101 protein-coding genes and 1 pseudogene (1 of these 102 running past the window's edge) are annotated in these 115,343 nt (G+C 52.4%); 85 read left to right on the top strand and 17 right to left on the bottom strand.

Annotated elements, in window-relative coordinates; all coding sequences use genetic code 11:
- The 18 genes and pseudogenes from ACGG90_RS05610 to ACGG90_RS05525 form a co-directional block, all read left to right on the top strand.
- Window positions 1-644, top strand: the final stretch of a protein-coding gene (locus tag ACGG90_RS05610) for a DNA translocase FtsK (RefSeq protein WP_390406887.1). Its footprint begins 2,011 nt before the window's first position; the window shows 644 of its 2,655 coding nt (coding positions 2,012-2,655); the start codon falls outside the window, past its left edge; the stop codon is at window positions 642-644.
- A 20-nt stretch (window positions 645-664) separates the two neighbouring features.
- Complete coding sequence (murC, locus tag ACGG90_RS05605; RefSeq protein ID WP_390406885.1) at window positions 665-1,990, top strand: UDP-N-acetylmuramate--L-alanine ligase; 1,326 nt, start codon at window positions 665-667, stop codon at window positions 1,988-1,990.
- Window positions 1,991-2,089: 99 nt separating this feature from the next.
- Entirely contained in the window at window positions 2,090-2,797 is a 708-nt protein-coding gene (locus ACGG90_RS05600; protein ID WP_390406882.1) for a Bax inhibitor-1/YccA family protein, read from the top strand.
- A gap of 1,012 nt (window positions 2,798-3,809) precedes the next feature.
- Window positions 3,810-6,443: a DNA polymerase I gene (gene polA, locus ACGG90_RS05595; RefSeq protein WP_390406879.1), complete on the top strand. Its 2,634-nt coding sequence runs from the start codon at window positions 3,810-3,812 to the stop codon at window positions 6,441-6,443.
- A gap of 9 nt (window positions 6,444-6,452) precedes the next feature.
- Complete coding sequence (gene mutM / locus ACGG90_RS05590; RefSeq protein ID WP_390406876.1) at window positions 6,453-7,301, top strand: DNA-formamidopyrimidine glycosylase; 849 nt, start codon at window positions 6,453-6,455, stop codon at window positions 7,299-7,301.
- A complete protein-coding gene (gene coaE / locus ACGG90_RS05585) occupies window positions 7,298-7,906 on the top strand; it encodes a dephospho-CoA kinase (protein WP_390406873.1) in 609 nt (202 codons plus the stop codon). Before mutM ends, coaE begins: the two co-directional genes overlap by 4 nt.
- 41 nt (window positions 7,907-7,947) lie before the next feature.
- Window positions 7,948-8,421, top strand: coding sequence for a transcriptional regulator NrdR (nrdR, locus tag ACGG90_RS05580; RefSeq protein WP_390406870.1), 474 nt, complete (start codon window positions 7,948-7,950; stop codon window positions 8,419-8,421).
- Window positions 8,422-8,522: 101 nt separating this feature from the next.
- Window positions 8,523-9,887 carry a replication initiation and membrane attachment family protein gene (locus tag ACGG90_RS05575; protein WP_390406868.1) on the top strand — a complete coding sequence of 455 codons (1,365 nt, stop codon included), beginning with the start codon at window positions 8,523-8,525 and terminating at the stop codon, window positions 9,885-9,887.
- On the top strand, window positions 9,884-10,804 hold the full coding sequence (gene dnaI, locus ACGG90_RS05570) for a primosomal protein DnaI (RefSeq protein WP_390406866.1): 921 nt from the start codon (window positions 9,884-9,886) through the stop codon (window positions 10,802-10,804). Before ACGG90_RS05575 ends, dnaI begins: the two co-directional genes overlap by 4 nt.
- Before the next feature lie 854 nt (window positions 10,805-11,658).
- Window positions 11,659-13,629, top strand: a complete 1,971-nt coding sequence (thrS, locus tag ACGG90_RS05565) for a threonine--tRNA ligase (RefSeq protein ID WP_390406863.1) — start codon at window positions 11,659-11,661, stop codon at window positions 13,627-13,629.
- A gap of 117 nt (window positions 13,630-13,746) precedes the next feature.
- Complete coding sequence (locus ACGG90_RS05560; RefSeq protein ID WP_390406861.1) at window positions 13,747-14,130, top strand: hypothetical protein; 384 nt, start codon at window positions 13,747-13,749, stop codon at window positions 14,128-14,130.
- A 255-nt stretch (window positions 14,131-14,385) separates the two neighbouring features.
- The gene (locus ACGG90_RS05555; protein ID WP_390406859.1) at window positions 14,386-14,793 is read left to right on the top strand and encodes an NfeD family protein; all 408 of its coding nucleotides are present in this window, start codon (window positions 14,386-14,388) and stop codon (window positions 14,791-14,793) included.
- A gap of 5 nt (window positions 14,794-14,798) precedes the next feature.
- A pseudogene (locus ACGG90_RS05550) lies at window positions 14,799-16,268 on the top strand (flotillin family protein); the annotation flags it as partial.
- Window positions 16,269-16,297: 29 nt separating this feature from the next.
- Window positions 16,298-16,717 carry a hypothetical protein gene (locus ACGG90_RS05545; RefSeq protein ID WP_390406857.1) on the top strand — a complete coding sequence of 140 codons (420 nt, stop codon included), beginning with the start codon at window positions 16,298-16,300 and terminating at the stop codon, window positions 16,715-16,717.
- Window positions 16,718-16,927: 210 nt separating this feature from the next.
- The gene (gene infC, locus ACGG90_RS05540) at window positions 16,928-17,455 is read left to right on the top strand and encodes a translation initiation factor IF-3 (RefSeq protein WP_390407040.1); all 528 of its coding nucleotides are present in this window, start codon (window positions 16,928-16,930) and stop codon (window positions 17,453-17,455) included.
- A gap of 27 nt (window positions 17,456-17,482) precedes the next feature.
- Window positions 17,483-17,683: a 50S ribosomal protein L35 gene (gene rpmI, locus ACGG90_RS05535; RefSeq protein ID WP_390406854.1), complete on the top strand. Its 201-nt coding sequence runs from the start codon at window positions 17,483-17,485 to the stop codon at window positions 17,681-17,683.
- A gap of 76 nt (window positions 17,684-17,759) precedes the next feature.
- Window positions 17,760-18,116, top strand: a complete 357-nt coding sequence (gene rplT / locus ACGG90_RS05530; protein WP_390406852.1) for a 50S ribosomal protein L20 — start codon at window positions 17,760-17,762, stop codon at window positions 18,114-18,116.
- Between the two features lie 876 nt (window positions 18,117-18,992).
- Window positions 18,993-20,699 carry a M3 family oligoendopeptidase gene (locus ACGG90_RS05525; protein ID WP_390406849.1) on the top strand — a complete coding sequence of 569 codons (1,707 nt, stop codon included), beginning with the start codon at window positions 18,993-18,995 and terminating at the stop codon, window positions 20,697-20,699.
- Between the two features lie 90 nt (window positions 20,700-20,789).
- Here ACGG90_RS05525 and ACGG90_RS05520 read toward each other — a convergent pair whose 3' ends face one another.
- The 4 genes from ACGG90_RS05520 to ACGG90_RS05505 are packed head-to-tail and all read right to left on the bottom strand — an operon-like array spanning window position 20,790 to window position 24,123.
- Window positions 20,790-21,734 carry an NADP-dependent oxidoreductase gene (locus ACGG90_RS05520; protein ID WP_390406846.1) on the bottom strand — a complete coding sequence of 315 codons (945 nt, stop codon included), beginning with the start codon at window positions 21,732-21,734 and terminating at the stop codon, window positions 20,790-20,792.
- Between the two features lie 11 nt (window positions 21,735-21,745).
- The gene (locus ACGG90_RS05515) at window positions 21,746-22,333 is read right to left on the bottom strand and encodes an alpha/beta hydrolase (RefSeq protein ID WP_390406844.1); all 588 of its coding nucleotides are present in this window, start codon (window positions 22,331-22,333) and stop codon (window positions 21,746-21,748) included.
- Between the two features lie 4 nt (window positions 22,334-22,337).
- Window positions 22,338-23,279 (bottom strand): VOC family protein, encoded by a 942-nt coding sequence (locus ACGG90_RS05510; RefSeq protein WP_390406842.1) that lies wholly within the window; start codon window positions 23,277-23,279, stop codon window positions 22,338-22,340.
- Window positions 23,254-24,123 (bottom strand): VOC family protein, encoded by an 870-nt coding sequence (locus tag ACGG90_RS05505; RefSeq protein ID WP_390407037.1) that lies wholly within the window; start codon window positions 24,121-24,123, stop codon window positions 23,254-23,256. The genes ACGG90_RS05510 and ACGG90_RS05505 overlap by 26 nt, the downstream gene beginning before the upstream one ends.
- Window positions 24,124-24,360: 237 nt before the next feature.
- Here ACGG90_RS05505 and ACGG90_RS05500 point away from each other — a divergent pair, with 237 nt between their 5' ends.
- The 15 genes from ACGG90_RS05500 to ACGG90_RS05430 all read left to right on the top strand — a co-directional run bounded on the left by ACGG90_RS05500 (window position 24,361) and on the right by ACGG90_RS05430 (window position 41,391).
- Window positions 24,361-24,885, top strand: a complete 525-nt coding sequence (locus ACGG90_RS05500) for a YqeG family HAD IIIA-type phosphatase (protein WP_390406839.1) — start codon at window positions 24,361-24,363, stop codon at window positions 24,883-24,885.
- Window positions 24,878-25,996 (top strand): ribosome biogenesis GTPase YqeH, encoded by a 1,119-nt coding sequence (yqeH, locus tag ACGG90_RS05495; RefSeq protein ID WP_390406837.1) that lies wholly within the window; start codon window positions 24,878-24,880, stop codon window positions 25,994-25,996. Before ACGG90_RS05500 ends, yqeH begins: the two co-directional genes overlap by 8 nt.
- Before the next feature lie 55 nt (window positions 25,997-26,051).
- Entirely contained in the window at window positions 26,052-26,363 is a 312-nt protein-coding gene (locus ACGG90_RS05490) for a YhbY family RNA-binding protein (RefSeq protein ID WP_390406834.1), read from the top strand.
- A gap of 81 nt (window positions 26,364-26,444) precedes the next feature.
- The gene (locus ACGG90_RS05485; protein ID WP_390407034.1) at window positions 26,445-27,032 is read left to right on the top strand and encodes a nicotinate-nucleotide adenylyltransferase; all 588 of its coding nucleotides are present in this window, start codon (window positions 26,445-26,447) and stop codon (window positions 27,030-27,032) included.
- The gene (gene yqeK, locus ACGG90_RS05480) at window positions 27,022-27,621 is read left to right on the top strand and encodes a bis(5'-nucleosyl)-tetraphosphatase (symmetrical) YqeK (RefSeq protein ID WP_390407032.1); all 600 of its coding nucleotides are present in this window, start codon (window positions 27,022-27,024) and stop codon (window positions 27,619-27,621) included. The genes ACGG90_RS05485 and yqeK overlap by 11 nt, the downstream gene beginning before the upstream one ends.
- A 19-nt stretch (window positions 27,622-27,640) precedes the next feature.
- The gene (gene rsfS / locus ACGG90_RS05475) at window positions 27,641-28,000 is read left to right on the top strand and encodes a ribosome silencing factor (RefSeq protein ID WP_390406833.1); all 360 of its coding nucleotides are present in this window, start codon (window positions 27,641-27,643) and stop codon (window positions 27,998-28,000) included.
- Entirely contained in the window at window positions 27,997-28,737 is a 741-nt protein-coding gene (locus tag ACGG90_RS05470; RefSeq protein WP_390406832.1) for a class I SAM-dependent DNA methyltransferase, read from the top strand. Before rsfS ends, ACGG90_RS05470 begins: the two co-directional genes overlap by 4 nt.
- 1 nt (window position 28,738) lies before the next feature.
- Complete coding sequence (locus tag ACGG90_RS05465; RefSeq protein WP_390406831.1) at window positions 28,739-29,878, top strand: nucleotidyltransferase; 1,140 nt, start codon at window positions 28,739-28,741, stop codon at window positions 29,876-29,878.
- A 20-nt stretch (window positions 29,879-29,898) separates the two neighbouring features.
- Window positions 29,899-30,453, top strand: a complete 555-nt coding sequence (locus ACGG90_RS05460; RefSeq protein WP_390406829.1) for a YceD family protein — start codon at window positions 29,899-29,901, stop codon at window positions 30,451-30,453.
- A gap of 91 nt (window positions 30,454-30,544) precedes the next feature.
- Entirely contained in the window at window positions 30,545-31,969 is a 1,425-nt protein-coding gene (gene gndA / locus ACGG90_RS05455; RefSeq protein ID WP_390406827.1) for an NADP-dependent phosphogluconate dehydrogenase, read from the top strand.
- 468 nt (window positions 31,970-32,437) lie between these two features.
- Window positions 32,438-33,124, top strand: coding sequence for a response regulator transcription factor (locus ACGG90_RS05450; protein WP_390406826.1), 687 nt, complete (start codon window positions 32,438-32,440; stop codon window positions 33,122-33,124).
- Between the two features lie 17 nt (window positions 33,125-33,141).
- Window positions 33,142-34,695 carry a HAMP domain-containing sensor histidine kinase gene (locus tag ACGG90_RS05445; RefSeq protein WP_390406823.1) on the top strand — a complete coding sequence of 518 codons (1,554 nt, stop codon included), beginning with the start codon at window positions 33,142-33,144 and terminating at the stop codon, window positions 34,693-34,695.
- A gap of 1,107 nt (window positions 34,696-35,802) precedes the next feature.
- Complete coding sequence (locus tag ACGG90_RS05440; RefSeq protein ID WP_390406820.1) at window positions 35,803-39,768, top strand: YhgE/Pip family protein; 3,966 nt, start codon at window positions 35,803-35,805, stop codon at window positions 39,766-39,768.
- Window positions 39,769-39,818: 50 nt separating this feature from the next.
- Window positions 39,819-40,274 (top strand): MarR family winged helix-turn-helix transcriptional regulator, encoded by a 456-nt coding sequence (locus ACGG90_RS05435; RefSeq protein ID WP_390406818.1) that lies wholly within the window; start codon window positions 39,819-39,821, stop codon window positions 40,272-40,274.
- A 154-nt stretch (window positions 40,275-40,428) separates the two neighbouring features.
- Complete coding sequence (locus ACGG90_RS05430) at window positions 40,429-41,391, top strand: hypothetical protein (protein ID WP_390406816.1); 963 nt, start codon at window positions 40,429-40,431, stop codon at window positions 41,389-41,391.
- A 219-nt stretch (window positions 41,392-41,610) separates the two neighbouring features.
- On the opposite strand, the gene ACGG90_RS05425 is transcribed toward ACGG90_RS05430, so the two are convergent.
- On the bottom strand, window positions 41,611-43,677 hold the full coding sequence (locus ACGG90_RS05425; RefSeq protein WP_390406813.1) for an Orn/Lys/Arg family decarboxylase: 2,067 nt from the start codon (window positions 43,675-43,677) through the stop codon (window positions 41,611-41,613).
- Window positions 43,678-43,854: 177 nt separating this feature from the next.
- On the opposite strand from ACGG90_RS05425, the gene ACGG90_RS05420 reads away from it, so the two are divergent.
- The 22 genes from ACGG90_RS05420 to ACGG90_RS05315 all read left to right on the top strand — a co-directional run bounded on the left by ACGG90_RS05420 (window position 43,855) and on the right by ACGG90_RS05315 (window position 69,872).
- Entirely contained in the window at window positions 43,855-45,312 is a 1,458-nt protein-coding gene (locus ACGG90_RS05420; RefSeq protein WP_390406811.1) for an APC family permease, read from the top strand.
- Window positions 45,313-45,756: 444 nt separating this feature from the next.
- Window positions 45,757-46,776, top strand: coding sequence for an anthranilate phosphoribosyltransferase (gene trpD, locus ACGG90_RS05415; protein ID WP_390406808.1), 1,020 nt, complete (start codon window positions 45,757-45,759; stop codon window positions 46,774-46,776).
- Entirely contained in the window at window positions 46,773-47,555 is a 783-nt protein-coding gene (trpC, locus tag ACGG90_RS05410; RefSeq protein ID WP_390406806.1) for an indole-3-glycerol phosphate synthase TrpC, read from the top strand. The genes trpD and trpC overlap by 4 nt, the downstream gene beginning before the upstream one ends.
- Window positions 47,552-48,139 carry a phosphoribosylanthranilate isomerase gene (locus tag ACGG90_RS05405; RefSeq protein ID WP_390406803.1) on the top strand — a complete coding sequence of 196 codons (588 nt, stop codon included), beginning with the start codon at window positions 47,552-47,554 and terminating at the stop codon, window positions 48,137-48,139. The genes trpC and ACGG90_RS05405 overlap by 4 nt, the downstream gene beginning before the upstream one ends.
- A gap of 1 nt (window position 48,140) precedes the next feature.
- Window positions 48,141-49,334, top strand: coding sequence for a tryptophan synthase subunit beta (trpB, locus tag ACGG90_RS05400; protein WP_390406801.1), 1,194 nt, complete (start codon window positions 48,141-48,143; stop codon window positions 49,332-49,334).
- Complete coding sequence (trpA, locus tag ACGG90_RS05395; protein WP_390406798.1) at window positions 49,327-50,100, top strand: tryptophan synthase subunit alpha; 774 nt, start codon at window positions 49,327-49,329, stop codon at window positions 50,098-50,100. The genes trpB and trpA overlap by 8 nt, the downstream gene beginning before the upstream one ends.
- Window positions 50,101-51,054: 954 nt before the next feature.
- Entirely contained in the window at window positions 51,055-52,941 is a 1,887-nt protein-coding gene (gene glgB / locus ACGG90_RS05390; protein ID WP_390406795.1) for a 1,4-alpha-glucan branching protein GlgB, read from the top strand.
- Between the two features lie 3 nt (window positions 52,942-52,944).
- Complete coding sequence (locus ACGG90_RS05385; RefSeq protein WP_390406792.1) at window positions 52,945-54,087, top strand: glucose-1-phosphate adenylyltransferase; 1,143 nt, start codon at window positions 52,945-52,947, stop codon at window positions 54,085-54,087.
- Window positions 54,084-55,250 carry a glucose-1-phosphate adenylyltransferase subunit GlgD gene (gene glgD / locus ACGG90_RS05380; RefSeq protein WP_390406790.1) on the top strand — a complete coding sequence of 389 codons (1,167 nt, stop codon included), beginning with the start codon at window positions 54,084-54,086 and terminating at the stop codon, window positions 55,248-55,250. Before ACGG90_RS05385 ends, glgD begins: the two co-directional genes overlap by 4 nt.
- A complete protein-coding gene (glgA, locus tag ACGG90_RS05375) occupies window positions 55,243-56,682 on the top strand; it encodes a glycogen synthase GlgA (protein WP_390406787.1) in 1,440 nt (479 codons plus the stop codon). Before glgD ends, glgA begins: the two co-directional genes overlap by 8 nt.
- Window positions 56,683-56,788: 106 nt before the next feature.
- Window positions 56,789-59,197: a glycogen/starch/alpha-glucan phosphorylase gene (locus ACGG90_RS05370; protein WP_390406784.1), complete on the top strand. Its 2,409-nt coding sequence runs from the start codon at window positions 56,789-56,791 to the stop codon at window positions 59,195-59,197.
- The gene (locus ACGG90_RS05365; protein ID WP_390406782.1) at window positions 59,187-60,971 is read left to right on the top strand and encodes a glycoside hydrolase family 13 protein; all 1,785 of its coding nucleotides are present in this window, start codon (window positions 59,187-59,189) and stop codon (window positions 60,969-60,971) included. The genes ACGG90_RS05370 and ACGG90_RS05365 overlap by 11 nt, the downstream gene beginning before the upstream one ends.
- 136 nt (window positions 60,972-61,107) lie before the next feature.
- Window positions 61,108-61,530: a GNAT family N-acetyltransferase gene (locus ACGG90_RS05360; protein WP_390406779.1), complete on the top strand. Its 423-nt coding sequence runs from the start codon at window positions 61,108-61,110 to the stop codon at window positions 61,528-61,530.
- A gap of 79 nt (window positions 61,531-61,609) precedes the next feature.
- Entirely contained in the window at window positions 61,610-63,130 is a 1,521-nt protein-coding gene (locus tag ACGG90_RS05355) for a glycosyltransferase (protein WP_390406776.1), read from the top strand.
- A gap of 166 nt (window positions 63,131-63,296) precedes the next feature.
- The gene (gene folB / locus ACGG90_RS05350) at window positions 63,297-63,653 is read left to right on the top strand and encodes a dihydroneopterin aldolase (RefSeq protein ID WP_390406773.1); all 357 of its coding nucleotides are present in this window, start codon (window positions 63,297-63,299) and stop codon (window positions 63,651-63,653) included.
- On the top strand, window positions 63,646-64,131 hold the full coding sequence (folK, locus tag ACGG90_RS05345) for a 2-amino-4-hydroxy-6-hydroxymethyldihydropteridine diphosphokinase (protein ID WP_390406770.1): 486 nt from the start codon (window positions 63,646-63,648) through the stop codon (window positions 64,129-64,131). The genes folB and folK overlap by 8 nt, the downstream gene beginning before the upstream one ends.
- Window positions 64,132-64,140: 9 nt before the next feature.
- Window positions 64,141-64,716, top strand: a complete 576-nt coding sequence (gene folE / locus ACGG90_RS05340) for a GTP cyclohydrolase I FolE (RefSeq protein WP_390406767.1) — start codon at window positions 64,141-64,143, stop codon at window positions 64,714-64,716.
- Window positions 64,703-65,938 (top strand): bifunctional folylpolyglutamate synthase/dihydrofolate synthase, encoded by a 1,236-nt coding sequence (locus ACGG90_RS05335; RefSeq protein WP_390406764.1) that lies wholly within the window; start codon window positions 64,703-64,705, stop codon window positions 65,936-65,938. The genes folE and ACGG90_RS05335 overlap by 14 nt, the downstream gene beginning before the upstream one ends.
- Window positions 65,931-66,479 carry a non-canonical purine NTP pyrophosphatase gene (locus ACGG90_RS05330; protein ID WP_390406761.1) on the top strand — a complete coding sequence of 183 codons (549 nt, stop codon included), beginning with the start codon at window positions 65,931-65,933 and terminating at the stop codon, window positions 66,477-66,479. The genes ACGG90_RS05335 and ACGG90_RS05330 overlap by 8 nt, the downstream gene beginning before the upstream one ends.
- Before the next feature lie 16 nt (window positions 66,480-66,495).
- Window positions 66,496-67,620 (top strand): dihydropteroate synthase, encoded by a 1,125-nt coding sequence (folP, locus tag ACGG90_RS05325; RefSeq protein WP_390406758.1) that lies wholly within the window; start codon window positions 66,496-66,498, stop codon window positions 67,618-67,620.
- Between the two features lie 332 nt (window positions 67,621-67,952).
- Window positions 67,953-69,206 (top strand): ATP-dependent Clp protease ATP-binding subunit ClpX, encoded by a 1,254-nt coding sequence (clpX, locus tag ACGG90_RS05320; RefSeq protein WP_390406755.1) that lies wholly within the window; start codon window positions 67,953-67,955, stop codon window positions 69,204-69,206.
- 141 nt (window positions 69,207-69,347) lie between these two features.
- Window positions 69,348-69,872, top strand: coding sequence for a DUF805 domain-containing protein (locus ACGG90_RS05315; protein ID WP_390406752.1), 525 nt, complete (start codon window positions 69,348-69,350; stop codon window positions 69,870-69,872).
- A 27-nt stretch (window positions 69,873-69,899) separates the two neighbouring features.
- On the opposite strand, the gene ACGG90_RS05310 is transcribed toward ACGG90_RS05315, so the two are convergent.
- From ACGG90_RS05310 to ACGG90_RS05295, 4 genes are all read right to left on the bottom strand, one after another.
- Complete coding sequence (locus tag ACGG90_RS05310) at window positions 69,900-71,279, bottom strand: APC family permease (protein WP_390406750.1); 1,380 nt, start codon at window positions 71,277-71,279, stop codon at window positions 69,900-69,902.
- A 17-nt stretch (window positions 71,280-71,296) separates the two neighbouring features.
- A complete protein-coding gene (locus tag ACGG90_RS05305; protein WP_390406747.1) occupies window positions 71,297-71,950 on the bottom strand; it encodes a lysophospholipid acyltransferase family protein in 654 nt (217 codons plus the stop codon).
- A 198-nt stretch (window positions 71,951-72,148) separates the two neighbouring features.
- Complete coding sequence (locus tag ACGG90_RS05300) at window positions 72,149-72,838, bottom strand: NADPH-dependent F420 reductase (protein ID WP_390406744.1); 690 nt, start codon at window positions 72,836-72,838, stop codon at window positions 72,149-72,151.
- A gap of 1 nt (window position 72,839) precedes the next feature.
- Window positions 72,840-73,877: an LLM class flavin-dependent oxidoreductase gene (locus ACGG90_RS05295; RefSeq protein ID WP_390406742.1), complete on the bottom strand. Its 1,038-nt coding sequence runs from the start codon at window positions 73,875-73,877 to the stop codon at window positions 72,840-72,842.
- A gap of 158 nt (window positions 73,878-74,035) precedes the next feature.
- Between ACGG90_RS05295 and ACGG90_RS05290 the strand changes: the two genes are divergently transcribed.
- The 25 genes from ACGG90_RS05290 to dnaJ all read left to right on the top strand — a co-directional run bounded on the left by ACGG90_RS05290 (window position 74,036) and on the right by dnaJ (window position 102,767).
- A complete protein-coding gene (locus ACGG90_RS05290) occupies window positions 74,036-74,770 on the top strand; it encodes a tRNA1(Val) (adenine(37)-N6)-methyltransferase (RefSeq protein ID WP_390406739.1) in 735 nt (244 codons plus the stop codon).
- Window positions 74,760-75,053 carry a GIY-YIG nuclease family protein gene (locus ACGG90_RS05285; RefSeq protein WP_390406737.1) on the top strand — a complete coding sequence of 98 codons (294 nt, stop codon included), beginning with the start codon at window positions 74,760-74,762 and terminating at the stop codon, window positions 75,051-75,053. The genes ACGG90_RS05290 and ACGG90_RS05285 overlap by 11 nt, the downstream gene beginning before the upstream one ends.
- 122 nt (window positions 75,054-75,175) lie before the next feature.
- Window positions 75,176-75,952 carry a 30S ribosomal protein S2 gene (rpsB, locus tag ACGG90_RS05280; RefSeq protein WP_390406734.1) on the top strand — a complete coding sequence of 259 codons (777 nt, stop codon included), beginning with the start codon at window positions 75,176-75,178 and terminating at the stop codon, window positions 75,950-75,952.
- Between the two features lie 92 nt (window positions 75,953-76,044).
- Complete coding sequence (tsf, locus tag ACGG90_RS05275; protein ID WP_390406731.1) at window positions 76,045-76,917, top strand: translation elongation factor Ts; 873 nt, start codon at window positions 76,045-76,047, stop codon at window positions 76,915-76,917.
- Window positions 76,918-76,983: 66 nt separating this feature from the next.
- Window positions 76,984-77,664: a ribonuclease H1 domain-containing protein gene (locus tag ACGG90_RS05270; protein ID WP_390406728.1), complete on the top strand. Its 681-nt coding sequence runs from the start codon at window positions 76,984-76,986 to the stop codon at window positions 77,662-77,664.
- Between the two features lie 66 nt (window positions 77,665-77,730).
- Window positions 77,731-78,450, top strand: coding sequence for a UMP kinase (pyrH, locus tag ACGG90_RS05265; protein ID WP_390406725.1), 720 nt, complete (start codon window positions 77,731-77,733; stop codon window positions 78,448-78,450).
- A 2-nt stretch (window positions 78,451-78,452) separates the two neighbouring features.
- On the top strand, window positions 78,453-79,010 hold the full coding sequence (gene frr / locus ACGG90_RS05260) for a ribosome recycling factor (protein WP_390406722.1): 558 nt from the start codon (window positions 78,453-78,455) through the stop codon (window positions 79,008-79,010).
- 200 nt (window positions 79,011-79,210) lie between these two features.
- Complete coding sequence (locus tag ACGG90_RS05255) at window positions 79,211-79,954, top strand: isoprenyl transferase (RefSeq protein ID WP_390406719.1); 744 nt, start codon at window positions 79,211-79,213, stop codon at window positions 79,952-79,954.
- A 15-nt stretch (window positions 79,955-79,969) separates the two neighbouring features.
- Window positions 79,970-80,758, top strand: a complete 789-nt coding sequence (locus ACGG90_RS05250) for a phosphatidate cytidylyltransferase (RefSeq protein ID WP_390406717.1) — start codon at window positions 79,970-79,972, stop codon at window positions 80,756-80,758.
- A gap of 21 nt (window positions 80,759-80,779) precedes the next feature.
- Window positions 80,780-82,030 carry an RIP metalloprotease RseP gene (gene rseP, locus ACGG90_RS05245; protein WP_390406714.1) on the top strand — a complete coding sequence of 417 codons (1,251 nt, stop codon included), beginning with the start codon at window positions 80,780-80,782 and terminating at the stop codon, window positions 82,028-82,030.
- 36 nt (window positions 82,031-82,066) lie between these two features.
- Complete coding sequence (locus ACGG90_RS05240; protein ID WP_390406712.1) at window positions 82,067-83,776, top strand: proline--tRNA ligase; 1,710 nt, start codon at window positions 82,067-82,069, stop codon at window positions 83,774-83,776.
- 179 nt (window positions 83,777-83,955) lie between these two features.
- Window positions 83,956-88,296 (top strand): PolC-type DNA polymerase III, encoded by a 4,341-nt coding sequence (locus ACGG90_RS05235; protein ID WP_390406709.1) that lies wholly within the window; start codon window positions 83,956-83,958, stop codon window positions 88,294-88,296.
- A gap of 198 nt (window positions 88,297-88,494) precedes the next feature.
- Window positions 88,495-88,968, top strand: coding sequence for a ribosome maturation factor RimP (gene rimP, locus ACGG90_RS05230; RefSeq protein WP_390406706.1), 474 nt, complete (start codon window positions 88,495-88,497; stop codon window positions 88,966-88,968).
- A gap of 23 nt (window positions 88,969-88,991) precedes the next feature.
- On the top strand, window positions 88,992-90,209 hold the full coding sequence (gene nusA, locus ACGG90_RS05225) for a transcription termination factor NusA (RefSeq protein ID WP_390406704.1): 1,218 nt from the start codon (window positions 88,992-88,994) through the stop codon (window positions 90,207-90,209).
- Window positions 90,210-90,219: 10 nt separating this feature from the next.
- Window positions 90,220-90,525 (top strand): RNase P modulator RnpM, encoded by a 306-nt coding sequence (gene rnpM, locus ACGG90_RS05220; protein WP_390406702.1) that lies wholly within the window; start codon window positions 90,220-90,222, stop codon window positions 90,523-90,525.
- Window positions 90,522-90,824, top strand: a complete 303-nt coding sequence (locus tag ACGG90_RS05215) for a L7Ae/L30e/S12e/Gadd45 family ribosomal protein (RefSeq protein WP_390406700.1) — start codon at window positions 90,522-90,524, stop codon at window positions 90,822-90,824. Before rnpM ends, ACGG90_RS05215 begins: the two co-directional genes overlap by 4 nt.
- 21 nt (window positions 90,825-90,845) lie before the next feature.
- Window positions 90,846-93,593: a translation initiation factor IF-2 gene (gene infB / locus ACGG90_RS05210; protein ID WP_390406698.1), complete on the top strand. Its 2,748-nt coding sequence runs from the start codon at window positions 90,846-90,848 to the stop codon at window positions 93,591-93,593.
- Window positions 93,594-93,875: 282 nt separating this feature from the next.
- Entirely contained in the window at window positions 93,876-94,223 is a 348-nt protein-coding gene (rbfA, locus tag ACGG90_RS05205; protein WP_390406696.1) for a 30S ribosome-binding factor RbfA, read from the top strand.
- 134 nt (window positions 94,224-94,357) lie between these two features.
- Complete coding sequence (gene truB, locus ACGG90_RS05200; RefSeq protein WP_390406693.1) at window positions 94,358-95,263, top strand: tRNA pseudouridine(55) synthase TruB; 906 nt, start codon at window positions 94,358-94,360, stop codon at window positions 95,261-95,263.
- Window position 95,264: 1 nt separating this feature from the next.
- On the top strand, window positions 95,265-96,203 hold the full coding sequence (gene ribF, locus ACGG90_RS05195; protein ID WP_390406690.1) for a riboflavin biosynthesis protein RibF: 939 nt from the start codon (window positions 95,265-95,267) through the stop codon (window positions 96,201-96,203).
- Window positions 96,203-97,348 carry a radical SAM family heme chaperone HemW gene (gene hemW / locus ACGG90_RS05190; protein ID WP_390406687.1) on the top strand — a complete coding sequence of 382 codons (1,146 nt, stop codon included), beginning with the start codon at window positions 96,203-96,205 and terminating at the stop codon, window positions 97,346-97,348. Before ribF ends, hemW begins: the two co-directional genes overlap by 1 nt.
- 243 nt (window positions 97,349-97,591) lie before the next feature.
- Window positions 97,592-98,638: a heat-inducible transcriptional repressor HrcA gene (hrcA, locus tag ACGG90_RS05185; RefSeq protein ID WP_390406684.1), complete on the top strand. Its 1,047-nt coding sequence runs from the start codon at window positions 97,592-97,594 to the stop codon at window positions 98,636-98,638.
- A gap of 24 nt (window positions 98,639-98,662) precedes the next feature.
- Window positions 98,663-99,295, top strand: a complete 633-nt coding sequence (gene grpE, locus ACGG90_RS05180; RefSeq protein ID WP_390406682.1) for a nucleotide exchange factor GrpE — start codon at window positions 98,663-98,665, stop codon at window positions 99,293-99,295.
- 343 nt (window positions 99,296-99,638) lie between these two features.
- A complete protein-coding gene (gene dnaK, locus ACGG90_RS05175; protein ID WP_390406679.1) occupies window positions 99,639-101,492 on the top strand; it encodes a molecular chaperone DnaK in 1,854 nt (617 codons plus the stop codon).
- Between the two features lie 126 nt (window positions 101,493-101,618).
- Complete coding sequence (dnaJ, locus tag ACGG90_RS05170) at window positions 101,619-102,767, top strand: molecular chaperone DnaJ (protein WP_390406677.1); 1,149 nt, start codon at window positions 101,619-101,621, stop codon at window positions 102,765-102,767.
- A gap of 58 nt (window positions 102,768-102,825) precedes the next feature.
- Here dnaJ and ACGG90_RS05165 read toward each other — a convergent pair whose 3' ends face one another.
- The 5 genes from ACGG90_RS05165 to ACGG90_RS05145 all read right to left on the bottom strand — a co-directional run bounded on the left by ACGG90_RS05165 (window position 102,826) and on the right by ACGG90_RS05145 (window position 107,891).
- On the bottom strand, window positions 102,826-103,215 hold the full coding sequence (locus tag ACGG90_RS05165) for a GNAT family N-acetyltransferase (protein ID WP_390406674.1): 390 nt from the start codon (window positions 103,213-103,215) through the stop codon (window positions 102,826-102,828).
- 14 nt (window positions 103,216-103,229) lie between these two features.
- Window positions 103,230-103,805 carry an anthranilate synthase component II gene (locus tag ACGG90_RS05160; RefSeq protein WP_390406672.1) on the bottom strand — a complete coding sequence of 192 codons (576 nt, stop codon included), beginning with the start codon at window positions 103,803-103,805 and terminating at the stop codon, window positions 103,230-103,232.
- Window positions 103,802-105,238, bottom strand: coding sequence for an anthranilate synthase component I family protein (locus ACGG90_RS05155; RefSeq protein WP_390406669.1), 1,437 nt, complete (start codon window positions 105,236-105,238; stop codon window positions 103,802-103,804). Before ACGG90_RS05155 ends, ACGG90_RS05160 begins: the two co-directional genes overlap by 4 nt.
- 491 nt (window positions 105,239-105,729) lie before the next feature.
- Window positions 105,730-107,568, bottom strand: a complete 1,839-nt coding sequence (gene lepA, locus ACGG90_RS05150; RefSeq protein ID WP_390406667.1) for a translation elongation factor 4 — start codon at window positions 107,566-107,568, stop codon at window positions 105,730-105,732.
- 119 nt (window positions 107,569-107,687) lie between these two features.
- Window positions 107,688-107,891: a hypothetical protein gene (locus ACGG90_RS05145; protein ID WP_390406665.1), complete on the bottom strand. Its 204-nt coding sequence runs from the start codon at window positions 107,889-107,891 to the stop codon at window positions 107,688-107,690.
- Between the two features lie 120 nt (window positions 107,892-108,011).
- On the opposite strand from ACGG90_RS05145, the gene ACGG90_RS05140 reads away from it, so the two are divergent.
- Window positions 108,012-108,974, top strand: coding sequence for an NAD(P)-dependent oxidoreductase (locus tag ACGG90_RS05140; protein ID WP_390406662.1), 963 nt, complete (start codon window positions 108,012-108,014; stop codon window positions 108,972-108,974).
- Window positions 108,975-109,027: 53 nt separating this feature from the next.
- On the opposite strand, the gene ACGG90_RS05135 is transcribed toward ACGG90_RS05140, so the two are convergent.
- Together ACGG90_RS05135 and ACGG90_RS05130 are read right to left on the bottom strand one after the other, a co-directional pair.
- The gene (locus tag ACGG90_RS05135; protein WP_390406660.1) at window positions 109,028-109,480 is read right to left on the bottom strand and encodes an ASCH domain-containing protein; all 453 of its coding nucleotides are present in this window, start codon (window positions 109,478-109,480) and stop codon (window positions 109,028-109,030) included.
- A 33-nt stretch (window positions 109,481-109,513) separates the two neighbouring features.
- Entirely contained in the window at window positions 109,514-109,846 is a 333-nt protein-coding gene (locus ACGG90_RS05130; RefSeq protein ID WP_390406657.1) for a hypothetical protein, read from the bottom strand.
- Between the two features lie 135 nt (window positions 109,847-109,981).
- Between ACGG90_RS05130 and recJ the strand changes: the two genes are divergently transcribed.
- The 4 genes from recJ (at window position 109,982) to ACGG90_RS05110 (ending at window position 113,743) form a co-directional block, all read left to right on the top strand.
- Window positions 109,982-112,249, top strand: a complete 2,268-nt coding sequence (gene recJ / locus ACGG90_RS05125; protein WP_390406654.1) for a single-stranded-DNA-specific exonuclease RecJ — start codon at window positions 109,982-109,984, stop codon at window positions 112,247-112,249.
- Between the two features lie 20 nt (window positions 112,250-112,269).
- Window positions 112,270-112,797: an adenine phosphoribosyltransferase gene (locus tag ACGG90_RS05120; RefSeq protein WP_390406651.1), complete on the top strand. Its 528-nt coding sequence runs from the start codon at window positions 112,270-112,272 to the stop codon at window positions 112,795-112,797.
- 101 nt (window positions 112,798-112,898) lie between these two features.
- Window positions 112,899-113,411 (top strand): aminoacyl-tRNA deacylase, encoded by a 513-nt coding sequence (locus tag ACGG90_RS05115; protein ID WP_390406648.1) that lies wholly within the window; start codon window positions 112,899-112,901, stop codon window positions 113,409-113,411.
- A gap of 20 nt (window positions 113,412-113,431) precedes the next feature.
- Window positions 113,432-113,743: a DUF960 domain-containing protein gene (locus ACGG90_RS05110; protein ID WP_390406645.1), complete on the top strand. Its 312-nt coding sequence runs from the start codon at window positions 113,432-113,434 to the stop codon at window positions 113,741-113,743.
- Between the two features lie 952 nt (window positions 113,744-114,695).
- On the opposite strand, the gene ACGG90_RS05105 is transcribed toward ACGG90_RS05110, so the two are convergent.
- The gene (locus tag ACGG90_RS05105; RefSeq protein WP_390406642.1) at window positions 114,696-115,103 is read right to left on the bottom strand and encodes a hypothetical protein; all 408 of its coding nucleotides are present in this window, start codon (window positions 115,101-115,103) and stop codon (window positions 114,696-114,698) included.
- Window positions 115,104-115,343: the final 240 nt, after the last annotated feature.

The raw sequence follows: 115,343 nt of genomic DNA, 5'->3' as shown, positions 1-115,343 counted from the left end.
CATACATCGTTATCATCATCGACGAATTAGCAGACTTGATGATGGTCGCCGCCAGCGAAGTGCAAGATTATATTGCCCGCATTACGCAAAAGGCGCGGGCAGCCGGCATTCACTTGATTGTCGCCACCCAGCGGCCAAGTGTGGATGTCATCACCGGTACCATCAAGAATAATATTCCCACGCGCATTGCCTTCATGGTCGCCAGCCAAACCGATTCGCGCACCATTATCGATGCTAACGGCGCCGAGCGCTTGTTAGGCCGAGGGGACATGTTATATCTGGGCAGCGGCGCCAGTCAGGCGATTCGTTTGCAAGGCACGTTCATTGACGAAGATATCGCCACAGTGGTAGATTTTGTCAAAGCGGAACGGCCGCCGCGCTATTTGTTCCAACCAGACGGCTTATTAGCCCAAGCCGAAGCCAGCGAGGCGCAAGACGATTTGTTCCCGCAGGTACTGGAGTACATTGCCCAAGAAAAGCACGTTTCAACCTCGAAACTGCAGCGGGTCTTTTCCATCGGCTATAATCGCGCCGCTAACTTGATCGATGAGCTGGAAATGCGCCATTATATTTCGCCTGCCAACGGTTCCAAGCCGCGCGACGTGTATTTCACCAAAGAAGATTTACCAGAAAATCCACAATGATGTTGAAAGAGGAATCTCACATGACAGAAACATATTATTTCATCGGTATCAAAGGCTCAGGCATGAGTGCGTTGGCCTTGATCTTACACGACATGGGCCACAAAGTCTTAGGCTCTGATATTACCCAATACACCTTCACCCAGCGCGGGCTGGCCGCAGCAGGCATTGAGATGCTGCCTTTTGACCCGAAGAACTTACAAGCCGGCTACACGGTGATTTGCGGCAACAGCTTCACCGATGAACACCCTGAAGTCAAGCGCGCTCATGAATTAGGCTTGAAATTCTATCGCTACCACGAATTCTTAGGCGAGTTGATGAAGCCTTACACTTCTATCGGTGTGGCTGGCGCGCATGGCAAAACGTCGACCACTGGGTTGTTGGCGCATACGTTGTCTGGTATCGACAAAACCAGTTATTTGATTGGTGACGGTACTGGCAAAGGTACACCGGATTCCAAGTTCTTCGTCTTTGAAGCCGACGAATATCGCCGTCATTTCTTGGCTTATTCGCCAGATTACATCATCATGACCAACATCGACTTCGACCATCCGGATTACTACACCGGCATCGAAGACGTGTATACGGCTTTTCAAACTGAAGCCTCGCAAGTGCAAAAGGGGATCTTCGCTTGGGGCGATGATCCTTGGCTGCGCAAGATCAAAGCCAAGGTGCCGGTATATTATTACGGCACCAGCGACCGCGACGATTTCGTTGCCAAAAACGTCAGCCGCACCACAACTGGGTCAAGCTTTGATGCGTTCCATCATGAAAAGCTCATCGGCCACTTCCATGTGCCGTTATTCGGTGAACACAGTGTCTTAAACGCCTTGGCCGTGGTGGCAGTGGCTTACACCGAACACCTTGATGCTGACTACATTGCCCGTGAATTGGCCAGCTTTGCCGGCGTTAAGCGGCGCTTCTCTGAGAAGCAAATGGCTAATGCGGTGATCATCGATGACTATGCGCATCATCCGTCTGAAATCAAGGCGACTTTGGATGCGGCTCGTCAGAAATACCCAGACCAACAAGTGGTGGCGGTATTCCAGCCGCATACCTTCTCGCGTACCATTGCTTATTTGGATGATTTTGCCGAAACGTTAAGTGCCGCCGATGCCGTGTATGTGACGCCGATTTTCTCCAGTGCCCGCGAAGCGTCTGGCAGTGTGTCGGCGCAAGACTTAGCCGATAAGATCACCAAGCCTGGCGCAGTGATCGAACTTGACGACATGTCAGCACTGCTGGATTATGACCACGCGGTATTCGTGTTTATGGGCGCCGGTGACATTCAGAAGTATGAAGTGGCGTTTGAAGACTTGTTGAGCTCGGTCAGTCCTAAAACCAACTGATTTGTGACAATTGGCAATATCGGTCCAAAGTCCAACTGACAAGTTGCGTGCGATCGAATATACTAAAGGTTAGTAAGATATGTGAAAGGAGACGATTCGATGCAAGAACGTCGTGTTGTCAATGATTCTGGCTTAGCCACTTTCTTTGGAAAAGTGTACGCAACCATGGGGGTCGGTCTGTTGATCACCGCCGCGGTATCCTATTTGTTAGGTTCGGTATTCGCTACCGATTACGGGAACTTTATCGTCGCCCACCGCTTCATGTTCTGGATCGCGACGTTCTTGCCGTTCATCTTGGTGCTCTTGATGAATAGCCAGCGCGGCCGCGAAAACGCCGGTTATGCCCGCTTGATGTTTGGCCTGCTGGCGGTGACCTTCGGGTTCACCTTCGGCACGTTGTGGCTGGTTTATCCAGCGGCTAACATGGCCATTGCTTTGGTGGTCACCGCTGTGGTCTTCTTCTCGATGACGGCAGTGGGACGCATCACCAAGCAGAACCTGTCACAAGCCGGACGCATCGCATATGGCGCGTTGTTTGGGGTCATCTTGTTGTCTGTGATCAACTGGTTCATGGGCTCCACCGGCTTGGCCTTCCTGTTGTCCTATGCGATCTTGATCATCTTCATCGTGATGACTGCCGCGGATACGCAAGCGTTGAAGAACATCTATATGTCAGCTGGCGGCAACGGCGGCTACGTGGTCAACACGTCCAGCCTTGCTGTCCAAGGCGCCTTGATCTTGTACCTGGACTTCATCAACTTGTTTGTGGTGATCCTGCAGATCTTCGGTGTCTCCGATCGCAACTAATTTAATCAATCAATTACCGCCGCACGGCTTATCGTGCGGCGGTTTTGTTTACCAGAGCGGAGCAAAGCGGGTTTAGCGGCTGATATAAGATGGGATGACACAAAGGCGGTCTTTGCCTTGGTGGCGTCACAGCTTATATCACTGCCGCGTTGCTTTACGCAGCTCGACGAAGACCAGAGCGCAGTGGCGCGCACTTAGCGGTGGAGATAAGGCGGGATGACGTTTGGGCGTTCTTTGCCCAAGCGGCGTCACGACTTATATCACGCCGCGTTGCGCCATGGAGCTCGACGAAGACCACAGCCGTATCCGGGGACTTGCTCAAGCCCGGCCAGGTGCCGCTTCGGCGCGCGGGGCAAGCGACGGCGCAGGCGGTGCGGCCGTCTTCAATCGCGCAAAGTACGCGCGCTTTACGACTAAGTTTCAAGCCCCGCATCGCTTTGCTCAGCGCGGGTCTTGAAACTTGCCGCGAGCAGTATCGCAAGCTAAGCACAACCCGCTTGTCTTACGATGCTGCTCGTTTCACGGCCTGACCGTCGCTTGCCCCGCGCGCCTATGCGACACCTGACCTACTGTATTTGAATCAGGATACGAGACCCTAGCGCAGTGATACTCAGCCAAGGAATTCACGATCTTATTGAGGTCCACATGGCTATTGGTAAATTTATGATCCGCATCACCACGGGGCTGGATGTTTTTGGCTTATCTGCCTTGGCGTAATCGGTTGCGGCACTGCCAACGGTGATCGCGGTGGTGATTCAAGTCGCTGCCGGCATCCTCCACAAGCACACATGCAATTTTGGCATCCAGAAAACAAGAATGGAGCATGACCTGCATCGGGCTGCAGCGCTCAACGAAGAAACCAGGAACGGAGCAGCCCGCACTTGGCAGTGGCTATGAGATGGGATGACACCAAGGCATGCTTTGCCTTGATGGCGTCACAGCGTCGATCACGATGCTAAAATGTTCAGGCCATTTCTGGTACAATGGGGACAGAAGAATTCAGGAGGCCGATATGACAAAATTACTGCTGATCGATGGCAATTCCATGGCTTTTCGGGCGTTTTATGCCATGTACAATCAACTCGATCGTTTCACCAACGCACAAGGCGTCCACACCAATGCGGTGTTTACGTTTAACAACATGCTGGACTCGCTGGTGGATCAGTTTCATCCAGACAACATCCTGGTGGCGTTTGACCGCTCTGGCGGCACGTTCCGTACCAAGAAGTTCGATGATTACAAAGGCAATCGTGACCGCGCACCAGAAGAATTGCTGGAGCAATTGCCGTTGATCAAGCGGCTGTTAGACGGCCATGGTATGACGCATTATTCTTTGCAGGATTGGGAAGCCGATGACATCATCGGCACCTTAGCCAAACAAGCGGATGCGGCTGGCTGGACAACGACAGTGGTTACCGGCGATCGCGACTTGACGCAGCTGGCGACTGACACCACCACCGTGCAAGTCACCAAGAAAGGTGTGGCAGACTTAGAAGCCTTCACGCCGGCGCATATCAAAGAGAAGTTTGATTTGACGCCTAAGCAGATCATCGATATGAAAGGCTTGATGGGCGATACTTCCGATAATTATCCAGGCGTCACCAAAGTCGGTGAGAAGACGGCGTTGAAATTGCTGGGCGAATGGGGTTCGATCGAGAATCTTTACGATCACGTTGACGAATTGAAGCAGTCCAAGATGAAAGAAAACCTCATCAACGACCGCGACAACGCCTTCTTAAGCAAAGATTTGGCAACGATCCGCCAAGATGCGCCGATCACCGTCGGCCTTGATGATACAGCATACGCTGGGCCTGATTACGACGCGCTGCGCGATTTGTATACTGAGTTGGACATGCGCCAAGCGCTGAACAAGCTCAACAAGCAAGCACCGGCCGTGGCGGGTCCAGCGGCACATTATGTGGTGTTAGACGACACCAATTTGGATCAGGTCACGAATTTGGATGAACCGATCGCGTTTGAATTGGAATTGCTGCACCCTAATTATCATGTTGCAGAGCCGGTGGCCTTCTTCATTGCCACGGCCCAAGAAACTTACGTGAGCTCAGATGTGACCTTGTTGACGATCCCGCAATTGGCCAAGTGGCTGCAAGCACAAGAACACGTGGTGGTGTTTGATGTGAAGCAAAACCTCGTGGCGGCGTATAAATTAGGCTTGAGTCTGCACACGGCGACTTTTGATGTGTTGTTAGCCAGCTATTTGTTAAACCCGGATCAGAATTCCAACGACTTAGGCCAAATTGCCCAAGATCATGATTACCAGCTTGAATTTGACGAAGATGTTTATGGCAAAGGGGCCAAGCTGGCCCAACCAGATGATGATAAATTGTTTGCGCATTTGGCCAATAAGGCGCAGGCTTTGTTGCAACTCGAGCCCAAGTTGAAAGAAGAACTCAAGGCTCAAGACCAATGGGACTTGTTCACCAACATGGAATTGCCGCTGGCGCGGGTGCTTTCGATCATGGAAAGTACCGGCATCACCTTGAAGCAAGATACCTTGCAGCAAATGGGCGAAGAATACGCCCAAACCATGGCTGTGTTGGAAGAGAAGATCTATGCGCAAGCGGGCTTGAAGTTCAACTTGAATTCCCCTAAGCAATTAGGCGAAGTCTTGTTTGAGAAACTGCAATTGCCAGTGATCAAGAAAACCAAGACCGGCTACTCGACCAGTGTCGACGTGTTGGAACAATTGCGCTCAGCCAGTCCTGTGGTGCAAGAGATCTTGGACTACCGCGCGGTAGCCAAGTTGTATTCAACGTATGTCAAAGGCTTGCTCAAAGCCGTCTTACCAGACAACAAGATCCACACGCGCTATTTGCAGACGCTGACGCAAACCGGCCGCTTGTCTTCAGTGGACCCGAACATGCAGAATATCCCGGCGCGTGGCGATGGCAAACTGATCCGCAAGGCGTTTGTGCCGTCGCATGAAGGCTGGCAGATTTTCAGTTCGGATTATTCACAAATCGAACTGCGGGTGTTGGCGCATATTTCCGGTGACACGAATATGCAAGAAGCCTTCAAGGAAGACCGCGACATTCACGCCAACACGGCCATGAAGATCTTCAACTTGGATTCACCGGATGAAGTGACGCCAGACATGCGCCGCCAAGCCAAGGCGACGAACTTCGGGATCGTGTATGGGATCTCTGATTTTGGCTTGGCCAAAAACATCGGCATCACCCGCCGGCAGGCCAAGGCGTTCATCGATGGGTACTTCGAACAATATCCCAAGGTACACGAATACATGGACAAGATGGTTGCCCTTGCGCGCGAACAAGGCTATGTGGAGACGCTTTTTCATCGTCGGCGCTACTTGGATCAGATCCATTCGCGCAACTTCAACTTGCGCCAGTTTGCCGAACGCACCGCGATGAACACCCCGATCCAAGGCTCTGCTGCCGACATCATCAAAGTGGCGATGATCCGCATGCAAAAGATGCTAGAAGACCAGCACTTGCAATCGCGCATGCTGTTGCAGGTGCATGATGAACTGATCTTTGAAGGCCCAGAAGCCGAAATGGCGACTTTGGCGCAATTGGTGCCGAAGGTGATGGATTCAGCTGTTGATTTGGCAGTGCCGTTGAAAGTCGAAAGCTCATACGGCCCGACTTGGTATGATGCAAAATAAGGAGTCACAATGCCCGAGTTACCAGAAGTAGAAAACGTCCGCCAAAGCCTCGCCGTGCTGGTGGTGGGCAAAACCGTTGCCGGCGTCAATTGCAATTGGGAGAAGATCTTGATCGGCGGCCGCGATTATTTTGAACAAACCTTAGCTGATCGCACCGTGATCGGCGTTGATCGACGCGGCAAATACTTGCTTTTGCGCTTTGATCAAGGGGTGACTATGGTGTCGCATTTGCGCATGGAAGGCAAATACCAACTGGCGCCCACGGCAGACACAGCCAAGCCGCGCTTCTTGCATGTGTGGTTTGATTTCACCGACGGCAGTCAGTTGCGTTATTTGGATATGCGCAAGTTCGGCCGCATGCAGCTGTGTCAAACCGGCAGTGAAACCACCGCGGTGCCAGGCTTGGCCAAGATGGGGCCGGAGCCTGTGCCGGCAGACTTTACGGTGGCCGATTTCTATGAGAAATTGCAGCACCGGCGCTTAGCAATCAAATCCGTGATCTTGGATCAAAGCGTGGTGGCTGGCGTTGGCAACATTTACGCCGATGAGACTTTGTGGCGGGCCAAGATCAACCCCGAGCAGCCGGCTTGCACCTTGACGCGCGCCGAAGCAGCGCGCTTGCATGATCAAATCATCAAGGTGTTGGCGGCGTCGATTGAACTAGGCGGCACCACAGTGCACACTTTTGTCAATGCCAATGGTGCCACCGGCGGCTTTCAAGACCACTTGCGCGTGTATGGCCAACAAGGGACGCCTTGTCCGGTATGCGGCACCACGATCGTGAAGATCAAAGTTGGCCAACGCGGCACGCATTATTGCCCGCATTGTCAGCCATTAAGAAAGCGGGTGGTGAAATGACTTACTTATTAGGCTTAACCGGCGGCATCGCCACAGGCAAAAGTACTGTGGCGGCGTTGTTTAAACAAGCCGGCTATCCGGTGGTAGACGCTGATGTGATCGCGCGGCAAATCGTTGAACCAGGCCAGCCGGCACTGCAACAAATCGCGGATCATTTTGGCCAACGCATGTTGAACGCTGATGGCAGCTTGAACCGGCACGCGTTAGGCCAGCTGGTGTTTGGCGATGCTAAGGCACTGGCTGAGCTCAATGATATCGATCGGCCGTATTTGCATGACGCCATTGCCCAAGCGTTAGTCGACGCGAAAGCAAGCAAGGCGCCAATCGTGGTAGGCGACATTCCGTTGTTGTATGAAACCCACTGGGATGAAGCTTTTGACGGCGTGGCGGTGGTGACCTTGCCCAAGGCTGTGCAAGTGGCGCGCTTAATGGCGCGCGACTCGCTGGATGAAGCCAGTGCCCAGCAGCGCATCGCCGCGCAAATGCCTTTAGCCGATAAAATGGCCAAAGCCGATTTCTTGATCGACAATTCGCTAGGCGAACCTGCCCGCATCGCCCAAGTGCAGCAGCTGATCAACCACTTGTTGAGTGTGTCCTCGAATTGATTTTCTGGTATACTAGTGAAAACGGATAAGAAGGTGTAAGTTTGCAGTGTCCACATTGTCATCACAATTCCAGCCGCGTTGTTGATTCGCGGCCCACTGACGGCGGCAAGGCGATTCGCAGACGTCGCGAGTGTGAAAACTGCGGCTTTCGCTTCACGACTTTTGAACGGATCGAACAAACGCCGCTGCTGGTGATCAAGAAAAACGGCACCCGCGAAGAGTTCAATCGCGAGAAGATCTTGCGCGGTTTGATCCGCGCGGCCGAGAAGCGGCCGGTGACGATGGAGCAAATGACCAAGATCGTCGAGCAAGTTGAAAATCGCCTGCGCGCCATTGGCGAGAATGAAGTCTCCAGCCAGGCCATCGGCGAATATGTCATGTCGTTGTTGGCCGATGTTGACGACGTCGCCTACATTCGCTTTGCCAGCGTGTATCGCCAGTTCAAAGATATGTCGGTGTTCATGCAGGAATTGCAAGGCATGATGAAGAAAGAAAAGCAGTCTGAAGACGACTGATTTGATGGAGGCGAAGTTCGCCTCCATTTTTGTGAGCGCCAGGCGATAATCCGGCGCAAATAGGTTAGAATAAAGGCAAAGCCAAAAAGGAGGTCCAGCCGATGCAGCGGCCACAAAGTTTCATGGCACAAGATGATTACATTGTCGCGCAAGCCAATTATTTCAGCGATTTCGACCAGCAAGTCGCCATCGCGTTATATCAGCCGCTGGTGGGGCCGGTGGCCTTGGCCATGTATTTAAGTTTGTGGCAAGAGGCCAAGCCTCAGCCGGTGTTGACCGACCGCCAGCCGCAAACGCGCTTGTTGGATTTGTTGAACATCAGCCTTGATCAGTTATTTGACGCGCGGGTGCGGCTGGAAGCGGTGGGGCTGTTGAAGTCCTACACTGCCGTTGACACCATGAGCCGCTATTATGCGTATGAGTTATATGCGCCGGTTAGTCCGCAGCAATTCTTCGCCGATGATTTGTTGGGGATGTTGTTGTATGACCGCGTCGGCCAAGCGCGCTATCAGGAATTAGCTGGACAATTTACCTTAAAGCCGGTACGGCGCAGTGATTGGCAAGACGTCACCCATGATTTCTTGCAGGTGTTTGATTTGACCAATGTGTTAGATACGCCTCCAGCGACTGCACAAGCCCAACAAGCTTTGCAGCTTAAACCCGCGCCGCAAGTGACGCTAGGCGACAACAATGCTTATGATTGGGTGTTGTTGGCACAACTGTTGGCCCGCACCAACCTTAAAGCTGGCCAGTTGGATCAATACCGCAACGCCATTTATCAACTGGCCAAGTTCTACGGGCTGGAGCCGACGCGCCTGGCGCCATTGATCATGCGTGCCACTGATCCCATGAGCGGCGAGTTGCATTTGCGCCAGCTGCAAGATTACGCTGAGCAAACTTACAGCAAAGCCGGCCAGCCGCATTACGGCACCAAACATGAGCAGCCAGCAGCAGCGCCGGCGCCAACGAAGACCAACTGGACTCCAGCGGAAGCCAGAATGCTTCAAGCGGCCACCACCATGGCGCCGCGCGAGTTTCTGGAAGCCACCAAGAAGGCCAAGAACGACCGCGCTTTTGCTGCGCCAAATGAGGTTTACGCCGTGCGGCAGTTGGTGGCGCGCAACGTTTTTCCAGAAGCCACGGTGAACTTGTTGATCCAAAGCGTCTTGAGTCAATACGACAGTGTCAGCCAAGCGTTATTAGACAGCTTCGCCAACAAATGGATCAACGCCAATGTCACCACCCCAGAGTCCGCCTTGTTGCAAATGCGCCAAACCGCCGCGGACAAGGCCAAACCCAAAACCCGCTACGCCAATCGGCCAACGCGCCAAGAAGAAACGCCTGATTGGATGAAAGCCGACTACAAAGCCGCCGCTAAGCCGGTGACCGCCAATGAGCAAGAAGACATTCAAGCCGGCTTAGACGCGTTGCGCAAGCTGCGGCAGAAAGGAACTTCTGAGCAATGAAAGACATGCAAGAACAGCTGCGGCAGTTGATGGATAGCCGCAAAGTCACCAGCCGCTACCACCAAATGATCAACCAAGCCGTCTCCGATCCGCAAGTGCAAGCCTTCTTAAAGGCCAATCAAGAGGCCTTGGCTGACGATGCGATCGTCAAAGGCGCCGCCAAGATCTATGAATTTGTCAACGAACGCACCAAATACGAGAAGGGCATCCAAAGCTTTGCCCCTGGCTATCAGCCGCAATTGACGGTGACCAATGGGCAATTGGATATTGCCTATGAGCCCACCAAGCAAAAGCTCGCCCAAGAAAAAGCCGTGGCCCAGCGCCGCTTGGTCAATGCCATCAACATGCCTAAAGCCATTGCCACGGCAACGTTGGACCAATATGATCCCACCAGCCGCAGCGAAGCGCTGCAAGCGGCAGTCACCTTTACCGTCGGTGTGGCGCAAGCACCGCATGCCTTTCATAAAGGCTTATACCTCACCGGCCCGTTTGGGGTAGGCAAAACGTATTTGATCGGCGCCATTGCCAATGAGTTAGCTGAACAAGGCGTTGCCTCGACGTTGTTGCATGTACCCACTTATGCGGTGGAAATGAAAGATGCGATCAAGTCCAATTCAGTGCTGACCAAGATCAACGCGATTAAAGCTGCCCCAGTGTTAATGTTAGATGATATCGGCGCTGAAGCTTTGTCGCCGTGGTTTCGTGACGAGGTGTTAGGCATCATCTTGCAGTATCGCATGCAAGAAGAACTGCCGACGCTGTTTACCAGCAACAAAACCATGGCCGAGTTGAATCACTTCTTGGCTGGGGTGGAGCGCGGCGATAACGAGCAGCTCAAAGCCAGCCGGCTCATGGAGCGGGTGCGCTTTTTAAGCACCGAAATTGCCGTGGGCGGCGTGGACCGACGCAACGGTTAAGGGTTCAGGTTGGACAGGGGTTGCCATGATTGTCTGACTTACCGTTTGATTGCTCAAGCGTATATTCTGAAACGTACTCAAGAGGCAATGGCTCCCAGGTCGCCTGGTCGCTATTGCCGGCACAATGAATTTTCAAGCTAGTTGTTACCGGTTAGGCGTTGAACTGTGTGTTGTTAGTTAGTTCAGCACAGGCAACTTTGAGATAGTGAAGAATTGCTTGTCTCAGCCGAATACAACCTGCCAGTCGTCTAATGGATCACGATTACCAAAGGACAGGGGTTGCGAAGTACCGTGGGGAAAGCGGTGGTCGGGCCGTGAAACGAGCAGCATAGCAAGCCAAGCGGGCTGTGCTTGGCTTGCTATGCTGCTCGCGGCAAGTTCGAAGACAAGCAGGTGAGCGCAGCGAGCGCTTGGCTTTGAACTTAGGCGGAAAACACGCGTACTTTGCGTGGTTGCAGCCGGCCGCACTGCCTGCGCCGCCGCTTTCCCCGCGGTACGCAGCAACCCCTGTCCGGCCGCGCAGACCAACACCCAGAATCAATAAGCGATGACGCAATTGCAGATTTTCTTGCAGTTTAGGCTTGCCAAGTGGGGCTGGCTGTGTTTTAATCTAAGTATCGAAGACAGGAGTTACAAGGACCATGAACAGAGAGCGTACGCCTTGGCTGCAAGCGACGCAAGACCTGGTCCGCACCGCTTCTCGCAAATGCTTCGCCCGTGTTGGGTTATCACACAGAGTGGAAGGCTTTTTTGCCTTCAAACCGGGTGGAACCGCGAGTTGCCTCGTCCCGGGTGCCAGTGATGGCGCCCGGGACTTTTTTGTACTCCTGAATAATTCATAAGGGGATCACACTATGTCAATCAGTATTACTTTACCAGACAACTCCAAGCGTGAAGTTGAAGCTGGCGCGTCTGTTTTAGACTTTGCCAAGTCCATCGCCATCAGCTTGGCTAAGAAGGCCGTTGCCGGCAAGCTTAACGGCCAATTGGTCAGCCTCGACACCAAGCTTGAAGAAGACGCTGCTTTAGAAATCGTCACCAAAGATTCTGACGACGGTTTAACTGTGCTGCGCCAAACCGCTACTTTTGTCTTGGCAGCTGCCATCAAAGACTTGTTCCCAGAAGTGCGTTTGGGCCAAGGTGAAGCGCAAGATGATGGCTTCTTCTACGATACTGACAAAGACAACGGCCAATTGACAGTTGACCAATTGCCGCAAATCAAAGCCAAGATGCAAGACTTGATCAAAGCCGATGCCAAGATTGAATCCAAGACCTTGAGCCAAGAAGAAGCACTGGCATATTTTGCCAATGAACCATTCAAGAAGCAATTGGTCCAAGCCCAAGATGGTGCGATCAAAGGCTTCCAGCTCGGCGACTTCTTCGATTTTGAAGAATCTGCATTGCTGCCAAGTCTCAAAGACCTCAAGCACTTCGAATTGCTGTCTGTGGCTGGCGCATATTGGGAAGGCAAGTCTTCCAACCCAATGCTGCAACGCATCTATGGCACGGCTTACTACAAGCAACAAGACCTCGAAGATGACGCTAAGCACCGTCAAGAAGCCAAAGAACGCGACCATCGTACGATCGGGCGCGACTTGGATCTGTTCTTCGTTGATCCTAAAGCCGGTGCCGGCTTGCCTTACTGGATGCCAAATGGCGCGACGATCCGCCGCGTGATCGAACGCTACATCATTGACAAGGAATTGGCTGACGGTTACGAACATGTTTACACCCCAATCTTGGCTAACTTGGATCTGTACAAGACTTCCGGCCACTGGGATCACTATCGCGAAGACATGTTCCCGCCAATGGACATGGGCGATGGCGAAATGTTGGAATTGCGCCCAATGAACTGCCCATCCCATATCCAAATCTACAAGCATCACATCCGTTCATATCGCGAATTGCCGCTGCGCATCGCCGAATTGGGCATGATGCACCGTTATGAAAAGTCTGGTGCCTTATCTGGTTTGCAGCGGGTGCGGGAAATGACCTTAAACGACGGTCACACTTTTGTCGCTTTGGATCAGATCCAAGAAGAATTCAAGAAGATCCTGCGCTTGATCATGGATGTTTATGAAGACTTCAACATCAACGACTACACCTTCCGTTTGAGCTACCGCGATCCTAAGAACACCCAGAAGTACTTTGATGACGAAGAAATGTGGACGCGCAGCCAAGCGATGCTTAAAGGCGCCATGGACGATTTGGGCTTGGATTACTATGAAGCTGAAGGCGAAGCCGCATTCTACGGGCCAAAGCTGGATATCCAAACTAAGACCGCTTTAGGCAACGACGAAACCATGTCTACGATCCAATTGGACTTCATGCTGCCTGAACGCTTTGGCTTGACTTATGTCGGCAAAGACGGCCAAGACCATCGTCCAGTCATGATCCACCGTGGGGTCGTTGGCACCATGGAACGCTTCATCGCTTATCTGACTGAAATCTACAAAGGTGCTTTCCCAACTTGGTTGGCGCCAACGCAAGCCATTCTGATCCCTGTGGCTGACGTGCATGAAGATTACGTTGAAGACTTGAAGCATAAGATGCTGCAAGCCGGCTTGCGTGTTGAAATCGACAACCGCAACGAGAAGATGGGCTACAAGATCCGCGAAGCCCAAACCCGCAAGGTGCCATACACTGTGGTGGTTGGTGACAAAGAAGTGGCCAATGCTTCTGTATCCGTTCGCCGCTATGGTGAAGAACACACCGAAGAAGAAGCTTCCAACATGTTTGTTGAAGCTATGGAAGCCGAAGTCAAGAACTACTCTCGCGATGGCGCCCGCAAGCCAAGCGAAATCAACAAGGTCTTAGGCGACTAGTCGTTTAATGCCCATGAAGGGACCCCAGCCTGATTCAGGCCGGGGTCCCTTTTGGTAAAAGAGGCGCAGGTGTGTTAATCTACTTAATAACGTAAACGAGCGGAGGATAACACAAACATGATCTGGCAACTTTGGGGTTCTTGGTTACTACTATTCATTATTGCCCGCGTGATCGCAGTGGTGGCGATGCTGGCGGTGGTGTTTGGCATGGCGTGGCTGCCTGGCAATAAAGCCAAGCGCTTTGCGGCCTTGATGGCCCATGATGGTCGCAACTTGTTCTTATTGGTCCTGGTGGCGATCGTCATCGCTTTGATCGGTGTGTATTTCGTGGCGCAATGGTGGTTTACCAGCATCGACTTTGCCCCAGTGGGGGTGGCGGTGTTTGGCAGTGTCGGCATCGCCGCGATCGCTTGGATCAGCAAGTTCATCAAGAATCGCAAGCAATTCACCGCACAGCTCAAAGCCGCCGCTAATGGGTCCAACCACGATGATCAGGCATAATTTGCCAGGCTGAGCCATGTGCGGCTGCACTAATAACGCCAGCTGCTTTGCACCACGATTTGTACTTTAAATCGCGGTGCAGAGCAGTTTTTTTGTGACTTGGTGTTGCCAATTTTCTCAAGACGATATGATTGGTGGCCTGGTCATTTTTTTTTCGCAAGTGACAAAAGTGTTCGTTGCCAACCCGCGCTTGACAGCGCATACTGTGGGCACAAGTTGCCAATTGGCCGAGCAGCAACTTCAGGGGGTGACAATATGCTGGAATGGTACAGTCAACTGCAATGGCCGCTGCAAGTGGCAGTAGGCGGGTTGATTGTCGTGATCGCCGCCATTGCGTTGTGGCTGGTGCTAACGGCGGTGTTGTTGCCGGTGTTGGCAATGCTTAACAAATTGCTCACGCCGGTGGAGAATTCCACCTCGATGTCAGATCATGACTATCTGTTGGGCACCTTGACGCTTGGGGTTGCCCCAGGCCACACCGGTGAAGTGATGGTCCAAGGCGGCGGGCGGGCGCGGCAGACTTATCCGGCCAAGTTGTGGCAGCAAGATGCCAAAGCTTTGCCTCAAGGTACGCAGGTGGTGGTGGTTGCCGTGCGCGGCGGCATTGCTTATGTTGAACGTTTGCACGAAGCGGCAAACAAAGAAAGTGGAGGAGACAAGTGATGGATATGGATATGGTTGCCCCTTATATTCCCTGGCTCATTGCTATTGTTGTGATCATCTTGATTCTGATCTTCTTGGCGACGCACCGTAAAACGGCGCTGCCTAACGAAGTGTTGATCATTTCCGGGGCTTTGATTTCAGGCAAGCACAGTTTCAAAGACGTCAACGGCAACCGGGTGAAATTGATCACCAACGGCGGGTCGTTCATTCTGCCGATCCTGCAGCGCTGGGATGTGTTGAGCTTAAACACCCGCACCATTGAAGTGGCTACGCCGGAAGTTTACACGCAACAAGGTGTGCCGATTATCGTCAATGGTACAGTGATCTTGAAAATCGGCTCCAGCCAAGAAGAAGTCGCCACTGCCGCAGAGCAATTCTTAGGCAAGAACGACGCGCAAATCAATGCCGAAGCCACCGAGATCTTGGAAGGGCATTTGCGCGCGATCCTAGGCACCTTAACCGTTGAAGACACGTATCAAAACCGTGACGCTTTTGCCGAGAAAGTCCAAGATGTGGCCTCATCTGACTTGGCCAAAATGGGTCTGCAGATCATCAGTTTCACCATTAAAGACATTGCCGATCAAAACGGCTACCTGGATTCTTTAGGCAAGAAGCAAATCGCCGAGGTCAAAAAGAACGCGGCCATCGCCGAAGCTGCCGCCAGCCGCGATACGCGGATTCAACAAGCCCAAGCTGATCAAGAAGCCAAGCAGCAAGAAATCGAGCGCCAAACACAAGTCGCCGACGCCCAGCGCGAACAACAAGTCAAGCTTGCCGACTTCAAGAAGCAACAAGAAATCGCCCAAGCCCAAGCCGACCAAGCAGCGATCGTCGAACAAATGAAAGCCAAGCAAGTTCAGAAGGAAAAAGACATCGAACTGGCCCAAAAAGACGCCGAATTGCAAGAACAGCAATTAAACGCCTCAGTGCGCAAGCAAGCCGATGCCGATTTGTATAAGGCCCAACGTGCTGCCGAAGCGCAAAAAGCTGCGCAAATCGCCGCTGCCGAAGCCAATGCCAAGCAAGTGGAATTAGCCGCTGAAGCCAACGCCAACCAAGTCAAGCTGCAAGCCGACGCCGATGCGCAACGCACTGAACGCATTGGCCAAGCCGAAGCTTCAGCCACTGCTGCTACCGGTCGGGCCGAAGCCGAGAAAACCAAAGCAGTGGGCTTGGCGCAAGCCGAAGCCATTGCCAAACAAGCCGAAGCCGCTAAGCAATTGGATGAATCCGGCCGCTTTAAGATGGTGATCGAAGCGATGCCAAAGATCATCGAAGCCGCCATGAGCCCTTATGCGAATGTGGATTCGATCAAGCTGTATGGCAACGGGGACTTAACCAGCCAAACCAATGATTCCCTGGTTAAGCAGTTGGACATGTTGGATGAAGTTGCCGGCATCAATATTCGTGGCATGCTCAACAGTGCCTTGGCCCAACAAGCGGGCAACGCCAAGGTCGTTGATGCCATCAAAGATGTCGACAATAGCGACAAGCAGGCCTGATCATGGGCGCGCTAATTGTCATCATTGTGGTGGTGATGATCGTCGCCACCAAGCTGACCCGCGTCAACGCCGACAACGCCCCTAAGAAGCGCTACCAGCAGTGGCAAGCGCAGCTCAAAGCCGGCCAAATGCCCACGGCAACCGCCCAGCCAAAAGCTGCAGCCCCTAAGCCTGCCGCGGCACGCAACAAGCGTCAACAAAGCGTTTCACAAAAACATCACCCGCAACAAGCACCCAGTTCAGCCAAGCCTGTTGCAGCACCAGCAGCTGCGGTGGTGCACCACAACCGTACCTTGGCCCAAGGGCGCCATGTTGCGGGACACGAATCAAAGCTCCAGCGTGATGCACGCTTGCATCGCAAGCCGCTGGTGCCGCCGAAGAATCAACTCAAGCCGCCGCACAAGCCGCTGCGCAAGCCATAGCCGGCTTTTTCAGAAAAAGAATAGTTGACGCGTCGGCCATAGTCTGGTAGAGTATTAAACGTTGAGAAAACAAGCAGAAGCGCCCGCTTCTCGCCCACGTCATTGCGACCGCTAGGCAAATGTACGGTAACCATGACGGCGGGAGTTTCTATGCGAAGAAGCTCGTGTCGTCTTTTTGCTTGGTTTTTTTGCGAATAATCTTGGAGGTGAATTGCCATAGCACGAGATATGATGGTCAACAATGGGATTCGTTCACGTGAAGTTCGTTTGATCGATCAAAACGGCGAACAACTTGGCGTGAAGGCGACCCGTGATGCCCTTGCGTTAGCAGAAGCTGCTAACTTGGATCTGGTCCTTGTGTCGCCGAATGCCAAGCCGCCTGTTGCGCGGATCATGGATTTCGGTAAATATCGTTTCGAGTTGCAAAAGAAACAACGCGAAGCGCGCAAGAAACAAAAAACCATCAGCATCAAAGAAATCCGCCTGAGCCCAACCATTGGCGAAGCGGACTTCAACACCCGTTTGAAGAATGCGACTAAGTTCCTTGAAAAAGGCGACAAAGTCAAGGTCTCCGTTCGTTTCCGCGGACGGGCGATCACCCATAAGGACTTGGGGCAAAAGGTCCTTGAACAAATGGCGGAGGCCACTAAGGAACTCGCTGTTGTTGAATCTCGTCCGAAGATGGACGGGCGGAGCATGTTCTTAATGCTTTCGCCAAAACCTGACAACAAAAAGTAGTCAGAAGTTATTTAGGAGGAAATCGTCATGCCAAAATTCAAGACTCACCGCGCTTCTGCCAAGCGTTTCAAGCGCACTGCTAGCGGCGCTTTAAAGCGCGGCCACGCTTATACTTCTCACCGTTTCCACGGTAAGACTAAGAAGCAACGTCGTCAACTGCGCAAGTCCGGTGTGGTATCCCACTCAGATATGAAGCGGATCCGCCAGATGCTCAGCCAAATGAAGTAATCCTAGGCCTCGCCTAGATTGGATAGAGCACGGTGTCGCGCTCAATGTTTTTCGTGAAATTTGAGGAGGAATTCTAATGCCACGTGTTAAAGGTGGAACTGTTACTCGTAAGCGTCGTAAGAAGGTACTGAAGCTCGCTAAGGGCTATCGTGGTGCCAAGCACTTACTGTTCAAGTCAGCAAACTCTCAAGTGATGGTTTCCTATCGCTATGCTTTCCGCGATCGTCGCGCTAAGAAGCGTAACTTCCGTCGCCTTTGGATCGCCCGCATCAACGCCGCTGCGCGTTTGAACGGTCTTTCCTACAGCAAGCTGATGCACGGTTTGAAGTTGGCTAACGTCGACATGAACCGTAAGATGCTGGCTGACATCGCCATTGCAGATCCTGCCGGCTTCACTGCCTTGGCAGATACTGCTAAGAAGGCTTTGGCCTAAATCATTGAAAAGCCGCCTCGTTGAGGGGCTTTTTTTGTACCCAGAGCGCAGTGGCGCGCTTGAGCGGGTCGGGTAGCCTAGCAATTGCGCTTGGGACCGCACTTTGTCCCGAGTGCAATTGCGTAGCTAGCCGCACCCGCGATGCGCCACGGAGCTCGACGAAGTACCCAGAGCGCAGTGGCGCGCACTTAGCGGTGGATATAAGGCGGGATGGCAGTTGGGCGTTCTTTGCCCAATTGACGTCACGACTTATATCACGCCGCGTTGCGCCACGGAGCTCGACGAAGACCACAGTCGTATCCCGCGGGGACATGGGTCTAGCCCGGACAGGTGCTGCTTCGGTGCGTGGGGGCCGCGAGACGGCGCAGGCGGTGCGGCCGGCTGCAACCGCGCTGAGGGGCGCGCGTTTTCCGCCTAAGAATTGAACCAGGCGCTCGCTGCGCTCACCTGCCTGTTTCAATTCTTGCCGCGATCAGCAACGCAAGCCAAGCAGAGAACGCTTGTCTTGCGCTGCTGATCGTTTCACGGCCTGACCGTCTCGCGGCCCCCACGCACCTGCGCAACACCTGTCCTACAATGTGTGAATCAGCATCATCTTTTGTCTGGCACATGAAATTGTAAGTTGGTGATATCGGTTTGATTGGAAGCAAATTAAGGTGAGTTGTGACCGGTGAATGCTTGAGTTAAAGCAATCGTATGCAGTAATCATACTGAAGCAGAGAAAGTGTATCGGCAGCATTAAGATGTGGATGAGTTGGTCAGCCTCAAGGGCGATCGTGGTTAACGTGAAAGACCGCGTATCTGCCGCTGCAATGTTTTGTCCGCCTCGCCGAAACAAGCGCAATGTGGGATAATGCTTGCAAGAGGTGGTTAATCATGGATTTTACCAAAGTTCCTTACCAGCGGCCTGAATTAGTTGCTTATCAAGCGCAGATGAAACGCGCCACTGAGGCGATCAATAGTGCGCCGAGTGCGCAAGCCGCGGTGGCGGTTGCCAAACAAACGGTGCAACAAGTTAATACCGTCATGACTGCGGCGATGTTGGCGACGATCCGCCACAGCATTGATACCAAAGATACCTTCTATGCCCAAGAAGACGATTTCTGGAATGAATACGGCCCGCAATTTGATAACGCCGAGGTGCCGTACCTCAAAGCGTTGACTGCCAGTCCTTATCAAGCGGCGCTGACTGAAGTGTATCCGCACACTTTCATGTTGAAAGCTAGGAATCAATTGCGCGTGCAAACGCCGGCGGTATTGGCGTTGCAGCAACAAGACAATCAGTTGATCAGCGAATATGACAACTTGATTGCCCAAGCGCAGATTCCATATGCTGGCGGCACCTACACCTTGGCCCAGCTTGGCGCACCGATGGCCGATAAGGATCGCGCAGTACGCAAAGCAGCCAGCGAAGCATATTGGGGCTTTTTTGCCCAACACAGTGACCAAATCGATGCGATTTACGACAAGATGGTGGCGGTGCGCACTGAAATGGCGCATGTGTTAGGCTTCAAAGACTATGCTGAAATGAGTTATGTGTTCATGGACCGCTTCGATTATGACGAGGCCATGGTGGCCGATTATCGCCAAGCGGTGTTGACGCATGTGGTGCCGCGGGTGCTGACGCAACGACGCAAGCAGGCCAAGCGGTTGGGCTTGGATCATTTGGCGTATTATGACTTGGCGGTGCAGTTTAAATCTGGCAATGCGCAGCCGATCGGCACGCCTGATGAATTAGTGGCCAAAGCCAATCAGATGTATCATGAAATGTCGGCTGAATCCGGCGAGTTCTTTCAACATATGATCTCGGATAAATTGTTGGATCTGGTGGCCAAGCCAGGTAAAGAAGGCGGCGGGTATGCTGAATATCTGCCAGGGATCCAGCGGCCGTTTATTTTTGCCAACTTTAATGGGACAGCAGGGGATGTGGATGTGTTGACTCATGAAGCCGGCCACGCATTCCAAACCTATTTGGCGCGGTGGATCCAGCCAGGCGATACGGTATTTCCTACCAATGAAGCAGCGGAAATTTTCTCCATGAGCATGGAATTTATCGCTTATCCTTGGATGCAGGCGTTCTTTGGCGAGGCAACAGATAAATATCGCTATGCGCATTTGCAATCCGCGTTGATCTTCTTACCTTATGGGATCTTGGTCGATCACTTCCAACACGATGTTTATACCCATCCTGACTGGACGCCGCAACAGCGCAAGGCGCACTGGCGCTTGTTGGAACAGCGTTATTGTCCAGATCGCGATTACAGCGACAATGATGCGCTTAACAGCGGCATTTATTGGTATCGCCAAGCGCATTTGTTTGATGTGCCATTCTATTATCTGGATTACACAATTGCGCAAGTTGTTGCCTTTGAGTTCTGGCAGCGGACAGCCGTGGCGCATGATGACAACGCCTGGGCAGATTATGTGGCCATGGCCAAAGCCGGCGGCAGCCAAACGCTGCTGGAATTATTGAAAACCGGCCACTTGCGTTCACCGTTTGATGAAGGGGTGTTGGCTGACACGATTTCGGCAGTGGCTGACGCATTGAACGCTGTTGATGATTCGGCATTAGATCACAATTAACCTTGGTTGGGTTAAGCAATTGTTCGCCCAATCACGCCAAAACGGCTCTCTGCCATGCTTAAGTATGGCAGAGAGCTGTTTGTTGTGTCGTTATAACTGATCGAAATTTGCGCGGGCAGCGTCTTGCACCGCTTGGGCTTGCATGACCACCAGTTTGCCGGCAACGTGCCCGGCATCGAGCAGCTGATGGCCTTGTTGGACGCCAGCAGCCGACCAAGGCAGCGTTGAGGCAATGCGCACCGTCAACCCGCAGGTACGCGCCACGGTGGCTAAGGTATTAAACGCTGCTTGCACCGGCGCGAATTGGCCCAGCGTTTGGGTGGTGTAAGTTCCAGTGGCTGCCGGCAAGGGATTCAAGCTTAACACCAAGCCGCCGTTTGCAACCAAGTTCATCGCTACATCACTTAACGCGCCGCCGGTAGTGCAATCGACCACTAATGCGGTTTTCGGCAATAAGGTGGGATCAAAGGCAATTTGCGGTACGGCCAAGCTTTCTAAGAAGGTGCGATGCTGCGGCCGCGCCACGGCGCACACCCGATAGCCGCGCGCCATGGCCAGTTGAGTCAAGATGCTGCCGACGCCGCCAGCTGCGCCTAAGATCGTGAGGTCGCGCTTGTCTTGCTGGGCAAGCATGGTCATCAGCGTATACGCGGCGATGCCGATTTGAGGGATTGCGGTGGCATCCAACATGCTTAAGGCGGTGGGCTTGAGCAATAGCTTGGTGGCACTGGCAGTGACATATTCGCTGTAGCCGCCTAATGGCCGATAGTTCATCACCACATCACCAATGGCAAAATCGCTGACGCCTGCACCTAGCGCCACGACTTGGCCTAAGACATCTGTGCCTGGTACTACAGGAAACTTCACCTGGCGGCTGGCGGCATAAGCACCGGCGCGCAAGCGGGCATCATACGGATTCAGCCCAAAGCCTAAGACCTTCAGCAGTACTTGGCCTGATTTGGGTTGCGGCATCGGCGCTTGGATCTCATGAAAAACGGTGGAATCGCCATAATGATCAAAACCGAATCGTTGCATATTTTCTCCTTCTATGTCAGCCACTGCGCCGCAGCTTCCAGCTCCAACGGTGTCAAGGCGTGGCCGCGTTGATGGGTGAAGACGGTGGTTGTCGCGCCTGAACCTTGAAACATCGCTACTAAGCTGTGAAAGTTGGCTTCTGACACTAATGCATCGCGGGTGCCATAAGAAAACCACCCGGCAAAATCATCCAAGCGCGCCGCCAGTTCTTCACCGCCTAGCCGCATCGCGTGCAAGAACACCCCGCGCTGCCAAGGCACTGGTCCGCTTAACGTGGCGCGCGCCGCGATGTTGGCGCCGTTTGAATAGCCGACGACGGTTAGCTGGGCGGCGTCGCGGCGGTGGCTGATCAATTCATGATCAACCGTATTTAACAGCCACGCGGTTTGTTTAGCCAAGTCATTCAGATCAAACCCGCCGTCGGCATTGTGTTTAAAATATCGCCGCTGGCCGTTTTCAATGACGCGGCCGGGGATGCTTAATAACGCGGCCTCAGGCGCCAATTTGTGCCCGATGGGGATCAGGTCTTGCGCGCTGCCGCCGCTGCCATGCAGCAGCAATAAGGTTTGGGCGTTGTGGCCGTCAATATAAATCGTCATTGTTTCACCTCCCATGCCAACTCGTATCCATTGGCGGCAGCTTGGCAACCAGTTCAGCCGATCGTTTTGCCAAAGCCGGTGGCAGCACCAGCTGTTTGCCGGCTTGTTGATAGCTTTCGTCTTTGAAGAAGCCGGGTGTACTGGTGGCAAGTTCAAACAACAATTGCGGTCCAACTTTGAAATACACCGCATGAAAATAGTAACGATCCACGATCGGCGAATGTGCCAAACGTGCTTCATCAAGGCGCGTCAGCCATGCCGCCAAGCTGGCATCATCAGGTACCGCAAAGGCCACATGATGCAGCATGCCATAGCCGCTTTCAACCAAGATCGCCGTTGGTTGTGCTTGGACGAGCAGCTGGCTGTGCGCTTGTTGAAACAAGCTGACCTGATCGTCTTGCGCAACAGCTGTCATACCCAAGTCTTGTTGCAACACATAGGCCAAACGCGGTGCATTTAAGACGTTGATTGTCACCAAGCCGATGCCGCCAATAGCATAAGCCTCAGGCACATCGCTATCCAGCCAAGACTGTCCGCGCCGCTCATGGCTGACGATAAATTGATACTGCTGGCCGTCTGGCGTGCTGGCGTCAAAAGTCGGCATGTTGAAGCGGTAATAGACTGGACTGACAGTCAATTGGAACTTTTGCAGCCGCTTTTGCCAATAATGCAAAGCCGTGAGATCGGCAACTTGAAACGCGAAATTGGCCAGCATATTGCCGCCGCGTTGGGCTTTGGCGAAGTTAGGATCAACGATGGCCGAGACTTTCGTGCCGGAAGTGCCGATGTCATCGCTGAAATACAATTGATACTGGGTGGGTTGAGCTTGATTGACTGTGGTTTTGATTAAACGCAGCCCAAAAACTTGCGTCATCAAGTCGATGATTGCTTGGGCATCTTGCGTGAGTAACGTGACATGATCAATGTGGGGTAACGGCAGGTTCATCAAACAACACCCCCTGATTGGCCCAATATTGGACGAGTGCTTGGCGCTGATCTTCAAGAAACGGCGGCAGGCCTAAGCCCACGCCAATTTGATCCACGGTGCCGTCAAGCGCAAAGCCTGGCGTGGTGGTGGCAAACTCGATGCGATTGCCGTTGGGTTCTAACACATACAGACTTTGAAACCAGCCGCGATCGGCATACTTCTCAACCGTAAACCCGGCTTGTTGGGCAAGGGTTTGCAAGCCGTTAAGCGCCGCTTGGTCTGGCACCGTTAAGGCGATATGGTCGATGCTGCCGCGACCGAAGCGGTGTTTGCCAGCAGAGGCGGCTTCAAGCGTTAAGCGCTCGCCGTGATCCAGCAGGACTTGCGGCTCATATAACGGCTGGTGCAGCATCGTCGCAAAGAAATGCAATGCAGCGGCGCGATCTGGCACACTTAAGACACTGCCTAATAAGCCTTGGATCTGCGCGGCAGCCGGCACAAGGCTGGCGACTGCTGCAGCTTTTGGCAGGGTATTGGTAGGCACCAAGGTGATGGCGACGTCATTGGGGTCTTTGACATGCAAACTGCCTAAGCGATGTTGCCAATAGTCGGCGCTGGTTTTTGGAATCGCCAGGTGCAGCTCGTGCATGAAGGCGCCGTCGTCATAACGCGGCCCAAGGTTTGACACTTCAAAGAAAGTGATCACCGTGCCGGGCGTCCCTAAATCGTCACCAAAGAAAATATGGCGCATGTGGTGGTTCTCTTGGTTGACGGTATTTTGCACTAAGCGCAAGCCCAGCTGATCGCGGTAAAACGCGATGGTGGCAGGCACGTTGCCGGTGAGTAGTGACACATGATGCATTGAATTCAAATGATCGCCTCCATCCCAGCGGCTTGTCGTTCGATACCGCTTACAATTATCCTAGCGTATCTTTGCCCAAAAGGGAAATTTATTCCTGATCAATGACTAAACCCGCGCCGGCATTCAACCAGCCAAGGAAGTTGCTGATTGTTCAGTTGGTGAAGCGCGCTTAGCTGTTCAGCGGCATGGGACTTTGTTATAATGAATTAGATATGCTTACGAAATGGAGGCCCGCAAGTGGCAATATTCAAACCGACTTGGCTGGTGAAAGCTGTATACGGCTTGACCCCTGAGCGATTGCACGAACAAGGCATTAAGGCGATCTTGACAGATCTGGATAACACCTTGATTGCCTGGAATAATCCAGACGGTACCAAAGAATTGCACAGCTGGCTTAAGACAATGCAAGAAGCTGGTATTACCGTGATGGTCGTATCCAATAATAATCATGACCGGATCAGCCGGGCGCTTTCAAAATTGGCACTGCCTTTTGTTTCCCGCGCGCTTAAGCCGCTGCCAGTCGGCATCAATCGGGCGGTCAAACAGCTTGGTTTACCCAAAAGCGCCGTGGTGATGGTTGGCGATCAACTGTTGACTGATGTGATGGCTGGCAATGCCGCCGGGGTCAAAACGATCTTGGTGCAGCCTTTGGTGGCCACTGATGCTTGGAACACGCGCATCAATCGGTTCATGGAACGCTTTGTGTTCATGTTGTTAGGCGGCAAGAAACGATTGGTTTACAAGGAGGATCTACATGGCTGAAGATGAAGCGTTGCGTTGTATCGGGTGTGGGGCAGTTTTACAAACCGAAGCGCCGGATCACGCCGGGTATTTGCCGGCAAGCAGTTTAAAGAAACAACAAGCCAACCCAGAAGCTGACGTGTATTGCCAGCGGTGCTTCCGCTTGCGGCATTATAATGAGATCCAAGACGTCGAACTCACTGATGATGACTTCTTGAAGTTGTTGAATGCCTTGGGTCAAGACGACGCGTTGATCGTCAATGTTGTCGACATTTTTGATTTTAACGGCAGTGTGATCCCCGGTTTGCACCGCTTTGTTGGCGACAACCCCGTGATCTTAGTCGGTAATAAAGCCGATGTCTTACCCAAGTCGGTTAACCCGCGCAAGCTCACCAACTGGCTGACGCAAGCGGCGCATGCGCAAGGCTTGCGGCCGGAAGCGGTGTTGTTGACCAGTGCCAAGAAAGGGCACAATGTCGACGAATTATTGGCCTTAATCGAGAAATACCGCGCCGGGCGTGATGTGTATGTGGTTGGGGTGACTAACACCGGCAAGTCGACGCTGATCAATCGGATCATCAAGTCGTTAACCGGCGTGCAAGAATTGATCACCACTTCGCGCTTTCCTGGCACGACGCTTGATCGCATCGAGATCCCGCTGGATGACGGCAAGTCGTTGATCGACACGCCAGGGATCATCCACCGCGGCCAAATGGCGCATTACATCGATCAGCGCGATTTGAATTTGGTGGCACCGACCAAACCGATCCGCCCAGCAGTTTATCAACTTAACCCAGGGCAGACGATTTTCTTAGCCGGGCTGGCCCGCTTTGACTTCATCAAAGGCCAAAAGAATGGTTTCACGATTTATGTCGACAACCAATTGGTCTTGCACCGCACCAAGCTGGAAAACGCCGATGCCTTCTATGAAAAGCACAAAGGCGGCTTATTGAACCCACCGCGTCCAGAACAAACCGACTTCCCGCCATTGGCCAGGTTTGAATTTACGCCTAAAGAGAAGTCGGATCTGGTATTTGCCGGTTTAGGCTGGATCGTCGTTCCTGCTGGCCAAACCGTTGCCGGCTACGCCCCAGTTGGGGTGGATGTCCTGCTGCGCAAAGCACTAGTTTAACCAGAGCGGAGCCTTGCGCAGCTCGCCGATGCACGTTATATATTAAGGAGAATTCATGTTAACAGGTAAACAGAAACGTTATTTACGCAGCTTAGGCATGACCATGAAGCCATTGGTCACCTTAGGCAAGAACGGCGTGTCAGACAGTTTCATCAAAGGGGTCGCGGCAGCCATCGAAGCGCGCGAGCTGATCAAAGTCAGCTTGCTGCCAACTGCCGAAATCACCCCGAAAGCTTTAGGTGAAGCTTTGGCTGAAGCATTGCCAGGGCTTGAAGTGGCCCAAACCATTGGCCGGACAGTATTGGTTTACCGCCGCGCCTTTGATCCGGAGAATCGCAAGATCACGGCGGAATTAGCGAAGCAATAGGAGGCGTTGAGCTTGGAGCGACAAAGTCAAAAGACGACGTTGACCCAACCGGTGATTTCAGAAGAAGTGGCAGTGGAGATCATGGGGGGGCACCGCAAGCAAGTCGGCTTATTCGGCGGGACGTTCAATCCAGTCCACAATGGCCACTTGATCATGGCCGAATCCGTGCGCACGCAACTCGCCTTGGAAACGGTGTTGTTTATGCCGGATAATTTGCCGCCGCATGTTGATCATAAAGCGGCGATTTCTGGTAAGGACCGCTTGGCGATGTTGGAAATGGCGATCCATGATAACCCGCATTTTGGCTTGGAGCTTTGCGAATTGCAGCGCGGCGGCGTGTCATATAGTTATGACACGATCGTCGGGTTGAAGAAATTGCACCCGGATGTGGATTATTATTTCATCATCGGCGCGGATATGGTCAATTATCTGCCGAAATGGTATCGCATCGCCGACTTGGTGAAATTAGTGACTTTTGTCGGGGTCAAGCGTCCTGGCGTCACACCGCAAAGCCCTTATCCGGTGTTGTGGGTCGATGCGCCGTTGATCGACATTTCGTCGACTCAAATCAGACAACGTGTTGCCATGGGCCAAAGCATTCGGTATTTAGTACCGGAGCCGGTTCGTGACTACATCCAGAAAGAAGGCTTGTACCGTGATGACAATTGAGTATCCCAGCACCTTGACCAACGGGCGCACGCGCCAAGAGATCTTGGCGTTGTTGCATAACCGCTTGAACCAAGAACGCTTTGAGCATTGTTTGCGCGTGGAAGAAACGGCGCGTGAATTGGCTGAGCGCTTCGGTGAAGACGTCGATCGCGCTGGGTTGGCTGGGTTGTTGCATGACTATGCCAAGCAAGTGCCTATCGCCGATTACATTGATGTGATCAAGCGCAACGGCTTTGACTTGAAGCTGCTAAAATATAACCGCGGCGTGTGGCATGGCATGGTCGGCACCTGGTTTATTAAACAAGAAGTCGGCGTCACCGACCATTTGGTGATTCAAGCCATTGAGCGCCACACCACCGGCGATCCGCAAATGACCACGCTGGATCAGATCATTTTTGTCGCCGATTTCATTGAACCGGCGCGCGACTTGCCGATCGAAGCCAAAGCCCGTGAAGCGGCTAAAACCAGCATGCGCGAAGCAACTTTGATCGAACTGGAGAACACCTTAACGTATCTGATTGGCAAGCGCCAAGTGGTGTATCCGAAGACTTTATTAACTTATAACGCATTTATCCAACCCAAGGAATAAAAGGAGCTCATCAGCTTATATGGAAGCAAAACAATTACTTGAAACCATCGTTAAAGCCGGCGACGACAAGCGCGCCGAAGACATTGTGGCCTTAGACATGCATGAAGTGTCTTTGTTGGCAGATTATTTTGTCATCATGAACGGGAATTCTGAGCGCCAAGTCGACGCCATTGTCGATGCCATCGAAGACGCCGTGTTGGCCGCTGGCGGCAAGCAGCCGCGCATCGAAGGCAAGAAAGGCTCACGCTGGATGTTAATGGACTTCACTGATGTTGTGGTGCATGTCTTCGTGCCAGAAGAACGCGCCTTTTATAATTTAGAGAAGCTGTGGTCTGATGCGCCGTTAGTCGACGTGGATCAATGGGTCAGTGAAGCATGATCTATAGCACTTTTGCCCAAGTCTATGACACCTTAATGGACGATTCGCTGTATGGCCGCTGGGCGGATTATGTGATGAAGCGCGTCACCCCGCACCACCAGAAACTCTTGGAATTAGCTGGCGGCTCCGGGTCATTAGCGGTGTTATTACAAAAAGCCGGCTATGATGTGGCGTTGTTTGATTTGTCCAGCGAAATGCTGGCATTAGCCGAACAAAAGCTGGTTGATGCGGACTTGCAAATGCCGTTGATGCAAGGCGACATGCGCGATCTTGAGGGCTTGGCGCCAGTTGATGTGGTGACTTGCTTTGATGATTCGCTGTGTTACATGCAAGATTTGGCGCAAGTCAAGGTAGTGTTCCAACAGGTGTATAATCTTTTGACACCTGGTGGGAACTTCATGTTTGATGCACATTCGCTGCATCAAATGGACGACTTGTTTCCAGGATATATGTACAATTATCAAACGGAAGACTATGCGTTCATGTGGCAAAGCTACGCCGGGGATGTGCCGCATTCAGTGGAGCATGACTTGACGTTCTTTGTTTATGATGAAGCCATTGATGCCTATCATCCGCTGATTGAAACGCATCACGAGCGGACTTACGCGCAAGCCGATTTCGTGGCGGCGCTTGAACAAGTGGGCTTTGTGGATGTTGAAGTAACGGCAGACTTTGGTGAAGCCGCAGTGACGCCTGATGCGGTGCGGTGGTTCTTCTCCGCTAAGAAGCCGGTTTGATATGCAAGCAGTGGGAATGATCGCGGAGTTCAATCCGCTGCATAACGGGCATGTCTACGCGCTGCAGCAAGCGCGTCAGCAAAGCGGCGCTGACGTGGTGGTGGTGGCAATGGCCGGCAACTTCACCCAACGCGGGGATGTGGCTATTGTTGACAAATGGCACCGGGCACAAGCGGCCTTGGCTTGCGGCGCTGATTTGGTGATCGAGTTGCCAGTGACCGATGCTGTGCAAGCAGCACCAAATTTTGCTCAAGGCGGCGTGGCGCTGCTGGCGGCATTAGGGGTGGCGACTTTGGCGTTTGGTACTGAAGCGCCAAGTCTGGATTATGCCAAACTGGCCGCACAAATGGCCGCGGCACCGCCTGAAGCGGCGCATTTTCACGCTGACTTCACGCAAACTTATGCCACGCAGCTCAACGCTTATTATCAAGCGCAATTTGGCGTGGATCTCAGCTCACCAAACATGTTGCTTGGGTTAAGCTACGCCCAAGCCAACGCCGCCATTGGCACGCCGCTGCACTTGCTGCCTTTGCAGCGCATTGGGGCAGCTCATGACGCGGCGCAAAGTGTTGCAAACTTTGCCAGTGCCAGTGCGCTTAGGCACAAGCTGGCTGTCCAAGAAACAGTGGCGGCTTTTGTGCCGCAAGCGACGATGCAGGCGCTTGCGGCGCGGCATTTAAGCTGGGCTGAGCTGTATCCGTTGTTGCGCTATCGGCTGCATACTGCGGAGTTAAGTGAACTGCAGCAAATCGATGCGATGAGCGAAGGCTTAGAGTATCGCTTGACCCAACAGAATGCGGCAGCAAGGGATTTTACCAGTTTCTTACACGCGGTGAAATCCAAGCGCTACACCTATGCGCGTTTGCGCCGCTTGGCTTTGGCCACAGTGTTGAATCTGACTCAAGCCCGGGTTGAATTCGCCCATGCCCATCGGTATTTGCAGGTGCTGGGCTTTACGCCAGTTGGACGCCAGTATTTGCACGCGGTGAAGAAGCAAGTGGCTTTGCCGTTGATCACGCGGGTGTCACAAGCAATGATCCAACCCGGCGGTTTATTAGAGACCCAAGCGCGCGCCGATCGGCTGATCGCTGATTTGGTGGGCCAAGAACAAAATTATGGACGCGTACCGTTGCAAGGTTAAGCGCGTCAAATGGAGGAAGCATGCTTAAATTTACTGTTGCTGAATTAGCGAAATACAAGCACACCCCGATGCATGTGCAAGAAACCTTGGATGCCAAGGCCGACTTAATGACGCGCGACCCTGAGATCTTAGACGCTACGCCGTTTAAAGTTGACGCTTATTTAAGCGCTGATGATGGAGATTTCTTGTTGTCTGCAACGGTGGTGGGCACTTTGACCTTGCCGTCAACGCGCAGCTTAACGCCGGTAGCCTTGCCGCTTGATTTTACTTTCAGCGAAGTTTATGTGCAAGACGACGCGGCGCGCGACAAGTATGATGAAGGCGAATTGGTCATTACGTTAGAAGATGATGAACTCGACTTAACGGCTGCCATTTATGATCATATCCTGTTGAGCATTCCCATGCAGATCTTGACCGACGAGGAACAAGTCGGTGGGGAAATGCCGGCAGGCGAGGATTGGCAAGTGGTTTCCGAAGCCGATTATGAGGCCAATAAGCAAGACGAGCACGTGGCTGATTCACCTTTTGCCAAGCTGCAAGGATTGTTTGACGAAGACTCAGACAAAAAAGACTGAGACAACTTTTAATCTTTGGCTCATTCTGCTACCATTAAGCGGTAACGATAACGCATCTGCAGCTGGCAGATGCTTCAGGAGGCATTATTGAATGGATAAACCAACAATTGGCGTCATCGGCATGGCCGTGATGGGCAAAAACCTGGCGTTGAACATCGAAAGTCGCGGTTATACGGTGGCCATCTACAACCGTACCGGCAGCAAGACTGAAGCAGTGGCCAAAGACCACGCGGATAAGAAGCTCGTGCCAAGTTACACGATCGAAGACTTCGTGGCATCTTTGGAGAAGCCGCGCCGGATCATTCTGATGGTCAAAGCCGGTGCCGGCACTGATGCGGTTATCAGCCAACTGTTGCCGCTGCTGGACAAAGGCGACGTGCTGATCGACGGTGGGAACACGAACTTCCATGACACCCGTCGGCGCAACAAAGACTTGGCCGATTCCGGCATCAACTTCATCGGCATGGGCGTTTCCGGTGGCGAACTCGGTGCCTTACAAGGCCCGTCTTTGATGCCAGGCGGCCAGCGTGAAGCATACGACCTCGTTGCGCCGATTTTGGAGCAGATCTCAGCCAAGGCTGAAGAAGACGGCGCGCCTTGTGTGGCCTACATCGGCCCAGATGGTGCCGGCCATTATGTCAAAATGGTCCACAACGGCATCGAATATGGCGATATGGAATTGATCGCTGAAGCTTACAACTTGCTGCGCAACTTTGTGGGCTTGGATATGCAAGAAATCGCCGATGTCTTTGCTGACTGGTCCAAAGGCGAATTGCATTCTTATTTGATCGACATCACCGCCGAGATCTTGACGCGCAAAGATGACTTAGGTTCCGACAAGCCGATTGTGGACGTAATCTTGGATCGCGCCGGCAACAAGGGGACTGGCAAGTGGAGCACCCAATCCGCTGCTGAACTCGGTGTCCCACAATCTGTGATCACCGAATCCTTATATGCACGCTACATTTCCGCCATGAAAGACGAACGTGTGGCCGCTTCTAAAGTCTTGCCAAAGCCAGTAGGCAATGTGGCTGCCGGTGACAAGAAAGAAGCCATCGAAATGATCCGCAAAGCCTTGTACTTCTCCAAGGTCATGAGCTATGCCCAAGGCTTCGAGCAGATGCGCGTGGCTTCTGAGCATTACAACTGGGATCTTAACTACGGTCAAATCGCATCGATTTGGCGCGCCGGCTGCATCATCCGCGCGGTGTTCTTGCAAAACATCACCAGCGCCTTTGAGAAAGACCCAGCATTGAAGAACTTGCTGTTGGATGACTACTTCTTGAACATCACCAAGAACTATCAAGAAGCCGTCCGCGACTTGGTTGGCTTGGCGGCCAAAGCCGGGGTGCCAGTGCCAGGCTTCATGGGTGCGATTTCTTATTACGATTCTTATCGTTCAGAAGTCTTGCCTGCCAACATGATCCAAGCCCAACGCGATTACTTTGGGGCGCATACTTACGAACGGACCGATCGTCCCGGGATCTTCCATTATACGTGGTATGAAGAACAATAAGCTTATGCATTGAAAACAGCGGCACTTGCCTGTGACCTCGCAATTTTGGGTCATTGGCAAGCGCCGCTGTTTTTTTGGCGAAGAACGCGCCGTTTTGCAAGCAGCTTAACCCCTTAAGATGGTAACGATCACCATGATCACGAGCGTCATTAGCTGATTAAATCGCATCCAGCACAAGCCGCGGTGACTCCAATTGCGCTGGTACTAAATTGGAATATACCAAAGAGAATCTGATGGTGCAATGATTAACTTTACCAATAAAAGGTATATACCAATGAGACCTGCCATGATTTTGTCAGCTGGTGGCGCTTACGTTAGTTAAGAATACCTGTGATAGTCAATCAATATAAACTGTGATACAATAGCGAGAGCAACCTTTTGCATGAGAAAAAAACGATGGCTGGCCCTTAGATAATGAGAGTTTCATCAGAGTCGGGTCAACCGTGATAATGACAAAGGAGTCTAATCATGAGCCGTATTTTAATAATTGAAGATGAGAAAAACCTTGCCCGCTTCGTTGAATTGGAACTTAAGCATGAAGGGTATGACACTGCGGTGCACTTTAACGGGCGCACAGGCCTGGATGCCGCATTGAACGAAGATTGGGACGCGATCTTGCTGGACTTGATGCTGCCGGAATTAAACGGCTTGGAAGTTTGCCGGCGCGTGCGTCAATCCAAGAACACGCCGATCATCATGATGACCGCCCGCGATTCAGTGATCGATCGTGTTTCCGGTTTGGATCATGGGGCCGATGACTACATCGTGAAGCCTTTTGCCATCGAAGAATTGTTGGCACGATTGCGCGCTTTGTTGCGCCGCATCAGTATCGAAGGCGAACATAATGCTGCGAAGCAAACCACGCTGGCGTATCGCGATTTGACCATCGAGAAGGAAAACCGCGTTGTGCGGCGCGGCGATGATATCATCGAATTGACCAAGCGCGAATACGAATTGTTATTGACGCTGATGGAAAACATCAACGTCGTCTTAGCGCGTGATGTATTGTTGTCCAAAGTTTGGGGCTACAATTCTGACGTGGAAACCAACGTCGTGGATGTGTACGTCCGTTATATCCGCAACAAGATCGACCGGGCCGGCGAGCCTAGCTATATCCAAACCGTGCGGGGAACCGGTTATGTCATGCGCTCTTAATGTTGAGCGGTAGGGCCATGGCGAAAAGGCGCCTGTCGCTTGCAATCAAGTGGACGGCAGTCGTCGGGGTTGGCATTTTCGTCACGTTTCTTGTGTTCTCTTTCGTGCTGTATGGCGCGATGGGGCGGATTTTGCGCACGCAAGAACAAAGCACGATGAGCGACACGCTCAATGCGGTGGAACAGCGATTATCCCCGATCGCAACTGATCTCACCGTCGATAATGTCAAACCCTTGTTAGAAATCGATGCCAGTGACTACCAAACCACCGTCGGTACTGGTGTGTCTTTAGTCGGCGGCAGTGATGAATCGGTATTTGCCGATTCGGTCATTCAGAAACTTTCCCGCTCAGACGTCAGCTTGGCGGTATACACCAAAGACGGCAAGCTGGTGTACAGCACGCGCAATCTCGATGAACCGTTGCGCAAAACCAGCACCACCAAATATCAAATGGTGACCAACAACGACTTCAACGGCATGCTGATCAGTGCCCCGGTGACGTCTAAAACCAGCGGCAAAATGCTGGGATATGTGCAGATCACCGATCGCATGAGTGCCGTGCATGCCACCATGCGCCGCGTGTTGAACATGATTTTTGTATTGTCCGGCATTGCGCTTCTGGTGTCGTTAGTGATCGGCTTCTTCTTGTCACGGCGCTTCTTGCGCCCGATCAGGCGCATCACCAGCACGATCAACGTGATCAACGAAGAGCCGCAATCCAGTGTCCGGATCCCGGAATTGAAGCAAAATGATGAACTCGGTGATTTAGTCAATGAATTCAACGGCATGCTGGATCGGATTCAGCGCTTCATCGATCAACAAAGCGACTTTGTCCAAGATGTGTCCCATGAATTGCGCACGCCAGTGGCAATTCTGGAAGGCCATTTGCAACTGCTGAATCGCTGGGGTAAAGACGATCCGGAAGTCTTAGACGAATCGCTTGATGCCAGTTTGCAAGAAGTCACCCGCATGAAATCACTGATCCAAGAAATGCTTGATTTGACTCGAGCAGATCAAGTTGATGTGCAATTTCCCAATGCCGTGTTAGACGTCAAGCAAGTGGTAGAACAAGTTGTTAATGATTTTCGGATGATCCATCCGGACTTCGTGTTCACCTTGGACAGCGATTTGTCCGGTCCGGTTTATGTCCACATGTATCGCAACCATTTGGAACAATGTCTCATTATCTTGCTGGACAACGCAGTGAAGTATTCTCAAGACCGCAAAGAGGTCCATGTTTCTGCGTCGACCAACACCGATGGCGCGCAAATTGCCGTGCAAGACTTCGGTGAAGGCTTGTCCAATGAAGACCGCGATCGCGTCTTCAACCGTTTCTATCGTGTGGACAAGGCCCGCAGTCGCGAAAAAGGCGGCAACGGCTTAGGCTTGTCCATTGCCCAACAGCTGGTAGAAAGCTATCACGGGACCATTACGGTTGATTCCGCGCTAGGTCATGGGTCAAGTTTCCGCATCGACTTGCCGACGATTTCAGCGGCCGAAGCCAAGCGCCTTGAAGCTTTGGCGGAGAAATTGCAACCGACTAACCCGATGGATCAATATCCGCAAGCATAAACTGCAGTTTGATACCGCTGATTCACGATTGAGACCAATCGTCAATCAGCGGCCTTTTTTGTACCCAAAGCGCATTTAGCGGTGGAGATAAGATGGGGTGACAGTTGGGCGATTCATGCCCAATTAGCGTCACAGCTTATCTCACGCCGCTTTGCATTGCGCAGTAAAGGCCCGGACAGGCGTTGCTGCGGTGCACGGGGCCAAGCGTCGGCGCAGGCGGTGCGGCCGGTTCCAACCGCGCAAAGGGGCGCGCGTTTTCCACCTAATTTCCGAGCCAGGCGCTCGCTGCGCTCACTTGCCCGTCTCTGAAATTGCCGCGATCAGTACCACAAGCCAAGCACGACCCGCTTGGCTTGTGGTGCTGATCGTTTCACGGCCTGACCGACGCTTGGCCCCGTGCACCTCCGCAATGCCTGTCCTTCCGTAGTCGAATCAGTAAAGTGTTTCACGTGGCGACCAATTGCATGATCCTCAGTTTATGTGGTGATATAACGGGTTAAGACGAAGATGAATCACTGCTGCAGGGTACCGTTTACGAGCGATTAGCTGATATCGTGTGACGTTCAAGTGTGAGTCAACACACCTCAGTGATTATGCGAAAGCAAAATTGTGGGCACTTGGCAGAGAAAATGAGGTATGAGTTTCACAGTGCTCAGACAAGTCGTGCTTCTGCGTTCAAGGTCAACGCAAGCTGACTCGAATCTGGACAACTGCTAGTGCGATGTTTAAGCGGCGTGAGGCACGTTATCAACGATTTGTAACCGATCGGATGACTTACGCAATCGCTTTGCTTTGCGCAGCTCGGCGAAGAAACCAAAGCGGTGCAAAGCGCATTTAGCGGTGGAGATAAGATGGGATGACAGTTGGGCGGTTCATGCCCAATTGGCGTCACAGCATATCTCACGCGCTTTGCTTTGCGCAGCTCGACGAAGACCCTCAACTCAGTTTTGCGAATATCATGTCGATAAATATGCAAAATCCCGCCAATTTCTTGACTTTCTTTTAAAAAAGTCGCATATTAATCGTTATGTTAACGGCATTGACATTGCATCCCATGAGTAACTTAGGGGATATTACAAATGCCGAATATTAAGGAGTTGACGGAAAGTGTTTAAGTGGGTCAAGCGGGAGCTGCAATCGATCAACCACCACAAAGGGTTGATGTGGGCGATGGTGGCCATTATTCTGATCCCATTCATTTACTCGTTTTGTTTCTTGACGAGTGCATGGGACCCGTATGGGAACACTGGGAAAATCCCAGTGGCGGTGGTGAATCTGGATCAGCCAGCAACATTGTCTGGCAAAACGATTCATGCCGGCGCTGATACGATCGCTCAGCTGCATGATAACGATCAGCTGGAATGGCATTTTGTTTCAGCAGCCAAAGCCAAGCAAGGGATGAAAGATAACCGCTACTATACGGTGGTGACCATCCCCAGAGATTTCTCGGCTGACGCGGCAACGGCTTTGGATGCCCATCCCAAGCAGATGAAGCTTACATATCAGACTAATGGTTCGCTGAATTATGTGTCTGAGATCATCAGCCAAGTGGGCGTTGATAAACTCAACAGCCAAATCAAAGCCCAAGTGACTAACGCCTTTGTGACTGAGCTGTTCAATAAGATCAACCAAATCGGGGGCGGTATGAAGACTGCCGCTGCCGGTGCCAAAACGCTGCAATCAGGCGTTGGCAAGTATACCGACGGCGTCGTGCAAGTTGATAAAGGCATGACGCAGTTGAACGCCAACGTGCCTGCACTGTCAAGCGGTGTCGGTCAATTGGCTGCCGGGGGCACGCAGCTCAATGGCGGCTTGAAGACGTTAAACAACCAGGTGCCGACCTTGACCAACGGCGTCAATGCCTTGGCTGCCGGGGGCACACAGCTCAACAGCGGCTTGAAGACGCTAAACGGCAAGGTGCCGGTATTAGTCAGCGGCGTGAACGCCTTAGCTTTAGGCGGTACCCAGCTGAGTGGCGGCTTGAAGACGTTAAACGGCAAAGTGCCGGTGTTAGTCAGCGGGGTGAACGCCTTGGCTTTAGGCGGTACCCAGCTTAACGGCGGTTTAAAGACCTTGAATGGTCAAGTGCCAGTCTTGATCAGCGGGGTGAACGCCTTAGCAAATGGCGGCACGCAGCTTAACAGCGGCTTGAAGACGCTGAATGGTCAAGTGCCGGTGTTGATCAGCGGGGTGAACGCCTTGGCAGATGGCGGCACACAACTCACCGGCGGCTTAAAGACCTTGAATGGTCAAGTACCGGTGTTGATCAGCGGGGTCAATGCGCTAGCTGATGGCGGTACGCAGTTGAATGGCGGCTTAAAGACCCTCAACAGCCAAGTGCCGGCGTTAACTGATGGCATCAATAGTTTAGCTGATGGCGGCACGCAGCTTAATGGCGGCTTGAAGGATCTTAACGATCAAGTGCCGACTTTAGCCGGTGGCGTTAAGCAATTAGCCGATGGGGTCTTTGCTTACACCGATGGGTCTGATCAAATCGCTTCTGGCATCAGTAAGGTTTACACCAAGACGGTGGCCAACAAGTCTCAGAATTTGATCGACTTGTCAAAAGGCTTAGGGACCTTGAACAGCCAGGTGCCAACGTTAGCCGATGGTGTGCAACAATTAGATCAAGGCATTGCGCAAATCAGCGGCGAAGTCAACGGGCACACTGCCGACACTGATCTCACCAAGAGTGTTGCACAGCTTTCGTCTGGCATGGACCAGTTGTCTGATGGCTTGACGCAAATGCAGAAAGCTTCTGCAGAGCTGCCTGGCGGCGTGAGTCGCTTATCGGCGGCGATGGCCAAGCTGCAGAAAACAGTCACGTCGCAAATCGGGTTATTCAAGACGTTCTATAATGATGCCAAATATCCGGCTGTCAGCAGCATGTTAGGCACCGGCAGTGGTTTTGACACTGAGAAAAAGCAGCTGCAGGCCAACCAAACTGCCGCAGACACCAAGATGCAAGCGGCAATTGATGCCGTCAGCGATCCCAGCCAAAAGGCTGCCTTGCAAGCTGCTTTTGCCGAAGACAAGAAGGCCAGCGGCGCAACGCAAGGCAAGCTCAATACCGCCTACATGGTGTTGAACACGGTTAAATATAATTTGACCACGCAAGATCGCGAAACCACCGAAAATGCGGCCACCCAAGAAAAAGATCCTAAAGGGCTGCTGACGGCGGTGACTGAGCTCAATGCCGGTTTGACTCAAGTCAACTCCGGTGTCAACACCCCGCAAGCGGTGGCTGGCAGCGATGAGAAATTGACCTTTAAACAATCCTTGAGCAAGTTGGTGGATGGGGCCAGTCAGTTGAATACTGGTTTGGAAACCTTAAACGGCAAAGCACCAAAGCTGGCCACCGGCATCGCCCAGTTGCAAACTGGTCTAGATAAACTCAACGACAATGTGCCGGCACTTTCCAGTGGGGTCGGCCAATTAGCCGATGGGGCCAAGACCATTTATAATGGCTCGACAGATCCTACCGGGGTGGCTGAAGATGATTTGACCTTAACCCAAGCATTAACGAAGATGAATGATGGCGCCAAGACGTTGTCAGGCAATTCTGCGGCGTTAAAGAATGGTGCCAGCTCATTGAATGCGGCAGTGCCGGATCTTACTTCTGGGGTCAATCAGCTTTACACTGGCTCTACCAAGCTTTCCAACGGCTTGATCGAACTCAAAGGCAAGACGCCGGCGTTAGCTTCAGGCGTTTCAGAACTCTATACCGGTTCAACCAAGCTTTCCAACGGCTTGATCGAATTGCAAGGCAAGACGCCGGCATTAGCTTCAGGCGTTTCAGAATTGTATACCGGCTCCACCAAGCTTTCTAACGGCTTAATCGAACTCAAAGGCAAGACGCCGGCGTTAGCTTCAGGCGTTTCAGAATTGTATACCGGCTCCACCAAGTTATCTAACGGCTTGATCCAATTGCAAGGCAAGACGCCGGCCTTAGCATCAGGTGTTTTGCAGCTGTATACAGGTTCGACGAAGCTTGCCAATGGCTTGATCGAACTCAAAGGCAACACACCAGCCTTAGCATCAGGTGTTTCGCAGTTGTATGTCGGTTCGATCAAACTTTCCAACGGCTTGGTTGAGCTGCAAGGTAACACCCCAGCGTTGGCTTCTGGGGTCGATCAGTTGTATGTGGGTTCCACCAAGCTTTCCAACGGCCTGACCCAGCTTAAAGGCAAGACGCCAGCGTTGGCTTCTGGGGTCAGTCAGTTGTACACTGGCTCAACCAAGCTGGCTAACGGCTTGACCCAGCTTAACGGCAAAGTGCCAACTTTGGCCAGCGGCGTTAAGCAGCTGAAAGCCGGAACCACGCAGTTAACGGGCAACAACAAGCAGCTTAACGGCGGTACCAAGCAGCTGGCCGACGGTTTATCCGATGGCTATCAACAAGTGGCTGCCACCAAGTTATCTAAGCTCACAGCCAAAATGTTCTCGAATCCTTCTAAAGATGTCCAAACGAAATATACCTCAGTGAAGAATTACGGGGCGGCCTTAGCGCCATATGTACTGGCTTTGGCGTTATTCATTGCCATCATCATCTTCAATTTCGCTTATCCAATGAAGCGCGAAGCTGACGATGATCGCACGCTGCTGGAGTGGTTAGGGGCTAAGTTGTTCGTCGGCTCCGCTGTGGCAGTCGCTGCCGGGTTGATCGAAGCGACGCTGATCTTAGTGGTTGGCTTGCCAGTGGCCCATGTGGCAGGCTTTTATGCGATGACTTTGCTGTTTGCTTTGGCGGCAATGTATCTCACGCAGCTGTTGAATATGGCCTTCAATCGGGTGGGCATTTTCATTGCCTTAGGATTGTTAACGCTAAGCGGTTCCGGCGGCTTGTTCCCGGCTGAAACCATCAGTCCGCTGTATGAAGCCACGCAGAAGTTCTTGCCAATGACTTATGCGATCAGTGGTTATCGCGCCGCCATTACCGGCGGGATCGCCAGTGACACGATTACCGCATCTGTTGGGATCTTAGTGGCGATCGTGGTGTTGAGTATTATCTTGATGCTTCCAGCAACCCGCTTGCAAAGCACGTGGAATCCGGATTACAGTAGCAAGAAATAGTCCAATGTGTTACGCTTACTGCATAGAATAAGCAGTGGGGAGCGATTATTATGGCTGACGGCGATTTGTTAGAAGAATATATCGAAGTGTATTTTAAGGCGTTCAAGTATGTCGGCGACTTGATTTCAGAACCGATGAAAGACGACGGTATCTCATTTGAACAATTTCTGATCATGCGCGATTTGGCCAAAGGCGAAGTCGTGAGTCTGTCTGAAGTCGCCAAAAGCCGAGGCGTGACCCGCGCCGCAATTTCGCGGCAGATCAAGACGCTGTTGGAGAAGGATATGATCACCCAAGAGCGCGATGCAGTTGATCGGCGGCGGATGTACTTGGCCTTAACCGCCCATGGCCAAGAAGTTACCACCCGGGTTAACAAAGTGATCCATCAGCGCTTCAATGCATGGTTTAACACCTTAGGCGAGCATGACGCGCATGAATTGTTGCGCATCATGCGCCGTGTCGGCACGGATATCATCGCCAAAGATCGCGCCCAAGCAGAGAATTAAGCAACTAAAGCACCGGTACCGATTTCACGTCGGTACCGGTTTTTTATATGGTATAGATTAGAATATGGTGTCAAAACATCCATTGCTAGGTAGGATTTGATATACTATACCCTTATGCAACACAAAACTAATTGATTTATTGGGGGAAATATTTGTGAAGACCTATCTCAACCGCGCATGGCAATGGCTGCAGACAGATCCGGGCACGTTATTGGCAATTGTTCTGGTGTTACCATTAGGATTATGGTTAGTGTGGCGTAATCCAAAGTATTCGACAGGCTTTAAACAGGGTTTCACCAGTGTTGGCGCGCTGGTGTGCATGATTGCTGTGATCGCTGGTGTGACGATGCGACAAACCAGCCAGAATTTATCCGCAACAACCAAGCATTATCACACGACCAAGACGCAATTAACTGATACCCAAGCTGAATACGCGGACCTTGATGACACGTATCAAAGTTACACCAAGCGCATGGCGCCATATGAGCAATTAGCAAAAGCCGACGCCGACAAGAAAACGCGTGACGCTGATGCGGCTGCGAAAGTCACTGATTTAATCGAGGCGATTCCAGATGAATATACGCTCACGGTAGATGATAAGCCGAAAGTTCAAGCAGCGCGTCAAGCGTTCAACCGGTTATCCAAGGATCAACAAGCATACGCTGACGAATCTGCGTTGAAGACGCTGGAAACCAAGCTTGCTGACTTGGAGAAAGCCGCTGCTGCCGAAGCTGCTAAGGCCAAGCAAGAAGCTGCCGCGGCTGCCGCGGCTGCCAAACAGCGCGCCCAAGAAGAAGCGCGCGGTTATGACACTGGTATCACTTATGATCAGCTTGCGCGTACCCCAGACAGTTATGAAGGCAAGAAAGTCAAGTTCTCAGGCGAAGTGGTGCAGGTGATGGAAGATGACGGCAGCGTGCAAGTGCGCTTGGCTGTTAACGGCGATTATGATCACATGCTGCTTTGTTCTTGGTCTGATACCGCTGTTAGTTCACGGGTGTTGGAAGATGATCAAATCACGGTTTCTGGCACTTCGCACGGCTTGATCACCTATGAATCGACCATGGGCGGCGATATCACGATTCCGGCGATGAGTGTGGCCAAAGTCGATCAATAAGATACTGCATACATCAAGCTGCCTAGTCATTGGGCAGCTTTTTATTGTGGGCTGAGTTCAACGCGGTGTACCAAAAAAGCCTGACCTGCTGTACAAGCAGTTGGTCAGGCATAAGCAGTTATTTGTTGACAGCAGTGGTTTCTGCACAATCGATGCGAAATTGTTTCACGTGAAACAAGGTATACCAGTTTAACTAAGCACCTGCTGATCGGCACTAAATTAGTGATTTAAGACATGCACCATTGGCGTGCCGTCAGCTGCCGCAGTGACCCCTTGAATCTCCGGGGTAAAGCCTGGAAACTGGGCGACGGCTTCATACAAGGTCTCAAAATAGGCGATGGCTGGCTTTGACCACACTTCACCAGGCACCACCACGAAGATCCCAGGAGGATAAGGCAAGGCGCCTTCAACGGCGACGTGGCCGGCGGCGTCATGCAAAGGCACGCTGGTGTATTGACCACGCATGAAGGCCAAATCAGCTTCGCGCGGGGTCATTCTACGGGTGACTTGATTGCTGCCGGTGAATAAGGCGGCTTGCTTCTGGGCCAAGCGGTGGTCGATAAAAGTATCCGACAGCGCTTGGGCCAACTGGCGCAGCGTCATGTGCGCATAGCGCTCACCAGTTTCTGCCACGAGTTTAGGCAAAGTTTCCGCCACCGTGCGATCGGCAAAATAATCGGCTTCAAACTGTTGCAATACCTTTAACAGTTGCGCCCAATCCGCAGCGCTGGTGCCGGCAGTGACCAGAAATAAGACGGAATTCGGGTCGGCTTTTTCCGGCACGATGTTGTGATCCAGCAAATAGCGATCAACCACCCAGCCTGACACGCCAAGCTCATGGCCAAAAGGCAAGCTGATCGTGACTTTGCCAGGATCAAGATAGGCTTGGCCAGGCTGCAGCCCGTCAAAGCCATGCCAAGCAGCACCAGGATCAAGTGCCCAAGCGTTGGGATCTGATACGGCTTGTGCATTGTCAGTCGCCAACAATTCTGGCGCGTTAAAGGCTTTAAATAACTTCGTGGTTGCAAGTGCGCGGCGGAAATCATTAGCTGCAGCCAAAGCATCTGCCCAGATCTTCTGACCGCGTGCGCCTTGGTTTAAGGCGACATTGGCAGCCAGGCTGGCGTATAGCGGGTAAGAGAAGCTGGTGGTGACGTGCTTTAAGAACGCGTGATTGAATTGTTCATGGGTGATGCGGCGCTTCTGGCCGCGAATGTGTGCGTCTTTCTTGTGGATCTGTGACGTTTGAGCCATGCCGGATTGCTGTTTGTGCACCGATTGGGTCACGATCAAGCCCGGGTCATCAGGACCTAGAGGCACTTGCAGCGGGTCCATTGGTTTCATCGCCGGCAAGAAAGGCTCATAACCGCCCCAAGCCGCATCAAAGGCCATGTAATCACACAACGGCCCGAATTGATGAATTAAAGTTGCTGCGTCAGGCACGATGCCATCGAAAGTTTCCAGTTCAAACACGCCTAGCCGGAACGGCCGCGGCAAGTCGGCTTTTTCTGGTGCCACTTGACGAATCGCTTCACGGATCTGCGCAACGCTGACGTTGCGCAGATCTACTGGCCCGATCAAAGCGTGGTCATTGCGCAGCGTATCCAAGTATACCGGGATTGCGCCATTGGCGACTAAAGCGCCGTTATACGCGGATTTATGGTTATTGCGGTCAAACAACACCAAGTCGCCTGGCGTCAAAGCGGCGCTGGCCACGACGTTGTTGCTGCCGGTGGTGCCATTGGTGACAAAATACGTTTCATCAGCGTGAAACAGCTTGGCCGCAGCTTGTTCGGCAGCCAGCGGCGTGCCGCCATGCGTCAACATGTCGCCTAAAGCCGTCACAACATCTGAAGTGTCGCTGCTGTAAAACATTTGCCCATAAGCTTCATGCAACAAATACCCGGCTGGGCCTAAGTCGTTGTAGCGCCCGGCGTGGTGGCCTGGCGTGGCGAAGCTGATCGGGTCGGCTTGGGCAAAAGCCAACAAATCTTGCACATATGCTGGCACTTGGCGTTGTTCATATGCCGCTGCTGCCGTTTGCAAGGCGGCTTCATCCAAGTGGTCGCTAACGGTCAACGCCGCATAGTCAAGGCTTGGTTTGGCGCCCAGCCAAAATACCGGCAGGTTTAAGCCGCTGGCTGCGATTTGATCAAGCAAGGCTTCATCGCCTGCAGTTAGAACTACGGCTTTAAAGGCGCCGATTGGCAAGCTGGTGAAGACTTTGGGGGATAATGGCGCAAGTTGATCAACGAGTTGTGGTGAACATCCTATTTTCAGTCCCATAAATGGATCCTTTCATACTGTTTTCAAGAATTGGTTTGCTGTATAATCATAAGCGAAATTATGAAACAGGAGGCTGGCTTGTGAACCCAAACAGCGGGTTTTCCGTAAATAAGCCGCCGGTCAATATTATACACGCTTATTGATCGAGGCAATTATTTAACGGAGGAAATTATACTTATGAATGATACAAATGGCTTGGGCTTGGAAGAACAGCCCAAGTACATGCGCTGGCAAGTGTTAGGCTTGTTGGTGTTTGTGACGGTCATCGGCTTTGAGAACATTCTTTATCCCTTCCAGAACCAAGGGCTGTCAGTGGTGTTCTCGTGGATCTTCTTGTTGATCGCCTACATTGTGCCTTATGCGCTGATTTCAGCGCAAATTGGGACGACTTTCACCCACGACGGCGGGGGCTTGGCCACTTGGGTGCGCCACACCACCAATGACACCTTGGGCTACGTGGTGTCTTGGATGTATTGGAGCTCGACTTTGCCATATTTGATCGATGTGGCTAATGCGATCATTGTGGCGTTATCATGGTTGATCTTAGGCGACAACACCTTGGATCATTACATGTCGCCGGTGTGGTTTGGGATCTTTACCTTTGTGGTGATTTTGGTGTTTATCGTGTTGGAGAATTTGTTCTCCCGCTCGATGGAAGTGATGTCTTTGATCGGCGGCGCGGCAATGTTTATCATGGCCATGCTGTTTGTGATCATGGCTTTTGCCGCCTTGGCCAAAGGCGTGCATCCGGCCAGCAACTTGTTTGATCTGAGTGCTTTCAAGCCGCATTTTTCTGTGCATTATTTCTCTACCACAGGGCTTTTGATTTTTGCGACTTCCGGGGCGGAACTTGGGGCGACTTATATTCAACAGATCCGCAACCCGAAGAAAGAATTTCCCAAAGCGATGTGGATGCTGGCGATCATGACCGGCTTCTTGATCATCTTTGGTTCCTTGGCTTTAGGCGTGTATTTCGATGCCAACCATTTGCCTGACGACTTGAAAATGAACGGGTCGTTCTACGCGTTCCAATATCTCGGCCAACAATGGGGCGTGGGCAAGCTGTTCTTGTACATGTTTGCCGGCACGCAATTGGTCTTTATGCTGGCGCAGTTAGCAGTCTTGATCGATGCTGCCAGCCGGGTGCTTTCTGCTGATACCGCGGTGAATTATATGCCAAAGTGGTTATTGGTCAAGAACAAACAAGGCCGGCCGATCCATTCTTATGTGCTGACTGCCGGGATCTGCTTGTTCTTGCTGCTGATGGCAGGGACTTTGCCGGATATCAACACCATTTTCAATTGGCTGTTGAACCTCAACGGCATCGTGTCGCCGTATAAGACGGCCTGGGTATTCGTGGCCTTCTTGGCCTTGCGCGCCCAACAAGACAAATTCACTTCCGGCTACACTTTCATTAAGTCCAAAGGCTTGGCGCTGGCAGTCGGCGGGTGGTGTTTCTTGTTCACCTTCGTGTGTGCCACGATGGGCTTCATGCCGCAAGAAGCCAAGTGGGGGACTGCGGCGTTTGGCCATCAGTTGATGCTCAACGTGATTTCGGTGATCGTGTTGTTTGGGTTAGGCTTTGTGATGCCGATGATCGCGCGGCACGAAAATAAGGCGAAAAAAACATTTTAGATTAAAAACCCGTTGACAAACGATGAGAAAGAGATTATCTTATTCACAACAAAACAAGTTCGTCCATAAACCGTTGAGATGGAGATCAAGATCGTTGTGCACGCACAGAGAGCGGCCGTTGCTGGGAATGCCGTAGAACGCAGGCGATTAAATGGACCATCGAGGGACACCCCAAAAAGCGCAGAAAACTGCGATGAGTCAGGGTGTACGTGAGGCATACGTCAGTTGCCGGGGGAGTGTTAGCTCCCTTTAGAGGGGGGTATTGTCTTTGCAATACCCAATTAAGGTGGCACCGCGGTAAATCCGTCCTTAAACAGTTATGACTGTTTATGGGCGGATTTTTTGTATGCTAAAGAAAGTGTGATTACGATGAGAATAAACAAGCGATGGCGATTCCAGTAAGCTGACTGTCCGTAAATCAATCGATTCCAGGAGGAACACATTATGTTAAACGAAACCATCAATCACTTGGTCCAACACACTGACTTGTCTTTTGACGAAACCAAAGCGGCTCACGACGAACTCTTGCATGGCGGCGTGGATGCCAGCTTGATTGCCAGTTACTTAACCGCCATGGCTGCCAAAGGCGCCACTGCCACAGAAATTGCCGGTGCTGCTGATTCCATGCGGCAGAACGCTTTGCCTTTTGCCCCTGATGAACCGGTGCTGGAAGTTGTTGGTACCGGTGGCGACCATGCCAACACCTTCAACATCTCTACGACCAGCATGTTTGTCATCGCGGCAGCTGGGGTGCCTATCGCCAAACACGGCAACCGCGCAGCATCGTCTAAATCTGGTGCCGCTGATGTCTTAGAAGCCTTGGGTTACAACATCAATGCGTCAGCGCAAGAATCTGAAGCATTATTGCATCATTACAACGCTTGCTTCTTGTTTGCCCAGAAGTATCATGCCTCGATGCGCTTTGTGGGCCCGACCCGCAAGCTGTTAGGCTTTCCAACCATCTTCAACTTGATCGGCCCACTGGCCAACCCGGCTAAGCCAACTTATCAATTGCTTGGCGTTTACCGCGAAGATTTGATGGCACCCATGGCCGATGCCTTGATCCAATTAGGCGTCAAGCGCGGCATGGTGGTGCACGGCGAAGACGGTTTGGATGAAATCACCGCCACTGGCAAAACTGACGCTTTGCTGATCGATAACGGTCAAATCACCAAGCTGACCATCGATCCGGCCGAATATGGTATTGCCTATGCCGATAAAGCTGATCTTGTCGGGGGTACCCCAGCAGACAATGCCCAAATCACCCGCGACGTTCTCGCCGGTGTAACTGGACCTAAAGCCGATGCGGTGGTGCTTAATGCCGGTGTGGCCTTGTTTATTGCTGGTAAAACCGCGACGATCAAAGCCGGCATCGACTTGGTCCGCGAAACCATTGCCTCTGGCAAGGCCACCCAAGAGCTTAACGAACTTGTTGCCGCTTCCACCAAGGCGGTGGGCGCATGATCTTAGACAAGCTGGTTGAAGCCACCACCAAGCGCTTGGCGGCGGAAAAAGCCCAAACTCCGCTTGCGCAAGTCAAAGCACAAGCGCAAGCGTTTGTTAAACCAGCCAAGCCGAGTTTAGTGGCGGCGATGCACAAGCATTTTGGCATCATCGCCGAAGTCAAACAAGCCTCACCATCTAAAGGCGTGATCGCCCAAGACTTTCCATATGCTGCAATCGCCAAAGACTACACGGCTGCAAATGTTGATGCCATCAGTGTGTTGACTGAGCCGGATTACTTCCATGGCCAGCTGGCTTATCTCAAAACCATTGCTGCTGAGTCGAGCAAGCCGGTGTTGCGCAAAGACTTCGTGGTGGATGAATATATGTTGTATCAAGCCAAAGCCGCCGGTGCCAGTGTGGTGTTGTTGATCGTAGCGATCCTCACCGACGAACAATTGCAAGCTTATTATCAACTCACGCAGCAGTTAGGCCTGGAAGCATTGGTGGAGTGTCATGATGAAGCCGAGATCAAGCGCGCAATGGCTTTGAAGCCGGCGCTGATCGGCATCAACAATCGCAACCTCAAAGACTTCACCGTAGATATCCACACCAGCACCCGCTTGCGTCAATTGATCCCTGCTTCAGTGATGGTCATTGCCGAATCCGGCATCACCCAAGCCGCACAGCTGAAAGTCTTAAAAGACGCCGGCATCAACGGCGTCTTGATCGGTGAAACCTTCATGCGCGCCGCAGATCGCCAAGCCATCATTCATCAGTATCAGGCGGTGGTGCAATGACTAAAGTCAAAGTTTGCGGCTTGATGACTGCAGCAGATATTGCCATTGTCAATGATGTGCATCCAGATTTCGCTGGGTTCATCTTAGCCGGCGGCCGTCATCACATTGACGACCAAACGCTTGCCGCTTTAACCAAGCAGTTGGCCCAAGACATTACCGCCGTGGCGGTGGTGGTCGACCCAGACGTCCCGCATTTGATCGCACTGCATCAAGCCGGCTATATCCAAGCGGTGCAGCTGCATCACGTCAGTCCTGCAAGTACCATTGCGGCATTGCAAGCGGCGGGTTTGTTGGTGATTGCGCGGATTAATGAAGCGACACCGCAAACACCAGCTGATTTTGCGCTGTTAGATGCCGGCGACGGCAGCGGCCAGACATTGCCATGGGACCAGCTGCCGCATGTGGCTCAGCCTTTGATGCTGGCCGGCGGGTTAGATGGACACAATGTGCAAGCGGCGATTCAAGCGGTGCATCCGCAAATCGTCGATGCCTCCAGCCGCTTAGAAACTGCTGGGGCTAAAGATCGCGTGAAAGTTGCCGCATTCGTGGCCAACGCACGCAACCATACCAAGGAGAATAATTAATATGGAAGATAAAATCGATAACCGTTATGGTGAATTCGGTGGCCAATACGTTCCAGAAACGCTGATGGCCAGCTTAGATGCCTTAACTGCTTGCTTTGAACAAGCTAAACAAGATCCGACATTCTACGCTGAATTTCACCGCTTGTTGAATGACTATGCCAATCGCCCAAGTTTGTTGTATTATGCCAAGCGCATGACTGAAGACTTAGGCGGCGCCAAGATCTACTTGAAGCGCGAAGATTTGAATCATACCGGCGCCCACAAGATCAACAACGTCATCGGCCAAGTGCTGCTGGCGCGGCGTTTAGGCAAAACGCGCCTGATCGCTGAAACCGGTGCCGGCCAACACGGCGTGGCCACAGCCACGATCGCCGCGCTGTTTGGCATGAAATGTGAGATCTTCATGGGCAAAGAAGACACCGAGCGCCAGAAGCTCAATGTTTATCGCATGGAGTTATTAGGTGCGAAGGTCAATGCCGTCACCAGCGGCCAAGGCTTATTGAAAGATGCCGTTAACGCCGCCTTGCAAGATTGGGCAGCTCATCCAGATGATACCTTCTATGTGATCGGTTCAGCCATGGGTCCAGCACCTTATCCTGCCATGGTTCATGAATTTCAGTCCGTGATCTCCAAAGAAGCCAAAAAACAGATCCTGGCAGTGGAAGGCCGCTTACCAGATGCTGTAGTCGCTTGTGTTGGCGGCGGCTCCAATGCGATCGGCTCGTTTGCCGATTTCATCGATGATCCGTCTGTTGCCTTGTATGGCGTTGAGGCCGCCGGCGAAGGCGTACATTCCGGCCATACCGCAGCGACCTTGGAAACCGGGACGCCAGGGATCTTCCACGGCATGAAGTCGATTTTCATGCAAAATGCTGAAGGTCAAATTGCCAAAGTCTATTCGATTTCTGCCGGCTTGGATTATCCAGGCGTCGGGCCGGAACACGCCGCTTTAGACGCTTCTGGCCGGGCGCATTATGTGGGCATTACCGACGATGAATCAGTGGATGCGTTTGAATACATTGCCAAGCTTGAAGGCATTATCGCTGCGGTAGAGTCCTGCCATGCGGTGGCTTATGTCAAGAAGTTGGCACCGACCATGAAGAAAGATCAGATCATTATCTGCACCTTATCTGGGCGCGGGGATAAAGACGTCGCACAAGTCGCTGCATATCGTGGGGTGGATGTTCATGAGTAAATTAAGAGATGTGTTTGTAAATCATAAAGCGTTCATTCCGTTTGTCACAGCCGGGGATCCAACCGCTGAACAAACGGTGCAAGAAGTAGTGGCCTTGGCCCAAAACGGTGCCGACATCGTTGAACTTGGTGTGCCGTTCTCCGATCCGATTGCCGATGGCCCAGTGATTCAAGCTGCTGGATTGCGCGCGTTTGCCGGCGGGATCACGGTGGAAGGCGTGTTTGATATCGTGGCGCGCATCCGTGAACAAACGACGGTGCCGCTGGTGTTTCTGACCTACGCCAATATCCCGTTTAAGTATGGCTATGATGCGTTCTGCGCACGCTGTGAAGAACTGGGCGTGTATGGTTTGGTGATCCCTGATTTGCCAGAAGAAGAAGCCGGCGAGATCTTGACCTTCACGCAAAAGCACGGCTTGGACTTGATCCCGTTAGTCAGCCCGACTTCTGGTCCGCGCTTGAAGAAGCTGGTGACTTATGCCAGCGGCTTCATCTATATTGTTTCCGCTTTAGGGGTAACTGGTCAGCGCGCCAGCTTCGCTCAGAACTTGGATGACTTGATCGCTGATTTGCGCAAAGTCACTGATGCACCGTTATGTATCGGCTTTGGGGTGCACACGCCGCAACAGGCGAAGGAATTGGCCCAGGTCGCAGATGGTGTGATCGTTGGTTCAGCGATCGTGCAGCTGGCCGCTGATGCTGATGATCCGGCAACCGCGGTAGGCGATTACACCAAACAAATGGTGGCAGCCATCGCAGAAGCCTAACTTATTGGAAATGATTAACGAAAGGCACCTCAGCCGCATTTGCGGTTGGGGTGTTTTTTTCATCCCCAGAGCGGAGCAAAGCGCATTTAGCGATGCGTGTAAGATGGCCTGAGCTGATGGCGGTTTGTGCCATAAGCTCGGGACAGCTTACACACAATCGCGTTGCTTTGCGCAGCTCGACGAAAAAAACCAGAGCGAAGCAAAGCGTATTTAGCGGTGGATATAAGACGGGATGACAGTTGGGCGTTCTTTGCCCAATTGGCGTCACGGCTTATATCACGCCGCGTTGCTTTGCGCAGCTCGACGAAGACCACAGCGTAAAAAGCGTGGATTCACGTTTTGGTCAGGCCCGGACAGGCGTTGCTACGGTGCGCGAGGCAATGCCTGTCCTACCGTAGTCAAATCGGTATCGTGCTTGGCGTGATGACCGAACGTTAATGAATCGCATTTACCAACTTGTTGGAAATCGTCAGTTGATGTGTGATCAAGCACAGCAGTGACAAGTACCGACCGACAATACCAGTAACAGTACTGGTGAGTGAAATGGACATTAACTATCCAGCGATCTCAGTTGGAAATGGGTCAAGACAAGTATGAGCGATTGATGGGGATGTCAATCACTTGCTGTCGCAAATGGGGACTGCGTGGAACTGCGAATCAAACGCATCCTCCAGAAGTTTGCAATTTTCTGCAAAAGGTGCTTATCTCCTGAATTCGGGTGTTGCTGGGTGAATTATTAGACCGCACAAATAGTGTGATTAGAGAATAAATAGAAAACGCTTTACCAAGTTGTCAATTTTCAAGATGAAACCGCACAAATGGCGTAGTATGGGCATATTTTCTGCCATAGCAGTAATATTATTTAGGAAAAAATATAATAAACCTTTGATAACGTGATTCTTACGCAACGTGCTATACTAATCTTGTAAGCGCAACAATAGGGAGGCGACGTGAATGGATGAAACCATCGCACCGTGGCTGTACTTGTTTGGACGCGGTGAGGATTATCAAAGTTATCGACGCTTTGGCGCGCATGAATTGCGCCCTGGCGCTTGGCAGTTTCTGGTGTGGGCGCCACATGCATTGGCAGTGGATGTGGTGGGTGAATTTAACGACTGGCAACCCACGGCCTTGGCGCCGCTTGGTGAAACCGGCTGTTGGCAAGGGGTCTTGGCAGCAACTCGCGGCCAGCTGTATAAGTTTCGCCTCACGACGCCACAAGGGGCGGTGGTGGAGAAAATCGATCCGTATGCGTTTGCTTTTGAGAAGAAGCCTGGCACAGCTGCGATCTTGACGGATCTGCCCAAACACCAATGGCGTGATCACAAGTGGCAGCAACACCAGCGGCAAGAACCGATTTACGCGCGGCCATTAAATATTTATGAATTGCACCTGGGGTCGTTTCAGCGCCATGAAGATGGCAGTTACTTAAGCTACCAAGAGTTGGCCCAAACCGTGATCCCATATGTCAAACAACGCGGCTACACGCATATCGAGTTGATGCCATTGATGGAGCATTTGCTGGATGCCAGTTGGGGTTATCAATTGATGGGCTATTATGCCGCCACCAGTCGCTTTGGCACACCAGAAGCTTTCTTGGCGTTTGTTGATGCGGCGCATGTTGCCGGCCTTGGGGTGATCATGGACTGGGTGCCGGGACATTTTATTCGCAACACCGACACCTTGGCGCAATTTGATGGCACGCCGACTTTTGAATACCAAGACCCGCATCGGGCCGACAATGTGCGATGGGGGACGTGGAATTTCGATTTAGGCAAGACGCAGGTGCAGAGTTTTCTGATTTCCAGTGCGATGTATTGGCTGGATCATTGTCATCTGGACGGCTTGCGGGTCGATGCAGTTTCGAACATGTTGTATATGGATTACGACGCAGGCAAAGAACATGACACCAACGTCAATGGCACAAGAGACAACTTAGAAGGCATCGCTTTTCTAAAGAAGCTGAATACCGCGGTGTTTGCTGCCCACCCTGAGTGTTTGATGATCGCCGAAGAATCCTCTGCTTATCCGCAAGTGTCAGCCCCGATCGATCATGGCGGGTTGGGTTTTAACTACAAGTGGAACATGGGGTGGATGAATGACACGTTGAAGTTTTTTGGCATGGATCCATATGCCAGACGCGATCAGTTGAACCTGTTGACGTTTTCTTGGGTGTATATGTATGACGAGCAATTTATCCTGCCGTTTTCACATGATGAAGTGGTGCATGGCAAGAAGTCTTTGATGCATAAGATGCCAGGTGATCGTTACAATCAATTCGCCAATCTGCGCGTGATGTTTGTCTGGTTGATGACCCATCCTGGCAAGAAGCTGTTGTTTATGGGCAGTGAATGGGGCCAATTCTTGGAGTGGCGCGATTATAGTGCCTTAGAATGGCGCGATCTTGACGATCCGATGAATGCCAAGATGCAGCATTTCACCACCACCTTGAACCGCTTATACCAAAAGCGCCCCAGTCTTTGGCAGCAAGATCATGATCCAGCAGGCATGACGGTCACCCTTGGCGATGGGCCAGATGTGTTGAGCTATATTCGCTGGGGCACCACGGAGCAAGACTGCACGATCGTCGTGTTGAATCTGATGCCGATCGAGCAGCGCGACTTCGTAGTGCCGGTGCCGCAAGCTGGTGTGTACAGCGTGTTGTTGAATACCGAAAGCAAGCATTTCGGCGGCACTTGGCAGCGGCTGCAGAAAACCTTGCATACCACAGGCCGCCCGGCTGGCGGACAACCAGACAGTGTCAACTTGGTGCTGCCGGCGATGGGCGCGTTGTTGATCGCACCGTTGACATTGTTGCATCCGAGTCAATCAAGGAGGTAGACCATGAGCACTGAAATGTTAGGGATGATCCTAGCCGGCGGTCAAGGCACGCGGCTGGGCAAGTTGACCAAAAACACTGCCAAGCCCTCTGTGCCATTTGGCGGACGCTATCGGATCATTGATTTTACCTTGAGCAACCTGGCTAATTCCGGGGTGAACACCGTGGGTGTGATCACCCAATACCAACCCTTAGAACTTAATCGCCATGTGCAAAATGGTGCCAGCTGGGGTTTGAATGAACGCGGTGCCGGGGTGACGATCTTGCAGCCTTATGCTTCCAGCGAAGGCGAGAAATTCTTTGAAGGCACGGCGCATGCGATTTATCAAAACATGGCCTATATCGATTCGTACAATCCGCAATATGTGCTGATCTTATCTGGTGACCATATTTACAAGATGGACTACGAGCGGATGCTGGCGTTTCATAAAGCCAAGAAAGCCACTTTGACTGTGGCGGTGATGCCGGTATCACTAGAAGAAGCGCCGCGCTTTGGCATCATGAATACCGATGATACTGACCGCATCATCGCTTTTGAAGAAAAACCGGAGAAGCCCCAATCAGATCTTGCCTCCATGGGTATCTACATCTTCGATTGGGCCCCGCTGCGCAAGTATTTAGCAGACTCATACGCTACTGATGGCAAGATGGAAGACTTTGGCAAAGACGTGATTCCAGCGTACTTGGCGCACAACGAGCCGACTTTTGCTTATGCCTTTCACGGCTATTGGAAAGACGTGGGGACGATCCAGTCGTTGTGGGAAGCGAACATGGAATTCTTGTCGCCGAACAATCCGTTGAACATCACCAACCGCAACTGGCGGATCTATTCACAAACCGAAGCCTTGCCGCCAATGTTCTTCACCAAGAAAGCCAAAGTCGTGCGCTCGATGGTCACAGACGGCTCTTATGTGGCAGGCACCGTGATTCACAGCATCTTGTCGCAGAATGTGAAAGTCGGTGAAGGTTCAATGATCAAAGATTCAATGGTGATGCCAAATGCCGTGATCGGCAAGAATGTCACCATCGATCATGCCATCATCGGCGAAGATGCCGTGGTTGGCGACAATGGTGAAGTGATCGGGTCGGCTGATGATATTGCTGTGATCGGCTACAGTGAAGTCGTCGGCAGAAAGGAGAAAGCATGAGACAAGGAGAAATGGCTGCCGTCATCGACTTAAACGAAGACGTGCACACCTTATTACCATTGACAAAACACCGTCCGATCGGGACCTTGCCTTTTGCCGGGCGCTATCGCTTGTTGGACTTCCCGCTTTCTGCGATCACCGCTGCCGATATTCACTCAGTTGGCTTGTTCATGCCAGAGTCTGAGCGTTCGGTGCAAGATCACATCAGAAGCGGCGCGGCTTGGAATTTGGACTTGATCCAAGGCGGCGTGTTCTTGTTCCCGTATGTGGCCACGCGCGACTATAACGACGAACAATTGCGCGCGCGCTATTATGAGAACTATACCCAATTCTTACGCGGTTCCGGGTCCAAATACACCGTGGTCATGGGGGCCAAGAACGTGGCCAACGTTAACTTGAATGCGATCTTGAATTTCCATAAAGTCGGCGATTCGCGCATCACCACGGTGTATAAGAATTTACCGCGCGAACAGTTCTTGGATAATGATTGGACCTTGTCGCTGTCTGAGCAAGGCACTGCCAGTTCGATCATTCGCGTGGCGGATCGCCATGAAGACACGGATCCTAAGACTTTGCCGAGTTTCATGGAGATCTATATGTTAGCCACCAGTGACTTGATCGATTTATTGGATCAAGCCGCTGCCAGTCACGTGTTCCGCCGCCTGCCAACGTTGTTGCGCGATTATGTGTTGGCCAATAACGCCAATGCCTTCGAGTATACCGGTTATTTGGCCCGGATCGATTCGATTCAGCGCTACTATGAAGCCAATATGCAAATGCTGGAAGATGCCAGCTTCCAATCGCTGTTGTTGTCCAATGTGCCGATTCTGACCAAGTCCAAGAACGAAGTGCCAAGTTTCTTTGCCAAAGATGCGGTGGTGTTAAATGCCTTGTTAGGCACCGGAACTTATATCGAAGGAACGGTCACGGATTCAGTCGTGTTTAGAAACGTGGTGGTGCATCATAATGCAGTGGTCGATCATGCCATTGTGATGCAAGGCACGAAGATCTCCACCGGCTCGACAGTGCGGTATGCCATCTTAGACAAAGGCGTGGTGATCGGGCCGAATCTGAATGTCATCGGCACACCAGACCAGCCGATCGTCTTACGCAAGAATCAAACGGTGTTTGGCGAAAGTGAATTGGAGGCCAGCGATGATTAAAGTTTTATTTGCCGCAGCAGAAGGGGTGCCATTTTATAAAACCGGCGGCTTAGGGGATGTGGCCTATGCCTTGCCGCAAGCACTAGCTAGAATGGGTGTGGACATTCGCGTGGTTTTGCCATATTATCCGCATTTCTTCCCGGCGCGTTATCAAGAACAATTGCGGCCGCTGGCGCGCTTTACCGTGCAATTCGGTGCCCAAGAGAAATATGTGGGCATCTTGACCATGAAATTAGACGGCGTGGTGTATTACTTCGTGGACAACACCGAGTTCTTCGCTCGTGATCAGTTGTATGGCGAGTGGGACGATGGCGGACGCTTCGGGTTCTTTCAAATGGCGATCGTCGAAATGTTGCAGGTGGTTGATTTCATTCCTGATATCCTACATGTCAATGACTGGCACACCGCCTTTATCCCGGTGTTGTTGGCAGACAAATATGCGTGGATGACGCCGCTTGCTGGGATCCACACGCAGTTGACCATCCACAATTTACAATTCCAAGGGTGGTTCCCGCAAAATATATTAGACACGGTGTTTGGCATCGGCCGACAATTTGCTCATGATGACGGCTTTATCCAAGATGGCCAAGTCAATTTCTTAAAAGGCGGGATCAATTTCGCTGATTTGGTGACGACTGTGTCGCCAAGTTATGCCGGCGAGATCCAAACGCCGGCGTTTGGCGAACATTTAGATGGCACCTTGCGCAAGCAGAATTGGAAATTGCGCGGGATCTTAAACGGCATCGACACCAAACTTTACGACCCAGCCACCGACGCGTATTTGGATAGTCATTACGATGCCCAAGACCTCAGCGGCAAAGCCAAAGACAAAGCGGCTTTGCAACTGGAAGTCGGCTTGCCGCAAACCAGCGCGCCATTGTTTGGGGTCGTCAGCCGCCTCACCCGCCAGAAAGGCATGGATCTGTTAGTTGCGGCATTAGATCAGTTGTTGCCGCAGCTGGATTGCCAAGTGGTGTTGTTAGGCACCGGCGAAGACGACTTGGCGCGCCACTTTGAAGACTTGCACGCGCGTTTTGCCGGTAAAATGGCCACGGTGATCGGCTTTGACGTGGCCTTGGCCCAACGGATCTATGGCGGCAGTGACTTCTTTGTGATGCCGAGTGCCTTTGAACCCAGCGGCTTGGCCCAAATGATGGCCATGCGCTATGGCAGCTTGCCGGTGGTGCATGAAACCGGCGGCTTGCGCGACTCTGTGGTGCCATACGATGCCACAACTGGTGCAGGAGACGGGTTCAGTTTCTGGGATTATGATACTAATGTGCTGGCTGAGACCATGCGGCGTGCGGCGACGATTTACACCGAAGAGCCCGCTGTCTACCAGCGCCTGCAACAAACTGCCATGGCCAAGGACTTTGACTGGGTCCATGCCGCGTCAGATTATTTAGCCGGGTACCAGTCGCTTTTAGGTTAAGGGTTTGAAATGAAATCGCGTTTGCCCTGCAACCGGCACAGCTGCAAGGCAGGCGCTTTTGTATATCAGATCCTTGCAAGTTGATCAGTTGTCCAAGGAGGTCAATATGGCATTAACAAAGAAACGGTTTATTGCAGATTATCGCGCAGAATGTTTGCACCTGTTTGCATCCCCGCTTGAAGATTTATCCATTCAGCAGCAATACCAAGCGCTGGCTTTTCTGGTGAAAGGCTACTACGCCAAAGACTGGTCCCATACCAAAGCCGATTACGATCACCATCAACAAAAGCAAGTTTATTATTTCTCCATTGAGTTCTTGCCTGGGCGGCTGTTGGCTTCCAACTTGTTGAACCAAGGTTTGCGGGCCGTGGTTGAAGACGGCTTGGCGCAATTGGGTATCGATGCGGAAACACTGTATGCGCAAGAAGGCGACCCGGGCCTTGGCAACGGGGGGTTGGGCCGCTTGGCGTCGGCGTTTTTAGACGCGATGGCGGCAGTGGGCATGGCTGGCAACGGCAACGGGATCCGTTATCAATACGGCTTGTTTGAACAGCGCTTTGTTGACGGCTATCAAGTGGAGCTGCCAGATGATTGGCTGCGTACCGTGAATGTGTGGGAAACCCGCAAAGAAAATCGCGCCGTGATCGTGCGCTTTGGCGGCAACGTTTATTTACAACCAACCGACGCCGGCGGTTTAGAACCGGTGTATGAGCATGCTGAACAAGTCTTGGCCGTGCCATATGACACAGCGATCCCCGGGTTTGCCAATCACGTGGTTAATACGATGCGCTTATGGAGTGCCGAGCCGGTGCCAGGCCATGTCCATACCTTAGCGGAGAAAGCCCATGTCAACGCGATCACCCAGATCTTATATCCAGATGATTCCGACACTGCCGGGCGGGAATTGCGGCTGCGCCAAGAATATTTCTTCACTTCAGCCGGCGTGCAAAGTATCGTGACGCATTATCGGCGCTTTCATCAAGATTTGCATTTGCTGCCGAAATTCGTGGCGATCCATATCAATGACACCCATCCGGCGATGGCGGTGTTAGAGCTGATGCGCGTCTTGCTGGATGACGGCCATTTAGGCTGGGATGAAGCTTGGGCGATCACGGTGGCAACGATGTCATACACCAATCACACCTTAATGGCGGAAGCCTTGGAAACTTGGCCGCAAGACATGTTTGCCAGCCTTTTGCCGCGGCTGTGGCAAATCGCCCAAGAAATCGATGCGCGCTTTCGCAGCGCCCACCTGCTGCAATTTGGCGCAGATTTGGTGGGCCGCGCTGCCCCCAGTCAAGGGGGGTATTTGCACATGGCCAACTTGGCAGTGATCGGCAGTCATGCCGTCAATGGTGTGGCACAATTGCATACTCAACTGCTGGAGCAAAGTGTGCTTAAAGACCTTTACACGATTTACCCGGCGCGTTTCAACAACAAAACCAATGGCATCACGCCTAGGCGTTGGGTACAAATCGCCAATCCGAGTTTGGCCAATTTGATCGATGACACCATCGGCCGCACCTGGCGCCGTGATCCGCGAGCCCTAACGGCTTTGCGCGCCCAGTTAGACGATGACGAATGGTTGAATGCATTGACTGCTGCCAAGGCCGAAAACAAAGCCCGCCTGGCCACAACGATCCAAACCACGCTTGGCTTGCAAGTGCCGACAACGGCGATTTATGATGTCCAAATCAAGCGCCTGCATGCTTATAAGCGGCAGCTGCTGCATGTGTTTGGCATCTTGGCCCATTATGACGCCATTAAGCGCGGCCAAAAGCGCCCGGCGCGGGTGCATGTTTTCGGGGCCAAAGCTGCCCCGAGTTATCGCTATGCGAAAGCCGTGATCCGCTTGATCAACGCCGTGGCCGATTTGGTCAATCAAGACCCTGATTGTGCCGGACAATTGGCTGTGGCATTCTTGCCAAATTACGGGGTGAGTTTAGCTGAGCAAATCATCCCTGCCGCCGATATTTCCGAGCAGATCTCATTGGCAGGTACTGAAGCCTCTGGCACGTCGAATATGAAATTAATGGCCAATGGCGCCATCACCTTAGCCACCTTAGACGGCGCCAATATTGAGATCCAAAGTGCCGCAGGGGCAGCTGCGATGGTGACTTTTGGGATGACGACGCAAGAGGTGCAAGCTTTGAACGCATCGAATCGCTATTCGGCGCGCGGGCTATATGAAAGTGATCCATTGATCCATCGCTTAGTGGACATGTTGGTGGATGGCAGTATCCCAGGCAGCAAATCAGTTGGCCAAGAGATCCAAGATGAATTGTTGGTGTACAACGATACTTACCGCGTCTTGGCCGATTTGCAAAGTTATTTGGCCGCCAATCGCAAGTTGGATGCGCTGTGGCAAACCCCTAAAGCCTGGGCGCAAGCGGCACTGCAAAACATTGCCGCTTCCGGTCAGTTCTCAGCGGACTTCACAGTGCAGCGCTATGGCCGCGAGATCTGGGATGTGCTGCCAAACACGCCGATCGTGGGGGATGAGCATGCATTATGATTCGTTCATCGACCGCAAGCCATTTGGCGCGGTAGTCGTTGATACTGCGGTGAGTTGGCAGATCCAAGCAACAGAAGCCAAAGTGTGCACCTTGTTGTTGGCGCAACCAGATGGCCAAATGCAAGCGCATGTGATGCAAGCTGGGCCAAGGGGTTTTTCCGCCACGGTGCAAATTACCCAAGCCGGCGTGTGGTATTACGCGTTTCGCGTGGAAACTGACACCGGTCAGCTGACGTATGCGGCCCAAGCTGGCGGCTTTGGCGGATCAGGCCAAGTTTATCAAGCAGACGCGCAGGCGCCTTGGTATCAGCTGACGGTGGTGTCGCGCCGCGAGACGCTGCCGGCGTGGTATCAGAATGCGCGGATTTATCACATCTTTGTGGATCGCTTTAATAACGGCAATACAGACGGGCATGTCAACGCGCCTAAGCCGAATAGTTTCTTATATGGTCAGTTAACTGATGCACCTTATTATGTCAAAGATGCCAACGGTGAGGTGGTGCGGTGGGATTTCTACGGCGGCAACTTGGCTGGCATCACCGAAAAGCTCGATTGGCTCAAGGCTCAAGGGTTCACGGCGCTTTATCTCAGCCCGATTTTTGAAGCCGTCAGCAACCACCGCTATGACACTGCCGATTATATGCGTATCGATCCGATGTTAGGCACCTTGGCTGATTTCAAGACGTTAGTGGCCCAGCTGCATCAACGCGGCATGCGTTTGATCTTAGACGGGGTGTTCAACCATGTGGGTCGCGATTCGCGCTACTTCAATGCGGCTGGGCGCTATCCTGATTTAGGTGCGGCGCAAAGTCAAGCTTCACCTTATGCGCAGTGGTTCACCTTCAAGCATTGGCCAGACGATTATGACGCGTGGTGGGGGGTGCGCGATTTGCCGGCGATCAACAAGCAGGCGCGTGATTTTCAGCAGTTTATCGCCGGCGGTCCCACCAGCGTCTTAGGGTATTGGACCGGCTTAGGCGTCGACGGGTGGCGCTTGGATGTCGTCGATGAGTTGGACATGGCTTTTGTTTACCAGATCCGGGCGTTATTGGATCAGTATCCGCAGCGGGTGTTGATCGGCGAAGTTTGGGAAGATGCCTCGCACAAGATCGCTTATGGCAGGAGGCGGCCGTATTTTGAAGGCCACGCTTTGCAAGCGGTGATGAATTATCCGCAGCGGCAGTGGATGATCGATTATGTCTTAGGCAAATTATCGCCGGCCAGTTTCGGGCGGCAGCTCAAGACCTTAGAGGAAAATTATCCAGCGGCGATCTTCGCCAACAACTTCACCAGTTTGTCCACGCATGATACCAAAAGGGTGCTGACTGTCTTAGGGCATGATTTGGCGCAGCTTAGTCAATTGTTGTGGCTGCAGGCGATGCTGCCAGGGGATTGGGTGGAGTTCTACGGTGACGCTGCGGGATTAGATGGCGGTGTGGACCCGCAGAATCGCAAGTATTATCCTTGGGGCCGAGAAAACCAAGCCATCCAAGCTTTATATCAACAAGCCAAAGCGCTGCGGCAAACGCCGGCTTTTGCTGGAAACAGTGGTTTTGCGGCCTTTTGGGATGCTGAGTTATTCGGGGTATTGCGCTATAGCGGCGAAGCGGTGGTGATTGGCTATTTCAATACCGGCGCCCAAGCAGCCACCTTGGTGCCAGACGCGGCTGAGCTGGCTTATGTGCCTGAAGCTTTGCGAGCGTTGATCCAGCCGGTGACGGTACCAGCGCACGCACAGCTGATCCAACCCGGCTTGCAACATGAGTCTTCTTAATTGAGCTTGGTGGTCGCTGTTTGTGTTGGTCATCACGCTATTGCTGACCAGCTTAAGACGAACACGGCGAAAATGATGCAAACCAGCACCAACACAAGGAGGGATTGATATGATCGAATCAGCACAACCGAGCTAATTGACGGCTTTAGTTCCATTAGTTGAGGCGTATTATGCGGCCAGCCCAGTGCCGCATACCGTTGATGTGTCGCGCTTAACGGCGCACATGACCCAACTTTGCCAACCAGACAATCCGCTAGGTGGGTTGCTGGTGGCCAAGCAAGGCGACGGTTTGATCGGCTTTGCGTTCTTGTATTACGGCTTTGATAAGCGCGCTTTGGCGCGGGTGGTTGAACTTAATGATTTGTTTGTTGCCGAATCAGCAAGGCGGCAAGGCGTCGCCAAGGAATTGTTGCAAGCCAGTTTCGATTGGGCCAAAGCGCATGGTGCCGTGAGTGTCCAATGGCAAACCCGCACCAGTAACTTTGCGGCGCAGCAGTTATATGACCAAGTGGGCCAACGGGTGATCGGCTGGGTGCATTATGCCAAAACGCTAGATTAAACTGATTTTTAGTGAACTTGCGCCGATGCAGGCGGCGAATGTGGTAGGGTTATACCAGAACTGATTTCTGGAGGCCTTTATGTATTATTTCTTGAATGCATTCATTCCGCGCTTTTGTTCCGGCATCGAACATGCCGAATTCAAGCGTTTGAATAACTTCTTAGCCCATGGCGTCGAAGCCAAAATCGTCACCAGCGTCTACACCCGCGATGCCAGCGTGAATTTGGCGACCCATCATTTGGATTATGCGTATTACGTCAATTTATATGATTTCTTCTGCGACAATACAGCAGTTGCCCAGCGGCAATTGCAAGATCGCGATGTTGCGCCGGGATTGCGCTTGGATGTGCAAGCAGAAGGTACCCATTGTTATGACGGGACCCGTGAAGTCATGACCATCAGGCATCACGACGGGCGCATCGATGCAGTGGATATTTATGACGGCGATCATCAGCTGGTGCGGCGTGATTATTATGACACCCGCGGGTTTAAAGGATTCAGTCAGTTCTTTGCCACGACTGATGATGCCAGCCAAGCTTATGTGGCGTTGGAGAATTTCTACTCCAGCACTGGCCGCGTTGGGGTAGAGATCACCTATCGCAAGCGCGGCAGCGGGGTTGTCGCGACTGCTTATCGCTTGCGGCGCCAAGATGGGCGCGAGTGGTATTTGATGAATCAAGAGCAGATGTATACGGTGTTTTTGGATGAGTTGAATGCCGGCGGCGATACGTTTATTTCCGATCGCTCCAACGTCACCAACCGGCCGATGATCAACATGACGACGCCAGCACGGAAGCTGGAGCATTTTCATAACATTCATTTCCAAGATTATCATGATCCCATGCATTCACCGCTGACTTATACGTCCATCAGCCAAACCGAGCTGTTGAGCCGTACCGACATGGTGATCACCCCCACTGCGCAACAAGCCGCGGATATGCAAAAGCGGCTCAAGACTACTGTCCCCATTCATGCGATCCCAGTGGGGGTGGTGCCTGATGCGCAACTGGCTAAGCCGCCAGTGCCGGAAGCTGCCCGCACAAGCGGCAAGATCATTATGGTTGCGCGCTTATATTGGGAAAAGCATGTCGACGATGCCATCTGGGCGTTTAAAGCCGCGCATGATCAGCTTGATTGGTTGACCATGGATATTTATGGCTATGGCGATGGCAACACCGATTATCGCGATGAGAAGCTGGCCAAGCAAATCGTCAAAGACCAAGGCCTCAGCGACGTGGTGCACTTTATGGGCTACACTGATGATATCGCCAAGGTGTACGATCAAGCTCAGGTGATGTTGCTTTCGAGTCGGCATGAAGGGGCCCCTTTGGCGATCTTAGAAGCCGCGTCGCATGGCGTACCCACGATCAGTTATGACACCCATTATGGGCCAGCGGAGCTGATCAAAGCCGGTCAGTCTGGTGAAATCGTACCTTATGGGGATGTTAATGGCTTAGCCGACAAGCTGGTGGCGACTTTTGGTTCGCCACAGCGGTTAAGCCAGTTGAGCCAAGGCGCTTATGCGCGGGCCAAAGATTATTCGCAAGAAGCGGTGTGGGCGATTTGGGAGCGCTTGGTGATCCACCCGCAAGCTAAATAAAGCGCAAGATCTGCCAGTTTCCGAAGGCAGGTCTTTTGTTTTGCCATAAATCTGGTTGATTGCCGAACGTGACAGGACAGAATTTAGCTTAATTTCGGAAAATGGCTTTGCGAATGCCGTCGCACACGTTATAATTAGCGCATTACAAGGACAGGAGGCGACAGGCATGGGTGCCATTCGCATCACCAATATGCAATTTCACACCTATAACGGGGTGTACCCAGAAGAACAGAAACTCGGCCAGCGCCTTAGCGTCGATGTCGAGTTGCGCTTGCCTATCGAAACCCAAGTGCAACATGATGATTTGTCAGAAACCGTGGACTATGGCGCAGTTTACAAAGCCGTGGCCGCGTTTGTCACGACGCATCACTACCAATTGATTGAAATGCTGGCCAATCAGTTGTTGGCCGAACTTAAAGGCCGCTTTGCCGTCAGCGGGATCACCTTGCGTATTCGCAAAGGTGCCGTGCCCATTAATGGGATCTTTGATACGGTAGAAATTGAGGTCAGCTGCGATGACTGAGGCCTATATTGGCTTAGGGGCTAACTTGAATTCGCGGCTGGCCAATTTGGCTAAGGCGCGACAAATGCTGCAACAAACGCCTAAAGTGGCCGTGGTGCGGACGTCTTTGATTTATGAAACCGCGCCGGTGGGGGATGTGGCGCAAGGTGATTACCTCAACCAAGTGGTGGTGGTGGACACGCAATTGACGCCATTGGGCTTGTTGGCTCGCCTGCATGAAATTGAAGCCGCCTTGCACCGGCAGCGTATTGTGCGCTGGGGCCCGCGAACGGTAGATCTGGACTTGTTGTATTACGGTCAGGTGCACCAAGCAACCGCTGAGCTGCACTTGCCGCATCCGCAGATCCCCAAGCGCCGCTTCGTGTTGGTGCCGCTGTTAGAAGTCGCCCAAGGTCCGCTGGCGGCCCAAGTCGCTGCCATGTTGCAAGCCACCACTGATCACAGCGCGGTGCGCTTGTATATCGCAAACAAGAGATAAGGAAAGACAATGGATAAGAAACGTATTGAGCATGCTGTACATGAACTGTTAAGCGCCGTGGGTGAAGACCCCACCCGACCTGGGTTAATTGAAACGCCTGAGCGAGTGGCGCGCATGTATGAAGAAGTGTTTGGCTCACTTGAGCAAGGTGAACACTTTAGCGATTACAAAGTATTCCCAGTGGCGGTTGACCCAGGGTTGGTGATGGTGCAGCAGATCCCGTTTTATTCGATGTGTGAACATCACCTGTTGCCGTTTTTCGGGCATGTCACGATTGGCTACATGCCTAGCCATAAACAAATCATTGGTTTAAGCAAGCTCGGACGGCTGGTGGAATTCGTCGCGCGCCGGCCCAGTGTCCAAGAGGCCTTCACGGCGAAGATCGATTCAGAACTCACCCGCATCTTGGCACCACAAGGGGTGGCAGTTTCGGTAGTGGCGCGGCATATGTGTATGGAAATGCGCGGGATCAACCGCGGCGATTTATTCACCTACACCTCGCGATATTCAGGCGTGTTTGAAACTGATGCCCAATTGCGCAAAGAATTTCAAGCGGAGGCACGCAGAACTAATGGCAACGTATGAAGCCTTGCGCCAGGCGATGGATCATCGTATGCTGGCAGCCGATACCACCCGGGTGGCAGCCTTGGCGAAGGTGTTGCAGCAATTAGGCCATCCTGAACAACGTTATCACATCATTCATTTGGCCGGCACCAATGGCAAAGGCTCCACCGGGGCATGGCTGGCGCACGGGTTGCGCAATGCCGGCTATACCGTTGGCCATTTTCACAGCCCAGCCATGGCCGGAGAGCTTGATCAAACGCGCTTGAATGATATCAGCATCACTGCTGCTGAATTTGCCGCTTGCATGGTGGAAATCGCCCAGCTGGCCGACGTCGAGTATGCGGCGTTTTCGGATTTTGAATGGGATGTGCTGACTGCTTTGTGGTGGTATGCGCAACAAGGCGTTGATTGGGTGGTGTTAGAAGCCGGCTTAGGCGGTGCATATGATGCCACCAATGCCATCAGCGCACCGGACTTTGCAGTGTTTACGCATATTGCTTTGGATCATACCGCGATCTTAGGGCCAACGGTTGCAGCAATCGCCGAAAATAAAGCCCAAATCATCAAACCCAACACCCGCGTGGTTGTGGCGCCGCAACAGCAAGCTGCGGCGTTAGCGGTGCTCAAAAGCGTCGCCAGTGCGCATCATGCGCAAAGCTTCACTGTGGCAGATCCCAATTGGCAAGCCAGTGCGCAGACTTGGCAAGGGCGTGACGTGAATTATCATGGCCATCAATTTCACCTGAAACAACTTGGTGATTATCAACTGGCTAATGCCGCATGCGCGTGGCTGGTGTGGGAACAATTAGGTTTGGCTAATGAAGCGCTTGCCCAAGCCATGGCGCAAGTGCAATTGCCAGGGCGCTTGCAGGTGATCCAACAAGCACCGCGGGTGGTTTTAGATGCTGGGCACAACCCAGATGCGCTGCCCAAAGCCTTAGCGACGGTGCGCGAGTTGCTGCCTGCAGGCGGGCGCTTATTGGTGGTTGCCGGCTTCTTAAAGGACAAAGCGGTGGCAGCGCTTGCCCAAGCGCTTAGCGTTGCCGATGAAGTGTGGGTGACCACGCCTGATCATCCCACGCGGGCATTGGCGGCAAAGCAGTTGCAACCATTGGTGCCGAATAGTCACTTGGCGGCTGATGTGCATGCTGGTTTAGCCGCGGCCAAAGCAGCTGCGCGCCGGCAAGACGTGGTGATGGTTGCCGGATCATTCTATTTGATCGGAGCGTTGTTGGATGACTGAATTTGTCTTGGCTTCGCACAATCTGCGCAAACACGCGGAACTGGTTGAACTGTTGGCACCATATGGGCATCAATTGCGCAGCTATCCTGATGCCTTGCCGCAAGAAGGTACCATTAGTTTGCAAGCCAATGCCTTGCACAAAGCCCAAGTCGTGCATGCCGCTTGGCCAAACGCTTGGGTGTTGGCAGATGATACCGGCTTATTTCTGGCCGCCAAACCCGACGCCTTAGGGGTGAGCACCCATCGCCAGCTGCCGGCTGTCGGCACCAATACAGCGCTGCTTGCGATGTTGACGCCGCAAATGAGTCGGCGTTGTGAGCTGCGTTCGACCTTGGTGATCCAAGCGCCTAGTGGCGACATTCAATCTGCGACAGGCAGCTTGGCGGCGACGTTGGCCACCAAGGTGCGCGGTGAATGGTCGCGCGGCTTTGACCGCTTGTTGATCCCAGTGGGTGAAGCGCTGACCCTGGCTGAAATGCCGCTTTCAATTCGCCAAGCGTATCTGCCGCGCCAACGGGCCTTGGCCCAATTATTTATCTGAAAGGATCCTGATCGCGATGCAAATCTCCGAACTTGAATTGAGCCACAATGAACAAAGCTTGGCCAGCCAAGCGCTGAAAGCGGCCACCAGGTGCCAACAGCAATTGGCGCTGGTTGTCAGTTTTGATGATGAAACCGAGCAAGCCCGCTGGCAGACTTTGGCGCACCAATTTGATTTGGTGACCACACCCGGTCAGGCTTTGGTGCCGCAAGCGGCGTTAACGCCTTTGATTGCCGCGTTAAAAGCGCGGCATTTCACTGCCGCAGCCGCAGACCTCACTGCCATTCAAGCCGCCCATGCAGTGCGCTGGCAAGCCGGACGCTTTGTCTTTGATGTGAGTGCCAAGCCTTTGGTGTACGGGATCTTGAATGTGTCGCCAGAGTCGTTTTATGATGGCGGGCGCTTTGTGGCAAGTGCTGATATGCAAGCCCATGTTGCCCAAATGGTGCAAGCCGGCGTTGATGTGCTTGAAGTCGGCGGGCAAACCACCCGGCCAGGCTTTACGCCGCTGACTGCAGAAGTTGAATGGCAGCGCGTGGCGCCGGTGATTGATTGGGTACAAGCGCATTATCCAGATTTGCCTTTGGCCATTGATACCTATAAATATCCGCTGATGCAACAAGCTTTGGCTTGCGGCGTGGATATTATCAATGATGTCAACGGCTTCACTGATGATCCGGCGAAGCTTTCACTGCTTGCGCAAAGCAATTGCGGCTTGTTGACGATGCATAGCAATCGAACCAGCGAATATTTAGACCTGACTCAAGAAATGCGCCACTTCTTTAAGACGAATTTGGCTGAGTTGACCCAAGCCGGGATCGCGTATGAACGCATTGCCCTTGATCAAGGCATCGGTTATGCCAAAGTCGCTGATGGTCAACAAGACTATGCCATGATGCGCAATATCGAGCAGCTTAATGATTTCAAACGACCGCTGATGGTGGCAATTTCGCGCAAAGGCTTTGGCGCGCAGTTGTTTGGGTTAGCCAAAGACGACCGCCTGCCGGTGACCTTAGTGGCAGAAGCGGCGATGTTTCTCAAAGGCGGCAATATCTTGCGTGTGCATGACGTGGTGGAAACCGTGCAGCTGCGCAAGATGTTAACGGTGATCCAGTCCACTTATTGGGCGCCGCTGGGCTAGTGTGACGCCTGGCAGATGCCTTGGTTGCGGTGTTTAACAGGCGCGCCAACAATGCCGATTGTGCGTGCCATCAAGCCACGCAAACAGCGCTGCCAGGCACTTTACAAGGCAGGACCTTAAGCCAGCGTGAGAGGCGGGGGAGCATTGTTTGCTGGCGCAACTCGACTTGTTATTGGTGATTGCCAGTGACGTCTTGCGCTTTAGACTTACAAATGGTAGGCTAAATCCAGTCTAACCAGTTACCGTGGTTGACCGCCGGAAATCAGCGGTCGAAGCTTTGCACAAGCAAGCCAGTCTGGTATGATTGAAATAACAAGAAGGGGTTGAAGAATATGTTTGACAACGTGGAAACCACTGGTCCCGTTACCTGCAGTTTCTGTGGGAAATCGCAAGACCAAGTGAAGAAGATCGTTGCTGGCCCTGGCGTATATATTTGTAACGAATGCATTGAGCTATGTAAGCAGATCATCGATGAAGAGTTCAAAGAAGATGCCTACCAGAACTTGCTGGAAGTGCCTAAGCCAATCGAGATCTTGAAGATCTTGAACGACTATGTGATCGGCCAAGATGACGCCAAGCGGGCCTTGGCAGTGGCCGTGTACAACCACTACAAGCGTGTAAACCAAATGGAAGTTGCCGACAAAGGCGACACCGAATTACAGAAGTCCAACATTGCCTTGATCGGCCCAACTGGTTCCGGGAAAACGTTCCTGGCCCAAAGTCTGGCGCGGATCTTGAATGTGCCTTTTGCCATTGCCGATGCTACGACACTGACAGAAGCCGGCTATGTTGGTGAAGACGTGGAAAACATCTTATTGAAGCTGCTGCAAGCGGCTGATTATGATGTCGAACGCGCCCAAAAAGGCATCATCTATATCGATGAAATCGATAAGATCGCCAAGAAGTCCGAGAATGTTTCGATCACCCGTGATGTGTCCGGCGAAGGCGTCCAACAAGCGCTGCTAAAGATCTTGGAAGGCACCATTGCCAACGTTCCGCCGCAGGGGGGACGCAAGCATCCGCAACAAGAATTTATCCAAATCGACACGACCAACATCTTGTTCATCGTCGGCGGCGCCTTTGACGGCATTGAAACCATTGTCAAAAACCGCATGGGTGATAAGACCATCGGCTTTGGCGCCAGTGCGCCAGAAGCCGGTTATGACCCGAACAAGTCGGTGATGCAGCAAATCGTGCCTGAAGACTTGATGAAGTTCGGGATCATCCCTGAATTCATCGGCCGGATCCCGATCATTGCAGCGTTAGAGAAACTCACCGAAGACGATTTGGTCCACATCTTGACTGAACCGAAGAACGCTTTGGTCAAACAGTACCAGAAACTGCTGAGCTTAGACAACACCCAGCTGGAATTCACCACGCCGGCATTGCATGCGATCGCCCACAAAGCGATCGAACGCGACACCGGGGCGCGGGGCTTGCGCTCGATCATCGAAGCCGTGATGCAAGACTTGATGTTTGATTTGCCAAGCCGGCCAGAAGTGGTCAAGGCCGTGGTCACCAAAGCCGCCGTGCTTGGTACCGGCAAGCCGGAACTGGTTTTAGAAGACGGACAAGAAGCCTCATAATTGAATTGATCAGCAAAGCCGCGCCTGCCCATTCAAAGTGAATGCGCAGGCGCGGCTTTTGGTGCCGTCACGTGACAAAACTGTTAGCTCATGCGCAAAGCCGCTATGCGATAATTGAACCAGCAGCAAGGAGGCGACAAGATGGCCAAAGCAGAGCCCATCACGGCAGAACGGATGCATAATCGATATTATGGTGCCGGCGGTTTTTCGGCAATCGTCGCTTTTTTCGCCAATTACGTGAACTTCACCGGCCGCAGCACCCGGAGGGAATATTGGTGGATGCAGCTGTTTAGCTGGCTGTTTTCCATTGCAGCATTGATCGGCGTGATTTTTGCTGTGGTGTTTTTTGCCGTCACCCAAGCTGACACCAAAGTCTTGCAAGGTGCACCGTTTTGGGGCATGGTGGTCGGGTTGTTGGTGTATGTCGCCTTGATGTTTGCTGTGTTATTGCCTAGTTTAAGCTTGCCCATCCGCCGTTATCGCGATGCTGGCGTGCCTTGGTGGCTGTATGTCATTCAATTGGTGATCCGGCTTGGCACATTGGGGTGGCTGGGTGAAGATTCCAACGTGGCCATTGGCATTTATCTGGTGTTAAGCGTGATTACCATCGTCATTTGTGCCTTACCTAGTCAAGCTCAGCCAATCAAAAACGCGCAGGTCCGCTAATCACGGACTTGCGCGTTTTTGATTGGTTTAATGGATTTTGGCGTGGCGGAAGCCATAAGCGAAGTATACCACCATCCCAAAGGCAAACCAGATCAAGCTCATGAGCCAAGTTTCGGCTGACAGCTGACTCATCAACAGCAGGCAAAACAAGAAACTGATCACTGGGATCACCGGATAGCCTGGCACCTTAAAGCCGTCGTTGTTGATCAATTCATGTTTGCGCAAAGGGATAATGCCAATGGACACGAAGGCAAAGGCGATCAAAGTCCCGATATTGACCAAGTTCACCAGTTGCGTCAAAGGCACGAACCCGCCCATCACGGCAATAATCAAGGTTACCGTCCACAAGGCGTTAAGCGGCAATTGATTGGTGATTTTGCCAAACCAGCGCGGCAGCAAGTGATCACGGCCGATGGCGTAAACCAGGCGTGATGACGAATAAATCATCGTGACCATCATGGTAAACATTCCCGCCAACGCCCCTAAGGCGATGATGCCGGAAAGCTTGGGCTGATGGATGGCATTCAAGGCAAAAGACACCGGATCGGCAACGTCAAGTTTGGTGTAGCGCACGATCCCGGTTAACACGATGGCCACTGCGACATATAAGATCGTGGCAATGATCAGCGTGCCGATGATCCCGCGCGGCAAGGTCTTCTGCGGCCGCTTGACTTCTGGTGCTGAAGCCGACACCGCGTCAAAGCCTAAATAAGCAAAAAACACCGTTGATGCACCAGCCAGGATGCCTTTGGTGCCAAAAGGCAAATACGGATGCCAATTGGTGGGTTTAACATAGAAGACGCCCACGGCAATAAACAACAAGATGATGCCTAATTTGATCACCACCATGATGCGGTTGACGGCCATTGAGGTGCGCATGCCGCGCGACAACAGCACGCCGATCAGCAACACCACCACTACGGCGATCAAGTTGAAGTAGGTGCCATGCGCCGGATCAAAAGCTCCGGTGATCGCTTGAGGAATACGTAAACCAAAGCCGGCAATGAAACTTTGAAAATACGCCGCAAAGCTGGTCGATACAGCGGCCACCGCTAACATATATTCCAAAATCAAAGCCCAGCCGATGATCCAGCCGAAAATTTGACCAAAGACGATATTGCCATAGGCGTAGGCGGAGCCGGCTACCGGCAGCGCCGAGGCGAATTCGGCGTAACACATTGCCGCCAAACTGCACACAACTGCGGCTAAGATAAAGGATAAAGTGATTGCCGGGCCGGCAGTGGTGGCTGCGACGGTACCAGGCAGGATGAAGATCCCGGTGCCGATCACCGCGCCGATGCCCAAGGCGATCAAATCACGGGTGGTGAGGGTACGCGCCAGTTGATGATCGGCGTGCAAGGTTTGTGCAAGGTCAGGTTTAGCCGTCAGGCGCTGCCATAAATTCATGATCGGGTGACTTCTTTCTATTTAAGCTTGCCAGATTCTTTCTCTTCAAGGTATTTCTTCTGATCAGGAACATACACGAAATTCGGATCGATTTCTTTGTCCAGCTGATCAAAGGCCGCTTGCATCGTTTCGCCTAACGCTTTGGTGCGCTCGTCAGTCAAGCGGCCGGCTGGCACCTCGATTGGCGTGCCGAAGCGAATGGTCACCCGCTTGCGGGCCAAGAGCTTGGAGAACTTCACTGGGCCTTGATACACTGCCGGCACGATCGGAACTTTCGCCAGCTTCGCGATCAAGGCCGCGCCGCCTTTTAACTCGGTGGAGTAACGCGTGCCAGAAGGAAAAATGATGATCCCCAACTGCTGGTTTTTGATCATGCGCACTGGGGTTTTGATCACACTAGGACCTGGATTGGCGCGATCCACACCAAAGGCGTTAGCATGCGTCAAGATGAAGCGCAAGATCGGGTTATGAAAAAGTTCTCGCTTGGCCATGAAGCCAAATTTCTGCGGTGCTGCGGCCACGGCAAAGTAAATCGGATCCCACCAGGTCCGATGCGGGCCGACGAGAACATAGGGCCCATTAGGCAAGACGTCTTTGTTTTCATAATGGGCATTACCGTTAACCAGAAATAGCGCAATTCGCGCAACAACACGAATGAAAGAGTAGAACATAGCGATGCTCCCTTCGAGGCTTAAAATCTGTATTATTATACCATTTACTATTTTATGGCGCGAATCACCAGCGTTAACCGCGCCGCTTCCTCATAATATTCTCATCATAAAAGCGCTTGCTGAGCTGTTTAGTTCTGCAACCGTCAAAATAACCGGCCGTCTGCATCCCCATTGCAGGGACAAAGGCGGCCGGTTTGTTCAATGCGTGACAGATGAAGCTTGACGAGCGGCGGCAACCCGCAGGCCATAAGGCGACTGGCGGATCGTTTGATAAAGCGCAGCAAAGTCAGCAGTAGGCAGCGCCGCGCCAAACAACGGACTGCCAGGTTCCAACCAGATTCCTGCGGCTAAAGGTCCCAAATCGTATGGCGCAAAGCCGAAGCGTTGGATGAGCGCAGCAACTGGTTTGCGGATCTGGTCGTGATCGGTGGCATAAGCCATGGCCCGCGGCACTTGCGGGTGCCGCTCAACTTCGATTTCCAAGTCATGATAGCCCATGTGGTTGAAGGCTTTGGCCACCAGACTGTCAGTCAAGTGCGCTTGGGTGGCTTCGGCGCTGGAGTAGGTGAGGCTGGAGATGCGATTCATCGTGCCGTCGACTTCAGGCCAGAAGTTGGTGGCATCAAGTACCAGCTTGCCGGCTAAAGCCGCCGGGTCTAGGCGTTGCACTTGGGTCAATGGAATCGCCAAGATCACCACGTCGGCTTGGTTGAATAAAGTTGTGGCGTCGACGGTGGTGGCGCCAGGGGCTAAGGTGTCAATGATCCAGCGCAGTTCTGCCACAGACTTGCGCGATGCAATCAATACCGGATAATCGGCGTGCACCGCGAGTCTGGCTAAGGTGGTGCCTAGTTTGCCGGCGCCTAAGATGCCAATGGTTTCAACCATCTTATTCACCGCCTAACAATTCGCGTACCCGCGGAATCACTTTAGTGGCGTAATTGGTAATGGTTTGTTCCCGCTGGTGCACCAGTTGACCGCCGGTGCCGTACACCAAATCAAAGCGTGACATCTTCAAGGCGCGCATGTTCTTGGCGATTTTCTGCGCCACTTGTTCTGGGGTGCCGACATAATAAGCGCCGGCGTCGATTTCAAATTCGAAGCGGTCTTTAGTCATTGGCGCCCAGCCGCGATCGATGCCGATGCGATCCATTTCCTCTTTGATGTATTGCCAACCCACGCGCTTAGCTTCGGCGGCATCTTCTAAGATGATGCCATGCGCGTGCATCCCCAGCGGCAGCGGCGCTTTGCCCATTTTGGCACTGGCTTGTTGGTATAATTCGACATAAGGCAAGAAGCGGGTAGGCTCGCCGCCGATGATGGCGATCACCACCGGCAGATCATAATATACCGCGCGAATGATCGATTCCGGCGAGCCGCCCACGGCCAAGGTCGTTGGAATGGTTGCGCCGGCTGCCAGCTGCGGATAAACCGTGGTGTCGGTCAAGGATTGGGTGAAGTGGCCCGACCAGCTGAAAGACTGGTTGGCTTGCAGCTTCTGCCATAGCTTGATCTTCTCTTCAAACAATTCGTTATAATTCTCCAAATCAAAGCCAAACAAGGGATAGGATTCGGTAAAAGAGCCGCGCCCTAACATGATCTCAACGCGCCCGTCAGCCAAGCCGTAAAGCGTGGCGAAGCGCTCGCGCACCCGCACTGGATCATCAGACGACAGCACGGTGACTGCCGTGCCTAACTTGATGTGTTTGGTGGTGGCGGCCATGGCGCCAAGCACCACTTCTGGACTGGAAATGGCGAACTCGCTGCGGTGGTGTTCACCTAAAGCAATCAAATCAATGCCTAAGCGATCTGCCAGTTGTGCTTCTTTCACCACTTGTTGCAGGGTTTGGCCTGCAGTCATCGGTGTGCCGTCATCGAATTTGCCAATGTCACCAAATGTGTTTAACCCAAATTGATATGTCATCATTCATCCTCCATTACTTATTAAAAGTAAGTATAACGCCTTCATCGCAAAATGCAAGAGGCCGAATGAATTTTGCTGGCATTTAGAAAAGTTGAGTGCAGTTGGCTGCTTGGGTATACTAGAAGATGCATTTAACTTGGCGTCACGAAAGGACTTCTCCCATGACATTGCTTCCTGATGAACGCATTGACCAGCTTCAAGCTGCAGGCGTTAAGATCATCCAATCCAAATCAGTTTTTGCGTTCTCGCTGGATGCGGTATTGCTGGCTGACTTTGCTGAAATCAAACCGCGCAGCCGCGTGGTGGATCTGGCGGCTGGTAATGGGGCAGTGGGGTTGTTTGTGGCCAAGCGCACCAGCAACCAAGTGACGTTGATCGAGTTGCAAGCGCGCCTAGCCGACATGGCCCAACGTTCCGTGGCCTTAAACGGCTTCACGAATGTGGACGTGCACCAGCTTGATTTGAAAGATGCCGCGACTGTGGTGGCCAAAGATTCAGTGGATGTGGTGACGTGCAATCCGCCGTATTTCAAAGTTGCCAGCGGCCACGTCACCAATCCCAATGACCATTTGGCCTTGGCCCGGCATGAATTGACCACAAACTTTCAAATCGTCGCCGAAACTGCGGCAGGCTTGCTGAAGTATCAAGGCAAAGCGTTCTTTGTCCATCGTCCCGAGCGCCTTGAAGAATTGTTGCATACCTTGATGCAAGCGGGGCTAGCGCCAAAGCGCTTGCGCTTCATTCATCCCAAGGCCGATCGCGAAGCCAATATGGTGTTGATCGAAGCGATCCGCTCAGGCAAACCAGACGGCATTCGCATTCTGCCGCCATTGGTGGTTTATGATGCGAACGGTCAATATTCTCAAGCAGTGCAGGCGGCGTTATATGGCAAGTGATCAGAATTATTTCTTCTATATATTATTGTGTGCAGATGGCACTTTCTATGGCGGCTTCACCAATGATGTCAAAGCCCGCGTGGCAACGCATAATGCCGGGCGCGGCGCCAAGTACACCAAGCGCCGCTTGCCGGTGCGGTTGTTGTATAGCGAAGGCTTTGCCACCAAACACGATGCGCTGTCAGCAGAGTGGCACTTCAAGCATCAAAGCCGCCAAGCCAAAGAGCAATTCTTAACCGCGCACAAAATTACTTGGCAAGACTTGTCAAAGCGGCAGGCATAGCGTATAATTTTTCGAGTGTGATAAACACAAACCACATTGTGGTCGATCTTGGTCCGGGTGCTCGCGAGAGTCTGGCTAAGAGATGACGCCACAAGAGGAAAAAAACCTTATGGAGGACTATTATGTCTGTATTAAGCATGAAGCAACTGCTTGAAGCCGGTGTCCATTTCGGTCACCAAACCCGTCGTTGGAACCCTAAGATGAAGCCATTCATCTTCACGGAACGCAACGGTATCTACATCATCGATTTGCAAAAGACGGTTAAGATGATCGACGACGCTTACAACTTCGTTAAAGATGAAGCTGCGCAAGGCGGCATTTTCTTATTCGTTGGGACTAAGAAGCAAGCCCAAGACGCGATTGCTGAAGAAGCAACGCGTGCCGGCCAATACTACGTCAACCATCGTTGGCTTGGTGGGACTTTGACTAACTGGAACACCATCCAAACGCGGATCAAGCGCCTCAAGGACATCAAGAAGATGGCCACTGACGGCACTTTCGAAAAGCTGCCTAAGAAGGAAGTTTCCTTACTCAAGAAGCAAGAAGAAAAGCTCACCAAGTTCCTTGGCGGGATCGAAGACATGCCTCGCATCCCAGATGTGATCTTCATTGTTGACCCTCGCAAGGAAAAGATCGCCGTTTCTGAAGCCCAGAAACTCAACATCCCGATCGTGGCCATGGTTGATACTAACACTGACCCAGACGACATCGATGTCATCATCCCATCTAACGATGATGCGATCCGTGCCGTTCGCCTGATCACTGCCAAGATGGCTGATGCCGTTATCGAAGGCAACCAAGGTGAAGATCAAGAAGATGCCCCAGAACAACAAGCTGAGAATGCACCTGTTGATTCTATTGAAGACATCGTTGAAGCCGTTGAAGGCGACAACAAGTAATCACGAATTGAAGCCGTCTGTCGTTCTCGCTACTGCAAGATCTGCAGGCGGCTTTTTCTCAATTTAGACATCCCCAAGGAGGATCATTAACAATGGCTATTACCGCTGCTCAAGTGAAGGAATTGCGCGATCGCACGCAAGTCGGCATGATGGACGCCAAGAAGGCTTTGGTTGCCGCTGATGGCGACATGGACAAGGCTATCGACGTTTTACGTGAAAAAGGCCTGGCTAAGGCTGCTAAGAAGGCTGGCAACATTGCTGCTGAAGGTTTGGCTGAAATCGCCATTGACGGCAACGTCGCTGCTGTGGTGGAAGTTAACGCCGAAACTGACTTCGTGGCTTCTAACGACAAGTTCAAGAACTTTGTGACTGGCGTGGCGAAAACCGTTGCGGCCAACAAGCCTGCTGACCAAGCAGCCGCTTTGGCTTTAGACTTAGATGGTCAATCCATCGACAACGCAGCCAAGGCTTTGACTGCCGTCATCGGTGAGAAGATCTCCTTCCGCCGCTTTGCGATCGTTGAGAAGAACGACGGCGACCACTTCGGTGCCTACTTGCATAACGGCGGCCAAATCGCCGCTTTGGTGACGCTTGAAGGCGGCACTGATGAAGCAGCCCGCGACATCGCGATGCACGTGGCGGCCATCAACCCGAAGTACTTGGATCGTACCCAAGTGCCAGCTGACGAATTGCAACACGAAACTGACATCTTCACCGAAGAAACTAAGGCAGAAGGCAAGCCAGAAAAGATCGTGCCGCGCATCGTGGAAGGCCGCGTTAACAAGTGGTTGTCTGAGATTTCATTGGTTGACCAAGAATTCGTTAAGGATTCTGATAAGACCGTTGCTGAATACGCTAAGAGCGTTGATGCTTCCGTTAAAGGCTTCGTGCGTTTTGAAGTCGGCGAAGGCATCGAGAAGAAAGCCAACGACTTCGTTGATGAAGTCATGGGCCAAATCAAGTAAGCAACTTGACATGAAAGCGCCGCAGCTGCGGCGCTTTTTTTGCGGCAAGGCAAAGGATGGTAAACAATGGCGAAGAAGAATTATTATGCAGTGCGCAAAGGCAAGCAGCCTGGGATCTATCCGACTTGGGCGCAGGCTCAGCCGCAGGTGTCAGGCTTTTCTGGCGCCCAATATGCCGGCTTTGCCACCAAAGCCGAAGCAGAAGCGTTCATGCAAGGCCAACAGCCTGCATCAGCGGCTAAAGCAGCACACAAAACCACTGGGTATACTGTCGTTGATTCAGATGCTGCTATTAATGCCCATATCGCGCGCTTGGCGCCTGACGAAGTGATCGCCTTTACCGATGGCTCCTACAATAAGGCCACCGCCCAATATGCTTATGGCGTGGTCTTGATCACGACTGCAGGCGAGCTGCATTTGGCCAAAGCCATTGATGCTCCAGCCGGCGCTGATACCCATCAAGTCCAAGGCGAAGTCACCGCAGTTGAACAGGCCATTACTTGGGCCTTGGCCCATGGCAAAACGGCCATTTGGATCTACGCAGATTATTTAGGCGTGCATGAATGGGGCCATGGCTCATGGCGCGCCAATGCCCCAGTGGCCAAGCAATATCAGCAATTCATCAAGGCCCATGATGCACAATTGGCGATTCATTTTGTCAAAGTACACTCACATGATCAAACCCATCCGATCGCCTTGAATGAAGAAGTGGATCTGCTGGTGAAGCAGACACTGGGCTTGCGGTGAATTCCTGTGCTGTGATGCAGGGATTATGGTAAACTGTTACTAGTAAATACGAAGGGAATCGTGACAATGGTTAAATATAAACGTATCGTGCTCAAAGTGAGCGGGGAAGCGCTCGCCGGCAAGGCAGGCTTTGGCATCAAGCCGCCAGTGATCGGCGACATCGCCGCTGAAATCAAAGCAGTGCACGATTTAGGCGTGCAAATCGCCATCGTTTGCGGCGGCGGCAACATCTGGCGCGGCGAAACCGGTGCTGAAATGGGCATGGAACGCGCGCAAGCTGATTACATGGGGATGTTGGCCACGGTGATGAACGGCTTGGCTTTGCAAGACAGCCTGGAGAACTTAGGGGTGCCAACGCGGGTGCAGACTTCCATTGAAATGCGCCAAATCGCCGAACCATACATTCGCCGCAAAGCCGTGCGCCACTTGGAGAAAGGCCGCGTGGTGATTTTCGCTGGCGGCACAGGCAACCCGTACTTCTCCACTGATACCACTGCTGCATTGCGCGCTGCTGAAATCAACGCCGATGTGATCTTGATGGCTAAGAATGGTGTCGATGGCGTTTATGATGCCGATCCGAACAAAGTCGACACCGCCACGAAGTTTGATTCCCTGACCCACTTAGACATCATCAACAAGGGCTTGAACGTGATGGATTCCACCGCCAGCACCTTGTCGATGGATAATGATATTCCGCTGGTGGTTTTCAACTTGAACGAACCCGACAACATCAAGCGCGTCGTTGAAGGCGAGAACATCGGCACCACGATTCGAGGAGGAAAGTAATCTTGGCTAACGAAATTATTACTGCGGCAAAGGCCAACATGGCCAAGTCACAAGAAGCATTGTCACGCGAACTCGGCGGCATCCGCGCCGGCCGTGCCAATGCCGGCTTGCTTAACCGCATCGAAGTCGAATATTATGGCGTGCAAACACCGCTGAACCAAATGGCTGCCATCACGACCCCAGAACCGCGGGTGTTGATGGTCACACCTTATGACAAGTCGGTGCTTAAAGAAATCGAAGCAGCCATCAACATGTCGGATCTGGGCATCAACCCAGCCAACGACGGCTCTGCGATCCGTTTGGTGATCCCGCAACTGACTGGGGAACGCCGCCAAGAGCTGGCCAAAGAAGTCGGCAAGTACGCCGAAGAAGCGAAAATCGCCGTGCGCAATATTCGCCGCGAAGCTTTGGATAAGCTCAAAAAGCAAGAAAAAGCCAGTGAGATCACCGAAGACGACTTGCATCGTTTCGAAAAAGACGTCCAAAAGATCACTGATGATGCCACCAAAGGCATCGATCAAATCGCAGCGGACAAAGAACAAGAAATCACTGCAGGCTAACTTGCGCATCAGGCCCACCGCCAATTGGCTGGTGGGCCTTTTGTTGTGCGGCTTGGCCTTTGATCAACGCACCAGACAAGAAATTCGGTGACATTATCGGATTCTTATGGCTGTAATCGTGTCGCGCACCTACACCCGCGTGGCGTTTTCTGCTACAATCATTAAGAATGGCTCACGCCAAATCAGAAGGAGGCATCCATTTGGCTAATTTGAACACGCCACTGGACCCAACGCGGATCCCACAGCACGTTGCGATCATCATGGATGGCAATGGGCGCTGGGCGAAGAAGCGCATGTTGCCGCGCATCGCCGGGCACAAGCAAGGCATGGAAGTGGTTAAGACCATCACCATCGCCGCCAGTCACTTAGGCGTCAAGGTGTTGACTTTGTATGCATTCTCAACTGAGAACTGGAAGCGACCCCAAGGCGAAGTCAGCTATTTAATGAAGCTGCCAGTTGATTTCTTCGGGACCTTTGTGCCTGAATTGATCAAAGAAAACGTCCAAGTCCGCGTCATGGGCGGCATTGATGCATTGCCTAAGCCCACCCAAAAAGCGGTGCACGACGCGATTGAAGATACCAAGCACAATACCGGTTTGATCTTAAACTTCGCGTTAAATTATGGCGGGCGCGATGAGCTGGTCCAAGCCACGCAACAAATCGCGCGGCAGGTGCAAGTTGGCGCCTTGGATCCGGCTGAAATCGATGCGACTACCATCAGTTCGAATCTGATGACGGCCAACCTCGGCGAATTGGCTGATCCGGACTTGTTGATCCGCACCAGCGGCGAAGAGCGGATCTCGAATTTCTTGTTGTGGCAATTGGCGTATAGCGAAATGGTGTTCACAGATACTTTATGGCCCGATTTCACCGCGCAGACTTTGCAAGCCGCCATTGCGGCTTATCAAAGTCGTGATCGGCGCTTTGGCGGGCTTTCCAAATAGGAGGACGAGCAGAATATGAAACAACGGGTCATTACAGCCGTTGTCGCCTTGATTATTTTTATCCCGATTTTGGCGGCAGGCGGCATTTGGCTGGAAATCGCGGCAAGCGTCTTAGCCGTTGTGGCGATTTCCGAATTGTTCATCATGCGCAAGCGCATCGTGATGTCTGCGGACTTCTTGTTTGCAGCACTAGGCACTTTGTTGGTAGTTTTTCCAGACAGTTACTTCAAGTGGCTGCCGCAACATATCAACCGCTTGGATCTGATTTACTTAGCGGTGGTGTGCTTGCTTTTGGTGACTGTCGCCACGCGCAATCACACCAGCTTCGATGATGTGGCGGTGTCGACTTTGGGCTTGTTTTATATCGGCACCGGGTTTCACGCGCTGATCACCTTGCGTAATGGGGCAGGGTTAGATACGTTGATGTTTGCGATGCTGATCGTCTGGTTGACGGATTCTGGGGCCTACATGGTGGGCCGCAAGTTAGGCAAGCACAAGTTGTGGCCGGCGATTTCGCCGAACAAAACTTGGGAAGGCAGCATTGGCGGCAACATCGTGGCCTTGATCTTTGCCGCGATTTACTTGCATTTCTTCCCGCAGTATTACAGTTTCTGGCCAATGATGGGGATCGCCTTGTTCTTGTCAGTCGTTGGTCAACTTGGCGATTTGGTAGAATCGGCGTTGAAGCGCTACTATGGCGTCAAAGATTCAGGCAAAATTTTGCCTGGGCATGGCGGCATTTTGGATCGTTTCGACAGCATGCTGCTGGTGTTTCCAATGTTGCATTTATTTGGGATCATCTAACTTGGAAACGGAGGCGATTTAATGACGACGATCATCGCGTTTATTGTGGTGTTTGTGATCTTGGTGCTGGTGCATGAATTCGGCCATTACTTCTTTGCCAAACGCTCAGGCATTCTGGTGCGTGAGTTCTCCATCGGCATGGGGCCAAAGCTGATCGCAACGCGCAAGAACAACACCACTTACACCTTGCGCTTGTTGCCTTTAGGCGGCTATGTGCGCATGGCTGGCTGGCAAGATGAAGAAGATGAAGAAGATGAAGTCAAACCTGGTACGACTTTGACCTTGACGCTTAATGATGCCGGGATCGTGACGCGGATCAACACGTCCAATAAGGTGACCTTGCAAGGCGGACTGCCGGTGCAAGTGGATCATATTGATCTGGTTGATGACTTGATGATCCAAGGATACGAATATGGCGATGACACCCAATTGAAGACTTGGCACGTTGATCACGATGCCACCATCATCGAAGAAGACGGCACCGAAGTCGTCATCGCCCCCAGTGACGTGCAATTTCAAAATGCCAGTGTCTGGCGCCGCTTGTTGGTGAATTTCGCCGGACCGCTGAACAACTTTATTCTGGCGATTGTGGCGTTTATTGTGGTGGGCTTTATGGCCGGGGCGCCAGTAGCCAATACCAATCAAATCGGCGCGGTACAAGCCGGTTCGCCAGCGGCTAAAGCCGGCTTACAAGCCAATGCCCATATTCAACAAATCAACGGCACCAAGATCTCAAGCTTTGCTGATTTGCAACAAGCTGTGCAACAAGCTGACGGCAAAACCTTGCAGGTCAAAGCGGTGCAAGCTGGCAAAACCGCCACTTTGGCAATCAAGCCGACTAACAAAGGCGTCATCGGCGTTACCCAGCACATGGACCGCTCAGCAACTGCGGCGATCGCCTATGGCTTCACCCAGACTTGGTCGCTGACCACGCGCATCTTCAGCGTGTTAGGCTCGATGGTCACCGGCGGCTTCAGCTTGAATAAGCTGGCCGGGCCGGTGGGGATCTACACCATGACCGCCAGTTACGCTGCTAATGGTGTGCTGGGGCTGATCGTGTTCTTGGGTTATTTAAGTTTGAATTTAGGCATCATGAACCTGATCCCGATTCCAGTGTTAGACGGCGGCAAGATCTTATTGAACTTGATCGAAGTCGTGCGCCGCAAACCGATTTCTCGGGAGAAAGAAGGCATCGTGACGATGATCGGTGCCGGTTTAATGGTCTTGCTGTTGGTTGCCGTGACGATCAACGATATCTTACGCCAGTTCTAGCTGGTAAATTATTGCTTTTGGAGGCAAAATTCTGTTATGAAACAATCGCGAATGTTTATCCCGACGGTTAAAGAAGTTCCTGCTGACGCCGTTGCCAAGTCCCACAAAATGATGTTGCGTTCCGGCTTCGTGCGTCAGGTGTCTGCCGGCGTTTATGCTTATCTGCCGCTGGCCGAACGGGTCTTGCACAACATCGATGCCATCATCGATGATGAAATGCAAAAAATCGACGCCGTTAAGATGCGCATGCCTGCGATCATTCCTGCAGAACTGTGGGAAGAATCCGGCCGTTACGCCACTTATGGCCCTGAATTGTACAAGTTCAAGAATCGCCATGACCGCGCCATGATCTTAGGGCCTACCCATGAAGAAACCTTCACCGACATGGTCAAGAATTCGCTGAATTCTTACAAGAAGATGCCTTTGGTGTTGTACCAAATCCAAGACAAATTCCGCGATGAAGATCGGCCGCGTTACGGCGTGTTGCGCGGACGCGAATTTATCATGCAAGATGCGTATTCCTTTACGGCTAACGAAGACGACTTAGACGCCATTTACAAACAAATGGAGAAAGCCTATGTCAACATCTTCAACCGGGTGGGCTTAGACTTCCGCACCATCATCGGCGATGGCGGCGCGATGGGCGGCAAAGACTCCAAGGAGTTCTCTGCAGTGGCCGCGATCGGCGAAGACACCATCGTGTATTCTGACGCTTCCGATTACGCAGCCAACTTGGAAATGGCCACCAGCATGACCATGCCGCAAACTTCCCATGAAGAAGCACAACCAATGGCTGCGATTGACACCGGCGACGCTAAGACCATCGATGAAGTGGCTGGTTTGTTGAACATTGAAGCCAGCCAATTGATCAAGTCGGTGTTGTTTATCGCCGACGAGAAGCCAGTGTTGGCTTTGGTGCGCGGCGATTATGAAGTCAATGACGTCAAGCTCAAGAACTTGTTGGGCGCCGACTTCTTAGACATGGCCACACCAGCGCAAGTTGAAGAATACTTGCATTGTGCCGTGGGCAACGTCGGCCCAGTCGGCGTCGATGAACAGGTTCAAGTGATCGCCGACTTATCCTTGCAAGGCCGCACCAACTTAGTGGCTGGGGCCAACGAAGCAGGCAAGCACTTGCAGAATGTCAACTTAGACCGCGACTTTGAACCAAGCCAATATGCGGATATTCGCTTTGTCACAGAAGGCGAAGTTTCGCCAGACGGCCAAGGTGTGTTGCACTTCACTCGCGGGATTGAAATCGGCCATATCTTCAAACTTGGCACCCGCTATTCCAAGAGCATGGGCGCTAACTTCTTAGACGAGAATGGCCGGGCCCAACCGATCATTATGGGCTCTTATGGGATCGGGGTTTCGCGGCTGCTTAGTGCCGTGGCGGAACAACAAGCCGACGACAACGGGCTGGTATGGCCGAAGAACATCGCACCGTTTGACGTGCATGTGATCCCGGTCAACATGAAGAAAGCCGAACAGAAAGACTTGGCAGAAGCGATTACCAGCCAGCTTGAAGACGCTGGCTACAGCGTGCTGCTTGATGATCGCAACGAACGCCCTGGGGTCAAATTCGCAGATTCCGATTTGATCGGGGTGCCAATGCGTATCACTGTTGGCAAGAAAGCCGCCGATGGCATCGTGGAACTGAAATTACGCAAATCCGGCGAAACGCTTGAAGTTAAGCAAGCCGAGTTGCTGAATTCTTTGCCGATTTTATTAGACCAATTGAACTGATCCTCGTTTTGTGATATTCAGATAGACCTGTGAAACCCGGTAGTGGTTTCACAGGTCTTTGTTATACTGACACCCACACCCTGCGGTTGGGACTTGTTGCAGCTTAGAAAAACAGTTAAGCTAGATGCATCATGATCACTGCGGTTGCGTACCGCGACTAAGAAGGGAGCCCGGTTTTTTTGGCTTTATCCAAACACGAAATGTTTATGAAGTTGTTAGAGCAGCTTCAATTGCCTGATGACCTCGCCAATTATGCAGGTTTTCAAACTGCCACCGTCGAACAAGTGGCGGTGCATACCAAATCCCGCCGCTACGATTTCACCATCGGCGTTGATGAGATCTTGCCAGTGGCGGTGTTTACGCCGTTTGAGCAACATTTGCAAGCCGCGTTTAAAGACATTGCTGCGGTGGCTTTGGCGATCCGCGCCGAGACGCCGAGTTTTGATCAAGCCTTGCTAGCCGGCTATTGGCCATATGTGGTGGCCCATGCCGGCATTGACTCAAGCTTGGTTTATGAACTGTGCGCCAAGCAAGAACCGCGCTTAGATGACGGGCGCGTCAGCTTAAGCGCCGAGAATGAGCCGGTGCGCCAGTTCTTGATCAACCAAGGCCTAGGCAAGCTTGAAGCCACCTATCATGCCGTGGGCTTCTCGACGCTGCATCTCAATGCTGACGTTGATCAAGCCGCCGCTGATGCCCAAATCGAAGCCTTCAAAGCCCAGAAGGCCCAAGAAGCTGCCGAAATGGCCAAACGTGCCGCTGAAGTGGTGCAGCAGCGCCAAGCCGCCCAAGCCCAAGACCCTAATGCCGGCAGCGGTCCGGTTCAATTAGGCCGCGGCATCAAAACCAATGACGAACCTCAACAAATGGTGGCCATTACGCAAGAAGAGCGTTCAGTGATCATTGAAGGCTATGTTTTTGATGTTGAGGTCCGGGCTTTGCGCTCCAAGCGCAAGCTGTTGATGGTGAAGATCACCGATTACACCTCAAGTTTCATCGTGAAGAAATTCTCCAACAATGCCGAAGATGAAGCGACTTTTGATCGGATCAAACAAGGCATGTGGCTGCGCGTGCGCGGGTCGGTGCAAGAAGACAACTTCTCGCGCGAGCTCACTGTCATGGCCCAAGATATGCAAGAAGTGAAGCATGCCAAGCCCCAAGACAACGTTGAAGGGGACAAGCGCATTGAATTACACTTGCACACCAACATGTCTACGATGGATGGGATGACCAGCATCACTGATTATGTCAACCGGGCCAAAGACTGGGGCCACACTGCCATTGCCGTGACAGATCATGCCGGCTTACAGGCGTATCCAGAAGCGCATACCGCAGCTGGCAAAGCCGGCATCAAGATGATCTACGGCGTGGAAGTCAACTTAGTCGATGACGGCACCCCGGTGGCTTATAACGCCGATGAGCCGCGTGATTTGGCAGCCGCTGAATATGTGGTGTTTGATATTGAAACCACCGGCTTGTCGGCGGTTTATGATAAAATCATCGAAATCGCGGCGGTGAAGATGAAAGACGGCAAGGTCATCGATGAATTCGAAGAGTTGTTAGATCCTGGTTTCCCCTTGTCAGAATTCACCATTAACTTGACGCACATCACCGATGACATGGTGCACGGTTCTAAATCCGAAGCCCAAGTGCTCAACGAATTCCGTCAATTCTGTGAAGGCACGATCATGGTCGGGCATAACGTGACGTTTGATGTGGGCTTTATCAACGCCGGCTATCGGCGCTTGGATGAAGAAGCGATCGCCAATCCGATCATTGATACCTTGGAATTGTCGCGCATGCTGCATCCGGAACGCAAGAATCACAAGTTGGACACCTTGACGAAGGCTTACAAAATTTCCTTGGAGAACCATCACCGGGCCAATGCCGATTCTGAAGCCACCGGTTATTTGCTATACGCCTTAGAGAAAGAAGCCGCCAAGCAGTACGACATCACCACTTTAGACAAGCTGAATTCTCGCGTCGGTGCCGGCAATGCTTGGCAGCAAAGCCGGCCCAGCCATGCGATCATCTTAGCCAAGACCCAAGCCGGCTTGAAGAACTTATTTAAGCTGGTATCGATGTCAAACGTTGAGACGTATTACCGCATGCCGCGAGTGCCGCGCAGTCGCTTGCAGAAAATGCGTGAAGGCCTGGTGGTGGGTTCAGCGTGTGCCAGCGGGGAAGTCTTCTCGGCGATGATGCAAAAAGGCTACGCTGATGCCTTGGAGAAAGCCAAGTTCTATGACTACTTAGAAGTGCAGCCGCTGGCCAATTACTTGCCGCTTAAAGAAGCGGAACTGATCAAGAGCGATGCGCATCTCAAAGACATCATTTCAAACATCATCAAGATCGGTCACAGCTTAAACAAGCCAGTGGTCGCGACTGGTGACGCGCATTATTTGGATCCAACTGATGCGATTTATCGCAAGATCTTGATCCATTCGCAAGGCGGGGCTAACCCCTTGAACCGCCACAGCTTGCCTGACGTGCATTTTCGCTCAACGCAAGAAATGCTGGAAGACTTCTCTTGGCTGCCTGCAGATCAAGCACATGCGCTGGTGGTAGACAATACCCATGTGGTGGCAGATTGGATCGATGGGGAGATCACCCCAGTTAAAACCACGCTGTACACGCCAGACATTCCCGGCGTTAAAGAAAACCTCACCAAAGATGTCATGGATACGGCGCATCGGTTATATGGCGATCCGCTGCCGGAAATCGTCGATGCCCGCTTGAAGAAGGAACTTAAATCCATCATCGGCAACGGGTTTGCGGTGATTTATCACATCGCCCAACAATTGGTATTGAAGTCCAACAAAGACGGTTACTTGGTTGGGTCGCGTGGTTCTGTGGGCTCAAGTTTGGCGGCGACCATGTCTGGGATCACTGAAATCAACCCGCTGCCGCCGCATTATCGCTGCCCGAAGTGTCAATATTCTGAGTTCTATACCAAAGGCGAATATGGTTCCGGCTTTGACTTGCCGGACAAACAATGTCCCAAGTGCGGCACGGAATTAGTCAAAGACGGCCAAGATATCCCCTTTGAAACCTTCTTAGGCTTCAAAGGCGATAAGGTGCCTGATATCGATTTGAACTTCTCTGGCGACTATCAAGCCGTGGCGCATAACTATATCAAAGTTTTGTTCGGGGAAGACCATGCGTTTCGGGCCGGGACCATCGGCACCGTCGCGGATAAAACTGCCTATGGTTATGTCAAAGCTTACGAACGCGACACCGGCCAAATGTTGCGCGGGGCCGAAATCGATCGTTTGGCCAAAGGCGCTACCGGCGTCAAACGCACCACCGGCCAGCATCCTGCCGGGATCTTGATCGTGCCGGAAAACATGGACATTTATGATTTCTCACCGATCCAATACCCAGCAGATGATCAGAATGCCGCTTGGAAAACGACCCACTTTGATTTTCACTCGATTCACGACAACATTTTGAAGATGGATGTCCTAGGCCATGATGATCCGACGATGATCCGCATGCTGCAAGATCTGTCCGGCGTGGAACCTAAGACGATCCCCATGGATGATCCCGGCGTGATGTCGCTGTTTTCCAGCACGGAAGCGCTAGGGGTAACGCCTGAGCAGATCAATTCCAAGACCGGCACGCTTGGTGTGCCGGAATTTGGGACCCGCTTTGTGCGCGGCATGCTTGAAGAAACGCATCCCAAGAAATTCTCTGAATTGCTGCAGATCTCAGGGCTTTCTCATGGGACTGATGTGTGGTTAGGCAACGCCGAAGAATTGATCAAGAACAAAGTCGTCACCATCAAAGAAGTGATCGGCTGTCGTGATAACATCATGATGGATTTGATCCACTGGGGGATGGATGATTCCATGGCCTTTAACATCATGGAATTCGTCCGTAAAGGCCGCGGGATCAAAGACGAATGGCAAGAAGCCATGCGGGCCAATGAGAATGTGCCGGATTGGTATATCGATTCGTGTTTGAAGATCAAATACATGTTCCCGAAAGCCCATGCGGCAGCGTATGACTTGATGGGGCTGCGGATCGCTTGGTTCAAAGTCTATTTTCCGCTGGTGTATTACGCCTCATACTTCTCAGTGCGCGCTGAAGACTTTGATTTAGCCGCGATGAGCCATGGCAAAGACGCTGTTAAAGCGGCGATGAAAGAAATTTCTGACAAAGGCATGGATGCTTCAGCCAAAGAGAAGAACTTGCAAACCGTCTTAGAGTTGGTCAACGAATGCTTGGAGCGCGGTTTCAAGATCCAAATGGTGGACATCAACAAGTCTGACGCCCATGATTTCTTGATTGTCGACGACCACACGCTGTTGGCGCCGTTTCGCGCAGTGCCGGGCTTAGGCGACAACGTGGCCAAACAAATCGTTTCCGCCCGGGAAGAAAAGCCATTCTTGTCTAAAGAAGATCTGGCCACCCGCGGCAAAGTCTCCAAGACGTTGATCGATTACATGACTGAAAACCATGTGTTGGATGCCTTGCCAGATGAGAACCAACTGTCGCTGTTTGAAGAATTGTTCTAAACGCAGCCAAGTTTGATGCCGGTAACCATGATTTACCGTGCTAATCGGCTGTCAAGTGTTTTCACCAGACACGGCTTGCATCTTGCGTTTTCATGTGGTAAATTATTAGTAGTAATTATGATGTCGGCGGGGAGTGAGCAGCGATGCTCACTCTTTTTCATGGCCGACACAACTTCAAACTGATTAAGGGGGGGAAGCATGAGTACAGTCGTTGAAACCGTGTCGCAGATCGTTACTCCGATCCTCGACGCGAATGGCTTTTATCTCAGCGATATCGAGTTTGTCAAAGAAGGTGGCAGCTGGTATCTGCGGGTCTATATCGACAAGCCGGGAGGCATCAACTTAAACGAGTGCGTACTCGTTTCCGAGAGCCTATCTGAGAAGCTTGACGCGATGGATCCTGATCCGATCCCGCAAGCGTATTTTCTGGAAGTTTCAAGTCCGGGTGCTGAACGGCCGTTGAAAACTGCCGCCGACTTCGAGAATGCCGTGGGCGAATATATCCACATCTCGTTGTTTGCCAAAGTCGACAACAAGAAGGTCTACGAAGGCACACTCAAGGAACTGAGCGAAGATACACTGACTTTGACGCTGAAAGACAAAGCTCGCAAGTTCGACAAGACCTTCGAGCGGGCAGCGATTGCCAAGGCGCGCTTAGCCATTGAGTTTTAATTTGATATCAAAGGGAGATCAACATGTCTAAGGAAATGATTGAGGCACTAGACGCCTTAGAACAAGAAAAAGGCGTGAAGAAAGAGATCGTCATCGACGCGCTCGAACAAGCCTTGGCCAGTGCATACAAGCGCAACTATAACCAAGCGCAAAACGTCGAAGTGACTTTTGACAAAGACCGCGGCGACATTCACGTTTATGCAGTCAAAGAAGTCACCGAAGAAGTTTTCGATTCCCGCTTGGAAGTGAGTCTCAAAGATGCGTTGGCCATCAACCGTGCATATGAAATCGGCGATGAGATCCGCTTTGAAGTCACACCCAAAGACTTCGGCCGGATCGCTGCGCAAACCGCCAAGCAAGTGATCATGCAACGGGTACGCGAAGCCGAACGCGCAATCGTCTATGATGAATATTCACAATATGAAGAAGAGATCATGACCGGGGTCGTGGAACGACGCGACAACAAGTTCATCTATGTGAACCTCGGCAAGATCGAAGCGGTGTTAGGCAAGCAAGATCAAATGCCTAACGAACACTACGAAGCCCACGATCGCATCAAAGTCTTCGTCACCAAGGTGGAGAATGCCACCAAGGGCCCGCAAGTCTTCGTTTCGCGAACTAACCCGGGTTTGGTCAAGCGCTTGTTTGAACAAGAAGTGCCAGAAATTTTCGACGGGGTCGTTGAAATTGCCGGCATCGCTCGCGAAGCTGGCGATCGCACCAAGATCGCGGTGCGTTCCAACAACCCAAGCGTCGACCCAGTCGGCACTACTGTTGGGCCTAAAGGCGCGCGGGTGCAAGCCGTGGTTAACGAATTGTCCGGCGAGAACATGGACGTTGTGCAATACGAAGAAGATCCAGTCGATTACATCGCCAACGCCTTGAACCCGGCGCAAGTCATCGCTGTGCAATTTAACGACGAAGACAACGACCGCTCCTGCACGGTGATCGTGCCGGATTATCAGCTGTCGTTGGCCATCGGTAAGAAAGGGCAGAATGCCCGCTTGGCGGCTAAGCTGACCGGCTACAAGATCGACATCAAGCCGGAATCTGAAGTTGAATTCGTCGATGACGATGAGTTTGCCGAAGATGATGCCGCTGTGGCTGATCAAACTGCCGTTGAAGCCGATGATGCCGCCGAGTCTGATGTCGCTGAAGCTGATGCCGATGTTAAAGCCCCGGCTGAAGACGCAAAAGCGCCTGCTGATGAGGCACCAACCACCGGCGCTGATGAGGCATAAGGAGGCAAAGATGGCTAAAGTTCGCAAGATCCCGATGCGCAAAGATCTGTTATCGGGCGAGATGTTTCCCAAGAAAGAAATGGTGCGTGTCGTGCGTAATGCCGACAACACCGTGGCCATCGATCCAACCGGCAAAGCAGCCGGCCGCGGCGCTTATGTGGCCTTAGTACCTGAAGCCATTAAGCAAGCCAAGACGAAGAAAGTCATTGATAAGGCTTTTGACGTCACTGTCGATCCTGCATTCTACGACGAATTGTTCGCTTATGTGGATCACAAGAAGGCCCGCTTGGAATTATTCGGGGACCAGAAGAAATGACGCCGAAACAACGTGCCGCTAACCTGTTAGGGTTGGCCCGCCGCGCCGGCAAGCTGACGATGGGTGAAGATTTCGTGATCGGGGCCATCCGTGATGGTTCCGCTCACTTGGTCATTGTTGCCAGTGACGCCAGCGCTCGTTCAATTAAACAATTTACTGATAAAAGTAGCTTTTATGAAGTGCCGATCGTGACGGCCTTGGATAAACTCACCATTGCCGAAGCGATCGGCGTGCCAAGAACGGCCATTGCCGTGGTCGATCAAGGGTTTGCCAAGTCATTGATAAAGCTGCTCACCTAATCCATAAGGGAGCGTGAAGAAATGGGCAAAAAACGTGTTTATGAATTTGCCAAAGAAATGAATGTTCAATCCAAAACGGTGATTGATACCGCTAAGAAGATGGGCATTGATTATAAGAACCACATGTCGACGATGGAAGACGATCAAATCGCCAAGTTGTCTGCTGCAGTGAAACCTGCACCTGCTGCTGCCAAGCCGGCTGCTAAGCCAGAAGCGGCTAAGCCAGCTGAAAAGCCAGCCGATGCTGCCAAACCAGAAACCGCAAAAGCGGCGCCTGGTCCGCATCATGCAACGACTAAGACCAAAGATGGGAAGACCTTGATCGCCAAGTCTGCCATCCGGCGGCCACATTCTGCCCCAGGCACTCAAAACCAACGCCAAGGCGGCAACCGCAACAACAATAACAACAACGGGCGCAACGAACGCACTCGCGATAACAACCGTGGCGGCCAAGCACCGCGCAACAACCGCAACGAACGGCGTGATAACCGTCAAGCCAAGCCAGTTTCCGGCCCAATGCCGCGTGCTGGACGGGCCACTGCGGCTAACTCACAACCGCGGCCAGTTGCCGGCAACGATGAGAAGTTCATTCAACAACTCAAGCAGCAACAAGCAGCCAAAGAAGCTAAGCGCCAAGCGCAACAAGAAGCAGCACGCAAAGCGGCGCAACCAAAGCCGCAAGCCCAACCAGCCAAGCCTGCTACCCAACAACGCCCAGCCACGCAAAGCAGTCCGCAACAACAGCGCCCGGCTGCGCAAGCTAAGCCGCAACAACCAGCTGCTCAAGCAACGCCAGCACGTCCGGCGCGCAATCACTTCGAATCTGCGCCGCAACAAAGCGACAACCGCGGCGGCAATCGCGGCCGTAACAACTACGGCAACAACCGTGGCGGGAATAACTATGGCAACAACAACTCCCGCTCCAGCTTCCGCCGCAACAAGAAGAACAAGCGTCGTCAACAGCAATCGGCACCTAAGAAGCCGATGCCGCAGCGTAAAGATCGGCCATTACCAGAGACTTTGGTTTACACAGTCGGCATGAACGCGCAAGATCTGGGCAAGTTGTTGCACCGTGAACCAGCCGAGATCATCAAGAAGTTGTTCATGTTAGGCGTGATGGTCAACCAGAACCAAAGCTTGGATAAAGACGCAATCGAATTGATCGCCACTGATTATGGCATCGATGCCCAAGAGAAGGTCGAAGAAGATATCACCGACTTGGACAAGGTCTTTGAAGAAGAAACGACCAGCACAGATAACTTGGTTGCTCGGCCACCAGTTGTCACCATCATGGGGCACGTTGACCATGGTAAGACGACGCTGTTGGATAAACTCCGGCATACCCATGTTACCGAAGGCGAAGCCGGTGGGATCACGCAGCACATCGGGGCTTATCAAACCCGCTTGAATGATCGCGTGATCACATTCTTGGATACGCCAGGGCATGCGGCCTTCACCAACATGCGGGCCCGCGGCGCTGATATCACTGATATCATCGTCTTAGTCGTTGCCGCTGATGACGGCGTGATGCCACAGACGATCGAAGCGATTAACCACGCCCGCGCGGCTAAAGCCCCGATCATCGTGGCGGTCAACAAGATCGATAAGCCAGGTGCCAACCCACAGCATGTCATGGAACAGCTCGCTGAATACGAACTGATCCCTGAAAGCTGGGGCGGCGATACCATTTTCGTTGAGATCTCCGCGAAGTTCGGCAAGAACATCGATGAACTCTTGGAAATGATCTTGCTTGAAGCCGACGTCTTGGAACTCAAAGCCAACCCTGATCAAAAGGCGGTTGGTACTGTAATCGAATCTCGTTTGGACAAAGGCCGCGGCCCAGTGTCCACTGTCTTGGTTCAACAAGGGACGTTGCATATCGGTGATCCTGTGGTTGTCGGCAACACCTATGGGCGCATCCGGACCATGACCAACGATCGTGGTCGTCGGGTCAAGGAAGCCAAGCCTTCCATGCCAGTTGAAATCACCGGCTTGAACGATGTGCCGCAATCCGCCGATCGCTTCGTTGTCTTTGACGACGAAAAGACCGCCCGGGCTGCTGGTGAAGAACGGGCTAAGCGGGCTTTGGACAAGGAACGTCAACAAACTGCTCACGTTACCTTGGACAACTTGTTTGAAACGATGAAGGAAGGTCAACTCAAAGAAGTTGACGTCATCATCAAAGCCGATGTTCAAGGCTCTGTTGAAGCCATCGCCGGTTCCTTGAAGAAGATCGATGTTGAAGGCGTTCGCGTCAACATCATTCATCAAGCCGTTGGTGCGATCAACGAATCTGATGTGACCTTGGCTAGTGCCTCTAATGCCATCATCATTGGCTTCAACGTGCGTCCAACGCCTCAAGCCAAGAGCCAAGCCGACATGGACGATGTCGACATCCGCTTGCATTCTGTCATTTACAAGGCCATCGATGAAGTTGAGTCTGCGATGAAGGGGATGCTGGATCCGACTTACGAAGAGAAGGTTACCGGCCAGATCACGGTTCGCGAAACCATCTCTGTTTCCAAAGTTGGCACGGTCATTGGCGGTTATGTGGATAGCGGCTACATTCGTCGCGATTCCAAGGTCCGCTTGATCCGTGACGGCATCGTGATCCATGAAGGCGAACTTGGTTCCTTGCGTCGTTTCAAAGACGATGTCAAGGAAGTCAAGACCGGCTTTGAATTTGGGATGACGATCGCAGGTTACAATGACGTTAAGCCAGACGACCAAATCGAAGCATACAGCATGGAAGAAGTTCCGGTTAAGTAACCCAAAGCGCAGTGACGCGCACTTAGCGGCGGATATAAGGCGGGATGACATTTGGGCGCACTTTGTCCAAGTGGCGTCACGACTTATATCCCGCCGCGTTGCGTCACGGAGCTTGACGATAACCAAAGCGGAGCGAGGCGCACCTAGTGGGTCGGGTAGCCTAGCCGTTGTGCTTGGGGCGCACTTTGTCCCGAGTACGACGGCGTAGCTAACCGCAGCCACGTTGCCTCGTGCAGCTGGACGAAACTAACCATTCAGTATTCTCGAACAAGGAGAAAGCCTATGAAACATCGCATCGGACGGGTAGAAACCCAGATCCAACGTGAAATCGATGACATCTTGTTGAAGGATGTCAACGATCCGCGGGTGCAAGGCGTGACGATCACTGGGATCAATTTAACCGGCGACCTTCAAGAAGCCACAGTTTACTTCAGCATTCTTTCAGACGATGAGTCAAAGATCGCAGAAGCACAAACCGGCTTGGACAAGGCGACTGGTTTGATCCGGCGTGAAGTCGGCCAACGCATCAAGCTGTATAAGACGCCAGAGATTCATTTCGAACAGGATAAGTCCGTGCAATACGGCGCCCATATCGATCAATTGCTGGCTGAAATGAAACGCGAACAGTAAACTCAAGTTTAAGCGCTTGGGAATCACGACAATTGTCGCGATCCCCAAGCGCTTTTTTTGACGGAGTCAGGTGCGTGCACAAGTGGCGCCAGACAGGTATAATGAAGTGTTGCGAACTGAAAGGATTGAAGCACATGGATGGCATTTTGCCTGTATATAAACCGACTGGGATGACCAGCCACGATGTGATTGCCCAATTGCGGCGATTGTTGCACATGAAGAAAATCGGCCATTCTGGCACGTTGGACCCCAATGTGGATGGCGTGTTGCCGATCGCGTTAGGCGCAGCGACGAAAGCCGTGCCGGAATTAATGGCAGCAGGTAAGACTTACACTGGTGAAGTGTTGTTGGGCTTTAGTACCGAAACCGAAGACCTCGATGGGGCAGTCGTTGAAGAGACACCGCTGAGCCAGCCGTTCACCAATGCGCAAATCGACGCCCAATTGGCTGTTTTTACCGGCGAGATCACGCAGATCCCGCCGATGTATTCAGCGGTGAAAGTCAATGGCCGCAAGTTATACGAATATGCCCGGGCCGGGCAAGCGGTTGAGCGCCCGATTCGCCAAGCGACTGTTTATGCCTTCACCCGCACCAGCGAGCCGATTTATGACGCCCAGCTTGGCCAACAGCGCTTCAAATTCGAAGTGCGCGTGTCTAAAGGCACCTATATTCGTACGCTGGCAGTCGATGTCGGCAAGGCCTTGGGAGTGGCGGCGGTGATGAGTCAATTGACCCGTATTGCCAGCGGCGGCTTCACCTTGGATCAAACGTTGGATCTGCGGCCGTTAGATGATCAAACGGCCCCGGCGGCGGTGCGCGTCCATTTGCGGCCCATCGAATACGCTTATGGGACACTGCCGTTGGTGGCATTGGATGCGGAACAATACGACCGGATTCAACATGGCCGTTTCTTGAAGTTGAATCAATCGGCCCAACAGCTGGGCTTGACCTATGATGGTTTATTGAAAGCCGTGTATCGCAAAGATGATGAGCTGTATCGGCCTGATGTGATGTATCTTAGTAATGAAGGAAGTCGTTGAAATGCAAGTGATCGATATTCATCCCCCGTTAACTGCCACTCCAAAAGCGCCTGTCGTCTTGGCGCTTGGTTTTTTTGATGGGGTGCACCGCGGGCATCAAGCGGTGATCAACCGCGCGCGCCAAATTGCCGATACCAAGCACCTGCCGCTTGCGGTGATGACTTTTGATATTCATCCGGCAGTGATCTACCAAGGTGTACCTGCAGATTCAGTCCATTACCTGTCGCCGCGGCTGCGTAAAGTGGCGCTGATGGCGGATCTAGGCGTGGACACGCTGTATTTCGTCCACTTCACGCCGGAATTTGCGGCGCTGGCACCGCAAGCGTTCGTTGATCAGTATCTCGTCGGCTTACACGCCGACACAGTCGTTGCTGGCTTCGACTATACTTATGGCGTCAAGGCGGTCGCCAACATGACGACTTTGCCGCAGTATGCCAAAGGCCGCTTTGACATCGTCACCGTTGAAGAACACATGGAAAAAGCAGAGAAGATCTCGTCAACGCGGATCAAACACGCCTTAGATGAAGGCGACGTTGATTGTGCCAACCGCTTATTAGGCTATCATTATCAAACCACTGGCATCGTCGTACATGGCGAAGCACGCGGGCGGACGTTGGGTTTTCCCACCGCCAATATTCAAACGCCGAATAACCAGCGCTTGCCAGGCATTGGCATCTACACGGTGAAGATGCGCGTTGGCGCGCGCTGGCTGCCGGGAATGGCGTCAGTGGGCCGCAATGTGACTTTTGGCGCCGGTCGGGCGGTGACCTTGGAAATCAACTTGTTTGATTTCGATGAAGACATTTATGGCGAACACGTTACTGTGCAATGGGAGCATTATTTGCGCGGTGAAATCAAGTTTGCCGATGCTGCCGGGTTGATCGATCAGTTGAACCAAGATCGTCAGCACAGCTTGGCGTGGCTTGCGGAGGCGCATTAATGGCAGGAGCGTATATTCATATTCCATTCTGCGAACATATTTGTTATTACTGTGATTTCAACAAGGTGTTTATCGAAGGCCAACCCGTTGACGATTACGTTGACATGTTGCTGCTTGAAATGCAGAAAGTCATGGCAGAACACCCTGAAGAAAAGATCGAAACCGTGTATGTCGGCGGCGGCACCCCGACGACGCTGACGCCGGCGCAACTGGATAAGCTGTGCGTCGGGATCCGCGAGTATTTGCATTTTGATCAAGGGGAGTTCACCTTCGAAGCCAATCCCAATGACTTGCAAGACACCGCCAAGCTCCAGGTACTGCATGATAACGGCGTCAATCGCTTGTCCATCGGCGTGCAAAGCTTCGATGATGAGATCTTGAAGCGCATCGGGCGCATCCACCGGGTCAAAGATGTTTATCAAGCCATTGCCAATGCCCGCAAAGTGGGTTTTGATAACTTATCCATCGACTTGATCTTCCGCTTGCCAGGCCAAAGCCGCGACAATTTCTTAAAGAGCCTGCATGAAGCACTGGCTTTGGACCTGCCGCATTATTCAACGTATTCACTGATCTTGGAGCGCAAAACGATTTTCTACAACTTGATGCGCAAAGGCAAGCTCACCTTGCCCAGCCAAGACGTGGAAGCTGATATGTACCAAGATGCCATTGATTTGATGCACGCCAACGGCCGCGAGCAATACGAAATCGCTAATTTTGCCAAGCCGGGTTTTGAATGCCAACATAACTTGTTATATTGGCAGAATGCCCATTACTTCGGTTTCGGCGCCGGGGCGTTCGGCTATATTGGTCGTGATCGCTACCACAATTTCGGCCCGATCCAGCAATATCTCGCGCCGCTGCATGAAGATAAGCTGCCGGTGATCGAACATCACTTGGTGCCGCTTGAAGAGCAAATCGAAGAAGAAATGTTTCTTGGACTGCGCACCAGAATGGGTGTCAGCCGCCAGCGCTTTGCCCAGCGCTATCATCTCAAGCTCGAAGATGTTTATGGTGAATTGGTGCCGAACTTGGTGGCTCAAGGCCTGATGCAAGACCTTGGCGACCGTATTAGGTTGACCAACAAAGGAATGTTTTTAGGCAATGAGGTGTTCCAGCAGTTCTTGTTGGATGATCCATTGGTGTAAACCATAAGCTGTCGCACTGGGCGACGGCTTATTTTGGCAAAGGCTTATCAGACTTAAGGCGGTTGCGGCGCGGCGCATGATTGGCGATACTGAAACAAGGCATGACGTGGTGTTGATGGCGATAACACTGGGATTTTTTCGCAATTTAGCACTCTGGGGGTTGACTATGCTAACGGTGGTTGCTAGTATAGTAATTGTGAGTTAGCACTCAATCAGTGTTAGTGCTAAGAAGAGGGTGGCAATATGTTAACGAAACGCCAGCTGCTCGTCTTAAAAGAGATCATCCGGAGCTTCACGGAAACCGGCCAACCAGTCGGGTCTAAGACTTTGATGGCAGAATTGCCGATCCATGTCAGCTCGGCAACGATCCGTAACGACATGGCGGCACTTGAAGAAGCAGGCTTGATTACCAAGACCCATAGCAGTTCCGGACGCGTGCCTTCAACTAAAGGCTACCGCTACTATTTGGACAACTTGGTCGAACCGGCGCAAGCAGCACCGGCGGAAATCGCCGCGATCCAACAAGGCTTCGGCGGACATTTCTACAAGATCGATGAGATCGTTGAGCAATCAGCGCGGATTTTGTCGAATCTGACCAATTACACGGCGATCACCTTAGGCCCGGAAGTCGCGAATCTGCGCTTAACCGGCTTTCGGATGGTGCCGTTGGGCAACCATCAAGTGATGGCGATCTTGGTCACTAACAATGGCAATGTGGTCAACCAGTTGTTCACCTTGCCAGGAGAAATCGATACTGACGAAGTCGAAAAGGCGATCCGCATCGTCAACGATCAACTTGTCGGCTTGCCATTGAGTCAAGTCGCTCAGAAGCTGCAAAGCGACGTGCCGGCCTTGTTGTTCAAATACATGGCCAGCCCCGATGGCTTCTTGGATGTGTTCGGCAGCGTCTTGAAACAAGCCGCTGCTGAGCGCTTCTATGTCGGTGGCCGCTTGAACTTAATGGATTATCTGGATGATTCTGATGTGCGCCGCGTCAAGCAGATCTTCTCCTTGATCGATGACGACACAGGAGATATCAATCAATTGATTGGTCCGGTCAAGCCTAGCAACACCGTCCATGTGCGCTTGGGCCACGAGTTGACGCCGGAGGTACTAGACGACTTGAGCTTGATCACCGCCAGTTACTCGGTTGGCGACCACGGCACCGGCATGATCGCCTTGCTGGGCCCAACGCAAATGCCGTATTCCAAAATGATCGGCTTATTGGACGCCTTTCGTGAAGAACTGGCCAAGCGGCTGACCGATTATTATTCACACTTTGATGGGTGACCATACTGAATGAAGGAGGCCGCTATGGCTGAAGATAAGAAAGCACCGGAAACCAAAGCAGAATCGAAAGACCAAACAACCAAAGAAACGCCTGAGCAAGCAAAACCAGCAGCCGCAGACGCTAAGCAAGCCGATAAGCAGGCTCAGCCGTCGTTGAAAGACGAAATCGCCGCTGAAATGGCGCAAGATCTCGACGAACAAGTTGATAACGCCGACGTTGATGTGGCGAAGCTGCAACAAGAGCGCGACGATTTCGAAGACAAGTACTTGCGCGCCGCTGCTGAAATCAGCAACATGAACAACCGCTTCAAGAAAGAGCGTGCGACCTTGTTGCAATATGATGGTCAAAAGCTCGCCACTGCTGTGTTGCCTGTGTTAGACAACTTGGAGCGGGCCTTAGCCAGCGCCAAAGATGATGATGATCCGTTGAAGAAAGGCGTCGAAATGGTTTATAGCCATTTAGAGTCAGCCTTAACCGAGAATCACGTTGAAGCCGTACCGGCCGAAGGCAAGTTTGACCCAACCATGCATCAAGCCGTGCAAACAGTGCCGGCAGACGACGATCATCCTAAAGACACCATCGTGCAAGTCTTGCAAAAAGGCTACAAGATGAAAGAACGGGTGTTGCGGCCAGCAATGGTCGTGGTAGCACAGTAAGCCGCCGCGTCGAGCCGCTTCGCTTTGGTATCGTCGAGCTGCGTGGCGCAACGCGGGTGCAGCTAGCTACGTCAGCGTACTCGAGGCAAGAAGCGCCTCAAGCACGCTGACTAGGCTACCTGACCCGCTAAAAGCGCGCCGCTTCGCTCTGGTATCGTCGAGCTGCGCAAAGCACGCGATTGTGTGTAAGTTGGCTCAAGCTTATGGCAAAACCGGCCATCAGCTTAAGCCAGCTTACACACATCGCTAAATTCGCTTTGCTCCGCTCTGGTTCACTTGCCGGCGCCTGGCAGGCTATGGCAATTAAAATTAGTTAATCAAAAATTTAGAAGAAGGTATGACAATGAGTAAAGTTATTGGGATCGACTTAGGGACCACCAACTCCGCTGTTGCGGTGCTTGAAGGTGGCGAACCGAAAATCATCACCAACCCAGAAGGCAACCGTACCACGCCTTCCGTCGTTGCGTTCAAAGACGGCGAGATCCAAGTCGGGGAAGTCGCAAAGCGTCAAGCGATCACCAACCCAGACACCATCGTTTCCATCAAGCGGCACATGGGTGAAGCAGGCTACACGGTAAAAGTTGGCGATAAGAACTACACGCCACAAGAAATTTCCGCGCAGATCCTGCAATACATCAAGGGCTTTGCTCAAGATTACCTTGGTGAAGATGTGACTGATGCGGTCATCACCGTGCCGGCTTACTTCAACGATTCTCAGCGTCAAGCAACTAAAGATGCTGGTAAGATCGCCGGCTTGAACGTTTCTCGGATCGTTAACGAACCAACTGCTTCTGCCTTGGCTTATGGCTTGGACAAAGGCGACGCCGACGAGAAAGTCCTTGTTTATGATTTAGGCGGTGGGACTTTTGATGTTTCCATCTTACAGCTTGGCGATGGCGTCTTTGAAGTTTTGTCCACTAACGGTGATACACACTTGGGTGGTGACGATTTCGACGACAAGATCATCAACTGGTTAGTCGACGAATTCAAAGCTGAAAACGGCATCGACTTGTCCAAAGACAAGATGGCCATGCAACGCCTCAAGGACGCGGCTGAAAAGGCTAAGAAGGATCTGTCCGGTGTTTCGTCCACTCAGATCTCCTTGCCATTCATCTCCGCTGGCGCCAACGGTCCGCTGCATCTGGAACGGACTTTGACTAAGGCCAAGTTTGACCAAATGACTGAAGACTTGGTTGAACGCACCAAGGTCCCAGTTGACAATGCCTTGAAAGATGCTGGCTTGACTGCTGCTGATTTGGATAAGGTCATCTTAAACGGTGGTTCGACTCGGATCCCAGCTGTCCAAGAAGCCGTTAAGAGCTGGACTGGCAAAGAACCTGATCACTCCATCAACCCTGATGAAGCCGTTGCCCTTGGTGCTGCTATCCAAGGCGGGGTCATTTCCGGTGATGTTAAAGATGTTGTCTTGCTTGATGTAACGCCATTGTCCTTAGGTATTGAAACCATGGGCGGCGTGTTCACCAAGTTGATCGATCGCAACACCACGATCCCAACTTCCAAGTCCCAAGTCTTCTCCACTGCCGCTGACAACCAGCCAGCCGTTGATATCCATGTCTTGCAAGGTGAACGGCCAATGGCTGCTGACAACAAGACGTTGGGTCGCTTCCAACTCACTGACATCCCAGCTGCCCCTCGTGGCGTGCCGCAAATCGAAGTTAAGTTCGACATCGATAAGAACGGTATCGTGCAAGTTTCCGCTAAGGATATGGGCACTGGCAAGTCTCAAGACATCACGATCAAGAGTTCCAGCGGTTTGTCCGATGAAGAAATCGATCGCATGATGAAAGAAGCCAAGGAAAACGAAGAAGCCGACAAGAAGCGCAAGGAAGAAGTCGATTTGAAGAACGATGTCGACCAACTCTTGTTCCAAACTGACAAGACCTTGAAGGACTTGAAGGGCAAAGTTTCCGATGACGAAATCAAGAAGGCTGAAGATGCCAAGGAAGCCTTGAAGAAGGCTCAACAAGATAACAACATCGAAGACATGAAGGCCAAGCGTGATGACCTCAACAAGATCGTGCAAGACTTGACGGTCAAGTTGTATGAACAAGCGCAAAAGGACCAGCAAGCCAAAGGTGCTGCCGGCGCGCAAGACGGCGCTGACAAGGCTGACAAGAAGAGCGGCGACGATGACACCATCGACGGCGAATACTCTGACGTCAACGACAAGAAGTAGTCGTCTGTTCCAAGAGCCAAAGCCAGCTGGCTTTGGCTCTTTTATTGATTAAACAACTGGTTTGGCAGGATGGCGATATTGTGGTATCCTGTATTGGCTTTTGGAAGCAGACTTTAGGAGGCAGTAATGGCAGAGCAGAAAGATTACTATGACACGCTTGGGGTGAGTCGGGATGCCGATGATGCCACCATCAAGAAGGCCTTTCGGCGACTTTCAAAGAAATATCACCCAGATTTGAATCATGAACCTGGGGCAGAAGAGAAATTCAAAGAGATCAACGAGGCGTACCAAGTTTTGTCTGACCCGCAGAAACGCGCGGCGTTTGACCAATACGGTTCCGCAGACGGCCCGCAGCCTGGCCAAGGCTTCGGTGGCGGTCAAGGCTTTGGCGGCTTCTCCAGCCAAGGTTTCGGCGGGACTGGTTTTGATGACATTTTCAGTCAATTCTTCGGCGGTGGGCAGCAACAACGTGCCAACTCACCGCGCCAAGGTGCGGACCTGCAATATCGCATGGACCTTAAGTTCGAAGAGGCGATTTTTGGTAAGGACACCAAGATCTCTTATGATCGCGAAGCCGTGTGTCATACCTGCGGCGGCTCCGGCGCCAAACCTGGTACCAGCCCAGTGACCTGCCACAAGTGTCATGGTTCCGGCTATATTCAAGTGCAGCGCAACACCCCGCTTGGCGCCATGATGAGCCAAGAAGTATGTGACGTCTGCCATGGTACTGGTAAGGAAATCAAAGACAAGTGTGAAGATTGCCACGGCACTGGCCACAAGCAAGAACGCCACACCATCGATGTCAAGGTTCCAGCCGGGGTCGAAGACGGCCAACAAATGCGTTTGCGCGAAGCCGGTGAAGCCGGTACTAACGGCGGCCCTTATGGGGACTTGTATATTGTCTTTCGGGTAGCCGCCAGCGATAAGTTCGAACGCGATGGCGCGACGATTTATTTGAAGATCCCAATCAGCTTTGCCCAAGCGGCATTAGGTGATGCGATCAAAGTCGACACCGTGCATGGGCCAGTTGAGTTGAAGATCCCAGCCGGCACCCAGACGCAGTCCAAGTTCCGCTTGCGGGGCAAAGGCGCACCGCGTCTGCAAGGTTCCGGCATGGGCGATCAAATCGTCACCGTGACGGTGCAAACGCCAAAGAACCTCAACAGCAAGCAAAAAGATGCGTTGATGGCCTTTGCCGCAGCCAGCGGCGAAGACGTCACGCCGCATGAAGGGCGCTTGTTCGACCGCATCAAGAAAGCCTTTGAAGATAAATAGCGTCTACAAAAAACGCGCCTGTGCATCGCTCAGGCGCGTTTTTTTGGTGCTGAGAAAGTTAACGCTGCGCTGGTTTGAAATACCCACGCGGATCTGGTTCATAGCCGAGATGTTGATAATAGTCTTGCGCCACTTCAGAAGCCAGCAAGACATAATTGAGCTTTGGTCCCAAGGTGGCTTCCAAATCAGCCACCAGCGCGCGGCCAATCCCTTGGTGTTGGAAATCAGCGCTGACCGCCAGTTCGGCAATGTAGACGACATCAGTGTAATCTGTCAACGCACGCAACACGCCGACGATTTGATCATCAGCAAAGGCGAGCCGAAACTCACTGCCACCGGCGATCATGCCGGCTAAATGGGCCGAGTCAGTTGGTCGATGCAAACCAGATGCGCTAATGACTTCGCGCAATTGCGCAGTCGTGGGACGCTGATTGATAATTGTCGTCATGGGGTTACCTCCGTTCATGCGCAAAGCGCTAAGAAATTCTTTAGCAGCTGGCGCCCGACTGCCGGATCAGTCATGATCGACTCAGGATGAAATTGAACGCCAAACACGCGCTGGGCATCGTCTTCAATGGCCATGATACTGCCATCATCTGCCACTGCTGTCAACGTCAAGCCTGCAGGGGCCTGATCAACCACGAGTGAGTGATACCGGGCGCCAGTGAATTCATGCGGGCAGTCGGCAAACAAGGCGCCGTGATTCTGGGTGATGATTTTAGACGGCTTGCCATGCATCAAAGACTTGGCGGCCACGACTTGGGCGCCATAGGCTTGGCCGATGGCTTGCTCACCTAAGCACACCCCGAGGATTGGCACTTGCCCGCGCAAGGCTTGGATCATCGCCGGCATGTTGCCGGCATTTTCTGGGCGGCCAGGGCCAGGGGAGAAGACGACACCGGTTGGGTGCTTGGCCACTAATTCCTCAGCGGTGAGATCATCGTTATGCACCACGGTGATCGGCTGCTTGGTTAGTGTGCCCATCAGTTGGTACAGGTTATAAGTAAAACTATCATAATTGTCAATGAGATAGATCATAGCCGCGCCTCCAATGCATCTTTCACACCTGAGATCTTGTTGTTAAATTCTTTGTATTCCAAGCGCGGATCAGAATCGGCAACGATTCCAGCGCCTGATTGCAATAACAGCGTGTCTTGCTTGCGGAAGCACAAGCGAATGCCAATAGCAAAATCCAAATCGCCATTGTAATCAAAATAACCCAATGCCCCACCATACAAGCCGCGCTTGGCCGGTTCCAGTTCGTCGATGATACTCATGGCGCTTTGCTTGGGGGCACCTGACAAGGTCCCAGCCGGCAGCAGCGAATCGATAATGGCCATGGCTGTGGCATCATGGCGCACGGTACTTTCCACCACCGAGCCTAAATGCATCACATTGGCAAACTTCAACAACGCTCTAGTGCGGGTGACGGCGACGCTGCCGAATTCACTCACCGCGCCTAAATCGTTGCGCCCTAAGTCGATCAACATGTTGTGTTCAGCCAACTCCTTCTCAGAATGTTGCAATTCGTAAGCAAAGGCGTCGTCTTCTTCTGGCGTGCGGCCGCGCCGGCGGGTGCCGGCCAGCGGGTAAGTGAACAAGCGGGTGCCTTGCTTTCTGATCAAGGTCTCAGGTGATGCGCCTAGCGCTTCATAATCGCCGTCTTGGAAGTAGAACTGATAAGGCGTCGGGTTGGCAGCAAACAAGCTGGCGGCTTGACTGCGCAGGCTGCCGGAGATCTTGGCGGATTGTTGGTTGGCCATGATCAATTGGAAAATGTCGCCAGCGACAATGTGTTCCTGGGCTTGGCGCACCCGTGCTTCGAAGGTGTCTTCATCATAGGTCATTTCAAGCTTTGAACTAAACGCAAACGGGGCAGGGCGATAAGTGGCGGCGCCGTTGGTGATTTGATCGCGCAAGGCGGCAAGCTTTTCCTGCACGGCGTCAAATTCAGCTTGATCAAGGCCGGCGGTGGGCACGATGTGGCTGATGGTGACGCGCTGTTTGGCGCGTTCATAAGCGATCACCGTCGGAACCACAAAAAGATCAGCATCATCTAATGCATAAGGATCTTCGGCAGTCAGATGCAGATGCTGTTTGGCGTATTGGGCGTATTCGTAGGCGAAATATCCGGCCACGCCACCGGTAAACACCGGCAAGCCAGCCAAGCGCGGGGTGTGCTGCGCCGCTAACAAGCCATCGACCACCGGCCCCAGGGGGGTAGTTTGCGTCGTGGTTTTGCCGGCTTGGCTAATCGTCAACACGCCTTTGCGATAAGTGTAAGTGGCGGTGGTTTCAGCGGCGATCAGTGTGGTGCCTTCGTCTGCTGAGCGCAGCAGCACCGCTTTACGCTCGGTGCCATCAAGCCGATTCAACACGGCCAGGCTGTCAAAGTCAGGTTGGCGGTATTGGATCACGATCGGAACTGCGGGATAATCAGCCAAATATGGTTTCAAAGTTTCAAATTTCATAGGGATGCTCCTTATTAGACTTAAGGGACTAGCAGCACCCGATTTGCCATCGTTTCATGATGTTTTCCTCCAAACAAAAAGTCCGCCCTAAACAAAAGTCAAGGACGGACAATTCCGCGGTGCCACCTGGATTCGCGCAAACAATCTTTGCGCGCACTTGAAGGGTCTAACAACCCTTTGAGAACTGACGTGTCTCGATACGTCACCCCATACTCGACAAGCTTTCCTGGGTGCCCTCGGTGGTCCATTTGATCGTGTGCCACGGCCGCATTCTCAACAACAGCGACTCTCTGTGCGCGCGGCACGACCCATTCTCCACCTCGACGGTTTATGAGCGAACGATTAAGTTAAGATGATTGTACCGCGTGAATTTGAGAATGCAAGCCTAATTTTTAGGCGACAACAAAGCCGCCTTGCAAGCACAAGGCGGCTGATGTTGGCAAATCGTTGGCAAAACCATGCTTTTGCTTCAGCGAGCTGCTCAAGAATGCTTATTTACCGCGAGTATCTTCGTCGTTCATCTTCAGAATGCTCATGAAGGCTTCTTGTGGCACCTCCACAGAACCAACGGCCTTCATCCGCTTCTTGCCGGCTTTTTGTTTCTCCAGTAATTTGCGCTTACGGGTGATGTCGCCGCCGTAGCACTTGGCCAAGACGTTCTTGCGGTAGGCTTTGACTGTGGAGCGGGCGATAACTTTGTTGCCAATGGCTGCTTGAATCGGCACTTCGAATTGCTGGCGCGGGATGGTTTGCTTCAAGCTGGCCACGATTGCCTTGCCGCGTTCGAAGGCGAAGTCTTTGTGGACGATGGTGGACAAGGCATCCACGGCATCCCCGTTAAGCAAGATATCCATTTTGACCAAATCAGAAGGGCGGTAGCCGGTGATTTCATAATCCAAGCTGGCATAACCTTTAGTCGAGGATTTCAAGTCATCAAAGAAATCGTAGATGATTTCCGACAAAGGCAGGTTGTAGATCACGTTGACGCGGTATTTGTCCAAGTAATCCATCGTCACGAACTCACCACGCTTGCGTTGGGCGATTTCCATCACTGGGCCAACATAATCGTTTGGCACCATGATGCTGGCTTTGACGTAAGGTTCGCGGATCTCTTTGATTTCACTGGCTTCTGGCAACTCGGACGGATTGTCGATGGTGATGGAAGTGCCATCGGTTTTGTCGACTTGATAATCCACACTCGGGGCGGTCATGATCAAGTCCAAATCAAACTCGCGCTCCAAGCGCTCTTGGACGACATCCATGTGCAACAAGCCTAGAAAGCCCACACGGAAGCCGAAGCCCAATGCTTGTGAGGTTTCAGGTTCAAATTCCAATGACGCATCGTTAAGCTGCAATTTCTCCAAGGCGTCGCGCAAGTCGGTGAACTTGGCGTTGTCGACAGGGAAGACCCCGGAATACACCATCGGCGTGATTTGACGGAAGCCTTCCAAGGCCTTCTGCGCCGGGTTGTTGGCTAAGGTGACCGTATCGCCAACGCGGGTGTCTTGGATGGTTTTGATGCTGGCGGTGATGTAGCCCACATCGCCGACCATCAAGAAGTCGCGCTTGACGGCTTTAGGCGACATTACGCCAACTTCGGTGACTTCAAACTGTTTGCCATTGGACATCAATTGGATCATGTCACCGACTTTGACGATGCCTTCTTTGACCCGCACCGCTAAGACCACCCCGCGATAAGAATCATAGACTGAATCAAAGATCAGCGCTTCTAGCGGCGCATCCAAGTCGCCGCTTGGGGCAGGGATGTCTGATACGATGCGCTCTAAGACTTCTGGCACGCCTAAGCCGGTTTTAGCTGAGGTCAATACGGCATCTGAGGCGTCTAAGCCGATCATCTCTTCGATTTCTTCTTTGACCACGTCTGGTTGGGCGCTGGGCAAGTCGACTTTGTTGATGATAGGCACGATTTCCAAATCGTCGTCTAAGGCCAAATACACATTGGCTAGCGTTTGTGCTTCAACGCCTTGCGCCGCATCGACTAACAACAAGGCGCCTTCACACGCTGCCAAAGAGCGCGACACTTCATAAGAGAAGTCCACGTGTCCCGGTGTATCGATCAAGTGAAAAATGTACGTCTCACCATCTTTAGCCTTGTAGTGCAATTCCACGGCGTTGAGCTTGATGGTGATGCCGCGCTCGCGTTCCAGCGCCATGTCGTCTAAGACTTGCGCCTGCATGTCGCGCTTGGCGATGGTGTCCGTCAGCTCCAAGATTCGATCCGCCAAGGTCGACTTGCCGTGGTCGATATGCGCGACGATCGAGAAGTTGCGGATGTGTTGCTGGCGGTTTAATAATGCCTGTTTATCCATAGTGTGCCTACGCTTTCGTTAAGTTCCTGCAGACTATTATACCAAGTCAACGCCTTTTTCCAAAATGGTTTCATGCCGATTCAAAAAAGCACCCAGCCAAGTCAAGCTGGGTGCGGATCTTATGCGGCCAAGCCTGGCACTGCCAAGGTCAAAGCCACTTGTTCTGTAATGGTTAAAGGTCGCTTTAAAAGCCGCGGCAAGTCGTCTAACAGCTTGTCGGCTTCCAGCATGCCAGCATTGTCGCGCGTCTTTAAGCACACCATCCCGCGGGGGGCATGGCGCTTAGAAATCGTCCAACCGTCGATTGTTATAGGCAGTTTCACATACATCACCTCAGTCCCATTATACAAACAAATGTTCGAAAATGCAAATCTAGTCCGTGATGTTACACCGACCATCGATTGATGCGGTACAATGAAGGCAAACCAATTGGAGGTCTGCTTATGTCTAAACCAGCAATTGTCATCATTCGTGCCATCAAGCCCGAACACGTTGCACGCTTACAAGCGATCGCGCCAGGTTATGACTTCTTCACCCAATGGGACGAGCCATTGCCGCAAAGTCGTTATGCCGATGTCGAAGTGATCTTAGGCGGGGATGGCCCATTGACCAAAGCCATCATGGCCACGCCTAACAATCACTTAGGCTTTGTGCAGGCGCATTCGGCAGGGGTGGACTATTTGGATCTGCCGGCGTTGGCCAAAGCGCATGTGCTGGTGGCCAACACCAGCGGTATTCACACCAACGCTTTAACAGAATATGTGATCGGGGCGATTTTGCAGCGCACCCGCGCATTTGCCGAAACGGCAGCCAATCAGCAACAAGCACTGTGGCAACATGATATCGATTATGCTGGCGTGGCTGGGCGCAACATGGTGATTGTTGGCGCAGGGCGCATCGGCACCAAGATCGCCCAGGTGGCTAAGGCGTTGGACATGCATGTCACCGGGGTTTCGCGCAGCGGGCGGACGCTGCCGTTCTTTGATGCCAATGTAGCTGATGAAGCGGCGCCAAGCGTGCTGGCTGAAGCCGATTTCGTGGTGGATCTCTTGCCGCTGACGCCAGAATCCAAGCACTTCTTTGATGCGGCGCGCTTTGCGCAGTTGAAGCGCGGCGTGATGTTCATCAATGTTGGCCGCGGCGGGACTGTTGATACCGCGGCGTTGATCGACGCCATCACCAGCGGCCAAATCGGGCATGCTGTGTTGGATGTGTTTGAAGAAGAACCGCTGCCGCAAGATTCACCGCTGTGGCACTTGCCAAACACGGTGGTCACACCGCATGTGGCCGGACAGGTGGCGCATTTCAAGTCTGTGGTCACCGAGATTTACGCCGCAAACTTGCAATCATATCTCAAAGATCACAAACTCGTCAGCCACGCCTTAGACTTGTCTCGGGGCTACTGATTTGGCCCAACAAACAAAGCGGCCCGCCATATCGTCATGGCGGGTCGCTTTGTTTAATCGATTGGATAAATCACGCGAAATTGTTCAAGCACCAGCATCGCGGTGGCTGGATCAAACGTTAAGCCAGCTTGTGCATAAGCTTTGGTGAATACCGCGGCTTGCGTTTGCTGCCAAGCATCAAGGCTTGCAGCCCCGGCTTGTTGGGCTTGGGCCTCATTAACGCTGGCATAAGGGACGATGAACACGTCTTCGGTGTAGGTCAGCGCCACTGGTTGGCCTTGGCCATCCAGCAGCACATTGACATCGCGCGCTTCAGGCAGCGGCGCATGGGCGGATAGGTACAGTTCAAAGCCAGAGGTCTGCAAGGTTTGTTGATGCGCTAACACCAGCTGGGCGTGCACGTCTTGGGCTTGGGGCGTATCGCCGATCGCTTGGGCGCGCGCGTAGGTCAGATCCGGGGCCAGCACTAAAGCTTGGCGGGCTTGTTCAAAGAATTCGTCGATCACGTGATTCCTCCAAAATCATGCACAATGGCTAAATTAGAATGTTTCTTGGTCGGCAGCGGATAATTGTGGCTTAACTTCTTGCCAGCCCATGGCTTTGCCGAGGTCAGTTTCGGCATCTTCACGGCTTGGTACCTTGTCAAAGTTCCAGACGATGTTGGAAATCTTGCCGCCAACATAATCGAATGGCTCGGTATAAATATAGCCGTGCTCGTTTTTCTTCTCGCGCCGCTGGGTGAGCTTCTCGCTTAAATCACGAGCATACTCCATGTCAGACAATTCCGGCACGTCCTTTTCAGTGACGAAACCATTCTTGTTCAAGGCCTCGTCAGCAGTTGCAACAGCGGTAGGTTCTGCAGTTTTTTCCATATCATATCTCTCCATTCATGGCAGTCACTGATTGGAGTTGGGCTGTGGTTATTTATGTTACACCTTATTATACCACGCGACGCTTGAGTGGGGTTCTGCTATAATGGTACGGTATCGATTTGAGGGGGGCCCAACTTGGCACATTATGATTGGACAATGATTGCACAGCCAGATGCAAAGCAGGTGGCAGACTTAGCTGAAAAGCTTGCGGTGCCGCCGTTTTTGGCGCGGTTATTGCAACAACGCGGCATTGTGGATCCAGACGCTTGGGCACGTTTCATTAACCCGAGTGTCACTGGCTTGCACGATCCGTTCTTATTGCATGATATGGATAAAGCCGTCGCCCGCATTCAACAGGCGATCGCCAACAATGAGAAAATCACCATTTATGGCGACTATGATGTGGACGGCTTAACTGCCAGTTCGATCATGAAAGAAGCCTTAGAAGCAGTCGGCGCTGAACCGGAAGTGTTTATTCCCGATCGCTTTGCCGATGGGTACGGGCCAAATCCTGCTGTGTACAAATATTTACAATCTAATGGCACAAAGCTGGTGGTCACTGTTGATAATGGTGTCGCAGGTAAAGCAGTGATCGATGATGCCATGGCTGCCGGCATGGATGTGGTGGTCACCGATCATCATGAACTGCCTGATGAATTGCCTGAGGCGGTGGCGGTGGTGCATCCGCGCCATCCTGACGGTGATTATCCTTTCGGCGACTTGTCTGGTGCCGGCGTCGCATTCAAAGTGGCGACGGCTTTGTTGGATGAACCGCCGATGGACAGCATCGATTTGGCGGCGTTAGGGACGATTTGTGACTTGGTGAGCCTCACCGATGAGAATCGCATCATCGTGCAATTAGGCTTGCAGCAGATCCGCTCCGGGGCGCGAGTGGGTTTGACGGCATTGTTGGACGCCGCGTCGATCGATCCGACGACAGTGGATGAACAAACCGTGGGCTTTGGCATCGGGCCGCGCTTGAATGCGCTAGGCCGGCTGGGGGATGCCAATCCTGGCGTGACTTTGCTGACGACATTTGACGATGAAGAAGCGGCGCGCTTGGCAGCAAATGTGAACGCGCGCAACACCGAGCGGCAAGGCTTGGTCAAGAAGATCACCAAAGAAGCCATGGCCATTGCCCAACAACCTAATAATCTTGCGGCCAAAACGCTGGTGATCGCCAATTCCGGTTGGCATGAAGGGGTGCTGGGTATTGTTGCCAGCCATATCGTAGAAGCCACCGGCAAACCGACTTTGGTGTTAAATATTGCCAAAGATGGTCAAAGTGCCAAAGGGTCTGGCCGTTCGGTGCCGGATTATCACTTGTTTAAGAGCCTGCAGCCGGTGCGCGATGAGATGACGCATTTTGGCGGGCATGCGATGGCGGTGGGGTTGACGGTGCCCACAGCCAACATTCCTAAGCTGCATGCCGCTATGGAACAGCTGGCGCAAACCGTGTTGGCTGATGTGGGCAAACCGCAATTGGCGATCACCGCACGCTTGGATCCAGCAGACTTGACTTTGGCCAATTATCAAGTGCTGCGGCAGTTGGCGCCTTTTGGCCAAGGCAATCCGGAGCCGGTATTCTCATTGCGGCCCAAGCGCGTTGAAGGAATTCGGCAAATCGGCCAAGGCAAAGATCATCTGAAGTTCTCGGCTGATGGCGTGGATGTGATCGCATTTGGGCTGGGCGATCAAGCCGATGCTTTGCAAGCGGCGCAACAAGTGAAGCTGGCGGTGACTTTGGATCAGAACACCTGGCAGAATCGCACCAGCTTGCAGCTGCGCTTAAACGACATGACGATTTCTGCACCGAATGTGATCGATATGCGCTTGCCGCAGCCTTCTGCGGAGCAATTCCGCGGTGCCTACACGTATGTTTTCTTCAGTGCCAAAACCATGGCCAAGCTCACGCGGCGCTTCCAATTTGGCGGGCCGACGGTGCTGGCCAAAGACCTTGGCCAAGACACGCCTAATGCGGTGTTAGTTGACTTGCCGCAATCGCATGCGCAACTGCAAGCGGCCATGGCACATGTGCAGCTGCCGGTGCGGGTAGTGTTTGCGGCGGACCCAGCTGAAATAGTGGCGATTCCGCAGCGTGAAGAATTCGGCCGGGTACTGGTGTATTTGCGCAAGGCGGGGCCTTATGATAAGCACCACTTGCCGGCTTTGGCTGCGGCGGTACATGTGACAGTTGTACAAGCAATCTTTGCTGTACAGGTGTTTTTCGAATTGGGATTTGTTACAATAGATGGTGCGTTGATTCACGTCAGCGAGCATCCCGTTAAAGCGGCGCTAGATTCTGCGACCGCATATCAGCAGCGTGACGCATTCCTCAAGCTGGCCAAGCATCTGCTTCATGATGATCGTGCCAGTTTGGAGGCGTTACTCACGCAGCCTTAATCCAGAATGTGAGGACCCAAATGACAATCAATTTCAAAGACTATATCGCAAGTGTGCCTGATTTCCCAGAGCCTGGGATCGTGTTTCGTGACATTTCACCATTGATGGCTGATGGGCAAGCATACGCCGCCGCTACTGACGAAATCGTTGAATACGCCAAAGACAAAGGCGTTGAGATGATCGTGGGCCCTGAAGCGCGCGGCTTCATCGTCGGCTGTCCAGTGGCTTATAAGCTGGGCGTAGGTTTTGCCCCGGCGCGCAAGAAGGGCAAACTGCCGCGCGAAACAGTTAGCGCCAGCTACGACTTGGAATATGGTCAAGCCACGCTTTACTTACACAAAGATGCCATCAAACCTGGCCAGCGCGTGCTGGTGTGCGACGACTTGTTGGCCACTGGCGGCACCATTGCGGCGACGATCGAGTTGGTCGAGAAACTCGGCGGCATCGTCGTTGGTACCGCGTTCTTAGTGGAACTGTCCGACTTACACGGTCGCGACAAGATCGGTGACCACGACATCTTTACCTTGATGCAATACCAAGGCGCTTAACAAGCCTGCAGCCTGCCAGTCGGTGGGCTGTTTTCATTTTTGGCGTGAATATCGCGCTTACCTTTAGTATGTGGTACAATATTTATGAAGGAGTTTATGGCATGGCAAAGCACAAGAAAGACGATAAGACCTTAGTCGAGAAGATGCTCGACAAACAAAATATTGCATACAAGCCGTATACCTTCCCGCTGGTGGACGATGGGGATGTCAAGCAGGTGCAAGTGGATCACGCCGATATTGACGAACACCGCATCTACAAGACTTTGGCGTTGATCGGGAACAAAACCGGTCCGTTAGTTGGCGTGGTGCCGCTTGATCGCCATATCGACTATAAGTTGCTGGCCAAAGCGTCAGGCAACAAGAAAGTCGGCATGATCCCGTTGAAGGATCTGGAGCACACCACCGGCTACATTCACGGCGCCAACACACCCATCGGGATCCATGCACGACACAATTATCCCATTTATATCGGCAGCGAAGCATTGACGGAGAAGGAGATCATTGTATCAGCCGGCAAGCTCGGCCGTTCGGTGGGTCTTGATCCCAAGGCCTTGGCCAAAAGCGTCCGTGCCAAGTTCGCGGATATTACCGCATTAACACCACAAGACGAATGACATGATAGGGGGAATGCCACATGTTTACTGCAAATCATAGCCGCTTCGCCACTTACGGCGTCATCGCTCATTTACCTGGACCGATCATCGATAGTTTGTGGCTGATTATTGACCAGAACCTCCAAGGCGTCGTGCCGCTGGGTAATTTGTTGCGCTTTGATCTGTTGAACAACGGCGGCAAGCTCACCGTTGCCTTCTCAGAAAAAGGCAGCGAAACGACCATGGCTGTCGACTTGCCATTCGATTACCAAAGCGCCTTCCCAGACACTGTGATGGCTTATGATGACGGCGACAACCAAACGATCTTGTTACCAGAAGAAGGGCACAACTAGAACCCAGAGCGGAGCAGCCCGCACTTAGCGGTGGATATAAGGCGGGATGACATTTGGGCGAACTTTGCCCAAGTGGCGTCACGACTTATATCACGCCGCGTTGGGCTGCGCAGCTCGACGAAGACCCCAGAGCGGAGCAAAGCGCATTTAGCGGGTCAATTAGCCTAGCCCTCGTGCTTGCGGCGTATTTTGCCGCGAGTGCGGGGGCGTAGCTAATTGCACCCGCGTTGCTTTGTGCAGCTCGACGAAAAACCCCAGAGCGGAGCAGCCCGCACTTAGCGGTGGATATAAGGCGGGATGACATTTGGGCGTTCTTTGCCCAAGTGGCGTCACGACTTATATCAGGCCGCGTTGGGCTGCGCAGCTCGACGAAAAACCCCAGAGCGGAGCAAAGCGGGTCTAGCGGTGGATATAAGATGGGATGACGCAAAGGCGGTTTGTGCCTTGGCGGCGTCACAGCTTATATCACGCCGCGTTGCTTTGTGCAGCTCGACGAAGCCCGCAGCGAAAAAAGAGTGGATTCACGTCTTGGACAGGCTCCGGCCAGCCATTGCTTCGGCGCGCGGGGAAAGCAACGGCGCAGGCTGTGCGGCCGGCTCCAACCACGCTGAAAAGCGCGTGTTTTCCGCCTAACTTTTGAGCTTTGCACTCGCCTGCGGCTCGCCTTGCAAATCTCAAAAGTTGCCGCGATCAGCCCAGTAAGCCAAGCCCAAACCGCAAGGCTTACTGGGCTGATCGTTTCACGGCCTGACCGTTGTTTTCCCCGCGCGCCTACGCAATGGCTGGCCTCCGATATTCGATTGAGGCTAGTGAACGGCCTTGCACACAAATCGCGGTTTTTCGGGTTCAGCCGAATTAGTAACAAATCGGCACCACGTTAAATGACAAGCTTAGCCAAATAAAGCGCCCACCAATCATCATGATTAGTGGGCGCTTCGTTTATATGTCGAAATCACATCGCTTGGCTTAAGTCTGCGCAGGCGGTGTCGAGTTGGGCGCGCGCTTGGGCTTGTTGATGTTGGCCGCGGGCGAAGAGCTTGTGGTTGATGCCTTGGTCGTCGATGGCCATCAGCATGGTGGAAACCCCTTGTTGCATCTGGGCTAACGCGTTCAAGAAGGCGTGGTGGAATTCGTGCAGTCCTGGCGCAACCGGTATGGCCTGACATTCTGTGACGAAATGGTTGAAGCGCAACACGTTGCGGCTGTAATAGTCGCGCAACTGGGCAAAGTTCTCGCTGGCAAGACAATTACCGATTTCTATTTTATGACAAGTTTCTGCATATTCTTTGAAAACGGTTTCATAAACAAGGAAACGTTCGAGCAGTTGATTGACTTCGTGGACATAGTCGCTGGTTTTCATACAGTAGCCTCCATTCGCCTCATGAGTTAACTAACTTACCCAATTATCTTAGCATGTGTCAAACTTATTATCAATATAAAACGCTACCTATAATTAAATAACACCTGTTATTTGTAAGCACCTAATAACAGACCGCCTATCCCTCTCAATTGCCAAGCGGTATCATGACCTCATCATAAGAATGGTGAGGTATTTATATGGACGAAGATCAACCCGAGATTGTTCGTATCAAGTTGGACG

Source organism: Lacticaseibacillus jixiensis, from assembly GCF_042847315.1.
In the GTDB taxonomy this organism is placed as follows: Bacteria; Bacillota; Bacilli; order Lactobacillales; family Lactobacillaceae; genus Lacticaseibacillus; species Lacticaseibacillus jixiensis.
The sequence above is the reverse complement of the archived record's forward strand: the minus strand, read 5'-3'. Positions and strand labels throughout refer to the sequence as shown.

Bases quoted from the DNA above. Each gene is read 5' to 3' on its own strand.
- ACGG90_RS05240 (WP_390406712.1), top strand. From the start codon at position 82,067: ATGAAACAATCGCGAATGTTTATCCCGACGGTTAAAGAAGTTCCTGCT.
- ACGG90_RS05120 (WP_390406651.1), top strand. From the start codon at position 112,270: ATGACAATCAATTTCAAAGACTATATCGCAAGTGTGCCTGATTTCCCA.
- ACGG90_RS05470 (WP_390406832.1), top strand. From the start codon at position 27,997: ATGATCTATAGCACTTTTGCCCAAGTCTATGACACCTTAATGGACGAT.
- ACGG90_RS05300 (WP_390406744.1), bottom strand. From the start codon at position 72,838: ATGGTTGAAACCATTGGCATCTTAGGCGCCGGCAAACTAGGCACCACC.
- lepA (WP_390406667.1), bottom strand. From the start codon at position 107,568: ATGGATAAACAGGCATTATTAAACCGCCAGCAACACATCCGCAACTTC.
- rplT (WP_390406852.1), top strand. From the start codon at position 17,760: ATGCCACGTGTTAAAGGTGGAACTGTTACTCGTAAGCGTCGTAAGAAG.
- folK (WP_390406770.1), top strand. From the start codon at position 63,646: ATGACTGAGGCCTATATTGGCTTAGGGGCTAACTTGAATTCGCGGCTG.
- ACGG90_RS05295 (WP_390406742.1), bottom strand. From the start codon at position 73,877: ATGATGACATATCAATTTGGGTTAAACACATTTGGTGACATTGGCAAA.
- mutM (WP_390406876.1), top strand. From the start codon at position 6,453: ATGCCCGAGTTACCAGAAGTAGAAAACGTCCGCCAAAGCCTCGCCGTG.
- murC (WP_390406885.1), top strand. From the start codon at position 665: ATGACAGAAACATATTATTTCATCGGTATCAAAGGCTCAGGCATGAGT.
- ACGG90_RS05505 (WP_390407037.1), bottom strand. From the start codon at position 24,123: ATGCATCATGTGTCACTACTCACCGGCAACGTGCCTGCCACCATCGCG.
- ACGG90_RS05285 (WP_390406737.1), top strand. From the start codon at position 74,760: ATGGCAAGTGATCAGAATTATTTCTTCTATATATTATTGTGTGCAGAT.
- hemW (WP_390406687.1), top strand. From the start codon at position 96,203: ATGGCAGGAGCGTATATTCATATTCCATTCTGCGAACATATTTGTTAT.
- tsf (WP_390406731.1), top strand. From the start codon at position 76,045: ATGGCTATTACCGCTGCTCAAGTGAAGGAATTGCGCGATCGCACGCAA.
- ACGG90_RS05110 (WP_390406645.1), top strand. From the start codon at position 113,432: ATGTTTACTGCAAATCATAGCCGCTTCGCCACTTACGGCGTCATCGCT.
- ACGG90_RS05215 (WP_390406700.1), top strand. From the start codon at position 90,522: ATGACGCCGAAACAACGTGCCGCTAACCTGTTAGGGTTGGCCCGCCGC.
- folP (WP_390406758.1), top strand. From the start codon at position 66,496: ATGCAAATCTCCGAACTTGAATTGAGCCACAATGAACAAAGCTTGGCC.
- ACGG90_RS05270 (WP_390406728.1), top strand. From the start codon at position 76,984: ATGGCGAAGAAGAATTATTATGCAGTGCGCAAAGGCAAGCAGCCTGGG.
- rseP (WP_390406714.1), top strand. From the start codon at position 80,780: ATGACGACGATCATCGCGTTTATTGTGGTGTTTGTGATCTTGGTGCTG.
- thrS (WP_390406863.1), top strand. From the start codon at position 11,659: ATGTCAATCAGTATTACTTTACCAGACAACTCCAAGCGTGAAGTTGAA.
- ACGG90_RS05515 (WP_390406844.1), bottom strand. From the start codon at position 22,333: ATGACGATTTATATTGACGGCCACAACGCCCAAACCTTATTGCTGCTG.
- infB (WP_390406698.1), top strand. From the start codon at position 90,846: ATGGGCAAAAAACGTGTTTATGAATTTGCCAAAGAAATGAATGTTCAA.
- rsfS (WP_390406833.1), top strand. From the start codon at position 27,641: ATGGAAGCAAAACAATTACTTGAAACCATCGTTAAAGCCGGCGACGAC.
- ACGG90_RS05385 (WP_390406792.1), top strand. From the start codon at position 52,945: ATGAGCACTGAAATGTTAGGGATGATCCTAGCCGGCGGTCAAGGCACG.
- ACGG90_RS05545 (WP_390406857.1), top strand. From the start codon at position 16,298: ATGGGCGCGCTAATTGTCATCATTGTGGTGGTGATGATCGTCGCCACC.
- ACGG90_RS05310 (WP_390406750.1), bottom strand. From the start codon at position 71,279: ATGAATTTATGGCAGCGCCTGACGGCTAAACCTGACCTTGCACAAACC.
- grpE (WP_390406682.1), top strand. From the start codon at position 98,663: ATGGCTGAAGATAAGAAAGCACCGGAAACCAAAGCAGAATCGAAAGAC.
- ACGG90_RS05600 (WP_390406882.1), top strand. From the start codon at position 2,090: ATGCAAGAACGTCGTGTTGTCAATGATTCTGGCTTAGCCACTTTCTTT.
- ACGG90_RS05445 (WP_390406823.1), top strand. From the start codon at position 33,142: ATGGCGAAAAGGCGCCTGTCGCTTGCAATCAAGTGGACGGCAGTCGTC.
- rimP (WP_390406706.1), top strand. From the start codon at position 88,495: ATGAGTACAGTCGTTGAAACCGTGTCGCAGATCGTTACTCCGATCCTC.
- ribF (WP_390406690.1), top strand. From the start codon at position 95,265: ATGCAAGTGATCGATATTCATCCCCCGTTAACTGCCACTCCAAAAGCG.
- ACGG90_RS05105 (WP_390406642.1), bottom strand. From the start codon at position 115,103: ATGAAAACCAGCGACTATGTCCACGAAGTCAATCAACTGCTCGAACGT.
- ACGG90_RS05485 (WP_390407034.1), top strand. From the start codon at position 26,445: ATGGGGGGGCACCGCAAGCAAGTCGGCTTATTCGGCGGGACGTTCAAT.
- ACGG90_RS05555 (WP_390406859.1), top strand. From the start codon at position 14,386: ATGCTGGAATGGTACAGTCAACTGCAATGGCCGCTGCAAGTGGCAGTA.
- hrcA (WP_390406684.1), top strand. From the start codon at position 97,592: ATGTTAACGAAACGCCAGCTGCTCGTCTTAAAAGAGATCATCCGGAGC.
- clpX (WP_390406755.1), top strand. From the start codon at position 67,953: ATGTTTGACAACGTGGAAACCACTGGTCCCGTTACCTGCAGTTTCTGT.
- rpsB (WP_390406734.1), top strand. From the start codon at position 75,176: ATGTCTGTATTAAGCATGAAGCAACTGCTTGAAGCCGGTGTCCATTTC.
- dnaI (WP_390406866.1), top strand. From the start codon at position 9,884: ATGAAAGACATGCAAGAACAGCTGCGGCAGTTGATGGATAGCCGCAAA.
- ACGG90_RS05420 (WP_390406811.1), top strand. From the start codon at position 43,855: ATGAATGATACAAATGGCTTGGGCTTGGAAGAACAGCCCAAGTACATG.
- yqeH (WP_390406837.1), top strand. From the start codon at position 24,878: ATGGCTGAAGATGAAGCGTTGCGTTGTATCGGGTGTGGGGCAGTTTTA.
- trpC (WP_390406806.1), top strand. From the start codon at position 46,773: ATGATCTTAGACAAGCTGGTTGAAGCCACCACCAAGCGCTTGGCGGCG.
- ACGG90_RS05525 (WP_390406849.1), top strand. From the start codon at position 18,993: ATGGATTTTACCAAAGTTCCTTACCAGCGGCCTGAATTAGTTGCTTAT.
- ACGG90_RS05405 (WP_390406803.1), top strand. From the start codon at position 47,552: ATGACTAAAGTCAAAGTTTGCGGCTTGATGACTGCAGCAGATATTGCC.
- ACGG90_RS05155 (WP_390406669.1), bottom strand. From the start codon at position 105,238: ATGAAATTTGAAACTTTGAAACCATATTTGGCTGATTATCCCGCAGTT.
- ACGG90_RS05560 (WP_390406861.1), top strand. From the start codon at position 13,747: ATGATCTGGCAACTTTGGGGTTCTTGGTTACTACTATTCATTATTGCC.
- ACGG90_RS05425 (WP_390406813.1), bottom strand. From the start codon at position 43,677: ATGGGACTGAAAATAGGATGTTCACCACAACTCGTTGATCAACTTGCG.
- trpD (WP_390406808.1), top strand. From the start codon at position 45,757: ATGTTAAACGAAACCATCAATCACTTGGTCCAACACACTGACTTGTCT.
- ACGG90_RS05165 (WP_390406674.1), bottom strand. From the start codon at position 103,215: ATGACGACAATTATCAATCAGCGTCCCACGACTGCGCAATTGCGCGAA.
- folB (WP_390406773.1), top strand. From the start codon at position 63,297: ATGGGTGCCATTCGCATCACCAATATGCAATTTCACACCTATAACGGG.
- ACGG90_RS05365 (WP_390406782.1), top strand. From the start codon at position 59,187: ATGCATTATGATTCGTTCATCGACCGCAAGCCATTTGGCGCGGTAGTC.
- coaE (WP_390406873.1), top strand. From the start codon at position 7,298: ATGACTTACTTATTAGGCTTAACCGGCGGCATCGCCACAGGCAAAAGT.
- trpA (WP_390406798.1), top strand. From the start codon at position 49,327: ATGAGTAAATTAAGAGATGTGTTTGTAAATCATAAAGCGTTCATTCCG.
- ACGG90_RS05465 (WP_390406831.1), top strand. From the start codon at position 28,739: ATGCAAGCAGTGGGAATGATCGCGGAGTTCAATCCGCTGCATAACGGG.
- ACGG90_RS05460 (WP_390406829.1), top strand. From the start codon at position 29,899: ATGCTTAAATTTACTGTTGCTGAATTAGCGAAATACAAGCACACCCCG.
- folE (WP_390406767.1), top strand. From the start codon at position 64,141: ATGGATAAGAAACGTATTGAGCATGCTGTACATGAACTGTTAAGCGCC.
- trpB (WP_390406801.1), top strand. From the start codon at position 48,141: ATGGAAGATAAAATCGATAACCGTTATGGTGAATTCGGTGGCCAATAC.
- ACGG90_RS05250 (WP_390406717.1), top strand. From the start codon at position 79,970: ATGAAACAACGGGTCATTACAGCCGTTGTCGCCTTGATTATTTTTATC.
- ACGG90_RS05290 (WP_390406739.1), top strand. From the start codon at position 74,036: ATGACATTGCTTCCTGATGAACGCATTGACCAGCTTCAAGCTGCAGGC.
- ACGG90_RS05490 (WP_390406834.1), top strand. From the start codon at position 26,052: ATGTTAACAGGTAAACAGAAACGTTATTTACGCAGCTTAGGCATGACC.
- ACGG90_RS05435 (WP_390406818.1), top strand. From the start codon at position 39,819: ATGGCTGACGGCGATTTGTTAGAAGAATATATCGAAGTGTATTTTAAG.
- truB (WP_390406693.1), top strand. From the start codon at position 94,358: ATGGATGGCATTTTGCCTGTATATAAACCGACTGGGATGACCAGCCAC.
- ACGG90_RS05305 (WP_390406747.1), bottom strand. From the start codon at position 71,950: ATGTTCTACTCTTTCATTCGTGTTGTTGCGCGAATTGCGCTATTTCTG.
- ACGG90_RS05355 (WP_390406776.1), top strand. From the start codon at position 61,610: ATGTATTATTTCTTGAATGCATTCATTCCGCGCTTTTGTTCCGGCATC.
- ACGG90_RS05510 (WP_390406842.1), bottom strand. From the start codon at position 23,279: ATGAACCTGCCGTTACCCCACATTGATCATGTCACGTTACTCACGCAA.
- ACGG90_RS05370 (WP_390406784.1), top strand. From the start codon at position 56,789: ATGGCATTAACAAAGAAACGGTTTATTGCAGATTATCGCGCAGAATGT.
- polA (WP_390406879.1), top strand. From the start codon at position 3,810: ATGACAAAATTACTGCTGATCGATGGCAATTCCATGGCTTTTCGGGCG.
- dnaJ (WP_390406677.1), top strand. From the start codon at position 101,619: ATGGCAGAGCAGAAAGATTACTATGACACGCTTGGGGTGAGTCGGGAT.
- rnpM (WP_390406702.1), top strand. From the start codon at position 90,220: ATGGCTAAAGTTCGCAAGATCCCGATGCGCAAAGATCTGTTATCGGGC.
- ACGG90_RS05450 (WP_390406826.1), top strand. From the start codon at position 32,438: ATGAGCCGTATTTTAATAATTGAAGATGAGAAAAACCTTGCCCGCTTC.
- yqeK (WP_390407032.1), top strand. From the start codon at position 27,022: ATGACAATTGAGTATCCCAGCACCTTGACCAACGGGCGCACGCGCCAA.
- rpmI (WP_390406854.1), top strand. From the start codon at position 17,483: ATGCCAAAATTCAAGACTCACCGCGCTTCTGCCAAGCGTTTCAAGCGC.
- ACGG90_RS05160 (WP_390406672.1), bottom strand. From the start codon at position 103,805: ATGATCTATCTCATTGACAATTATGATAGTTTTACTTATAACCTGTAC.
- pyrH (WP_390406725.1), top strand. From the start codon at position 77,731: ATGGTTAAATATAAACGTATCGTGCTCAAAGTGAGCGGGGAAGCGCTC.
- ACGG90_RS05315 (WP_390406752.1), top strand. From the start codon at position 69,348: ATGGCCAAAGCAGAGCCCATCACGGCAGAACGGATGCATAATCGATAT.
- ACGG90_RS05330 (WP_390406761.1), top strand. From the start codon at position 65,931: ATGACTGAATTTGTCTTGGCTTCGCACAATCTGCGCAAACACGCGGAA.
- ACGG90_RS05575 (WP_390406868.1), top strand. From the start codon at position 8,523: ATGCAGCGGCCACAAAGTTTCATGGCACAAGATGATTACATTGTCGCG.
- ACGG90_RS05115 (WP_390406648.1), top strand. From the start codon at position 112,899: ATGGCAAAGCACAAGAAAGACGATAAGACCTTAGTCGAGAAGATGCTC.
- ACGG90_RS05520 (WP_390406846.1), bottom strand. From the start codon at position 21,734: ATGCAACGATTCGGTTTTGATCATTATGGCGATTCCACCGTTTTTCAT.
- glgD (WP_390406790.1), top strand. From the start codon at position 54,084: ATGAGACAAGGAGAAATGGCTGCCGTCATCGACTTAAACGAAGACGTG.
- dnaK (WP_390406679.1), top strand. From the start codon at position 99,639: ATGAGTAAAGTTATTGGGATCGACTTAGGGACCACCAACTCCGCTGTT.
- ACGG90_RS05335 (WP_390406764.1), top strand. From the start codon at position 64,703: ATGGCAACGTATGAAGCCTTGCGCCAGGCGATGGATCATCGTATGCTG.
- glgB (WP_390406795.1), top strand. From the start codon at position 51,055: ATGGATGAAACCATCGCACCGTGGCTGTACTTGTTTGGACGCGGTGAG.
- ACGG90_RS05130 (WP_390406657.1), bottom strand. From the start codon at position 109,846: ATGGAAAAAACTGCAGAACCTACCGCTGTTGCAACTGCTGACGAGGCC.
- gndA (WP_390406827.1), top strand. From the start codon at position 30,545: ATGGATAAACCAACAATTGGCGTCATCGGCATGGCCGTGATGGGCAAA.
- rbfA (WP_390406696.1), top strand. From the start codon at position 93,876: ATGAAACATCGCATCGGACGGGTAGAAACCCAGATCCAACGTGAAATC.
- nusA (WP_390406704.1), top strand. From the start codon at position 88,992: ATGTCTAAGGAAATGATTGAGGCACTAGACGCCTTAGAACAAGAAAAA.
- glgA (WP_390406787.1), top strand. From the start codon at position 55,243: ATGATTAAAGTTTTATTTGCCGCAGCAGAAGGGGTGCCATTTTATAAA.
- ACGG90_RS05140 (WP_390406662.1), top strand. From the start codon at position 108,012: ATGTCTAAACCAGCAATTGTCATCATTCGTGCCATCAAGCCCGAACAC.